The 110,869-nt window shown below is 70.0% G+C and carries 109 protein-coding genes and 4 pseudogenes (2 of these 113 cut by a window edge); 61 read left to right on the top strand and 52 right to left on the bottom strand.

The window, feature by feature from the left end; translation table 11 throughout:
• Nucleotides 1-7, top strand: partial view of a transposase gene (locus AQJ46_RS09385; RefSeq protein ID WP_225887279.1) — the final stretch only. It extends 1,637 nt beyond the left edge of the window; only the last 7 of its 1,644 coding nucleotides appear in the window; its start codon lies beyond the left edge, outside the window; the stop codon is at nucleotides 5-7.
• Nucleotides 8-78: 71 nt separating this feature from the next.
• Complete coding sequence (gene lysS, locus AQJ46_RS09380) at nucleotides 79-1,818, top strand: lysine--tRNA ligase (RefSeq protein WP_059205077.1); 1,740 nt, start codon at nucleotides 79-81, stop codon at nucleotides 1,816-1,818.
• A 44-nt stretch (nucleotides 1,819-1,862) separates the two neighbouring features.
• On the opposite strand, the gene AQJ46_RS09375 is transcribed toward lysS, so the two are convergent.
• From AQJ46_RS09375 to AQJ46_RS09365, 3 genes are all read right to left on the bottom strand, one after another.
• Entirely contained in the window at nucleotides 1,863-3,128 is a 1,266-nt protein-coding gene (locus AQJ46_RS09375; RefSeq protein ID WP_208616897.1) for a DUF2637 domain-containing protein, read from the bottom strand.
• A gap of 104 nt (nucleotides 3,129-3,232) precedes the next feature.
• Entirely contained in the window at nucleotides 3,233-4,147 is a 915-nt protein-coding gene (locus tag AQJ46_RS09370; RefSeq protein WP_167368202.1) for a DUF3558 domain-containing protein, read from the bottom strand.
• Between the two features lie 118 nt (nucleotides 4,148-4,265).
• On the bottom strand, nucleotides 4,266-5,081 hold the full coding sequence (locus tag AQJ46_RS09365; RefSeq protein WP_059205075.1) for a hypothetical protein: 816 nt from the start codon (nucleotides 5,079-5,081) through the stop codon (nucleotides 4,266-4,268).
• A gap of 205 nt (nucleotides 5,082-5,286) precedes the next feature.
• On the opposite strand from AQJ46_RS09365, the gene AQJ46_RS09360 reads away from it, so the two are divergent.
• Nucleotides 5,287-6,480 (top strand): RtcB family protein, encoded by a 1,194-nt coding sequence (locus tag AQJ46_RS09360; protein WP_059205074.1) that lies wholly within the window; start codon nucleotides 5,287-5,289, stop codon nucleotides 6,478-6,480.
• A gap of 40 nt (nucleotides 6,481-6,520) precedes the next feature.
• On the opposite strand, the gene AQJ46_RS09355 is transcribed toward AQJ46_RS09360, so the two are convergent.
• From AQJ46_RS09355 to AQJ46_RS09350, 3 genes are all read right to left on the bottom strand, one after another.
• Nucleotides 6,521-7,318 (bottom strand): LAGLIDADG family homing endonuclease, encoded by a 798-nt coding sequence (locus AQJ46_RS09355; RefSeq protein WP_079072189.1) that lies wholly within the window; start codon nucleotides 7,316-7,318, stop codon nucleotides 6,521-6,523.
• Nucleotides 7,319-7,513: 195 nt separating this feature from the next.
• Nucleotides 7,514-7,639, bottom strand: coding sequence for a hypothetical protein (locus tag AQJ46_RS58420; RefSeq protein WP_263972861.1), 126 nt, complete (start codon nucleotides 7,637-7,639; stop codon nucleotides 7,514-7,516).
• A complete protein-coding gene (locus AQJ46_RS09350; RefSeq protein ID WP_059205072.1) occupies nucleotides 7,636-8,412 on the bottom strand; it encodes an SDR family NAD(P)-dependent oxidoreductase in 777 nt (258 codons plus the stop codon). The genes AQJ46_RS58420 and AQJ46_RS09350 overlap by 4 nt, the downstream gene beginning before the upstream one ends.
• A gap of 135 nt (nucleotides 8,413-8,547) precedes the next feature.
• On the opposite strand from AQJ46_RS09350, the gene AQJ46_RS09345 reads away from it, so the two are divergent.
• Nucleotides 8,548-8,985 carry an ester cyclase gene (locus AQJ46_RS09345; RefSeq protein WP_059205071.1) on the top strand — a complete coding sequence of 146 codons (438 nt, stop codon included), beginning with the start codon at nucleotides 8,548-8,550 and terminating at the stop codon, nucleotides 8,983-8,985.
• Nucleotides 8,986-8,995: 10 nt separating this feature from the next.
• Here the strand turns inward: AQJ46_RS09345 and AQJ46_RS09340 are convergent, their stop codons facing one another.
• From AQJ46_RS09340 to AQJ46_RS09330, 3 genes are all read right to left on the bottom strand, one after another.
• Nucleotides 8,996-9,331, bottom strand: coding sequence for a YnfA family protein (locus AQJ46_RS09340; protein ID WP_059205070.1), 336 nt, complete (start codon nucleotides 9,329-9,331; stop codon nucleotides 8,996-8,998).
• Nucleotides 9,332-9,365: 34 nt separating this feature from the next.
• Nucleotides 9,366-9,704, bottom strand: a complete 339-nt coding sequence (locus AQJ46_RS09335; RefSeq protein ID WP_059205069.1) for a DoxX family protein — start codon at nucleotides 9,702-9,704, stop codon at nucleotides 9,366-9,368.
• A 104-nt stretch (nucleotides 9,705-9,808) separates the two neighbouring features.
• Entirely contained in the window at nucleotides 9,809-10,624 is an 816-nt protein-coding gene (locus tag AQJ46_RS09330) for a helix-turn-helix domain-containing protein (RefSeq protein WP_059205068.1), read from the bottom strand.
• 75 nt (nucleotides 10,625-10,699) lie between these two features.
• On the opposite strand from AQJ46_RS09330, the gene AQJ46_RS09325 reads away from it, so the two are divergent.
• From AQJ46_RS09325 to AQJ46_RS09300, 6 genes are all read left to right on the top strand, one after another.
• Nucleotides 10,700-11,296 (top strand): TIGR03086 family metal-binding protein, encoded by a 597-nt coding sequence (locus tag AQJ46_RS09325; protein ID WP_059205067.1) that lies wholly within the window; start codon nucleotides 10,700-10,702, stop codon nucleotides 11,294-11,296.
• Nucleotides 11,297-11,825: 529 nt separating this feature from the next.
• Nucleotides 11,826-12,917 carry an LLM class flavin-dependent oxidoreductase gene (locus tag AQJ46_RS09320; RefSeq protein WP_059205066.1) on the top strand — a complete coding sequence of 364 codons (1,092 nt, stop codon included), beginning with the start codon at nucleotides 11,826-11,828 and terminating at the stop codon, nucleotides 12,915-12,917.
• On the top strand, nucleotides 12,914-13,519 hold the full coding sequence (locus AQJ46_RS09315) for an FMN reductase (RefSeq protein WP_059205065.1): 606 nt from the start codon (nucleotides 12,914-12,916) through the stop codon (nucleotides 13,517-13,519). Before AQJ46_RS09320 ends, AQJ46_RS09315 begins: the two co-directional genes overlap by 4 nt.
• Nucleotides 13,520-13,592: 73 nt before the next feature.
• A complete protein-coding gene (locus AQJ46_RS09310; RefSeq protein ID WP_208616896.1) occupies nucleotides 13,593-14,318 on the top strand; it encodes a response regulator transcription factor in 726 nt (241 codons plus the stop codon).
• The gene (locus AQJ46_RS09305; protein ID WP_059205063.1) at nucleotides 14,319-15,743 is read left to right on the top strand and encodes a sensor histidine kinase; all 1,425 of its coding nucleotides are present in this window, start codon (nucleotides 14,319-14,321) and stop codon (nucleotides 15,741-15,743) included. It begins immediately after the preceding gene.
• A gap of 75 nt (nucleotides 15,744-15,818) precedes the next feature.
• Nucleotides 15,819-17,084 carry an ArgE/DapE family deacylase gene (locus tag AQJ46_RS09300; RefSeq protein ID WP_225887278.1) on the top strand — a complete coding sequence of 422 codons (1,266 nt, stop codon included), beginning with the start codon at nucleotides 15,819-15,821 and terminating at the stop codon, nucleotides 17,082-17,084.
• 7 nt (nucleotides 17,085-17,091) lie between these two features.
• On the opposite strand, the gene AQJ46_RS09295 is transcribed toward AQJ46_RS09300, so the two are convergent.
• Nucleotides 17,092-18,444, bottom strand: a complete 1,353-nt coding sequence (locus AQJ46_RS09295; protein ID WP_059205061.1) for a histidine-type phosphatase — start codon at nucleotides 18,442-18,444, stop codon at nucleotides 17,092-17,094.
• 112 nt (nucleotides 18,445-18,556) lie between these two features.
• On the opposite strand from AQJ46_RS09295, the pseudogene AQJ46_RS59010 reads away from it, so the two are divergent.
• Nucleotides 18,557-18,997 (top strand): annotated as a pseudogene (locus AQJ46_RS59010) (DUF3515 family protein); the annotation flags it as partial.
• A 48-nt stretch (nucleotides 18,998-19,045) separates the two neighbouring features.
• Nucleotides 19,046-19,342, top strand: a pseudogene (locus AQJ46_RS57140) (transposase); the annotation flags it as partial.
• Between the two features lie 79 nt (nucleotides 19,343-19,421).
• On the opposite strand, the gene AQJ46_RS57135 reads toward AQJ46_RS57140, so the two are convergent.
• The 5 genes from AQJ46_RS57135 to AQJ46_RS09265 form a co-directional block, all read right to left on the bottom strand.
• Entirely contained in the window at nucleotides 19,422-20,051 is a 630-nt protein-coding gene (locus AQJ46_RS57135; protein ID WP_159064008.1) for a transposase, read from the bottom strand.
• A 132-nt stretch (nucleotides 20,052-20,183) separates the two neighbouring features.
• A complete protein-coding gene (locus tag AQJ46_RS09280) occupies nucleotides 20,184-20,393 on the bottom strand; it encodes a hypothetical protein (RefSeq protein WP_059205059.1) in 210 nt (69 codons plus the stop codon).
• Between the two features lie 177 nt (nucleotides 20,394-20,570).
• Nucleotides 20,571-21,173 carry an O-methyltransferase gene (locus AQJ46_RS09275; RefSeq protein ID WP_059205058.1) on the bottom strand — a complete coding sequence of 201 codons (603 nt, stop codon included), beginning with the start codon at nucleotides 21,171-21,173 and terminating at the stop codon, nucleotides 20,571-20,573.
• Between the two features lie 55 nt (nucleotides 21,174-21,228).
• A complete protein-coding gene (locus tag AQJ46_RS09270) occupies nucleotides 21,229-22,482 on the bottom strand; it encodes an MFS transporter (protein WP_225887277.1) in 1,254 nt (417 codons plus the stop codon).
• Entirely contained in the window at nucleotides 22,479-23,003 is a 525-nt protein-coding gene (locus tag AQJ46_RS09265; RefSeq protein ID WP_059205056.1) for a GNAT family N-acetyltransferase, read from the bottom strand. The genes AQJ46_RS09270 and AQJ46_RS09265 overlap by 4 nt, the downstream gene beginning before the upstream one ends.
• 46 nt (nucleotides 23,004-23,049) lie before the next feature.
• Between AQJ46_RS09265 and AQJ46_RS09260 the strand changes: the two genes are divergently transcribed.
• On the top strand, nucleotides 23,050-23,691 hold the full coding sequence (locus AQJ46_RS09260) for a helix-turn-helix domain-containing protein (RefSeq protein ID WP_059205055.1): 642 nt from the start codon (nucleotides 23,050-23,052) through the stop codon (nucleotides 23,689-23,691).
• A 96-nt stretch (nucleotides 23,692-23,787) separates the two neighbouring features.
• Here AQJ46_RS09260 and AQJ46_RS56150 read toward each other — a convergent pair whose 3' ends face one another.
• Nucleotides 23,788-23,955 carry a hypothetical protein gene (locus AQJ46_RS56150; protein ID WP_167368197.1) on the bottom strand — a complete coding sequence of 56 codons (168 nt, stop codon included), beginning with the start codon at nucleotides 23,953-23,955 and terminating at the stop codon, nucleotides 23,788-23,790.
• Nucleotides 23,956-24,178: 223 nt separating this feature from the next.
• Between AQJ46_RS56150 and AQJ46_RS51970 the strand changes: the two are divergent.
• Nucleotides 24,179-25,051, top strand: a pseudogene (locus AQJ46_RS51970) (IS5 family transposase).
• Nucleotides 25,052-25,054: 3 nt separating this feature from the next.
• Here the strand turns inward: AQJ46_RS51970 and AQJ46_RS09250 are convergent.
• From AQJ46_RS09250 to AQJ46_RS09235, 4 genes are all read right to left on the bottom strand, one after another.
• Nucleotides 25,055-25,522: a GNAT family N-acetyltransferase gene (locus AQJ46_RS09250; protein ID WP_059205054.1), complete on the bottom strand. Its 468-nt coding sequence runs from the start codon at nucleotides 25,520-25,522 to the stop codon at nucleotides 25,055-25,057.
• Between the two features lie 76 nt (nucleotides 25,523-25,598).
• A complete protein-coding gene (locus AQJ46_RS09245; RefSeq protein WP_225887276.1) occupies nucleotides 25,599-26,450 on the bottom strand; it encodes a PaaX family transcriptional regulator in 852 nt (283 codons plus the stop codon).
• Between the two features lie 62 nt (nucleotides 26,451-26,512).
• Nucleotides 26,513-27,886 carry an alpha/beta hydrolase family protein gene (locus AQJ46_RS09240; protein ID WP_059205053.1) on the bottom strand — a complete coding sequence of 458 codons (1,374 nt, stop codon included), beginning with the start codon at nucleotides 27,884-27,886 and terminating at the stop codon, nucleotides 26,513-26,515.
• On the bottom strand, nucleotides 27,883-29,226 hold the full coding sequence (locus tag AQJ46_RS09235) for an MFS transporter (protein WP_059205052.1): 1,344 nt from the start codon (nucleotides 29,224-29,226) through the stop codon (nucleotides 27,883-27,885). The genes AQJ46_RS09240 and AQJ46_RS09235 overlap by 4 nt, the downstream gene beginning before the upstream one ends.
• A 145-nt stretch (nucleotides 29,227-29,371) precedes the next feature.
• On the opposite strand from AQJ46_RS09235, the gene AQJ46_RS09230 reads away from it, so the two are divergent.
• A complete protein-coding gene (locus tag AQJ46_RS09230) occupies nucleotides 29,372-30,010 on the top strand; it encodes an RNA polymerase sigma factor (RefSeq protein WP_059205051.1) in 639 nt (212 codons plus the stop codon).
• Nucleotides 30,007-31,053 carry a CU044_5270 family protein gene (locus tag AQJ46_RS09225; RefSeq protein ID WP_059205050.1) on the top strand — a complete coding sequence of 349 codons (1,047 nt, stop codon included), beginning with the start codon at nucleotides 30,007-30,009 and terminating at the stop codon, nucleotides 31,051-31,053. The genes AQJ46_RS09230 and AQJ46_RS09225 overlap by 4 nt, the downstream gene beginning before the upstream one ends.
• A 4-nt stretch (nucleotides 31,054-31,057) precedes the next feature.
• Here AQJ46_RS09225 and AQJ46_RS09220 read toward each other — a convergent pair whose 3' ends face one another.
• The 4 genes from AQJ46_RS09220 to AQJ46_RS09205 form a co-directional block, all read right to left on the bottom strand.
• Nucleotides 31,058-32,089: a LacI family DNA-binding transcriptional regulator gene (locus AQJ46_RS09220; RefSeq protein ID WP_059205049.1), complete on the bottom strand. Its 1,032-nt coding sequence runs from the start codon at nucleotides 32,087-32,089 to the stop codon at nucleotides 31,058-31,060.
• 77 nt (nucleotides 32,090-32,166) lie between these two features.
• On the bottom strand, nucleotides 32,167-33,003 hold the full coding sequence (locus AQJ46_RS09215; RefSeq protein WP_020120685.1) for an ATP-binding cassette domain-containing protein: 837 nt from the start codon (nucleotides 33,001-33,003) through the stop codon (nucleotides 32,167-32,169).
• Nucleotides 33,000-34,013, bottom strand: coding sequence for an ABC transporter permease (locus tag AQJ46_RS09210; protein WP_059205048.1), 1,014 nt, complete (start codon nucleotides 34,011-34,013; stop codon nucleotides 33,000-33,002). Before AQJ46_RS09210 ends, AQJ46_RS09215 begins: the two co-directional genes overlap by 4 nt.
• 128 nt (nucleotides 34,014-34,141) lie before the next feature.
• Nucleotides 34,142-35,158 carry a sugar ABC transporter substrate-binding protein gene (locus tag AQJ46_RS09205; protein ID WP_059205047.1) on the bottom strand — a complete coding sequence of 339 codons (1,017 nt, stop codon included), beginning with the start codon at nucleotides 35,156-35,158 and terminating at the stop codon, nucleotides 34,142-34,144.
• 298 nt (nucleotides 35,159-35,456) lie between these two features.
• Here AQJ46_RS09205 and AQJ46_RS09200 point away from each other — a divergent pair, with 298 nt between their 5' ends.
• On the top strand, nucleotides 35,457-35,750 hold the full coding sequence (locus tag AQJ46_RS09200; protein WP_059205046.1) for a putative quinol monooxygenase: 294 nt from the start codon (nucleotides 35,457-35,459) through the stop codon (nucleotides 35,748-35,750).
• A 37-nt stretch (nucleotides 35,751-35,787) separates the two neighbouring features.
• On the opposite strand, the gene AQJ46_RS59005 is transcribed toward AQJ46_RS09200, so the two are convergent.
• Nucleotides 35,788-35,928 (bottom strand): hypothetical protein, encoded by a 141-nt coding sequence (locus AQJ46_RS59005; protein ID WP_404828391.1) that lies wholly within the window; start codon nucleotides 35,926-35,928, stop codon nucleotides 35,788-35,790.
• A gap of 70 nt (nucleotides 35,929-35,998) precedes the next feature.
• On the opposite strand from AQJ46_RS59005, the pseudogene AQJ46_RS09190 reads away from it, so the two are divergent.
• Nucleotides 35,999-37,352, top strand: a pseudogene (locus AQJ46_RS09190) (RNA-guided endonuclease TnpB family protein).
• Nucleotides 37,353-37,537: 185 nt separating this feature from the next.
• Here the strand turns inward: AQJ46_RS09190 and AQJ46_RS09185 are convergent.
• Nucleotides 37,538-38,107, bottom strand: a complete 570-nt coding sequence (locus tag AQJ46_RS09185) for a TetR/AcrR family transcriptional regulator (protein ID WP_059205045.1) — start codon at nucleotides 38,105-38,107, stop codon at nucleotides 37,538-37,540.
• Between the two features lie 99 nt (nucleotides 38,108-38,206).
• Here AQJ46_RS09185 and AQJ46_RS09180 point away from each other — a divergent pair, with 99 nt between their 5' ends.
• Complete coding sequence (locus AQJ46_RS09180) at nucleotides 38,207-39,601, top strand: MFS transporter (protein ID WP_059205044.1); 1,395 nt, start codon at nucleotides 38,207-38,209, stop codon at nucleotides 39,599-39,601.
• Here the strand turns inward: AQJ46_RS09180 and AQJ46_RS59000 are convergent.
• Entirely contained in the window at nucleotides 39,579-39,791 is a 213-nt protein-coding gene (locus AQJ46_RS59000) for a transposase (protein WP_159064007.1), read from the bottom strand. The two genes, AQJ46_RS09180 and AQJ46_RS59000, sit on opposite strands and share 23 nt — an antisense overlap.
• An 83-nt stretch (nucleotides 39,792-39,874) precedes the next feature.
• A complete protein-coding gene (locus AQJ46_RS09170; protein ID WP_174269201.1) occupies nucleotides 39,875-40,522 on the bottom strand; it encodes a hypothetical protein in 648 nt (215 codons plus the stop codon).
• Between the two features lie 304 nt (nucleotides 40,523-40,826).
• Between AQJ46_RS09170 and hemL the strand changes: the two genes are divergently transcribed.
• The 8 genes from hemL (at nucleotide 40,827) to AQJ46_RS09130 (ending at nucleotide 49,234) form a co-directional block, all read left to right on the top strand.
• Nucleotides 40,827-42,146, top strand: a complete 1,320-nt coding sequence (hemL, locus tag AQJ46_RS09165; RefSeq protein WP_059205042.1) for a glutamate-1-semialdehyde 2,1-aminomutase — start codon at nucleotides 40,827-40,829, stop codon at nucleotides 42,144-42,146.
• Nucleotides 42,143-42,832, top strand: coding sequence for a histidine phosphatase family protein (locus AQJ46_RS09160; protein WP_059205041.1), 690 nt, complete (start codon nucleotides 42,143-42,145; stop codon nucleotides 42,830-42,832). Before hemL ends, AQJ46_RS09160 begins: the two co-directional genes overlap by 4 nt.
• 189 nt (nucleotides 42,833-43,021) lie before the next feature.
• Nucleotides 43,022-44,284, top strand: coding sequence for a polysaccharide deacetylase family protein (locus AQJ46_RS09155; RefSeq protein WP_059205040.1), 1,263 nt, complete (start codon nucleotides 43,022-43,024; stop codon nucleotides 44,282-44,284).
• Between the two features lie 66 nt (nucleotides 44,285-44,350).
• A complete protein-coding gene (locus AQJ46_RS09150; protein ID WP_057608064.1) occupies nucleotides 44,351-44,959 on the top strand; it encodes a TlpA family protein disulfide reductase in 609 nt (202 codons plus the stop codon).
• A 1-nt stretch (nucleotide 44,960) separates the two neighbouring features.
• The gene (locus AQJ46_RS09145) at nucleotides 44,961-45,734 is read left to right on the top strand and encodes a cytochrome c biogenesis CcdA family protein (protein ID WP_059205039.1); all 774 of its coding nucleotides are present in this window, start codon (nucleotides 44,961-44,963) and stop codon (nucleotides 45,732-45,734) included.
• A gap of 3 nt (nucleotides 45,735-45,737) precedes the next feature.
• A complete protein-coding gene (gene resB, locus AQJ46_RS09140; RefSeq protein WP_059205038.1) occupies nucleotides 45,738-47,459 on the top strand; it encodes a cytochrome c biogenesis protein ResB in 1,722 nt (573 codons plus the stop codon).
• Between the two features lie 186 nt (nucleotides 47,460-47,645).
• The gene (ccsB, locus tag AQJ46_RS09135) at nucleotides 47,646-48,740 is read left to right on the top strand and encodes a c-type cytochrome biogenesis protein CcsB (RefSeq protein ID WP_059205037.1); all 1,095 of its coding nucleotides are present in this window, start codon (nucleotides 47,646-47,648) and stop codon (nucleotides 48,738-48,740) included.
• 95 nt (nucleotides 48,741-48,835) lie between these two features.
• A complete protein-coding gene (locus AQJ46_RS09130) occupies nucleotides 48,836-49,234 on the top strand; it encodes an SRPBCC family protein (RefSeq protein ID WP_059205036.1) in 399 nt (132 codons plus the stop codon).
• Between the two features lie 4 nt (nucleotides 49,235-49,238).
• On the opposite strand, the gene AQJ46_RS09125 is transcribed toward AQJ46_RS09130, so the two are convergent.
• Nucleotides 49,239-49,565: an ArsR/SmtB family transcription factor gene (locus tag AQJ46_RS09125; protein ID WP_059205035.1), complete on the bottom strand. Its 327-nt coding sequence runs from the start codon at nucleotides 49,563-49,565 to the stop codon at nucleotides 49,239-49,241.
• A gap of 87 nt (nucleotides 49,566-49,652) precedes the next feature.
• Here AQJ46_RS09125 and AQJ46_RS09120 point away from each other — a divergent pair, with 87 nt between their 5' ends.
• Together AQJ46_RS09120 and AQJ46_RS09115 are read left to right on the top strand one after the other, a co-directional pair.
• Nucleotides 49,653-50,627, top strand: coding sequence for a quinone oxidoreductase family protein (locus AQJ46_RS09120; protein ID WP_059205034.1), 975 nt, complete (start codon nucleotides 49,653-49,655; stop codon nucleotides 50,625-50,627).
• Between the two features lie 112 nt (nucleotides 50,628-50,739).
• Nucleotides 50,740-51,639, top strand: a complete 900-nt coding sequence (locus AQJ46_RS09115) for a transglutaminase-like domain-containing protein (RefSeq protein ID WP_059205033.1) — start codon at nucleotides 50,740-50,742, stop codon at nucleotides 51,637-51,639.
• Here AQJ46_RS09115 and AQJ46_RS09110 read toward each other — a convergent pair.
• A complete protein-coding gene (locus AQJ46_RS09110) occupies nucleotides 51,636-52,910 on the bottom strand; it encodes a PucR family transcriptional regulator (protein ID WP_059205032.1) in 1,275 nt (424 codons plus the stop codon). The genes AQJ46_RS09115 and AQJ46_RS09110 overlap by 4 nt on opposite strands.
• Nucleotides 52,911-53,003: 93 nt before the next feature.
• Between AQJ46_RS09110 and AQJ46_RS09105 the strand changes: the two genes are divergently transcribed.
• The 3 genes from AQJ46_RS09105 to AQJ46_RS09095 all read left to right on the top strand — a co-directional run bounded on the left by AQJ46_RS09105 (nucleotide 53,004) and on the right by AQJ46_RS09095 (nucleotide 55,333).
• The gene (locus AQJ46_RS09105; protein WP_208616895.1) at nucleotides 53,004-53,453 is read left to right on the top strand and encodes a nucleoside deaminase; all 450 of its coding nucleotides are present in this window, start codon (nucleotides 53,004-53,006) and stop codon (nucleotides 53,451-53,453) included.
• Nucleotides 53,446-54,420, top strand: coding sequence for an isopenicillin N synthase family dioxygenase (locus tag AQJ46_RS09100; RefSeq protein WP_059205030.1), 975 nt, complete (start codon nucleotides 53,446-53,448; stop codon nucleotides 54,418-54,420). Before AQJ46_RS09105 ends, AQJ46_RS09100 begins: the two co-directional genes overlap by 8 nt.
• A gap of 91 nt (nucleotides 54,421-54,511) precedes the next feature.
• The gene (locus AQJ46_RS09095; protein ID WP_059205029.1) at nucleotides 54,512-55,333 is read left to right on the top strand and encodes a hypothetical protein; all 822 of its coding nucleotides are present in this window, start codon (nucleotides 54,512-54,514) and stop codon (nucleotides 55,331-55,333) included.
• Between the two features lie 4 nt (nucleotides 55,334-55,337).
• On the opposite strand, the gene AQJ46_RS09090 is transcribed toward AQJ46_RS09095, so the two are convergent.
• Nucleotides 55,338-56,729: a purine-cytosine permease family protein gene (locus AQJ46_RS09090; protein ID WP_059205028.1), complete on the bottom strand. Its 1,392-nt coding sequence runs from the start codon at nucleotides 56,727-56,729 to the stop codon at nucleotides 55,338-55,340.
• An 81-nt stretch (nucleotides 56,730-56,810) separates the two neighbouring features.
• Entirely contained in the window at nucleotides 56,811-57,203 is a 393-nt protein-coding gene (locus AQJ46_RS09085) for a PLD nuclease N-terminal domain-containing protein (RefSeq protein WP_059205027.1), read from the bottom strand.
• 87 nt (nucleotides 57,204-57,290) lie between these two features.
• Here AQJ46_RS09085 and AQJ46_RS09080 point away from each other — a divergent pair, with 87 nt between their 5' ends.
• Both AQJ46_RS09080 and mqnP read left to right on the top strand, forming a co-directional pair.
• Nucleotides 57,291-58,748, top strand: coding sequence for a menaquinone biosynthesis decarboxylase (locus tag AQJ46_RS09080; protein ID WP_059205026.1), 1,458 nt, complete (start codon nucleotides 57,291-57,293; stop codon nucleotides 58,746-58,748).
• Entirely contained in the window at nucleotides 58,745-59,647 is a 903-nt protein-coding gene (mqnP, locus tag AQJ46_RS09075; protein ID WP_057608046.1) for a menaquinone biosynthesis prenyltransferase MqnP, read from the top strand. Before AQJ46_RS09080 ends, mqnP begins: the two co-directional genes overlap by 4 nt.
• Nucleotides 59,648-59,662: 15 nt before the next feature.
• Here mqnP and AQJ46_RS09070 read toward each other — a convergent pair whose 3' ends face one another.
• On the bottom strand, nucleotides 59,663-60,256 hold the full coding sequence (locus AQJ46_RS09070) for a rhomboid family intramembrane serine protease (RefSeq protein WP_059205025.1): 594 nt from the start codon (nucleotides 60,254-60,256) through the stop codon (nucleotides 59,663-59,665).
• A 92-nt stretch (nucleotides 60,257-60,348) separates the two neighbouring features.
• On the opposite strand from AQJ46_RS09070, the gene AQJ46_RS09065 reads away from it, so the two are divergent.
• From AQJ46_RS09065 to AQJ46_RS09035, 7 genes are all read left to right on the top strand, one after another.
• The gene (locus AQJ46_RS09065; protein WP_063803778.1) at nucleotides 60,349-61,032 is read left to right on the top strand and encodes a UbiX family flavin prenyltransferase; all 684 of its coding nucleotides are present in this window, start codon (nucleotides 60,349-60,351) and stop codon (nucleotides 61,030-61,032) included.
• A 58-nt stretch (nucleotides 61,033-61,090) separates the two neighbouring features.
• On the top strand, nucleotides 61,091-61,546 hold the full coding sequence (locus AQJ46_RS09060) for an Lrp/AsnC family transcriptional regulator (RefSeq protein ID WP_057608043.1): 456 nt from the start codon (nucleotides 61,091-61,093) through the stop codon (nucleotides 61,544-61,546).
• Nucleotides 61,547-61,593: 47 nt separating this feature from the next.
• Complete coding sequence (gene mqnE / locus AQJ46_RS09055; RefSeq protein ID WP_057608042.1) at nucleotides 61,594-62,757, top strand: aminofutalosine synthase MqnE; 1,164 nt, start codon at nucleotides 61,594-61,596, stop codon at nucleotides 62,755-62,757.
• A gap of 675 nt (nucleotides 62,758-63,432) precedes the next feature.
• A complete protein-coding gene (locus AQJ46_RS09050) occupies nucleotides 63,433-64,083 on the top strand; it encodes a UdgX family uracil-DNA binding protein (protein ID WP_107117226.1) in 651 nt (216 codons plus the stop codon).
• Nucleotides 64,084-64,141: 58 nt separating this feature from the next.
• The gene (locus tag AQJ46_RS09045) at nucleotides 64,142-64,666 is read left to right on the top strand and encodes a GNAT family N-acetyltransferase (RefSeq protein ID WP_059205023.1); all 525 of its coding nucleotides are present in this window, start codon (nucleotides 64,142-64,144) and stop codon (nucleotides 64,664-64,666) included.
• Between the two features lie 96 nt (nucleotides 64,667-64,762).
• The gene (locus tag AQJ46_RS09040) at nucleotides 64,763-65,074 is read left to right on the top strand and encodes a DUF4229 domain-containing protein (RefSeq protein WP_059205022.1); all 312 of its coding nucleotides are present in this window, start codon (nucleotides 64,763-64,765) and stop codon (nucleotides 65,072-65,074) included.
• A gap of 46 nt (nucleotides 65,075-65,120) precedes the next feature.
• Complete coding sequence (locus tag AQJ46_RS09035; RefSeq protein WP_059205021.1) at nucleotides 65,121-65,795, top strand: TetR/AcrR family transcriptional regulator; 675 nt, start codon at nucleotides 65,121-65,123, stop codon at nucleotides 65,793-65,795.
• 27 nt (nucleotides 65,796-65,822) lie between these two features.
• Here the strand turns inward: AQJ46_RS09035 and AQJ46_RS09030 are convergent, their stop codons facing one another.
• Entirely contained in the window at nucleotides 65,823-66,734 is a 912-nt protein-coding gene (locus tag AQJ46_RS09030; protein WP_059205155.1) for a MaoC family dehydratase, read from the bottom strand.
• A gap of 5 nt (nucleotides 66,735-66,739) precedes the next feature.
• Nucleotides 66,740-68,020 carry a 3-oxoacyl-ACP reductase gene (locus AQJ46_RS09025; protein WP_059205154.1) on the bottom strand — a complete coding sequence of 427 codons (1,281 nt, stop codon included), beginning with the start codon at nucleotides 68,018-68,020 and terminating at the stop codon, nucleotides 66,740-66,742.
• 88 nt (nucleotides 68,021-68,108) lie between these two features.
• Between AQJ46_RS09025 and AQJ46_RS09020 the strand changes: the two genes are divergently transcribed.
• The 3 genes from AQJ46_RS09020 (at nucleotide 68,109) to AQJ46_RS09010 (ending at nucleotide 73,968) form a co-directional block, all read left to right on the top strand.
• On the top strand, nucleotides 68,109-69,395 hold the full coding sequence (locus AQJ46_RS09020) for an acetyl-CoA C-acetyltransferase (RefSeq protein ID WP_059205020.1): 1,287 nt from the start codon (nucleotides 68,109-68,111) through the stop codon (nucleotides 69,393-69,395).
• Nucleotides 69,396-69,616: 221 nt separating this feature from the next.
• Complete coding sequence (locus AQJ46_RS09015; protein ID WP_059205019.1) at nucleotides 69,617-71,533, top strand: AMP-dependent synthetase/ligase; 1,917 nt, start codon at nucleotides 69,617-69,619, stop codon at nucleotides 71,531-71,533.
• A 134-nt stretch (nucleotides 71,534-71,667) separates the two neighbouring features.
• On the top strand, nucleotides 71,668-73,968 hold the full coding sequence (locus AQJ46_RS09010) for an MFS transporter (RefSeq protein WP_059205018.1): 2,301 nt from the start codon (nucleotides 71,668-71,670) through the stop codon (nucleotides 73,966-73,968).
• 45 nt (nucleotides 73,969-74,013) lie between these two features.
• Here AQJ46_RS09010 and AQJ46_RS09005 read toward each other — a convergent pair whose 3' ends face one another.
• Complete coding sequence (locus AQJ46_RS09005; RefSeq protein ID WP_059205017.1) at nucleotides 74,014-75,606, bottom strand: peptide-N4-asparagine amidase; 1,593 nt, start codon at nucleotides 75,604-75,606, stop codon at nucleotides 74,014-74,016.
• 166 nt (nucleotides 75,607-75,772) lie between these two features.
• Between AQJ46_RS09005 and AQJ46_RS09000 the strand changes: the two genes are divergently transcribed.
• On the top strand, nucleotides 75,773-77,146 hold the full coding sequence (locus tag AQJ46_RS09000) for an FG-GAP and VCBS repeat-containing protein (protein WP_059205016.1): 1,374 nt from the start codon (nucleotides 75,773-75,775) through the stop codon (nucleotides 77,144-77,146).
• Here the strand turns inward: AQJ46_RS09000 and AQJ46_RS51955 are convergent.
• A complete protein-coding gene (locus AQJ46_RS51955; protein ID WP_079072182.1) occupies nucleotides 77,118-77,315 on the bottom strand; it encodes a DUF397 domain-containing protein in 198 nt (65 codons plus the stop codon). The two genes, AQJ46_RS09000 and AQJ46_RS51955, sit on opposite strands and share 29 nt — an antisense overlap.
• Nucleotides 77,312-78,166 carry a helix-turn-helix domain-containing protein gene (locus AQJ46_RS08995; protein WP_208616905.1) on the bottom strand — a complete coding sequence of 285 codons (855 nt, stop codon included), beginning with the start codon at nucleotides 78,164-78,166 and terminating at the stop codon, nucleotides 77,312-77,314. Before AQJ46_RS08995 ends, AQJ46_RS51955 begins: the two co-directional genes overlap by 4 nt.
• Before the next feature lie 117 nt (nucleotides 78,167-78,283).
• Between AQJ46_RS08995 and AQJ46_RS08990 the strand changes: the two genes are divergently transcribed.
• Complete coding sequence (locus AQJ46_RS08990) at nucleotides 78,284-78,706, top strand: ATP-binding protein (protein ID WP_059205014.1); 423 nt, start codon at nucleotides 78,284-78,286, stop codon at nucleotides 78,704-78,706.
• Nucleotides 78,707-78,749: 43 nt separating this feature from the next.
• A complete protein-coding gene (locus AQJ46_RS08985) occupies nucleotides 78,750-79,361 on the top strand; it encodes an SMI1/KNR4 family protein (protein WP_059205013.1) in 612 nt (203 codons plus the stop codon).
• Nucleotides 79,362-79,370: 9 nt separating this feature from the next.
• On the opposite strand, the gene AQJ46_RS08980 is transcribed toward AQJ46_RS08985, so the two are convergent.
• The 5 genes from AQJ46_RS08980 to AQJ46_RS08960 form a co-directional block, all read right to left on the bottom strand.
• Nucleotides 79,371-83,741 (bottom strand): golvesin C-terminal-like domain-containing protein, encoded by a 4,371-nt coding sequence (locus AQJ46_RS08980; protein ID WP_225887274.1) that lies wholly within the window; start codon nucleotides 83,739-83,741, stop codon nucleotides 79,371-79,373.
• A complete protein-coding gene (locus AQJ46_RS54115; RefSeq protein ID WP_059205012.1) occupies nucleotides 83,725-84,261 on the bottom strand; it encodes a hypothetical protein in 537 nt (178 codons plus the stop codon). The genes AQJ46_RS08980 and AQJ46_RS54115 overlap by 17 nt, the downstream gene beginning before the upstream one ends.
• Nucleotides 84,262-84,264: 3 nt before the next feature.
• Complete coding sequence (locus tag AQJ46_RS08970; protein ID WP_059205011.1) at nucleotides 84,265-85,245, bottom strand: hypothetical protein; 981 nt, start codon at nucleotides 85,243-85,245, stop codon at nucleotides 84,265-84,267.
• A 29-nt stretch (nucleotides 85,246-85,274) separates the two neighbouring features.
• The gene (locus tag AQJ46_RS08965; RefSeq protein WP_159064006.1) at nucleotides 85,275-85,787 is read right to left on the bottom strand and encodes a hypothetical protein; all 513 of its coding nucleotides are present in this window, start codon (nucleotides 85,785-85,787) and stop codon (nucleotides 85,275-85,277) included.
• A gap of 292 nt (nucleotides 85,788-86,079) precedes the next feature.
• Nucleotides 86,080-86,982 carry a LysR family transcriptional regulator gene (locus AQJ46_RS08960; RefSeq protein WP_059205009.1) on the bottom strand — a complete coding sequence of 301 codons (903 nt, stop codon included), beginning with the start codon at nucleotides 86,980-86,982 and terminating at the stop codon, nucleotides 86,080-86,082.
• A gap of 157 nt (nucleotides 86,983-87,139) precedes the next feature.
• Here AQJ46_RS08960 and AQJ46_RS08955 point away from each other — a divergent pair, with 157 nt between their 5' ends.
• From AQJ46_RS08955 to AQJ46_RS08945, 3 genes are all read left to right on the top strand, one after another.
• Entirely contained in the window at nucleotides 87,140-87,685 is a 546-nt protein-coding gene (locus tag AQJ46_RS08955; protein ID WP_059205008.1) for a DUF6817 domain-containing protein, read from the top strand.
• Between the two features lie 66 nt (nucleotides 87,686-87,751).
• Nucleotides 87,752-89,482 (top strand): 3-oxosteroid 1-dehydrogenase, encoded by a 1,731-nt coding sequence (gene kstD / locus AQJ46_RS08950; RefSeq protein WP_059205007.1) that lies wholly within the window; start codon nucleotides 87,752-87,754, stop codon nucleotides 89,480-89,482.
• Between the two features lie 129 nt (nucleotides 89,483-89,611).
• The gene (locus AQJ46_RS08945) at nucleotides 89,612-92,866 is read left to right on the top strand and encodes a S8 family peptidase (protein WP_059205006.1); all 3,255 of its coding nucleotides are present in this window, start codon (nucleotides 89,612-89,614) and stop codon (nucleotides 92,864-92,866) included.
• Nucleotides 92,867-92,869: 3 nt separating this feature from the next.
• Here the strand turns inward: AQJ46_RS08945 and AQJ46_RS08940 are convergent, their stop codons facing one another.
• The 3 genes from AQJ46_RS08940 to AQJ46_RS08930 are packed head-to-tail and all read right to left on the bottom strand — an operon-like array spanning nucleotide 92,870 to nucleotide 94,519.
• The gene (locus tag AQJ46_RS08940; protein WP_059205005.1) at nucleotides 92,870-93,508 is read right to left on the bottom strand and encodes a class I SAM-dependent methyltransferase; all 639 of its coding nucleotides are present in this window, start codon (nucleotides 93,506-93,508) and stop codon (nucleotides 92,870-92,872) included.
• A gap of 31 nt (nucleotides 93,509-93,539) precedes the next feature.
• Nucleotides 93,540-93,854, bottom strand: a complete 315-nt coding sequence (locus AQJ46_RS08935) for an AzlD domain-containing protein (RefSeq protein ID WP_057608022.1) — start codon at nucleotides 93,852-93,854, stop codon at nucleotides 93,540-93,542.
• On the bottom strand, nucleotides 93,851-94,519 hold the full coding sequence (locus AQJ46_RS08930; protein ID WP_059205152.1) for an AzlC family ABC transporter permease: 669 nt from the start codon (nucleotides 94,517-94,519) through the stop codon (nucleotides 93,851-93,853). Before AQJ46_RS08930 ends, AQJ46_RS08935 begins: the two co-directional genes overlap by 4 nt.
• Nucleotides 94,520-94,587: 68 nt before the next feature.
• Between AQJ46_RS08930 and AQJ46_RS08925 the strand changes: the two genes are divergently transcribed.
• Nucleotides 94,588-95,154, top strand: coding sequence for a helix-turn-helix domain-containing protein (locus AQJ46_RS08925; protein WP_059205004.1), 567 nt, complete (start codon nucleotides 94,588-94,590; stop codon nucleotides 95,152-95,154).
• Nucleotides 95,155-95,249: 95 nt separating this feature from the next.
• Here the strand turns inward: AQJ46_RS08925 and AQJ46_RS08920 are convergent, their stop codons facing one another.
• A complete protein-coding gene (locus AQJ46_RS08920) occupies nucleotides 95,250-95,453 on the bottom strand; it encodes a cold-shock protein (RefSeq protein ID WP_003992177.1) in 204 nt (67 codons plus the stop codon).
• A 285-nt stretch (nucleotides 95,454-95,738) separates the two neighbouring features.
• Here AQJ46_RS08920 and AQJ46_RS08915 point away from each other — a divergent pair, with 285 nt between their 5' ends.
• From AQJ46_RS08915 to AQJ46_RS08895, 5 genes are all read left to right on the top strand, one after another.
• Entirely contained in the window at nucleotides 95,739-96,587 is an 849-nt protein-coding gene (locus tag AQJ46_RS08915) for a menaquinone biosynthetic enzyme MqnA/MqnD family protein (protein WP_059205003.1), read from the top strand.
• Between the two features lie 31 nt (nucleotides 96,588-96,618).
• Nucleotides 96,619-98,421, top strand: a complete 1,803-nt coding sequence (locus tag AQJ46_RS08910) for a serine/threonine-protein kinase (protein ID WP_059205002.1) — start codon at nucleotides 96,619-96,621, stop codon at nucleotides 98,419-98,421.
• The gene (locus tag AQJ46_RS08905) at nucleotides 98,418-99,146 is read left to right on the top strand and encodes a prepilin peptidase (protein WP_059205001.1); all 729 of its coding nucleotides are present in this window, start codon (nucleotides 98,418-98,420) and stop codon (nucleotides 99,144-99,146) included. Before AQJ46_RS08910 ends, AQJ46_RS08905 begins: the two co-directional genes overlap by 4 nt.
• Nucleotides 99,147-99,217: 71 nt before the next feature.
• On the top strand, nucleotides 99,218-100,417 hold the full coding sequence (gene mqnC / locus AQJ46_RS08900) for a cyclic dehypoxanthinyl futalosine synthase (protein ID WP_057608017.1): 1,200 nt from the start codon (nucleotides 99,218-99,220) through the stop codon (nucleotides 100,415-100,417).
• 7 nt (nucleotides 100,418-100,424) lie between these two features.
• Nucleotides 100,425-101,012, top strand: coding sequence for an imidazolonepropionase-like domain-containing protein (locus tag AQJ46_RS08895; protein ID WP_059205000.1), 588 nt, complete (start codon nucleotides 100,425-100,427; stop codon nucleotides 101,010-101,012).
• An 84-nt stretch (nucleotides 101,013-101,096) separates the two neighbouring features.
• On the opposite strand, the gene AQJ46_RS08890 is transcribed toward AQJ46_RS08895, so the two are convergent.
• Complete coding sequence (locus tag AQJ46_RS08890) at nucleotides 101,097-102,128, bottom strand: chitinase (RefSeq protein ID WP_059204999.1); 1,032 nt, start codon at nucleotides 102,126-102,128, stop codon at nucleotides 101,097-101,099.
• Nucleotides 102,129-102,433: 305 nt separating this feature from the next.
• Here AQJ46_RS08890 and AQJ46_RS08885 point away from each other — a divergent pair, with 305 nt between their 5' ends.
• Genes AQJ46_RS08885 through AQJ46_RS08870 form a run of 4 tightly spaced genes read left to right on the top strand, consistent with a single transcriptional unit; the run spans nucleotide 102,434 to nucleotide 107,125 of the window.
• Nucleotides 102,434-102,835, top strand: coding sequence for a hypothetical protein (locus AQJ46_RS08885; protein WP_079072181.1), 402 nt, complete (start codon nucleotides 102,434-102,436; stop codon nucleotides 102,833-102,835).
• Between the two features lie 17 nt (nucleotides 102,836-102,852).
• Nucleotides 102,853-105,129 (top strand): bifunctional polysaccharide deacetylase/glycosyltransferase family 2 protein, encoded by a 2,277-nt coding sequence (locus tag AQJ46_RS08880; RefSeq protein ID WP_059204997.1) that lies wholly within the window; start codon nucleotides 102,853-102,855, stop codon nucleotides 105,127-105,129.
• The gene (locus AQJ46_RS08875; protein ID WP_059204996.1) at nucleotides 105,129-106,433 is read left to right on the top strand and encodes an acyltransferase family protein; all 1,305 of its coding nucleotides are present in this window, start codon (nucleotides 105,129-105,131) and stop codon (nucleotides 106,431-106,433) included. The genes AQJ46_RS08880 and AQJ46_RS08875 overlap by 1 nt, the downstream gene beginning before the upstream one ends.
• Nucleotides 106,430-107,125, top strand: a complete 696-nt coding sequence (locus AQJ46_RS08870) for a demethylmenaquinone methyltransferase (protein ID WP_057608011.1) — start codon at nucleotides 106,430-106,432, stop codon at nucleotides 107,123-107,125. The genes AQJ46_RS08875 and AQJ46_RS08870 overlap by 4 nt, the downstream gene beginning before the upstream one ends.
• Before the next feature lie 25 nt (nucleotides 107,126-107,150).
• Here AQJ46_RS08870 and AQJ46_RS08865 read toward each other — a convergent pair whose 3' ends face one another.
• Together AQJ46_RS08865 and AQJ46_RS08860 are read right to left on the bottom strand one after the other, a co-directional pair.
• On the bottom strand, nucleotides 107,151-107,471 hold the full coding sequence (locus AQJ46_RS08865; RefSeq protein ID WP_057608010.1) for a PASTA domain-containing protein: 321 nt from the start codon (nucleotides 107,469-107,471) through the stop codon (nucleotides 107,151-107,153).
• A gap of 110 nt (nucleotides 107,472-107,581) precedes the next feature.
• Complete coding sequence (locus AQJ46_RS08860; protein ID WP_059204994.1) at nucleotides 107,582-108,106, bottom strand: GNAT family N-acetyltransferase; 525 nt, start codon at nucleotides 108,104-108,106, stop codon at nucleotides 107,582-107,584.
• A 121-nt stretch (nucleotides 108,107-108,227) separates the two neighbouring features.
• Between AQJ46_RS08860 and AQJ46_RS08855 the strand changes: the two genes are divergently transcribed.
• Entirely contained in the window at nucleotides 108,228-109,514 is a 1,287-nt protein-coding gene (locus AQJ46_RS08855; RefSeq protein ID WP_057608008.1) for a geranylgeranyl reductase family protein, read from the top strand.
• 105 nt (nucleotides 109,515-109,619) lie between these two features.
• On the opposite strand, the gene def is transcribed toward AQJ46_RS08855, so the two are convergent.
• A complete protein-coding gene (gene def / locus AQJ46_RS08850) occupies nucleotides 109,620-110,267 on the bottom strand; it encodes a peptide deformylase (protein WP_059204993.1) in 648 nt (215 codons plus the stop codon).
• A 349-nt stretch (nucleotides 110,268-110,616) separates the two neighbouring features.
• Nucleotides 110,617-110,869, bottom strand: the 3' end of a protein-coding gene (locus tag AQJ46_RS08845; RefSeq protein WP_059204992.1) for a C40 family peptidase. Its footprint extends 554 nt past the window's final position; 253 of the gene's 807 nt are visible here — the last part of the coding sequence; its start codon lies beyond the right edge, outside the window — the gene reads right to left on this strand; its stop codon occupies nucleotides 110,617-110,619.

Genomic DNA, 110,869 nt, shown 5'->3' with positions numbered 1-110,869 from the left:
ACGGTAAAGCGGTTTTCTCCGGCGCGGGGCGGTCTGGGAGAATGGAGTCTCCATCAACGCCATCAGTAAAAAGAGGACGTGCCGATCGTGGCTCAGAGCACCGAGACCACCGACTGGGTCTCCCGTTTCGCGGATGAGGTCATCGAGGAGTCGGAGCGTCGGGCCCCCGGCAAACCCGTCGTCGTCGCCTCTGGGCTCTCCCCGTCCGGCCCCATCCACCTGGGGAACCTCCGCGAGGTCATGACCCCCCACCTCGTCGCCGACGAGATCCGGCGCCGCGGACACCAGGTGCGCCACCTCATCTCCTGGGACGACTACGACCGCTACCGCAAGGTGCCGGCCGGCGTCGCGGGCGTCGACGAGTCATGGGGCGAGCACATCGGCAAGCCGCTGACCTCCGTGCCCGCGCCCAAGGGGTCCGCACACCCGAACTGGGCCGAGCACTTCAAGGCCGCCATGACCGACGCGCTGGCCGAGCTGGGCGTCGAGTTCGACGGGATCAGCCAGACCGCGCAGTACACCTCCGGCGTCTACCGCGAGCAGATCCTGCACGCCATGGCGCACCGCGGGGACATCGACGCGATCCTCGACCAGTACCGGACCAAGAAGGCCCCGGCCAAGAAGCAGCAGAAGCCGCTGGACGAGGCCGAGGTCGAGGCCGCCGAGGGGTCCGGCGCGGCCGCCGAGGACGACGGGTCCTCCGGGTCCGCCGGGTACTTCCCGTACAAGCCCTACTGCGGCAACTGCGAGAAGGACCTCACCACCGTCACCTCCTACGACGACGCCACGACCGAGCTGTCGTACACCTGCAACGCCTGCGGGTTCTCCGAGACCGTCCGGCTGAACGAGTTCAACCGCGGCAAGCTGGTCTGGAAGGTCGACTGGCCGATGCGGTGGGCGTACGAGGGAGTCGTCTTCGAGCCCTCCGGTGTCGACCACTCCTCGCCCGGCTCCTCCTTCCAGGTCGGCGGGCAGATCGTCGGGATCTTCGGCGGGAAGCAGCCGATCGGGCCGATGTACGCGTTCGTCGGGATCTCCGGGATGGCCAAGATGTCGTCCTCCCGCGGCGGGGTGCCCACACCGGGCGACGCGCTGAAGATCATGGAGCCGCAGCTCCTGCGGTGGCTCTACGCCCGCCGCAGGCCCAACCAGTCCTTCAAGATCGCCTTCGACCAGGAGATCCAGCGGCTCTACGACGAGTGGGACAAGCTGGACACCAAGGTCGCCGAGGGGGCCGCCCTGCCGGCCGACGTCGCCGCGCACTCCCGCGCGGTGCGGACCGCCGGCGGTGAGCTGCCCCGGACGGCGCGCGTGCTGCCGTACCGGACGCTCGCGTCCGTCGCCGACATCACCGCGGGCCACGAGGACCAGGCGCTGCGGATCCTCAGCGAGCTGGACCCCGACAACCCGCTCTCGACGCTGGACGAGGCCCGGCCCCGGTACGACAAGGCCGAGGCCTGGATCAACACGCAGGTGCCCGCCGACCAGCGGACCATCGTGCGCAGCGAGCCCGACGCCGAGCTGCTGAAGTCCCTCGACGAGGCCGCTCAGCAGTCCCTGCGACTGCTGCTGGACGGGCTGGCCTCGCACTGGTCGCTCGACGGGCTCACGCACCTCGTGTACGGCGTGCCCAAGGTGCAGGCCGGGTTCCCCGCGGACGCCACGCCCAAGGAACTGCCGGCCGAGATCAAGACCACTCAGCGGGCGTTCTTCGCCCTGCTCTACCAGCTGCTGGTCTCCCGGGACACCGGGCCCCGGCTGCCCACGCTGCTGCTGGCCGTCGGGCAGGAGCGGGTCCGGGCGCTGCTCGGCCAGTAGACGGTGACGGCAAGGGGCCCTCGCTTCCGGCGAGGGCCCCTTCGCTATGCGATGTGGTCTTCCTGGAGCTCCGCCGTGTGGCGGTTGGTGAATCGCTTGACCATGCGCTCGGCATCGCGCTGCGGGAGCGTGACGCCGTAGGTCGCCTCCACGTCTCCCCGGAGCTGGCCCGGGGAGGGGTAGCTGCCGTCGATCGACTTCTTGAAGACCTGGTAGAAGTCCTCCTCGGTCGGCTCCGGAGTACCGCCGCCCTCGCCCAGTTCACGGGTACGGCCAGTGGTCACCGGGATCGGAAAGCTGCCGGTCTCCTCCATCGAGGGCTCCCTGGGAGGCTCCTCGTACTGGATCTGCTGCAACTCGTACTGCTCTGCCTCGAGTTGTTCCTCGTACCAACGCTCGTACTGCTCAGCGGGGTCGTAGTTCGGGTTGTAGCCGCCCTGGTACTCGATCTGCTGGGGCGCTTCGAACCAGGGGCTCGACTCGGGGTCGGGCGCGGTCTCGGCTTGCGGTGGCTGCGGGTTGCCGTTCAGCTGCAGGCGCTGCTCGCCCGCAGCCGCCGCCCGCTGCGGGTCGGAAGCCGCCCCGGCGCCACTGCCCGCAACCGCCTGGGGCGCCGGCGGAAGCAGGGCCGGTTCGATTCCCGCCGCCGCCAGGCCCGCAGGAGCCGTCTCCGCCAGAGGGACGCCGTAGCGGGCCAGACGCAACGGCATCAGGGACTCCACCGGCGCCTTCCTGCGCCAGGCCCGGCCGAAGCGGGAGTGGAGACGGGCCTGATAGACCAGCCGGTCCTGTTCGAGCTTGATGACCTGCTCGTAGGAGCGCAGCTCCCACAGCTTCATTCGGCGCCAGAGGAGAAACGTGGGGACGGGGGACAGGAGCCAACGGGTGAGGCGGACCCCCTCCATGTGCTTGTCCGCCGTGATGTCAGCGATCCGGCCGATCGCGTGCCGGGCCGCCTCCACCGACACCACGAACAGGATCGGGATCACCGCGTGCATACCCACACCCAGCGGATCCGGCCAGGCCGCCGCGCCGTTGAAGGCGATCGTCGCGGCCGTCAGGAGCCACGCCGTCTGGCGCAGCAGCGGGAACGGGATGCGGATCCACGTCAGAAGCAGGTCCAGGGCCAGCAGGACACAGATACCCGCGTCGATGCCGATCGGGAAGACATAACTGAAGTTCCCGAAGCCCTTTTGGATGGCGAGCTCACGGACGGCCGCGTACGACCCCGCGAAGCCGATGCCGGCGATGATCACAGCGCCGAACACGACCACGCCTATGAGAATGCGATGCATTCGAGTCAGCTGCATGGGCGCGGACACCCGTACTCCCCTCCCTGTGCGTGTTGTTGCGCGCAACAGAGTGGCACATGTGTGCTGCGCACGGGTGACCGGTACGTACCGTCAGTTCTTCTTCAGCCCGTCTTCGCGGCCGACTTGGACGGGGATGCCGACTTCGACGCCGACTTCGACGGGGACGCGGACGGCGAAGCGGACTTCGACGGGGCCTTCGAACCCGCGGCGGACTCCGACGGGGCCGGGTTCGCAGCGCCCTCGCCGTTCGCCGCCGACACCGCGCTCACCGTCTCCTTGGCGGCCTGCCCCGCGAGCTTCCCGAGGGTCTCCGCACTCGGAGCCTTGTCACCGGCGAGACCCGCGCCGTTGTAGTCGACGGTCACCACGACGTTCTCCACGCGCGTGACGACCGTCTGCTGCTTGAAGGCGCCTTCCTTCTTCTTCAGGTCATAACGCACCAGCGTCGCCACGTCACCCGTACCGGAAACCGCCTGCGACTTGGTGTTCTTCGCACCGGCCACCGACTGGGCGTCCTGGATCTGCTGGTCGTAGTACTTCTGCGCCTGCGCCTCGCCCGTACCCCGCGAGGAGTCCGACTCGAAACGGAGCAACGACACGTTGAGCCAGCGGAACTGCGAGCCCTTCACACCGTTGTTGTCCAGGCTGCTCCAGGAGCAACTGCCGCGCGTACCCGCCTCCGCCGTGCCCTTCTTGCCGGACTTCGCAGCCTCCGGGACGAGCGACTTCAGCGTCTTCTTCGACAGCACCCCACACGCCTCGGGAAGCGACTTGTACGCCGCCGCCTGCACCGTGGGAGCCGCACTCGCGGACGCCGACACCGTCGCACCGGCGCCCGCGGCCTTGTCGCCACCGCTGCCGGAGCCGGAGTCGCCGGAGCCGGAGTCGGAGGAGCAGCCAGAGGCGATCAGCATCACGGGGACTGCGGCCGCGCAGACAAGGACGCGGTGAAGACGCTTCGCTCGCTGGGCAACCTGGTCACGCTCTGCTCGTCGCTGCATGGTTCCTTCACTCATGACGCTTGTGGTTCCTGCCGTCGGATCGGGTCCGAGGGGCCACGGTACGCGGTGAGGATGCAGTGCGGTCCAGCTTCGAATGTCCTGTGCGCGCGGGTGAGGGGTGTGTGGAGAGCCCTCAGCCGGACAGCGACCCGGCCAGCTGAGAGGCCAGTTTCCGGGCGTTGTCCTGCATTTCCTTGCTGTCCGGAGTGACGCCGATCGTCGTCGGCTGCTCCTCGTACTCGATGGTCACGATCACGTTGGACGTGCGGAACGCCACAGTCACCTTGCGCTGCTGAGCCGTCGAACCCGAGTTGCTCAACACGTCGTCCAGGAACGCCTCGTCGCCCAGATCGTCCAGAACGCGGGGCTGGAGATCGGACGGAGTGGCCGAGGCCGAACCACTCGGACTCGCGGAACCACTCGCGGTGGCCGTAGGCGAGGCCGTCGGACCTGTGGTGCCGCTCTCCTCCACGTCCGACACGGCGCTGGACGTCGCCGCCACCGGCAGATCGGCCTTCTCCTCGGTCTGCGCGAACAGCTGCTCCGCCTGACTGTCGTCGCTGACCGCGTTGTCGTACGACACCACACGCTCGAAGTCGACTGCCAGGTACTCCGTGGCGTCCGTGGCCTCCACCTTCCAACGGCAGCCGACCTTGCGGTCCGTGTCGTAGGTGAGCGTGGCCTGGCCCTCGTAGGCCTTGGCGCGCTGATCCTCGTCGGCGATCTGCTGGATGCCGGGCAGGAGCGCGTCGAGGGTGCTCTGGCCGACCACGCCACACGCCTCGGGAAGAGTGCGGTACTTGCCCGGCTGCGCGGCGGGGGAGGCGGTGCCGATGTCGCCGGGATTGGCGTCGTCCGTCGGGTCGTCACCGCCCGAGCTGCCGGTGCAGCCGGCCAACAGCGCCGCGAGGAGGGCGGCGACGCCGGGTACGTAGGCCTTCCGCTGCACGGTGGGGCTCCTCTCGGAATGTCTCCGACTCGTGGGGAACTCAGTGTCCCCGCAGGTTATTCGCTTGCCGCAACTGGGTGCGCCCTGGAGACAATGTGTATCGCACGCACTGCCGTGAACGCCGGTCCGTCATCCCATTCGTCGACCTTGGCACCGGTTTTGCGCTTCAAGACTTCTGTTTGCTTTCCGGGGGAATGAGGACGATATGTCGTACGTGGAGATGCCGGGCGCCAAGGTTCCGATCCGTATGTGGACCGACCCGGCGACGGTCGAGGACGTGGCCCTGCAGCAGCTGCGCAACGTCGCGACCCTGCCGTGGATCAAGGGTCTCGCGGTGATGCCGGACGTCCACTACGGCAAGGGCGCGACGGTCGGGTCCGTGATCGCCATGCAGGGTGCGGTGTGCCCGGCGGCGGTGGGTGTGGACATCGGCTGCGGGATGTCGGCGGTGAAGACGTCTCTGACGGCGAACGATCTGCCGGGGGATCTGTCCCGGCTGCGGTCGAAGATCGAGCAGGCGATTCCGGTGGGGCGGGGGATGCATGACAGTCCCGTCGAGCCGGGGCGGTTCCATGGGTTGGCTACTGCGGGGTGGGACGACTTCTGGGGGCGGTTCGATGGGGTCGCTGACGCGGTGAAGTTTCGTGGGGAGCGGGCGGCGAAGCAGATGGGGACGCTTGGATCCGGGAATCACTTTGTTGAGGTATGCACTGATACGGACGGTTCTGTCTGGTTGATGCTGCATTCCGGTTCCCGGAACATCGGCAAGGAACTCGCCGAGTTCCACATCGGCGTGGCCCAGAAGCTTCCGCACAACCAGGGGCTGGTCGACCGCGACCTCGCCGTCTTCATCGCGCAGACGCCGCAGATGGAGGCGTACCGAAACGACCTGTTCTGGGCGCAGGAGTACGCCAAGTACAACCGCACGATCATGATGGCGCTCCTCAAGGACGTGGTCCGCAAGGAGTTCAAGAAGGCGAAGCCGGTCTTCGAGCCGGAGATCAGCGCACACCACAACTACGTTGCCGAGGAGCGTTACGACGGCATGGACCTGCTCGTGACCCGCAAGGGCGCGATCCGGGCCGGTTCCGGCGAGTACGGCATCATCCCGGGCTCCATGGGCACGGGTTCGTACATCGTGAAGGGCCTCGGCAACGAGAAGGCCTTCAACTCGGCCTCGCACGGCGCGGGTCGGCGCATGAGCCGCAACGCGGCCAAGCGGCGGTTCTCGACGCGGGACCTGGAGGAGCAGACGCGGGGCGTGGAGTGCCGTAAGGACTCCGGCGTCGTGGACGAGATCCCGGGTGCCTACAAGTCGATCGACCAGGTCATCGACCAGCAGCGGGACTTGGTGGAGGTCGTGGCGAAGCTGAAGCAGGTTGTCTGTGTGAAGGGCTGACGTGTGAGGCCCCCGGTGGACACCGGAGGCCTCACACACGTCATTGATCGTTCGGCATCAGCATGCGGCAGTTGCGGAGTCGCCATCGGCGCATACGGCAGCTCTGCTCACTGCGTCCGAGTTTTGCGGCCACTTCCGCGACGTCGTCGGACTGAAGGAGCGTCTGGTCTTCGGAGGCCGTCCAGCGCCGTGAGTGCACGATTCGCATGTCGTACGGGCGGGTCCAGGAGGCGGCTGCATCGGCCTTCACCTGCTTGCGTCCAAGAGACAGACAGCCTGAGTAGTACAGGTCGGCCGCCAGGATCTGAGCAGCCTCTTTCTCGTAGGTGAGGTTGTAGACCTCGTCGCGTGTGTTGCGGTTCGCCGTGCGCTCCGCGCCGGTGATGTCCCTTGCGTAGGCGCACAGATAGGCAGCGATGGCCGTACTCGACGTGGTCAGGGAGACGAAGGGGACGCCCTGGCCCGCATGGCCAATCGAGCCGTCGGCGTCGATGAGCCCTCGCAAGTAGTCACGTTTGGAGAAGGCGACCCTCGGTGGGGCGATCAGCCGGGACTTGCGGCCGTGGGGCAAGCCGAGGTTGTTGAGTTTCGTGCGAGCCTCAAGGGAGCACAGGGTCCACACCGCTGAATTGTGGTTGTCGGCGAAGTTCGTGGACCGGGTGCGCTCGGTCACGCTGCTGTTGTAGGGCGTCAAATGCTTGAACCGGTACAGCAAGTCGATGTCTCGGCTGTTGAGTTCGACGCTCAGGTGGCCTTTCTGGCCCGCACCTTGATAGAGATGCCCGTCCGCCTGCAAGAAGCCGAACATGTACGCGTACTCGGGGACCGTCAGGTCCATGAACTGGGGAGCGTTAGGCTCGCATTCAGCCACAGGGAAGCGCCTACTTCCTTGTCGGTCAGGCCCTCGGCCGGGTTGCCGCCCGGACGAGGGCCGTCGTGTTGATGTTGTGGCTTGAGCCTAGGACGCCAGTTCAGGGGCGTTCGGGTGATCGAAGAGGTTCATCCCTGTGGGTGACCGCGCTCCAGTTTCCACTTACTTCGGGGCGTGCATCACCGCGTAGATCATGACGAAGGCCACGATGTGGATGCCGAAGAGGAAGTAGGCGAGCCACCACCACATCTGGCGTTCGTCGTGCGGGTCCTTCTCGTCGCGGGTCACAGTTCTCGGTGGACCTTTGTGTTGGACGCCTGGGCGCGGGGGCGCAGGACCAGGAGGTCGACGTTGACGTGGCTGGGGCGGGTCACCGCCCAGGTGATGGTGTCGGCCACGTCGTCGGCGGTCAGTGGTTCCGCGACGCCCTGGTAGACCTTCTCCGCCTTCTCCTGGTCGCCGCCGAAGCGGGTCAGGGCGAACTCGTCGGTCCTGACCATGCCGGGCGCGATCTCGATCACGCGGATGGGGCGGCCGACGATCTCCAGGCGGAGGGTCTCCGCCAGGACGTGGGCGCCGTGCTTGGCGGCGACATAGCCGGCGCCGCCCTCGTAGGTGCCGTGGCCCGCCGTGGAGGAGACGACGACGACCGTGCCGTCGCCGCTCGCGTCGAGCTTGGGGAGCAGGGCCTGGGTGAGGTTCAGGGTGCCGATGACGTTCGTCTCGTACATCGAGCGCCAGTCGGCGGGATCGCCGGTGGCGACCGGGTCGGCGCCGAGGGCTCCGCCGGCGTTGTTCACGAGCACGCCGACCGTCTTGAAGGCGGAGGCGAACTCGTCGACCGCGGCCCGGTCCGTCACGTCCAGCTGGTAGGCCGTCGCCTGGTGGCCCGCCGCGTTGATCTCCTCCGCCAGCGCCTCGATACGGTCCTTGCGGCGGGCGGTCAGGACCACGCGGTAGCCGGCCGTGGCGAGCTGCCGTGCGGTCGCCGCGCCGATTCCGCTGCTCGCCCCGGTGACGATCGCGATCCGGGACGCGGGGGACGGGGCGGCGGATGCCATGGCTGCTCCTCGGTCGTGCGTGGGTACGGGCTCCCGCCAGGATAGGTCGGCCGCAGTCCGAGGCTCCGAGCGGTCCGGATCGCGGGCCGGTGCGAAACTTGAGGTGGGTGATCCCCTGACATACGGAGGTGGATCATGGGAGAAGCGCGTGAGGTCATGGACCGGCTCACCGATGCGCTCACCACGCACCCGGACCTGAAGGTCATCGCCGAGCTGTACGCGGAGGACGCGGTCGCCCGGACACCCGACGAGGGGGAGATCCGGGGTCGCGCCGGCATCGTCGAGTACTGGCGGCAGATGACGGAGGCGGTGCCCGAGGCCACGTTCGAGTCGCTGCACGCCTATGAGGCCGGGGACACGGCCATCGACGAGGGCGTCTTCAGCGGACGCAACACCGGGCCGATCCAGCTGCCCACCGGGGAGACGCTCCCGGCGACGCAGAAGGAGGTCAGGATCCGCGGGGTGGACATCGCCACGGTGAAGGACGGACGGATCGTGGACTACCGGCTCTACTTCGACGAGATGGAGTTCCTGGGGCAGCTGGGGCTGCTGCCCGACGACGAGACGTCTTGAGTACGGCCGCTCAGTCGCCCCGCGGCGCGTACATGATCACTGCCATGCCCGCGAGGCAGATCAGGGCGCCCGTGATGTCCCAGCGGTCCGGGCGGTAGCCGTCGGCCGCCATGCCCCACAGGATCGAGCCGGCCACGAAGATGCCGCCGTACGCGGCGAGGATGCGGCCGAAGTGGGCGTCGGGCTGGAAGGTGGCGACGAAACCGTAGGCGCCGAGGGCGAGGATGCCGCCCGTGGTCCACATCCAGCCGCGGTGCTCCCGTACGCCCTGCCAGACCAGCCAGGCTCCGCCGATCTCGAAGAGGGCGGCGACGACGAAGAGGGCGGCGGAGCGGGCTACGAGCATGGGGATCAGCCTCGCATGCACTCCTCCTGACGGGTCAGGTCAGGGCCAGGGCCGCGATCACCGGGGCCGCGTAGACCAGCGGGTACGGGATGTGTGTGTACCAGTGGGCGCGGGCCACGGTCACGGCGGCTCCGGTGAAGTAGAGGACGAGGCCGATGCCGGCCGCGAGGCCGACGTAGGGGACGAAGAGGCCGGCCAGGAGGCCTGCCGCTCCGGCGATCTTGGCCGCGCCGAGCAGGTTCCACCAGGCGCGTGGGACGCGGTAGTCGGTGAGGGCCTTGACGATCCAGCCGGCGCGGGTGAGGACGACGGTGCCGGAGTAGCCCGCCATGGCGGCGGCGAGCAGGGTGACGACGGTGTGGGCGACGGACATGAGGTGGCTCCTTCGAGCTCCGGGTCATCGGTTTCACGGGGTTGACCCGGGGCGGAGCGGGAGTGTGACAGCCCGGCCGGACTTTTTCGGAGCCGTGCCCGGGGTCAGCCCGCGGCCGCTTGTGCGTACGCCGTCGGCGGGACCCCGACCGTCGCCGTGAAGTCCCGGACCAGATGGGCCTGGTCGGCGTAGCCGAGGTCGGCGGCGAGGGTGGCCCAGTCGACCTCGCTGCGGGTGCCGGCGAGCTCCAGGGCCTCGTGGATGCGGTAGCGGAGGATGACCCACTTCGGACTCACGCCGACGTAGGCGGAGAAGAGGCGTTGCAGTGCCCGTACCGAGAGTCCCGCCGGGCGGGCGAAGTCGTCGACGCGGCGGACGGTGCGGTCGTCGTGGACGTGGTCGACGAGGGCCGTGGCGAGGTCGGCCTGCGGGTCGGGGGCGGCCGGGGCGAGGGGCAGGAGGAAGGCGTCGAGTGCGGCGAGGCGGGCCTCATCGGTGGCGGGGGTCACGACCTCGCGGGCGGTGTCCGTCGTGATCTGCGGGAACACGTCCCGGGCGGCGAGCGTCTCGCCCGTCCAGTGGGACACCGGGTGCTCGGGGGCGTACGGCCGGAAGCCGCCGGGGCGGAACTTCACCCCGCAGACCCGGCCCCGGCCGGTGAGTTTCCTGGTGTAGAGGCCTCCGGGGATGCCTGTCAGCTCGGCGTAGGGCGACCCCTCTTCCTGCTGGAAGGTGAGGTGGACAGAGGGGTGCGGGACGACGTGGGAGGCGTAGGGCTCGGGCAGGTCCCAGTCGATGAACCAGTACCGCTCGATGTACCGGCGCAGTGGCTCGGCGGGCTCGTGGCGGCGGAACCGTACCCGGGTCAGCAGCCCGGCCGGGTCGACGATCCCGCGGGTGTCGCGTCGGGGGGCGGCCATGAGGGGATCGTACGTCCGGGTAGGGCGTCGCGTTTCTTCAAGAAGAGGAGACGGCGGCCTTCGTACGGTCGGGGCATGGACACGAACTTCGCGAAGAAGACGTACGGCATGGGCGAGCTGCTGGGGATGGCCCGGGAACGGGCGGTTCCGGTGTTCCGGGGGATTCCGGACGCGGCTCTCGGGGCTGCGACGCCCTGTGCGGAGTACGACGTGAAGGCGCTGGTCAATCATGTCTTCCAGGTGATCGTGCAGTTCCAGCGGCTGGCCGTGAAGGAGCCGTCGGACTTCGGCGAGGTCACGCCGGACCGGGTGGCCGAGGGCTCGGACTGGCGGGAGCGGCTCACGCGGGAGGCGGACCGGCTGGTGTCGGCCTGGTCCGCGCCCGGCGCCGAGGAGGGCACGACCGGGGCGATGGACATGCCGGCGCGGCTGGTCGGCGCGATGGCGCTGCTCGATCTGACCGTGCATGTGTGGGACCTGGCACGGGCGACGGGACAGGAGTACGGGCCGGCGGACGAGGCGGTCGTGACGGAGCTGACGGCCGCGGTGGCCCAACTGGCGCCCACGGCCAGGAAGATGGGGGTGTTCCGGGAGCCGGTGCCGGTGGCGGAGGACGCGCCGGCGTTCGAGCGGCTGCTGGCGGGGACGGGGCGGGATCCGGGCTGGGGGTGAGGGGCGGGCCGGTTCGGGCGGGGACGGAGACGGGGGTGCGGGGTTGTGGCGCGACGGGGGCCAGGAGTTCGGAGGGGTTGGGGTTTGTGAGAGCCGGCCGGTTGGAGTGATGGCGGCTCGGGGGTTGGGGTGATGGTGAATGGGGGGTGAGAGCGGGGCGGTGTTCGAGCGGCTGCGGGCCGGTGGGGGCTGGTCGCGCAGTTCCCCGCGCCCCTGGGGAGTGGCAGTCACCCACGTTGCGACGGTCCGTTCGCCACCTCGCGCGCCACAGCGGACCGTTGGCCGCACGGCGCGCCACCACGGGTCGTTGGCCACGTAGGGCGCGCAGGGATCGGGGGTGCGGGGCGAGGGCGGGGCGGCTGGTTGCGGTGCTGGTGGGGCGGCGGGACGGGGTCGGTGGGGCCGCAGGGCGAGGGCGTCGGTCGTGCTCGGGCCGTGGGGTGCTCTTCGGGAATAGGTCGGGGTGGGGTGTCGTTCTCCGGGTACGCGGTTATAGTTGAACGGTAAACAACCTGGAGGGTGAGCGATCATGCAGTTCGGGATCTTCAGCGTCGGCGATGTCACGCCGGACCCGACGACCGGCCGTACGCCGAGTGAGCGTGAGCGGATCAAGGCCATGGTCGCGATCGCCCTGAAGGCCGAGGAGGTCGGGCTCGACGTCTTCGCGACCGGCGAGCACCACAACCCGCCGTTCGTGCCGTCGTCGCCGACCACCATGCTCGGGTACATCGCCGCGCAGACCGAGAAGCTGATCCTCTCCACCTCGACCACGCTGATCACCACGAACGACCCGGTGAAGATCGCCGAGGACTTCGCGATGCTCCAGCACCTGGCCGACGGCCGGGTCGACCTCATGATGGGCCGCGGGAACACCGGACCGGTCTACCCCTGGTTCGGGCAGGACATCCGCGAGGGCATCAACCTCGCCATCGAGAACTACGCCCTGCTGCGCCGGCTGTGGCGCGAGGACGTCGTGAACTGGGAGGGGAAGTTCCGGACGCCGTTGCAGGGGTTCACCTCCACGCCCCGGCCGCTGGACGGGGTCGCGCCGTTCGTCTGGCACGGCTCCATCCGCTCCCCGGAGATCGCCGAGCAGGCCGCCTACTACGGCGACGGGTTCTTCCACAACAACATCTTCTGGCCGGCCGACCACACGAAGAGGATGGTCGAGCTGTACCGGGCCCGGTATGCCCACTACGGGCATGGGACGGCGGAGCAGGCGATCGTAGGCCTCGGCGGCCAGGTGTTCATGCGCCGCAACTCCCAGGACGCGGTGAAGGAGTTCCGGCCCTACTTCGACGTCGCACCGGTGTACGGGCACGGGCCCTCCCTGGAGGACTTCACCGACCAGACCCCGCTGACCGTCGGCTCCCCGGAGCAGGTCATCGAGAAGACGCTGAAGTTCCGCGAGTACGCCGGGGACTACCAGCGCCAGCTGTTCCTCCTCGACCACGCAGGACTGCCCCTGAAGACCGTCCTGGAGCAGCTCGACCTGCTCGGCGAGGAGGTCGTGCCGGTGCTGCGCAAGGAGTTCGCGGCAGGGCGGCCCGCGGACGTCCCGGAGGCTCCCACCCACGCGTCCCTGCTGGCCGCGGAGCAGAACAAGGAGGTCGTCGCATGAAGCTCGTCGTCGTGTCCGCGGGACTGAGCGTCCCGTCGTCCACCCGTCTGCTGGGAGACCGGCTGGCCGCGGCCGTGGGCCGCGCGGCCGAGGTGGACGTGCAGGTCGTGGAGTTGCGGGAACTCGCCGTGGAGATCGCGCAGAACTTCACGAACGGCTTTCCGGGACGCGCGCTGGCCGCCGCACAGGAGGCGGTGGCCGGGGCCGACGGACTGATCGTGGTGACCCCGGTGTTCTCGGCGTCGTACAGCGGACTCTTCAAGTCGTTCTTCGACGTGCTCGAACCGGAGGCCCTGGCGGGCAAGCCGGTGCTGATCGCGGCGACCGGTGGTTCGGCCCGGCATTCGCTGGTGCTGGAGCACGCGCTGCGGCCGCTCTTCGCCTACCTGAAGGCCGTCGTCGTGCCGACCGGGGTCTACGCCGCGTCGGAGGACTGGGGTGCCGAGGGGCTGGACGGGCGGATCGAGCGGGCGGCCGGGGAGCTGGCCGCGCTGATGGCGGGACTGTCGGTCGGGCGCGGGCCGCGTGCGGTCCGGGCCGACTCCTTCTCGGCGGTGGTGCCGTTCGAGGAGCAGCTCGCCGCGTTGCGTCCCACGGGGTGAGAGGGCAGTAAGAAGGGCACGAGGTGAGCAGCTCATCACGTCGTACGACTCGGCGGGACGGCACACTGAGGGTGTGCCCCAAAATGTGCTGCTCGCCGAAGACGACCGCGCCATCCGTCACGCCCTGGAGCGCGCCCTGACCCTGGAGGGCTACCAGGTCACCGCGGTCGCCGACGGCGTCGAGGCGCTGGCGCAGGCCCACAGGACGCCGCCGGACGTGCTCGTCCTCGACGTGATGATGCCCGGGATCGACGGGCTGCAGGTCTGCCGGGTGCTGCGCGCCGAGGGCGACCGGACGCCGATCCTGATGTTGACGGCGCTCGTGGAGACCCAGGACCGGATCGCCGGTCTGGACGCGGGCGCCGACGACTATGTGGTCAAGCCGTTCGACGTCGAGGAGGTCTTCGCCCGGCTGAGGGCCTTGCTGCGGCGGACCAGCCCGGACGGGATGGCCCCGGTCGGCGCGGCTCCCCGGGTCGTGGTGCCCGACCTGCCCGAGGGGCGGATCGAGGCGGCGGGACTGCGCATGGACATCCAGGCGCGGCGGGCCTGGCGGGGGACGCGCGAGCTGGAGCTGACCCGTACCGAGTTCGAGCTGCTCGAACTCCTCGTGCGCAACGCGGGCATCGTGCTTGATCATTCGACGATCTACGATCGCATCTGGGGCTACGACTTCGGGCCCGGCTCCAAGAACCTCGCCGTCTACGTCGGCTATCTGCGCCGCAAGCTCGACGAGCCCGGCGCCCCGCAGCTGATCCACACGGTGCGCGGCGTGGGTTACGTGCTCCGGGAGGACTGAGTGGGGCGGCTGGCTCGGCTGTGGGCCCGGCCGCGGCCCCGGTTGCTGTCCCTGCGGACCACGTTCGCGGTGTCCTTCGCCGCGGTGACGGCCGCGGTGACCGTGCTGGTCGGTGTGCTGTCGTACAGCGCCGCCGCGCGGCTGGTGCGGGTGGACCAGGAGTCCGTGTTCGACCAGGTCGTGCAGGACCTGCGGGACGAGGTGAGCCAGCACCGGATGACACCGGACGACTTCTCGTCATCGGCGCCCGGGCACGACCTGGTGCGGCCCGCTCGTACGGACGTGCAGGTGCTGGGGCCCACCGGGGCGGTCGCCGATCCCGGGCGGCCCGGGCTGCCGGTGATCTCCGGGGACCGGCGGGTCGCGGCCGCCGGTGCGGCCGGGCGGATGGTCCTGCACAAGGAGGTCTCGGTCGGCAGCGACGTGTACCGGATCGCCACGGTCTCGCTGGGTGGCGGGCGGGGCGCCGTGCAGGTCGCCCAGGAGTTCAGCGACACCGAGGATCTGTTGCGGGCGCTTCAGCAGCGGACGTTTCTGCTCATGGTGGCGGTCGTGGTGGGCGCCGGGTTGTTCGGGTGGTGGCTGGCCCGGCGGATCACCCGGCGGCTGGTGATCCTCACGTCCGCCGCGGAGGATGTGGCCCGGACCCGGCGGCTGGGGATCGAGGTGCCGGTCACCGGTTACGACGAGGTGGGGCGGCTGGGGCGGGCCTTCGACCGGATGCTGGGGCGGCTCGCGCAGTCGGAGGAGGATCAGCGGCGGCTGGTGCAGGACGCGGGGCACGAGCTTCGGACACCGCTCACATCGTTGCGTACGAACATCTCGCTGCTGCGGCGGATCGACGAGCTGCCGCCCGCCACGCGCGACGAGCTGGTCGCCGACCTCTCGCAGGAGGCACGGGAGCTGACCGATCTGGTCAACGAGCTGGTCGACCTCGCGGCCGGACAGTCGGACAACGAGCCGCCGCAGCGGGTGGACCTCGCCGATGTCGCGGAGGAGGTGGCGGGGCTGGCCCGGCGGCGGAACGGGCGGGACGTCGTGGTGCACGCCAGTGGGTCGACGGTGACGGACGGGCGGCCGGGGATGCTGCAGCGGGCCCTGTCGAACCTGGTCGAGAACGCGGCGAAGTTCGACCGGGACGGGACCGCTCCGATCGAGATCTCGGTGTCCGGGTTCACGGTGGCTGGGCCGGTGCGGGTGGAGGTGCTGGACCGGGGGCCGGGGATCGCCGACGCCGATCTGGTGCGGGTCTTCGACCGGTTCTACCGGGCGGCGGACGCGCGGTCGTTGCCCGGGTCGGGGCTGGGGTTGTCGATCGTGCGGGAGGTGGCGTTGTCGCACGGGGGTGCGCCGTTCGCGTTTCCCCGGGAGGGGGGCGGGACGGTGATCGGGTTCACCGTGGGCGGGGATGCCTCCGGCGGTTGAGCCGGGTCTGCCCGCGCCCCGCCGCACCGGCCCCTCAGAATGGGCACACCTGTCCGAGAGAGTGGGGGCGTCGACGTGCTCAGTGACGAGGAGGCCGCGGTCCTCGCGGCCATTGACGAGGCCGAGGTCGCCCGGACCCTGCTGGAGCTGATCGCGATCCCCAGCGTGACCGGGAGCCCCGCCGAGTCGGAGATCCAGCACCATCTGGCGGGCCGGCTCCGTGCGTCGGGTCTCGACGTCGACCTGTGGTCGATGGATCTGCCGGCCCTGCTGGCCGATCCCGGCTTCCCCGGCTCCGAGGCGCCGCGCGACGAGGCGTGGGGGCTGGTCGGGCAGACCCAGGACGGTGGGGACGGGCCCACGTTCGTGGTGCAGGGGCACGTGGACGTCGTACCGCCCGGGGACCTCGCCGCGTGGGAGGGCGACCCGTTCGTGCCCCGGGTCACGGGAGACCTGGTCCACGGGCGCGGTGCCTGTGACATGAAGGCCGGGCTGGCGGCGGAACTGGCCGTGCTCGCGGCCCTGCGGGACAGCGGCGTCCGGCTGCGGGGGCGGGTCGCCGCGCACTTCGTCGTGGGAGAGGAGGACGGGGGACTCGGGGCCTTCGGGACCCTGCGGCGGGGCTACGGCGGTGACGTGTGCGTCATCGCGGAGCCCACGGCCGGGAGCCTCATCACGGCCAACGCCGGTGCGCTCACCTTTCGGCTCACCGTCAACGGCAAGGCGGCGCACGCCAGTTCGCGGTACGAGGGGGTGAGTGCCCTGGACGCGTACGTGCCGTTGCACCAGGCGCTGGCCCGGCTGGAGGCCGAGCGGAACCGCGAGCCGCATCCCCTGATGGCCGCATACCCCGTTCCGTACGCCCTCTCCGTGGGCATCCTGCGCTCCGGCGACTGGTCCAGCAGTGTGCCCGACCTGCTGGTCGCCGAGGGGCGGCTGGGGGTGCGGCTGGGCGAGGACCCGGCGGCGGCCCGGGCGGAGTTCGAGCGGTGCGTGGCGCGGGTGTGCGCCCTTGACCCCTGGTTGCGGGAGCATCCCGTGGCGGTGAGCTGGCCCGGCGGGCAGTTCGCCAGCGGGCGGCTGCCCGCCGGGCATCCCCTGCCGGACGCCGTCCGGGCCGCCCACGCGGATGCGGTGGGCGGCCCTGCCCTGCCGGAGCGCGGGGCGCCGTACGGGAGTGATCTGCGGTTGTACGCCGGGGCCGGGATCCCGGCCCTCCAGTACGGGCCCGGGGACATCGGGGTGGCGCACAGCCCGCGGGAGCACGTGGCCGTGCGGGAGGTGGTGGACGTGGCGCGGGTCCTGGCGGTGACCGTGTTGCGGACCGTGGGGACGAAGTAGGGGGGGGCTAGTTCGCCGTCCTGCCGAAGCAGCGCTCCAGCTCGTCCAGGTCGTAGAACTTGCTGCCCTTCGAGACCGGCTCGCAGCCCGCCTTGAACGCCGTCTCCTTCTCGTTGTAGAGCATGCGGACCAGGTAGGTGCCGCCCTTGCGGAACACGTCCCACTGGATGTTCGAGCCGAGCGGGGCCACGGCCGCGCCCCGCCAGGCGTTGGTGGCGTACGTGTACGGCTTCGACGCCGTCGCGCCCTGCGTGCTGCCCGGGAGGCCCATCAGGGCGGCCAGCGGGATGATCTCCTCGGCGTGGGTGAAGCGGAGTTCGGCGCCCAGGTCGCTGGTGCCGGCGCGCTTGGCCTCGACCTTCTCGAAGAAGTCGTCGAGGAGGACACCCGCCATCTTGTAGGTGATGTCGCTGTCGGCGAAGCCGGGGCCCTTCTCGTAGAAGTCCTCGGCGTCGCTGAGGTAGCCGAACCAGTCCGCGTCCCGCTTCGAGATGAACCTCTCCAGGCCCCAGCCCTTGCCGCCCGGGCTCTCCTCGCGCATCGCCGGGGCGATGGCGTACAGGTTGTAGACGGCCTGGGCCGCGGCCACCTGGTCGTCGGCGGAGAGCGTGTCGACGAAGGACGTACGGAAGAGCTTCTTCAGTACGTCGCGAGCCGCGCTGTGGGTCCGCGGCTGGTCCGTGATCGCCTTGAGGGTGGTCGCCAGGCGCTGGTCGTTCGCGAGGTAGTCGCGGTACGCCTTGCCGCCCGCGGCCTTGTGGAAGTAGAGCAGGTCGACGTCCGTGCGGGTGGCGCCGATCAGGGGCTTGAGCTCCGGGTCCCTTTCGGCGAGGGTCCCGGCGTAGATGTTCGCGCTGTCCACGGCCCGGCCCTGGCCCGAGCTGACCACGTCGATCTTCTCGTCCTTCTTCGCGATCGTGGCGAAGAGGCCCGGCAGTCGCTGCGCCAGGCGGGTCGCCGTGGACTGCAGTTCCTGCTTGCCGCGGCCGCTGAGGTCGCCGTAGCCGACACCGCTCATGGCCGCCTGGAGGGCCCGGACCTTCGGGCCGAACGCGCGGCCCTTCGCGGTGAGTCCGTTCGCCGCCCCGGCCTTCTCGGCGAGGGCGAGGACCAGGTCGCCGTCCTCGCTGTCGGTCGCGGCGCGGGAGCCGTGCCGGGAGACGTTCTCCGTGAAGACGGGGACGAATCCGGCGGGGGCCTTCTGGTAGGTACGGGGGTTCTGCTGGGGCTCGTAGGGGGCCTTCGTCCCGGAAGCGGTGCTGTCGCTGCGGTGCTCCGGAACGGCCTGCGCGGGGAACGCGGCGACCGCGAGGAGGGATACGAGGCCTGCGGTGGCCAGGGCTGGGGTGACACGTCTCATGTGCGCATCGTTTGCGGGGGACGTGAATCACGGGTGGCCGCGGGGCGGCGGCCCGGCCTCTGGCAGGGCTGGCTAGGGTCAAAGAGCGGCACAGGTCAGGGGGAGCGGGGTCATGGGTTTCCGGTCGCGGTACAAGGCCGTCCGACCGCGGTACAAGGTGGTCGCGGGGCTGGTGGTGGCGGGGGTCGCCGCTCTCGTCGTTCACGAGGTGAACGCGCCGGACTACGGGGTGCGGGCGGCGCCGCGCGCGGACGCTCCCGCCTGCGGGCGTCTCGACTATCCGGACCGGCTGGGCGGACAGCGGCGCAAGGACGTCTCCACCGCCGGGGTCGGCGTCTGGGGGGACGGGGCCGTGGTGCTCCGGTGCGGGCTCACGCCTCCCGCGCCCACGGTCGACGCGTGCGTCGACATCGACGACGTCGACTGGGTGTGGCGGGACGCGGGCTCGCGCGGCGGCAGCAAGGTCCTCGTCACCTACGGCCGTGATCCCGCCGTCGAGGTCGAGATCTCCTCCCGTGTCGACGCCGTCGACGCGGTGCTGGTGGAGATGGGCCGGCTGGTGAAGCCGATCGCGCAGAAGTCGAAGAGCCTCGGCGACGGGGACGTCCTCTTAGGTCGTGTGGTGGCGGGTGCGAACCGTCACGACTCCCCGCTGCTCGCCCCGACCCTGGACCGCCTGGTCGACCTGGGACCGCTGCCCGACGACATCACCGTGCACCTGGACGCCGGCTACGACTCGGACAAGACCCGCGCCCGTCTCCACAAATGCGGATTGCAGGGCCGCATCGCGCACAAGGGCGAGAAGGCACCGATCCAGGCAAGTCAGAGGTGGCATGTGGAACGGACCCACGCCTGGCAGAACGCCTTCCACCGCCTCGCCCGTTGCTACCGCAGACGGGGTGGGGCGTCAGCCGCCCAGACCGCGGTGAGGAGTTTCTGCCCGTCCCGGCCGAACTCCTCGGCACGCTCGCGCACCGCTACCTTGCCGCCCGCAACTTTCCCGTCTCGACCTTCCGGCCGTACCGCTTGGCCCACTCCGGTTCGATCAGCGGCACCAGCCAGTCCGGATCGTCTTCGGCGATCTCCTCCAGCGCAGCCCGCACGCTCTCGCCCGCCAGCTCCAGCCGGCTCAACCGCCGCACCGCCGCCAGGACATGAGTGGCATCAGTACGCTGTCGGCCCCGCCCCTTGAGCAGCCCGGCCGCCACCAAGCGGTCCAGCATCAACTGAAGCAGCTGATCCGCCCGGCTGCCCTCGGCCAGCCGGGCCCGGAACTCACTGAGTACCGAGTGGTCGAAGCCCGGATCGTCCAGTTCAAGGCCAAGTCCGTACTTCCAGTCGATCCTCGTGCGCACCGCATCCGCCGCCGCCCGGTCCGAGAGGTTCTCCGCGAACTGCAGCACCGACACCAGCGCCAACTGCCCCGGCGAGAAGCCCGGTCGGCCATCGGAGGGATACAGATGAGTGAAGTCCTCGTCGGCGAACACCACATCCAGCCGATCCCTCATCAGCATCACCGGCATCCCCTTCGGACACGCCGCCACGCAGTACGGACCGTCATCGGAGGAATCCGCTGGAAACTTGCCGGACGCATCGACACCGTCCACCGCCCCACAACCGAGGCCGCCCCGCCTCTGACCAGCCAACCACCACCAGCGTCCGCCGTCACCACCCAGTCAAGATCACCAACAGAGTCACGGCATTGGGTCTAACCCGCCCCCTTTGATCAGCCTGGCCGGCTACTCGCGGCGCGAGAGGTCCTCGGGGGTGGGCTGGTACCGCGTTGTGTACGGATGGCCTTTGTAGTCGACGGTCATGGTGTGCCGCAGGACGTCGTCGTCGGCGTCGTAGAAGACGTGCTCGATCTCCAGGCAGATCCGCTCGGTGGAGATGCCGAAGTCCTGCGCCTCCTGGTCGTTCACCTGCCGGGCCCGCGTGCCGGTGATCATTTCGCACCGTGCCGGGTGGTGCGGCCTGGCGGCTCGATCGTAGTTCCTTGCGGACGGTGTCCTCGTCGGCCTGCACCTGCTGGACTGGTCCAGGGAACTGCGGTCTGACGCGGTCCGCTGACACGCGCTCGGCGAGCGCACGGACGACGGTCCCGGTGATGTGAGGAAACTGCTGGGCTATCGGATCCGCACGGCGACGATCGTCGCCAATGTCGGCGACAGGCGGATTTCGGTCGCATGGAGCAACGGGTGATCCAGCCAGTGGCGTCGCGCGGCATCATGCTCGGCGGCACCGGGGGAATCAGCGGGAGTGAAGTCGTCAAGCACGACGGTCCCCCCGACCGCCAGCCATCCCGCCGCTGGGTCCAGCGGCGAGTCGACCGACGGGTCCTTGCCCTTGCCCCCGCCGTCCAGGACGAGGAGATCAAACGGGCCGTGCTCAACGAGTTCGCGCCAATCGCCATGCTCCACGCGTACATGTGCGTGGTCGGAGAACAACTCGGCTGCCGCCGACGCCCGTTCTTCGTCGAGCTCGATGCTCACAAAGGACGTGGTCGGGTCGGATGCCTCGACCATCCACGCCAGCCCGACGCCGCAGCCGGTGCCGGTTTCACCAATCCGTCCGCCGCGCCAGCCGCGCGCGAGGACCGAGAGGAGCTGACCCTGCTCCGGGGCGCAGGAGTGATCGAAACCGAGGCTCGCCGCGAGCTCCACCGCCGAATCAACCAACGGTGGAAGCACGCCAACGTCCGCATACGCGGAGTTTCCGCCGACTGCCATGCGCACTCCCTGTCTGATCGCCTGGTCCTCAACTGATTGTCTGATCCTCCACCGGTCAGGGCCCTTGCGTGAAGTGATCGTGAAGTCCGGCTGTGGTTCCCATGGCCAGCGCGGCGCCGATGAGGGCGACTCCGGCCAGGAGCCAGAACGCGCCGGAGTAGCTGCCGACTTGACCGGCGAGCAGGGCGCCGGTTGCCGGGGCGAGGGCGATGGCGAAGGCCGCCGGGGTGGTGGCCAGGGCGTTGCGGGTGGCGAAGCGGTGGAGTCCCCAGCGGTCACTGACGGCGGTGGCCTGGAGCAGCGTGAAGGTACCGCGGACGGCGCCGGCCGCGACAGTGGCCGCGATCAGCAGGAGGACGGGGCCGGGGATCGAGGCGAGTGCCGCGACGGCGACGGCTCCAGTGGCCAGTACGACCGCGGTGCGGGCGCGGGGACTGGTCCTGCGGGTCAGTGCGGGGTAGCCCAGCCGCCCGAGCAGTTGGCCGGCGCCGCACAGGCCGAGTGCGGTGGCGGCGGTGGTGGTGCCGATCCCCCGGCTGATGAGCAGAGGGACCAGATTGGTGGTCGCGGCGTAGAGGCCGAGCGAGGCGAGGCCCATCGCGGCGGCCAGGAGCCAGAACGCCCGGCTGGAGGTCACCTCGCGGGTTCGGGGAGGGGTCTGCGACGGCGTTCGGGGCGGGGCGGGGGGCCAGGGCGGTGTCAGGCAGAAGAGGTGCAGAGGGAGGGTGACCACGCCCAGCACCACGGCCAGCACCACATAGGTGGTACGCCAGCCGAGTTGGGCGAGGAGGAAGGCGGTCAGTGGCGCGTAGACGGTGCTGGACAGGCCGGCGACCAGTGACACCGTCGTCAGGGGGCGGATCCGGTCGGGGCCGTACCAGCGGGTCAGGGCAGCGAAGGCCGGTGCGTACAGGAGCATCGACTGGGCGAGTCCCACCAGCATCCATGCCGCGATGAACCACGACAGACGGGGTGCGGCGGCCACGGCCAGCAGCGCGAGGATCCCGAGGAACGACCCACAGGTCATCACCCGGTGAGGCCCGTGCCGGTCGAGGAGCCGACCGACCAGCGGGCCGGCCACCACGCTGGTGAGCAGGCCTGCCGAGAAGGCGCCCATGGCCGCCGTCGCCGACCAGCCGGTGTCACGCGTCAGGGCGGTCAGGGCCACGGGGAAGGAGTAATAGAGGATGCCCCAGCTGGTGAGCTCGGTAACGCACAGAGCGGCCAGGGCCGAGCGCATGCCGGGCGCGCCGGCCTGTCCGGAGGGTGCTGGAAGGGGCGCAGGAGCCCTGCGCGTGTCGCGATTCACTCCTCCTCACCCGTGACCAGGGCACGTTGCATGAGTCGCGTGTCGATCCAGCGACCGTGCTTGCGGCCGACGCGCTTCAGCAGTCCCGCGTCTGTGAAGCCGAAGCGGCGGTGCAGCGCGGCCGAAGCGCCGCTGCCGTTGTCTGCGATGACCGCGATCATCTGCCGCACACCGGCCCGGGTGCTCTCGGTGACCAGCGCGCCGAGCAGGGCGCCGCCCAGGCCCTTGCCGGTTCGGTCGGGGACGATGTAGACCGTGTCCTCCACGGTGTAGCGGTAGGCCGGCTTGGGGCGCCAGGGTCCGGCGTAGGCGTACCCGGCCACTTCGCCGGACAACTCGGTGACCAGGAAGGGAAGGCCCCGGTCGGTGAGCTCGTCCAGCCGCCCACGCCATTGCTCGACGGTCGGCGGGATTTCCTCGAAGGTGGCCAGGGTGTGGTTGACGTAGTGCGTGAAGATCTTGGCCACGGCCGGCAGGTCCGCGGGGGTGGCGGGGCGGATGATCGTCTCGGGGGCTGCCACGGCGCGCTCATTTCTCTATAGTGAAAGTCGATGCTATTATAGAGGAATGATGGATCTGGTGGCATTGGGTGGGCATGTGCAGGCGCTGCGGCACACTCGGGGCCTCACCCTTCAGCAGCTGGCAGAAGCTGCCGAGGTGAGCGTGAGCATGCTGTCCTCCGTCGAGCGCGGCCAGAAGGCGCCCACGGTTGTCGTCCTTGCCCGCATCGCCGACGGCCTCGGCGTCCCTCTCACCGAACTGGTCGCGCAGCCTGACGACAACCGCGTCATCGTGCGCCGCCTCACCGACCAGGAGACCGTGGACGAACCCGGAGGGTGGCGGCGCACGATCCTCACCCCGGTCGTGCCCGGCGTGAACTTCGAATGGATCCGAACCACCTTGCCGCCGGGCTGCGACGCCGGACAGTTCCCGGCATACGCCCCGGGATCCCATGAGTTCGTCGTCGTGGAATCCGGAACCCTTCAACTCACCGTCGCCGACCGCCTGGTGGAACTGCGCGGCGGGGACTCGCTCTACTTCGCTGCCGACGTCACCCACGCCTACGCCAACCCCGGCCCTGAGCCGTGCACTTACTACATCGCCGCACTCATCATGCGACCCCGAGCAGCCCAGCCGCACAGCCGCGGATCCGCCGCGTCTCCCAGGGTGCCGGACGCCGCAGGCCACCAAACGGCGTCCGGTAACTGAGTTCGGTTCCCGCCCCCGGTCCATTTCCTCTCGGAGCCATGCGTCCGGCAAGCCGCCGGTGTCGATGGGCCGCAGCACCTTGCCTCTCGGCTTCCCCTACGAGAGCGCGAGTTCGTTCATCGCCGCCCGCTCCACGAGAAACCCCACATGTGCCGCCGCGCGCGGTGACGGGCGAGGGCTGGCAGCGGAGGGGGCGATGACATCGTGGTCGTAGGTGCGGTGGTCGATGCGGATGGCGCGTTCGGTGATGGCCTGCCAGCGCACCGGCAGCAGTTCGAGATAGTCGCTGCCGCTGAGCTTGTCCTACCTTCCAAGCGTGGGTCTGAGCTGGTCATTCGTAAGATCGGCGGACCCAGGGGCTCTGGGTATGGCTGTGAGCTTGTCGCCGTTGGATGGCTCAAAGAACTTGGCCGCCCGGAGCCCCGCGACGACTCGAACGCTAGGGCCTGTTGTGAAAGTGGATCATCATCTTGGATGATCACTGGTCGTGGGGCGTGGTGATCTGACGGACGGCCAGTGGGCCCAGCTGAAGCCGTTGTTGCCGCATGGCAAGAAGCCGGGCCGGCCACCGACGTGGACGCGTAGGCAGTTGATCGACGGCATAAGGTGGCGGACCCGGACCGGTGCTCCCTGGCGGGACGTGCCCGAACGGTATGGGCCCTGGGACCTGGTCTACGACCTGTTCCGACGCTGGCAACGGGACGGTACCTGGAAGCGGATCTTCGTGCAGCTGCAGGCCGAGGCCGACGCGAAAGGCTTGATCACATGGAATGTGAGACCCCACGGTCGCTCGGGCTCACCAGCACGCTGCCGGTGCGCGTAAAAAGGGGCACAGCAGAAGGAGCCTCCCGGCGGCATGTTCACCGAGCCCGATGACCACGGCCCGGGCGGTCGCGCGGCGGGTTGACCACCAAGCTGCACCTGGCCGTGGAGCAGGGCCAAATGCCTCTGTCGCTGCTGGTCACCGCCGGGCAGCGGCACGACAGCCCGCAGTTCCTGCCGGTCCTGGGGGGGGGGTATCCGGGTGCCCCGCATGGGCCCGGGCCGGCCACGGACCAAGCCGGACAGGGTCCGCGCGGACAGGGCGTACGGCTCCCGCGCGAACCGGGCCTACCTGCGCAGACACGGGATTGGCTGCACGATCCCGGAGAAGGCCGACCAGGTCCGCAACCGCAAGAAACTCGGGGTCCGCGGTGGCCGGCCGCCCAAGTTCGACAAGGACGACTACAAGGAGCGCCACGCGGTGGAGTGCGGCATCAACCGGCTCAAGCGCCACCGGGCCGTGGCCACGAGATACGAGAAACTCGCGGTCCGCTACGAAGCGACGGTGCTGGTCGCGGCCATCAACGAATGGCTGTGACTATCACGCCTGCGACTGGCGCGGCGGCGTCGAATCGGTCAGTGACTTGAACAGGTGCACGTCCGCGTGCCCTCCGGGGATACCCAGCGTACGACCGGTCTCGGCGTAGCCGTGGCGCTGGTAGAAGTCGGGGGCCTGGAAGGTGAAAGAGGAGACGGCGACGCGATCGCAACCGCGTCGCCGTGCCTCTGTCTCAGCTGCCTGCAGGATCCTGCTACCCCACCCGTCCTTGCGGCTGCCCTCGCGAACCCACAGCAGTTCCATGCCGCAGAGGCCGCCCCACGTCCATGCGGCCAGCCCGCCGACCAGTTCACCTGCTTCATCGGTGACCTTGATCGAGAACGTTCCGCGGTCAGCCGCACCTGTGGCCACCGTGTTGAAGGCGACCAATTCCTCGGTCAGTCGGTCGTTTAGATCGGTGTCGCGCTCGCCGATGGTCAGAGTCGGGCCGGAGCCATGGTCAGTCGTCACGGCGGGGAGTATGTCAGTCCGTCCGACTCCACGGCACGCGATTACTCAAGGCCTTGATCCACTTGCACAACACGGCCTAGGCGGACCGCGGGCGCAGGGGGGTCGTCTCCAGTGCGGCCCGGGCCGCCTCCAGTGCCGGGTGGGTCTGTTCCGCGACCCGGTGGAAGGCCTCCTGGGCGGGGCGGGCCGGCCAGGCCGGGGGGAGGTGGCGGGCCGGGAGTCTCGGGTCCGTGCGGATGGTCCGGAGCCACTCGCTGACCAGGCGCAGTCGGGTGCCGATGGGGTCGTCGTCGGCGCCGTTGCCCAGGTGGGCGCTCCAGCGCTTGTCGAAGGTGACATAGCGGGCGGCGATGGACTCCAGGTCCCAGGTCTCGCGGATCATCCGCTCGATGTCGGTCACCTCCGAGGCCTGGGCGTGGAAGATCTTGACGTGGGCCGTGAGGCCGAGCTCGGTGACGACCGCGGAGACGTCCACGTGGCCGGGGGCGATCCACAGGCCGCTGTACAGGGCCCCGAATCCCGACCAGGTGAGCCGTGAGCGCAGGTCGTGGCGCTGGCGTTTCCAGGAGTCGGGCAGGGAGAAGCCGAGCAGGGTCCAGGAGCCGTCCCAGTCGTCGTTGACAGCGCCCTGCTTCCAGATGCGGGTGCGGCCGTCGATCAGGACCCGGGTGGCCTGCGGGGTCAGGCCGAAGAACATCTTGCGGCCCTCGCGCTGACGCTGGAGCAGGCCCCGGTTGACCATGCGGGTGAGGGTGGAACGTACGGCCTGCTCGCCCACGCCCACGCGGCCCAGGACGTCGATGATGCTGCCCGAGTAGACGCCCAGGTCCCCCTCCTCCAGGACGTGGTTGCCGAAGAAGGTGAGCATGAGCGACTGCGGGCGCGGCTGCGGCCCGTCCGCGGTGTCCAGGATGTCGTCGTCCTCCACGGGGGCAAGGGTACGGCCGCCCGCCGACGGTACGGCGGGCGGTCGTGGAAGGTCGTGGGAGGTCACCGGCGGTCGGCGGGGTGCGCGAGGTCGTACGGGCGGAGGTAGGGGGTGGGGCGGTACGAGACGTAGCGGGTGGGGGTGGTGGGGTCGGCCGCGGTGGCGCGGGCGTTGAGGGACGCCGGGTCGGTGCCCTGCCAGCTGCCGGTGGTCAGGCGGTCCTCCAGGGTGTGGAGCGCGGCCAGTTGTTCGGCGGGGCTGAAGGTGCAGTGGCCGGCGTTGTCGACGTACGCCTGGCGGAGGAGGGAAGAGGAACCGGCCGCGGTGACCGCGCGGCGCAGGGCGCTCTCCGTCTGGACGGGGACCAAGGGGTCGCCGATGGTGTGGATGGTGAGTTGGGGCTTGGTCAGCTTGCCGGTGAAGCTGCTTGTGGTGCTCATCCAGGCGACGGCGTTCCGGTCGGCCTTGACGCGCGGGGCGCGGTTGAGGGCCGCCAGGTCCTTGTTCAGGGAGAGGCCGGCCTTCTTGTAGAGCTCGGTGACCTCCTTGCGGACGGAGGACTGGCCGAGCAGTCGCCTGTAGTCGACGCCGGTGTTCCAGGACATGTTGCCGCCCGCCCGGACCTCGGCCTCCTGGCGCCGGTTGAAGGCGGCGATCTTCAGCAGGCCCTTGACGGCGTCGTACTGGTTGGCCTGCTGGGCGTCCCAGTCGGTCGCGGCGGGGCGGGTCTGGGTGGGGGCGTTCCAGACCGGGATGTTGTGGAGGGCTGCGGCGAGGGCGATACGGGCCCGGCCCTCGGCCGTCGTCTGGGCGGAGTCCACCGTGGCGGTCAGGGTGTTCGCGGCGTCGGTGGCCGCCTGCTGCGTCGGGAGGTTCACCAGGGGGACGTCGGAGCCCAGGAGCGTCTTGAGGGCGAACACCGGGTCCAGGGTGTTGTTCCAGTTGGCCACGCCGCCGTGGACCAGGCCGCACATGGAGAGCGAGCCGTCGATGTCGTCCGGGTGGCGCTCGGCGATCGCGGTGGTGACCAGGCCGCCGTACGACCGTCCCCAGGCGAGGGTGCGGGAGGCCTGGCCGAAGCGGTCGGTGAAGGCGGTCAGGGTGGCCATCTGGTCGGGGACCGCGTCCGTCACCGCCCAGCCGGTGCTGGCGTACGAGGAGCCGATGAGGGCGTAACCCTGCTGGAGGAGAAGCGCCTTGGTGGCGGCGTCCGGGGCGTCCTGGGCGGGGTTCGCCGGGCCTGCGTTGTAGCCGTGGCTGAAGAGGAGGACGGTGCCGTTCCAGGTGGTGGGGACGTCCATCATGTACGTGGCCCCGGAGGGGAGTTGGCCGTCCACATGCGTGGTGCCCGTGTCGGCGGTCGCCGTGGCCGCCGGTGCGGTGGTGAGGGTGAGCAGTAGGGCCGCTGCGCAGGCGATGCGGGTGCTGTGCCTCATGCGGTGATCTCCTCCGTGTGGGGGGTGGTGGGGAGTTGGGAAGCGGGGTCCTCGCCGAGCGATGTACGGCTCGTCTCGCGGACGAACCACACCGTCAGCGCGGTGATCAGTGAGCCTCCGCAGAGGAGGAGGGCGACGGGGGTGCCGTTTCCGCTGCTCGCGACCAGACTTCCGGCGATCATCGGGGAGAAGCCGGCGCCGACGAGGGTCGCGCCCTGGTAACCGAGCGAGGCGCCGGTGTAGCGGACCTTGGTGCCGAACATCTCGCTGAACAGGGCGCCCAGCGGGCCGTACATCAGCGACTGGGAGATGCCGTGGCCGATGACGACGGCCAGGATCAGCGCTCCGGACGACTTGGAGTCGATCAGCGCGAGGACGGGGAAGGCGGTGGCGGCGGACAGGATCGCGCCGGTGAGGACGACCGGGCGGCGGCCGATCCGGTCGGAGAGCGCGGAGGCGCAGGGCAGGACCACCAGGGCGACCGCGGCGGAGACGGTGAGCGCGGTGAGCACCTGCGGGCGGGGATAGCCGATGCCGGTGGCGTACGCGATCAGGTAACTGGTCAGCAGGGACTGGGCGGTGAAGGCGCCGATGCCGACACCGCAGGCCAGCAGCACCGGGCGCGGGCGGCGCAGGACGTCGAGGATGGGGAGCCTCGACTCGGCGCGGTCCTTCTTCACCTCGGCGAACAGCGGGCTCTCGACCACCTTGAGACGGACGAACAGGCCGACGCCGAGCAGCAGCACGCTCAGCAGGAACGGCACGCGCCAGCCCCAGGCCGCGAACTGGTCCTTGGGGAGGGTGGAGACCAGGGCGACGACGGTGGCGGAGATCAGGGAGCCGAGCGGGGCTCCCATCTGGGTGAAGCTGGACCACAGGCCGCGGCGCTTCTCGCCCGCGTGCTCGACGACCATGAGCGTGGCGCCGCCCCACTCACCACCGATGGCGATGCCCTGGACCACCCGCAGGGTGATCAGCAGGACCGGTGCCCAGACGCCGATGGTGTCGTACGTGGGCAGCAGGCCGATGAGGAAGCTGGCGCCGCCCATCAGGCCCATGGTGAGCAGCAGCATGTTCTTGCGGCCGAGGCGGTCGCCGAAGTGCCCGAAGACGATGCCGCCGATCGGGCGGGCCACATATCCGGCGGCGAAGGTGCCGAACGCGGCGATCGTGCCCACGGCGGGGTCGGCGCCGGGGAAGAACAGTTCACCGAAGACGAGTGCGGCGACGGTGCCGTAGACGAGGAAGTCGTAGAACTCCACGGCGGTGCCGAGCAGGCCGGACAGGGCGACCCGTCGGAGTTGACGGGTGCGTTCTGATGCGGTGGGGGACGGGGACATCGCGCTCTCCCTTGAGCGGGGGAAGGACACCGCGAAATTAGGCTTTCTGATGACTGTCGTCAAGAAAGTGCACAACATTGACAGGATTGACAGGGGTGTGACAGGGGTCACTGGAACTCGATGATCCCGTCGGGCAGTTGAGTGCGTGACCACAGATATGCGAACCCGGATACGGGCCGGGGATCCGGACGCCTTCGCGGAGCTCTACGACCAGTGCGCCCGCTCGGTGTACAACCACGCCTTCCGGCTGACCGCCGACTGGTCCGTGGCCGAGGACGTCATGTCGGCGACGTTCATGGAGGCCTGGCGGCGCCGGACGTCGATCGAGGCCGACGGGGGCTCGCTGCGGCCCTGGCTGCTCGGCATCGCCACGAACGTCTCCCGGTCCCACTACCGCAGCAACAGGCGCTACCGGGCCGCGGCCGGCGCGGCGGCCGCGGCGGGGGTGGCCGAGGTCGCCGACCATGCCGAGGAGGCCGCCGGGCGGGTGGACGACCGGCGCCGGATCGCCGCCACACTGACCGCGCTCGGCTCCCTGAGGCGCCCCGAACGCGAGGTCCTGGTGCTGTGTCTGTGGGAGGGGCTGGAGTACGCCGACGCCGCCCGCGCCCTCGGCATCCCCGTCGGCACCGTCCGCTCCCGGCTGTCCCGGGCGCGCGGCAGGCTGCGCAAGCTCGCCGAGGTCGAACTGGCAAGAAAAAGACGGGAACTCACCCCATCGAACCGGCAGATAACAGGTGATCGCGACTACGTGATCCGGTCCGCACAGGAAGGAAACCGATGAACGCCAGCCCCTCCCAGCCGCACCCGGCCGAGTGGACGGAGACCCAGGGTCTTCTGCCCTCCGTGGAGCGGGATCTGCCGGCGGGCCGCCACCAGTTCCACAAGGAGCAGATGATGGTCCAGATCCGCGAAGACCTCCGTACCACGGCTGTCGCCCCCGTACGCCGCAACCCGTTCCTGCGCCGGGCGGTCCTGCTGCCCGCGATGGCCTGCGCCCTGGCCGGCGCGGTCGTGGGCGGCCTCGCCCTGACCGGCGGCGATGACGCGAACGCCTCCCTGGCCACCGGGCCCGCCCTGACGACCCGGATCGGCGCCGCCGACGCCCGGGGCGCCGACCGCCTGCTCGACCACATCTCCCTGGCCGCCGCCGACACCTCCGAACCCACCGTGCGCGACGACCAGTTCCTCTACATCGCGTCCAAGGTCGCCAGCACCTACGAGAAGACGGTCGACGACAAGACCACGGTGGTCAGCGAGAAGCTGCACTCCCGCCAGGTCTGGGACTCCCCCGACGGCAGGAACGGATGGCTGATCGAGCCGGGCAACACGAGCGAGGACGGCATCACCCTGGCCGGACCGAACGCGCCCAGCTCGGCCTACCGCCGGCTCGCGCAGCTGCCCACCGAGCCCGGGGCCCTGCTGCGGAAGGTCTACCAGGAGTCGGACGCCAACAGGGATCCCGAAGTCCCCCGCGACCAGGCCGCCTTCGTCGCCATCGGCGAACTGCTGACCGAGAGCTACCCGCCCGCGAACCTCACCGCCGCGCTCTACAAGGCCGCCGCCGAGATCCCCGGCGTCGTCGCGGTGGACGACGCGGTCGACGCGGTGGGGCGCCACGGGGTCGCCATCGCGCGGCTCGACGAGCAGAGCGGGCAGCGCACGGAGTGGATCTTCGACAAGAAGACGTACGCGTTCCTCGGCGAGCGCAATGTGCAGGTCGAGCCGAGCGAGACCTTCAAGAAGGGGACCGTGACCTTCACCGTCGCGATCACCCAGCGGGCGGTCGTGAACGAGATGAAGGAGGTGCCGGGGCAGGCGGGCTGACGGGTCAGGCCCGCTGCAGCTCCGGGGCGGGCCGCTCGCCCGAACCGCGCACGATCAGCCGCGTCGGCACGGTGATGGTCCGGGCCCGGGTGCGGTCGCCGTCGAGGCGGGACAGCGCTGTCGTCGCCGCCGTTCTGCCGATCTCCTCGGGGGCCTGGGCGACGACGGTCAGCGCCGGTTCGAGCGCCTCGGCGAGCGCGACGTCGTCGAAGGAGACGACGGCGACGTCCTTGCGTCTGCTGCGGGCGAGTTCGGCCACTGTCCCGAGGGCGACGATGTTGTTGCCGGCGAACAGGGCCGTGGGGGGATCGGCCAGGCCGAGCAGCCGGGAGGTCGCGGCCGAAGCCCCCTGCTGGTCATGGGCGTTGGTGACCAGGGAACGGTCGTACGGCAGGCCGGCCCGCTCAAGGGCCTCGCGGTACCCGGCGAAGCGCTCACGACGGGTGTAGAGCTTGACCGGCAGGTCACCGACGAAGCCGATGCGCCGGTGGCCGTGGGCGATCAGGTGGGCGACACCGTCGTGGGCGCCGGTGCGGTTGGAGCTGACGACGCTGTCGGCGGCCAGGCCCACGCCGGGACGGTCGATGAACACGACGGGGAGCCCCGTGGCGCGGTGGGTCTTGAGGTGGGAGTGGTCGGCGCCGACGGACGGCACGACCAGCAGGATGCTGACGCGGCGGGCGAGGAACTTGTCCGTCAGAGCGCGTTCCCGGTCCGGGTCGTCGGCCGAGGAGCCCATGAGCAGGGTCAGTCCGCGGTCGCGGACCGTGTCCTCGATACTGCGGGCCACCGCTCCGAAGAACGGGTTGCCGAGGTCGGGGACGACCAGACCGATGGTGGTGTCGGGCCCGCCGACGCGGATGTTGCGCGCCATGAGGTTCGGCTGGAAGCCGAGTTTGGCGACGGCGGCGAGCACCTGTTCCCTGGTCTCGGCCGACGCGGGTCCGTCCTCGTTGAGAACGCGGGAGACCGTCTTGGCGCTGACGCCCACTTCGCGGGCGACGTCGGCCAGGGTCGGGCGGCGGTTCGCTGCCATGGAGGAAACCGTCTCCTGTGCTCGTCGGGTTCCGGCCGCGGCCTCGGCCGGATGCCGTCGAGTGTCGAGTGCTGTGGTCAGGTGGCCTGGACGCCCGCGGCCTTCGCGGCCTCGGAATCCGCTACGACAGTACCTCCGGCCTCGTCGACGGTGAGCGCGCCGGTCATGATGGCGACGACCTCCGCCATGGAGTAGTCGGAGGGCTTGATCAGGGCGGCCCGCCGGCCCAGCCGGTGCACATGGATCCGGTCCGCGATCTCGAAGACGTGCGGCATGTTGTGGCTGATCAGGACGACCGGCATGCCCTTGTCCCGGACGCGGCGGATGAGGTCGAGGACCTGTCCGGACTCCTTGACGCCGAGCGCGGCGGTGGGCTCGTCCATGACGACGACACTGCGCGCCCAGGCGACGGAACGGGCGACCGCCACGGCCTGCCGCTGGCCCCCGGAGAGGGTCTCGACCGACTGGGTCAGCGAGCGCAGTCCGATCTTCAGGTCGGCCATGTGCTCGGCGGCCTCCTGGCGCATGCGCTTCTTGTCGAGCATGCGGAAGACACTGCCGAGGACACCGGGCCGGCGCAGCTCGCGGCCGAGGAACACGTTCGAGGCGATGTCCATCGAGGCGGCCACGGCCAGGTCCTGATAGACCGTCTCGATGCCGTGGGCGCGGGCACTCTGCGGTCCGGAGAACTGGATGGGTTCGCCGTTGAGGCGGATCTCGCCCGCGTCGGGCGTCACCGCACCGGTGAGCGCCTTGATGAGGCTGGTCTTTCCGGCGCCGTTGTCGCCGATCACGGCCAGAACCTCGCCGGGCAGCAGGTCGAAGTCGGCGCCGTCGATGGCGGTGACCTGGCCGTAGCGCTTGACGAGACCGCGGGCCTGAAGGATCGGGGTGGGGGAGTCGAGGGCGGTCATCGGGCCTTCTTCCGGGAGATCTGGTCGACGGTCACCGCGAGGATGACCAGGACTCCGGTGATCAGGGTCTGGTAGATCGAGGCGACGCCCATCAGCTGGAGCCCGTTGCGGAAGACCCCGACGATGAGGACGCCGATGAAGGTGCCGAGGACCGAACCGCGGCCTCCGAAGAGGCTGGTGCCGCCGAGGACCACGGCGGTGATGCTGTCGAGGTTGTCGGTCTGTCCGGCCTGCGGATCACCGACCCCGGTGCGGGAGATGAGGAGCAGGGCGGCGACGCCGTAGAGGAGACCGGCGACGGTGTAGACGCCGATGGTCAGCCGGGAGGTGCGGATGCCGTTCAGCCGCGCGGCTTCCGGGCTGTTGCCCAGGGCGTAGACGTGCCGGCCCCAGCCGGTGCTGCTCAACGCGTAGGCGAGCAGGAGGAACAGGGCGATGGTGACGAGGGAGCCGTAGGTGATGTCGGTATGGCCCATCGGGAAGGTCTGCCCCAGGGCCGTCAGCGGGCCGGGCAGGTTGGTGACCGTCTGCTCCTCGGAGTAGATGTGGGTCAGCGCGAACGCCACGTTGAGCATGCCGAGCGTGACGATGAACGGCGGCAGCGGGATCTTCTGCACCAACAGCCCGTTCACCAGGCCGAAGCCGCCGCAGACGACCAGGCCCAGCGCGATGGCGACCAGCGGGGGCAGTGAGCCCTCGGCGGCCATCTTGGCGATCACGATGCTGCCGAACGCCATCACCGCGCCGCACGACAGGTCGATGCCCGCGGTGAGGATGATCAGGGTCTGGCCGATGGCGAGGGTGCCGACGACCATGACCTGCTGCACGATCAGCGAGAAGTTCCCGCCGGTGAGGAACTGGTCGCTCGAGACGGCGAAGAAGACACAGGCGAGAAGAAGGGCGACGAGCGGGCCGGTGGTCGGTGCCGTGAGCAGCCTGCGGGCCGTGGTCGGCGCTTTGAGCTCGGCGTACGGCGAGGAGGTGCTCGGAGGCGTGGACGTGGCGGTCATGCGAAGTCCTTGTCGGAAGACAGAAGTCCTGGTGGGACAAGGGGGCGGCCGTCCCCGGGTCGGGGAGGTGCGGGTCCGGCCGCCCCGCTCAGGGGAGAGGCGAAGTCGTACGTCCGCTGGAGCCGGACTCAGCCCCAGCAGTTCTCCAGGCCGAAGGCGGTGTCCTTGGACGTGACGCCCGTCTGGGCCTTGTCGGTGATCAGGGTGACGCCGGTGTCGGTGTAACCGGACGCCTTCTTGCCGTCCTTGGCGTACGTCACGACGGCGTTGACGCCCTCGGCGGCCATCTTCAGCGGGTACTGCTGCGACGTGGCCGCGATCTTGCCGTCCTTGACGGCCTGGGTGCCGGTGCAGCCGCCGTCGACGGAGACGATCAGCACGTCCTTCTCCCGGCCCTTGGCCTTCAGCGCGGTGTACGCGCCCAGGGCGGCCGGCTCGTTGATGGTGTAGACGAGGTTGATGCCGGGTTCCTTCTGGAGGCAGTTCTCCATCGCCGTCTGGCCCTTGGCCTGGTCGCCGCCCGTGTCCTGGGCGCACGCCACGTCCTTCTCGGTGGCGCCGAAGCCCTTGAGGAACCCGTTGTGCCGCTGGACGCCGACGGAGACGCCGGGCGCGAGGTCGAGGGCGGCGATCTTCGCCGTCTTGCCCTTCATCGCGGCCTTGGCGTACTCGCCGATCAGCTCGCCGGCCTTGAGGTTGTCGGTGGCGAAGAGGGCGTCGACCGCGCTCTCCGGCTCGGTCGGCGTGTCCAGGGCGATGACCAGCACGCCCTTGGCCTTGGCCTTCGCTATCGCGGGCACGATCGCCTTGGAGTCGCTCGGCGTGATCAGGATGCCCTTCACACCGGCGGCGACCATGTTCTCGATGGCGGTGACCTGACCGGCGTTGTCTCCGTCGAACTTGCCCGCCGCGGTCATGAGCTGGACGCCGTCCTCCTTGGCGGCCTTCTCCGCGCCCTCCTTCATCTTGACGAAGAACGGGTTGGTGTCGGTCTTGGTGATCAGCCCGACCTTCACCGTGCCCGATCCGGAGCTCGTAGAGCCCGATCCGGAGCCGGAACCGCAGGCCGTCAGGGCGAGGGCCGCGACCGACGTGCACGCGGCGACTCTGAGCAGGGAGGAAGGCAGTCGAGGGGTGCGAGACATGAACGACTCCAGCGGGATTGCGGGCGAGCGGCGGCATCGGAGCATGCCGTCCCTAGGTGTCATCGTTGACTTATGTCATCGTTGACACTGCCGAGGATGATGACCCCGTCTCCGGGCAACGTCAATGCCCCGCGTCTGTCACAAGTCCGCAACGGTGGCGGAGGGCGCCCACTTCGTGCCCGAACCGTTGACGAGCCGACCGCACTGCGCACATCATGCAGATCCGCGGATGTCATCGATGACACAAGTCAACGATGACATCCGTCGGCGCCACCGCGACGAACAAGGACACGCACCCGTGAAGAAGACCCTGCTCGCCGAGTTCACCGCCCGTGAGGGAGCGCAGGACGAGGTCGCCCGCATGATCGTGGAGTACGCCGACAAGGTGCGTGCGGAGGAGGGCAACCTCGCCTTCGACGTCTACACGAAGGCGGCGCACCCACGCGCCTTCTGGATCTTCGAGGTGTACCGGGACGAGGACGCCTTCCAGGCGCACCTGAACGCCCCGTACGGCGGCCCCTTCAACGCCGCGCTCACCCCGTTGATCGAGGAGACCGCCTCCGTGCTGACGTTCCTCGACCCGGTGGCCTGACGGGGCCGGTCCGGCAGGAGCCCGCGTTCCGGCCGGGTCAGCCGTTCGCGTCCTCGCGGTCACGCCGGTGTGCGGCGGGCCGCCCGCCCCGGGCGATCTCCTCCATACGCCTCAGATGAACATCGGTGAGCACCTTGTGCCGGAAGCTGGTCACGAAGACCAAGTGGACGTGCATCACGAAAACACAGTGCCGACCAGTTCTGATCTCATGCATCTCACCCATAACCCACGTACGTATCGTGATCGTCATGCGGCTCCGGTACTCCTTCAGGTTGTACCCGGACCCCGGCCAGCAGAGGGCGTTGGCGAAGGCGTTCGGGTGCGCCCGCGTCGTGTTCAACGACGCGGTCCGCGCCCGTGAAGACGCCCGCAAGGCCGAGCAGCCGTTCCCCAAGGCCGCAGAGCTGTCGAAGAGGCTGATCACCGAGGCGAAGCAGACGGTGGAGCGGTCCTGGCTGGGCGAGGTCTCCGCGGTGGTGCTTCAGCAGTCCCTGCGGGACGCCGAGACCGCCTACCGCAACTTCTTCGCCTCCCTCAAGGGCACCCGCAAGGGGCCCAAGATCGGGCCGCCCCGCTTCAGGTCCCGCAAGGCAACCGGCAGTCGATCCGGTTCACCGCCAACGCCCGCTGGAACATCACCGACAAAGGCCGTCTGAACCTGCCCAAGATCGGTCCGGTGAAGGTGAAGTGGTCCCGCACCCTGCCCACCACGCCCACCTCGGTCACCGTCGTCAAGGACGCGCCGGGCGGTACTTCGCCTCCTTCGTCATCGACACCGACCCCGCCGCCGACGCGACCCGGATGCCCGACACCGACCAGACGATCGGCATCGATCTCGGCCTCACCCACTTCGCGGTCCTGTCCGACGGCACGAAGATCGACTCCCCGCGGTTTCTGCGGCGCGCGGAGAAGAAGCTGAAGAAGGCCCAGCAAGAGCTGTCCCGCAAGCAGAAAGGCTCGAAGAACCGCGAAAAAGCCCGCCTGAAGGTCGCCCGCGCCCACGCCAAGGTCGCTGACGCACGCCGCCAGTTCCACCACCAGCTCTCCACGAAGCTGATCTTCGAGAACCAAGGGATCGCCGTGGAGGACCTGTCGGTGGCGGGACTGGCGCGCACGAAGCTGGCCAAGTCCGTGCACGACGCCGGATGGTCCTCGTTCATCAGCATGCTGGAGTACAAAGCGGCAAGGTACGGCCGCATCCTGGTGAAGATCGGCCGGTTCGAGCCGACCTCGCAGACCTGCTCCACTTGCGGCGTCAAGGACGGACCCAAACCCCTCAAGGTCCGGGAATGGACCTGTACCGCCTGCGGCAGCGTCCACGACCGGGACCACAATGCCGCGATCAACGTGAAGACGGCCGCCGGACTGGCGGTATCAGCCTGCGGAGCGCCGGTAAGACCGGGAGCAATCCCGGCACAGCGCGAAGAAACAGGAAGCCACGGATTCCCGACCGAACCCCGTGCAAGTCAATCCACGCTCAACAACGTCCGCTGGAACCAGATCATGGCCGCCTCGCTGGTGGTGAGCGTCCCCGTGGTCGCCGGGTTCCTGCTGCTCCAGCGCTATCTCGTCGCCGGGCTGACGGCGGGCGCCGTCAAGTGACCGACCGTGAAAGGACTTTCGTGACCATCGGCCGCGCGGCCGGGCCGGCCACCTCCAGGTCCTGCGCGCCGGGCGTTTCGCGCAGGCCGGCCCGTACGCTCCCGGACCCGGCGCTGCGCGACCGCCCGCTGACCGATGCGGTCGATCAATGGGCGGACGACACCGACTACTTGGCCGCCTCACCGTCACCGGAGCAGACGGTCGACCAGGCCCTCCACGTACTCCGGGGTGAGCGGGCCCGCGCCGAACAGGACGCGGAGGTACATCGGGGCCATGACGTGGTCGACGACGGCCAACGCGTCGGGGGGCCGTTCCCCGCGCTCGCGCGCCCGGTCGAGCATGGACTGCAACTGCCGGGCTCGTTCGGCGAGGAAGTCGTCGCGCAGGCGCAGGCCCTCGGGTCCGGAGCCGGACAGGACGACGGCCAGGCGGAGCACGGCCAGACCGTCGGGTCCGGTGATCTCGCGGGCCACGGCGGCCGCGTAGGTGCGCAGGTCGCCGACCAGGTCCCCGGTGTCGGGCATCGGTGACCGTGCGTTGAGGCGGGTCAGCGTCACGTCGGTGAGCAGCGCTTCGAGGCTGCCCCAGCGGCGGTAGACGGTGGTGTCGGCGACTCCCGCGCGGGCCGCGACCTCGCCGACGGTGAATCCGCCGTACCCGCGTTCGCCCACCAGGTCGGTGACGGCCTGATGCACCGCCGCGCGGACGCGGGCGCTGCGTCCGCCGGGCCGCTGCGTGCGCTGTTGCTCGTCCATGCCCCTCACCTTAAAGCAGCCCACACTTGCGTTTGCCTGCCCAGCCGCTCTACGGTCTTGCTTAACGCAGCTGTTGGCTGCTTTAGGGGAGGGGACGTCATGCTCGTGGTGGCCTGCCTGGGGCAGTTCATGGTGCTGCTCGACAACACGATCGTCGGCGCGGCACTGCCCGACATGCAGCACCGCCTGGACACGGGACTGACCGGGCTGCAATGGATCGTCGACGCCTATGTCCTGCTGGTCGCCATGCTGCTGCTGTCCGGCGGAGTCTTCGCCGACCGCTTCGGCCGCAAGCGCGTGTACCTGAGCGGTGTCGCGGTGTTCACCGCCGCGTCCGTGCTGTGCAGCGTCGCCCCCTCGGTCGGCTGGCTGGTGGCCGGACGGGTGCTGCAGGGGGTCGGGGCCGCGGCCCTGAGCCCTGCCTCGCTCGCACTCCTGGTGGCCGCGTATCCCGCCCCGCAGGAACGGGTCAGGGCGATCGGGTTGTGGGCAGGGCTCAGCGGCATCGGCCTGGCCGCCGGGCCCGTGGCCGGAGGCGTCCTGTCGCAGGCGTTCGGCTGGCCCGCGATCTTCCTGGTCAACGTGCCCATCGGCGTTGTCCTGCTGGTGGCCGGCCGGCGCGTCCTTACGGAGTCCCGCAACCCGGACGCCCGCGCCCTCGACATCCCGGGCACGATCCTGTCCGTCCTCGGGGTCGGCACCCTGGCCTACGCCCTGATCGAAGGCGGCTCGCGCGGCTGGACCTCACCGGTGATCCTCGGTGGCTTCGCCGCGGCCGCCGCCCTCCTCGCCGCGTTCGTCGTCGTGGAGCGGCGGCACCCCGCACCGATGCTGCCGCCGGGCCTGTTCCGTCAGCGGCTGTTCACCGTCTCCAACTCCGCCATGACCGTGGTGGGGTTCGCGCTCATGGGCTCGTCGTTCTTCTTCTCGCAGTTCTTCGTGTATGTCCAGGGCAGCTCGATCCTGCGGGCCGGACTGCAGACCCTGCCCGCCACCCTCGCCATGGTCGTCGTCAGCCCCTTCGCGGGCCGCCTCGCCGCCAGGTACGGCTACCGGTCCGTCGTCACCAGCGGTCTGACGCTGGCCGGGCTCGGGCTCCTCGCGCTGGGCGGGGTGCACGCCGACACCGGTTACGCGAACGTGTGGTGGCGGCTCGCCACGGTCGGCGTCGGCTTTGCCCTGACCATGTCCCCGCTGACCGGCGCGGCCATCCAGGCGGTCGACCCGCAGGAGGGTGGCCTCGCTTCGGGCATCAGCAGCACCACGCGGCAGATCGGTGCGGTGCTCGGTGTGGCGGTGCTCGGGGCCGTGGTCCGCTCCCGGCAGTCTGGCAGCGCCTCCTTCGAGGCCGGTCTCGACAGCGCCTTCGTCGTGGCCGGAGCCGTCACCCTGGCCACCGCGGTGTGCACCGGCCTGTGGCTGGCAAGGCCCCGGCCGGCGCCCGCGCCCGCGCCGCAGCAGCGCCCAGACCTCAGCGCGCGGCGAACTCCGTGAACTGTCTCCGGGCATCCGCCGACAGCGCCGACTGCGCGCTCGCCGCGCGCTTCGAGTCGCATGGCGAGCCGGTGCGGCACTTTCCGGCAACCGCCTCGATCGCCTGGCGATGATCCCGCACCCGGCCGCCACGCTTCGGCGTCCGGTCTGGCAGCAACGGCTCAATCCGCGCCCACTGCGCATCGGTCAACGAGGCCCGCCGCCCGATGGCCCCCTCCGGCACCAAAAAGGGCGAGGCCCGAAGACCCCGCCCGATCCGCAAGAAACCGCAGGTCACGGCCACACAAGGCAATAAGGCTGATGCCCCGCCTCGTGCAACCGATGGCTGAAGTCCTGCCACTCGTGCAGCAGTTGGTACACGTTGAACGCGTCCCGCGGGCCGCCCCGGTCCGGGACCGTCGACCAGATGAACGCCGCCGCGCCGACCGCTTCCTCGCCTATGCCGCGCAGCGGGTCCACGACCGTCATGGGGAGTTTGACCACCGCGTAGTCGGGGTGCAGGACGACCAGTTCGAGCGGGGGGACCTTGTGGAGGGGGACGCCTTCGATGCCGGTGAGGACCATCGCCGCCATGGTCTCCGGCTTGATCTTGGTGAACATGCCGTTCATGCCGAGCTCGTCGCCGCCGAGTTCCTCGGGGCGCATCGAGATCGGGACGCGGGCCGCGGTCGCGCCGTCGGGCGCGCCGAAGTACTTGTACGTCACCCCCACCCGACCACCATTCCTGCTTCCCGCCCTCAACGGATCGATCCGACGTTCGATACGTCGCTCGTCGCGTTCCGACTCATCCGGGGTGCCCGAGGCGCCCCGCCCCTGACGTGTCTCGGCCGCTTCCTCCGCCTCGCGTCGGTGCCTTCCCCGCCGGGCACGTCGAGGACCCAGGTCGTCGGTCCCCTCGCCCAGTCCGCCACCGCGATGCATATCTCCACCCGACTGCTTTTCTAGGACGCGCGACCCCCGCCGCGCAACCCGATCATCGTGTCAGTGACCTCCCCCACGGCCGCCCGCCGAAACGTGCGCTGAAACACCTGTCCGCAGGATCTTCGCAGCCCCTGAACAAACGGCTCGGTGCCATCGTCTCCGTGAGCTGTGTGTATCTGCATCCAGTTTCGCAGATCGCCGGGGCCCGGGAGCTTTCGAGGCCTGGCCTACCCTGAGGTAGTCACCGGCAATGGAGTCCGAGAAAAGCCGAACACACCGGAGAAGGTCGGAGTAGTCGCAGGATATGAGTGAATTGCCCTATTCGTACGATGCGCCTGTCTCGCAGGCCCTGTTCGACCGCGCGTCCGCCGTCACGCCCGGCGGCGTGAACTCCCCGGTCCGCGCCTTCCGTGCCGTGGGCGGCACCCCCCGCTTCATGGTGTCCGGCACCGGCCCCTATCTGACCGACGCCGACGGGCGCGAGTACGTCGACCTCGTCTGCTCCTGGGGCCCCATGATCCTCGGCCACTCCCACCCCGAGGTGATCGCCGCCGTCCAGGAGGCGGTGTCGAAAGGCACCTCCTTCGGCACCCCCGGTGAGGGCGAGGTCGCGCTCGCCGAGGAGATGGTCGCCCGCGTCGAACCGCTCGAGCAGGTGCGGCTCGTCTCCAGCGGGACCGAGGCCACCATGTCCGCCATCCGGCTCGCCCGCGGCTTCACCCGGCGCACCAAGGTCATCAAGTTCGCCGGGTGTTACCACGGTCACGTCGACTCGCTGCTGGCCGCCGCGGGCAGCGGTGTGGCCACCTTCGCGCTTCCCGACACCCCGGGCGTCACCGGTGCCCAGGCCGGGGACACGATCGTGCTGCCGTACAACGATCTCGAAGCCGTCCACGAGGCCTTCCACCGGCACCCCGGTGAGATCGCCTGTGTGATCACCGAGGCCTCGCCCGGCAACATGGGCGTCGTGCCGCCGCTGCCCGGCTTCAACCAGGGGCTGAAGGACGCCTGCACGCAGAACGGCGCCCTCTACATCTCCGACGAGGTCATGACCGGGTTCCGGACCAGCCGCAGTGGTTGGTACGGCATCGACGGCGTCCGGCCCGATCTCATGACCTTCGGGAAGGTCATGGGGGGCGGGTTCCCCGCCGCCGCCTTCGGGGGGCGCGCGGACGTCATGGCCCACCTCGCCCCCGCCGGGCCCGTCTACCAGGCCGGCACCCTGTCCGGGAACCCCGTCGCCACCGCGGCCGGCCTCGCCCAGCTGCGGTTGCTCGACGACGCCGCCTACGTCAGGATCGACGCCGTCTCCGAGCAGATCCGGTCGCTGGTCTCCGAGGCGCTCGGCAAGGAGGGCGTCGCGCACACCGTGCAGAGCGCCTCCAACATGTTCTCGGTGTTCTTCACCGACCGGCCGGTGCGCAGCTACGAGGACGCCAAGGCGCAGGAGTCCTTCCGGTTCACCGCCTTCTTCCACTCCCTTCTGGAGAACGGCGTCTACCTGCCGCCGTCCTCCTTCGAGTCGTGGTTCGTGTCCACGGCCCATGACGAGCAGGCGGTTCAGCGGATCGCCGACGCCCTTCCGGCGGCGGCCCGAGCGGCGGCGGAGGCCACGGCAGCATGAGCACCTCGACCAACAGCGACATCACCGTCGTCCACCTCATGCGGCACGGTGAGGTCGCCAACCCCGACGGGGTCCTGTACGGCCGTCTCGGCGGGTACCACCTGTCCGAGCTCGGGCGGCAGATGGCCGACCGGGTGGCCGAGCACCTCGCCGCCCGGGACGTCACCCACGTGTGCGCCTCCCCGCTGGAGCGGGCGCAGGAGACCGCCATGCCGATCGCCAAGGCGCACGGCCTCGACATCGCGACCGACGAGCGGCTCATCGAGGCCGAGAACGTCTTCCAGGGCAAGACCTTCGGTGTGGGCGACGGGGCGCTGAAGAACCCGGAGAACTGGAAGCACCTCGTCAACCCGTTCAAGCCGTCCTGGGGCGAGCCGTACGTCGACCAGGTCGTCCGGATGAAGGGTGCGCTGGACACTGCGCGGGACCGGGCGCGAGGGCATGAAGCCGTGCTCGTCAGTCACCAGTTGCCGATCTGGATCGTGCGGTCGTACGTCGAGAAGCGGCGGCTGTGGCACGACCCGCGCAAGCGGCAGTGCACGCTGGCTTCTTTGACGTCTTTCACGTACCAGGGCGACAGGATCGTGTCCGTGGGCTACAGCGAGCCCGCGATCGATCTTGTGCCGGTTCATCTCCGGGCGGGCGCCAAGCCGGTGAAGGGCAAGAGCAAAGCGTTCGGGGCGTAGCCGGTTCGTGGGGGACCGCGGGGCCGTTGTGGCTGGTCGCGCCCGCGTGGCGGGGCCGCATAGTGATACGGCCCCGCGCCCCTGTGGGGCGCCCTTCTGTTACCGAATCCGGAAAATGTGCCGGAACCTTCCCCCTCCTCGTCTCCTCTGACTGGGTGACCACCAGAGAACGTGACGAATCGGGGAAGCATGCACTCTCTCACCCGAAGGGGAGCAATGGGCCTCGGTGCGGGCGCCGCAGCCGCCGTGGGGCTCTCGGGGTGCGGAACCCTCACCGGGTCGGACGGGGTGACCCACGCCTCGGGTTCCAAGCCCACGCACGCGCCGACGCCGACGGCTCGGCCCATCGGTGACGGCTCCACCTCCTTCACCGGCAAGCAGCCCCGCCAGCCCGGCAAGCCGGTGCCGCTGGAGCCCGGTCAGACCCCGCCGCAGTTCGTGATCTTCTCCTGGGACGGCGCCGGAGAGGTCGGCAACGGCCTCTTCCCGCGCTTCCTCGACCTCGCCAAGAAGCACGACGCGCACATGACCTTCTTCCTCTCCGGGCTGTATCTGCTGCCCGAGTCGAAGAAGCGGCTCTACGACCCCCCGAACAACCCCCGTGGCGCCTCGGACATCGGCTACCTCACCGACGAGCACGTCAAGGCGACCCTCACCAACGTCCGCCGGGCCTGGCTCGAAGGGCACGAGATAGGCACCCACTTCAACGGTCACTTCTGCTCCGGCTACGGCACCGTGGGCAACTGGACACCGGCGCAGTGGCGCTCGGAGATCGCGCAGGCGAAAGGTTTCGTCAAGGAGTGGCGCACCAACACCGGCTGGACCGACCTGCCCGCGCTGCCCTTCGACTACGAGAAGGAACTCGTCGGCGGCCGCACCCCCTGTCTGCTCGGCCAGGACAACCTGCTGCCCACCGCCCGCGAACTCGGCTGGCGCTACGACGCCTCCTCGCCCGGCGGGCGCCAGGTCTGGCCCGAGAAGAAGAACGGCATCTGGGACCTGCCCCTGCAGGCGATACCTTTCCCCGGCCGCAGCTTCGAGGTCCTGTCCATGGACTACAACATGCTCGCCAACCAGTCGATCAACTCGACCAACGCGCCCGCCTACAACTACCCGGCCTGGCGCGAGCAGTCCGCCGGCGCCTACATCTCCGGCTTCCAGCGGGCCTACGAGACCAACCGCGCCCCCTTCTTCGTCGGCAACCACTTCGAGCACTGGAACGGCGGCATCTACATGGACGCCGTCGAGCGGGCCCTCACCCGCATCGCGCAGGAGAAGGAGAAGGGGGCGGACATCCGCCTGGTCTCCTTCCGGCAGTTCGTCGACTGGATGGACGTCCAGAAGCCGGAGGTCCTCGCCAAGCTCCGTACGCTCGACGTCGGCCAGGAGCCGGTGGGTGGCTGGAACGGGTTCCTCAAGGACACCTCCGCGACCGCGTCGAACGCCGCCTGAAATGCGGGTTTCCGCCCACAAGGGGGGTGCGCAAGATCCCCAGAACGGGCATGCGAAACTTTTCACATGAGTGCCGCCAGTCGTAGCCGCTCCCGAGTCCGTAACGCCCTGCTCAGCGCGGGTGCCGCAGCCGCAGCGCTGACCCTGTCCGCCTGCAGTTCGGGCGGCACCTCGGGCGGAGGCGGCGACACCAACTTCATCATGGGCGCGGACGGCATCTCCACCGCCAAGCAGGGGGACCGGGGCACCGCCCCCGACCTGTCCGGCAAGACCGTCGACGGGGGACAGCTCGACGTCGCCGACTACAAGGGCAAGATCGTCGTCCTCAACATGTGGGGCTCCTGGTGCGCCCCCTGCCGGGCCGAGGCACCCAACCTCGAGGCCGTCTACAAGGACCTCAAGGGCCAAAACGTGCAGTTCGTCGGGGTCAACACCCGCGACACCAGCGTCCAGAACGCCCGCGCCTTCGAGAAGGACATGGGCATCACCTTCCCCAGCCTGTACGACCCGACGGGCAAGCTGATGCTCCGCTTCTCCAAGGGCACCCTCAACCCGCAGGCCGTGCCCTCCACGCTCGTCATCGACCGGGACGGGAAGATCGCCGCCCGCTCGCTGGCCGCGCTCAGCGAGAGCAAGCTGCGCAAGATGATCAACCCGGTCCTCGCGGAGAAGTGACGTGAGCGCAGTCGCCACGCTCGCCGCCGAGACGGGCTACAACGGCACCGTCCTGAACGGCGCGTTGCTCCTCGCCCTGCCCATCGCGGTCCTCGGCGGCCTGGTCTCCTTCTTCTCACCCTGCGTCCTGCCGCTCGTCCCGGGCTATCTGTCGTACGTCACCGGCGTCACCGGCACCGATCTGGCCGAGGCCCGGCGCGGCCGGATGGTCGCGGGCGCCTCCCTGTTCGTGCTCGGCTTCACCGCGGTGTTCGTCTCCAGCGGGGCGCTGTTCGGCTACTTCGGCCAGACGCTCCAGGAGAACCAGAGCGTGCTGTCCAAGGTGCTGGGCGTGCTCATGATCCTCATGGGCGTCTTCTTCATGGGCCTGATGCCCTGGATGACCCAGCGGGAGTTCCGCTTCCACAACAAGCCCACCATGGGCCTGGTCGGCGCCCCGCTGCTCGGCGCGCTGTTCGGCATCGGCTGGACCCCCTGCATCGGCCCCACCCTCGCCTCGGTGATCGCCCTGTCCTCCCAGCAGGGCAGCGCGGGCCGCGGTGCCATACTGACCGTCGCCTACTGCCTCGGCCTCGGCCTGCCCTTCGTGCTCGCCGCGGTCGCCTTCCGTAAGGCGCTCGGCGCCTTCGGCTGGGTCAAGCGCCACTATGTCTGGGTCATGCGCATCGGCGGCACCATGATGATCGTGACCGGACTGCTGCTGCTGACCGGCGCGTGGGACCGCCTCGTGCAGGACGTCCAGTCCTGGTCCGCCGGCTTCACTGTGGGGATCTGATCCATGAGCAAGACCACACCCGCCACCCCTGCCGGTCCCGACGCTCCCGTCGGCGACCAGGACCTCGGCGCCGCGGGCTCCCAGCTCTCCACCGCGCCCGCGGAGAGCCTGAGCATGCCCACCCTGGGGGTCGTCGGCTGGGCCCGCTGGTTCTGGCGCCAGCTGACCTCCATGCGGGTCGCGCTGCTGCTGCTCCTGCTGGTGGCGCTCGGTGCCATCCCCGGCTCGCTGATCCCGCAGAGCGGGACCGACGCCACGAAGGTCGCCGACTTCGTCAAGAACAACCCCACCCTCGGGGACGTCTACGACAAGCTCGGCCTCTTCCACGTCTACAGCTCGGTGTGGTTCTCCGCGGTCTACATCCTGCTGTTCGTCTCCCTCATCGGCTGCATCGTGCCCCGCACCTGGCAGTTCGTCGGGCAGCTGCGCAGCCGTCCGCCGGGCGCCCCGAAGCGGCTGACCCGGCTGCCCGCCTACACCACCTGGCGCACCGAGGCCGAGCCCGAGCAGGTCCGCGAGGCGGCGCTCGCCCTGCTGAAGAAGAAGCGCTTCCGTGCCCACCTCACCGGGGACAACGTCGCCGGTGAGAAGGGCTATCTGCGCGAGGTCGGCAACCTCGCCTTCCACATCGCGCTCATCGTGATGCTGACCGCCTTCGCCTGGGGCCAGCTCTTCAAGTCCGAGGGCAACAAACTGGTCGTCGAGGGCGACGGCTTCTCCAACACCCTCACCCAGTACGACGACTTCAAGTCCGGGAACCTCTTCGACACCGGCGATCTGGTGCCGCTCAGCTTCCGCCTGAACAAGTTCACCGGCACCTACGAGACCTCCGGCCCCAACAAGGGCACCCCGCGCCTCTACCAGGCCGCCCTCACCTACAGCGAGGGTGCCTACGGCAAGGGTCACAAGACCCTCGTCAAGGTCAACGAGCCGCTGGAGATCGGCGACGCGAAGGTCTACCTCACCGCCCACGGCTACGCGCCCCTCATCACCGTGCGGGACGGCAAGGGCAACGTCGTCTTCCACGACGCGGTCGCGATGCTGCCGCTCGACTCCAACGTCACCTCCACCGGCGTGATCAAGGTCCTCGACGGCTACAAGAACCCCAAGGGCGTCAGCGAGCAGCTGGGCATCTCGGCCTTCTTCCTGCCGACCTACACCAAGGGCAGCGAGACGGCCTCCACCTTCCCCGCGCTGAACAACCCGGTGCTCAACCTCGCGCCCTACCACGGTGACCTCGGCGTCGACTCGGGCATCCCGCAGAGCGTGTACCAGCTCGACAAGTCGCATGTGAAGGGGTTCAAGGACTCCAAGGGCGCGCAGCTCAGGGAGAACCTGAGGCCCGGCCAGACCATGCAGCTCCCGGGCGGCGCCGGTTCGGTCACCTACGAGGGCACCAAGCAGTGGGCGAACTTCCAGGTCGTCCAGCAGCCCGCCAGCGGCTGGGCCCTCGCCGGCGCCCTCACCGCGATCTTCGGCCTCGCCGCGTCCCTGTTCATCCAGCGCCGCCGGGTGTGGGTACGGGCGGTGCGCGGCGCCGACGGGGTGACGGTCGTGGAGATGGCCGGCCTGGGCCGCAGCGAGTCGGCGAAGGTGCCGGAGGAGCTGGGCGAACTGGCGGGTGTTCTTTTCGACCAGGCTCCCAGCCCGTCCGAGGCCACGGAGGCGGAGCCGGACGGTGTGTCCGACTCCGGCGCCGCGTCTAGCGAAGGGGCTGAGAATTGAGTCCTCTCCCGCGCGGAACAGGGGAGATTCCTGGCTCTCGCCGCTCGATGGACCAGCGGCCCTCCGGGTCTTCCACGATCAACGCCAGCCGGGTCGAAACCAGCCCGGTAACACGACGCCAAGCTTCCCGCAGCCCTCACCGCCCGACAGCAAGTCGCCGGGACATTCACCCGAAGGAGTGTTGAGGTGACTTACGCCGCCGCAACCGAGTTGGCCACCGCCACCAACGAGCATCTCGCCAACATCAGCAACACGCTGATCTACTCGTCGATGGCCGTCTACACGCTGGCCTTCTTCGCCTACATCGCCGAATGGCTCCTCGGCAGTCGCAGCAAGGTCGGCCGGACCGCCGCCGCGCTCACCGCCGACGCGAAGGCCAAGGCGCCGGCCGTCACCGTGACCAAGGGCGGCAGCACCGCCGTACTGGAGCGGCCGCAGGTCGTGGTGCGGTCCGCGGCCGGCTCGCGGGACGTGCCCGACGGGCCCGGTGCGCACGGCGGGGACGAGCAGGGCGACCTCTACGGGCGTATCGCCATCTCCCTCACGGTGCTCGCCTTTCTCGTCGAGCTCGCCGGGGTCGTCGCCCGCGCGGCCTCGGTGGAGCGGGCGCCCTGGGGCAACATGTACGAGTTCAACATCACCTTCTCCACGGTGGCCGTCGCCGTGTACCTGGGGCTGCTGGCCCTGAAGAAGAACGTGCGCTGGCTCGGGCTGTTCCTGGTCACCACGGTCCTCCTCGATCTCGGCCTGGCCGTCACTGTCTTGTACACCGCCAGCGACCAGTTGGTTCCCGCCCTCCACTCGTACTGGCTGTACATCCACGTCTCCACCGCGATCTTCTGCGGCGCGGTCTTCTACGTCGGCGCGGTCGCCACGATCCTGTACCTCTTCAAGGACAGCTACGAGAACAAGATCGCGTCCGGCGGCACCCCCGGCAGGTTCGCCAACTCCGTCCTGGACCGGCTGCCCGCCTCCGCGAGCCTCGACAAGTTCGCCTACCGCGTCAACGCGGCCGTCTTCCCGCTGTGGACGTTCACGATCATCGCGGGCGCGATCTGGGCGGGCGACGCGTGGGGCCGCTACTGGGGCTGGGACCCCAAGGAGACCTGGTCGTTCATCACCTGGGTCGCCTACGCCTGCTACCTGCACGCCCGCGCCACCGCCGGCTGGAAGGGCCGCAAGGCCGCCTACCTGGCGATGCTCGCCTTCGGCTGCTGGCTGTTCAACTACTACGGCGTCAACATCTTCGTCACCGGTAAGCACTCCTACGCCGGCGTCTGAACCCACGTACGGCGAAGGCCGGTTCCTGGTGACCTGCGTCACCGGGAACCGGCCTTCGTCGTGCGGACGACCGGGCTCCGCGCCACCCTGGAGTCATGAGCGGTTCCGTCGAGCAGGGCAGCAGCCGGACCCACGGCAGCACCCGCATCCTGCGCTTCCTGGTGCGGCTGCCGGTCCCCATGGAAGGGGTCTGGCCGGCCGTGGCCACCGTGGAGGGGCTGGGGGCCTGGTGGACCGGGGTGGAGGTGCTGGAACCCCGGCTCGGCGGCGCGGTCGTGCTGCCGGGCCTGGGGGAGGGGCAGGTCACCGCGTGGGACGTCGACCGGGTCGCGGAGTACACGCTGGAGCGGGGCGACCGGGTCCGCTTCCATCTGGAGCGGGACGGGGAGGCCGGGGCCGTCCTGCGCTTCACGCACGAGTACGAGGGGGAGGGCGAGACCGAGTCCGGGTGGCGGGCTCGGTTCGAACGACTGCTGGAAACCCTGGACGCCTAGAAGGTCAGGAACCCGCTCGGAGCACGAGTTCCAGCAGTCCCGGGAAGCGGGCGTCGAACTCCGTCCGCCGGAGCCGGTTGACGCGCCGCGGCCCCTCGTCCCGCTGCTCCACGAGCCCGGCCGCGCGCAGCACCGCGAAGTGGTGGCTGAGCCCCGCCTTGCCGACGGGCACGTCGAAGGTGCCGCAGGCCCGGCTCCACTCGGGCGAGCCCGCCAGCTCCCGCACCAGGGTCAGACGGACGGGATCGGCGAGCGCGGCGAGCGCGGTGAGCACCGGGACGTCGTCCGGGTGGGTGTGCTCGGGGGCGGTCCGGTGCCGGGGAGTGCTCATGGATTCCTTCCGCTCCGCTTGCCGAGTGTTCGATGGAAACCATACAGTGGCGAGTGTTCGATTTTCGTTGAACAGTAGGGATGAGTCATGCGCGCAGTCGAGATCCAGGAGTACGGCGGTCCCGAGGCCCTCAAGGTCGTCGAGGCGGACGTCCCCGAGCCGGGCCCCGGTCAGGTGAGCGTCGACGTGGCGTACGCCGGGGTGAACTTCGCCGACCTCAAGGCGCGTTCGGAGGGCTACCGGGTGCCGGCGCTGCCGTTCGTCCCCGGTCTGGAGGTGTCCGGTCGGGTCCGGGCGCTCGGAGAGGGCGTGACCGGTCTGAGCGTCGGCCAGGAGGTGACCGCAGCCCTGACCGTGGGCGGCGGCTACGCGGACGTGGCCGTGGCCGACACGGTCAACGTCTTCCCGCTCCCGCCCGGCGTGGAGCTGCGTACGGCGGCCACCCTGCCCGCGGTCCTCCCGACGGCGTACGCCCTCGTGCACACCGTCGGCCGGCTCCGGGCGGGGGAGACGGTCCTGGTCCAGGGCGCGGCGGGCGGAATCGGCACGGTGACCGGCCAGTTGGCCAGGGCGGCCGGCGCCACGGTGTACGGCGTGGTGTCCGGCGAGGCCAAGGCGGCGTACGCCCGCGAGCACGGGTACGACGAGGTGTTCGTCGGCGACTTCGGGCAGGCGGTACGGGAGGCGACCGGCGGGCGCGGCGTGGACCTGGCCCTGGACCCGGTCGGTGGCGACACCTTCCGCGCCTCCCTGGCCTCCCTCGCGGTCTACGGCCGCCTGATCTCCTTCGGCAACGCGAGCGGGGCGCCGGCGTGGACCGTGGGCCAGCCCGAGCTGTACCCCCTCGGCCTCTCCGTCGGCGGCTTCTCCATCCTCACGCTCGCGCAGAAGGCCCCGGCCGAGTTGCGGACGCTGTCCGAGCGGGCGTTCGCGACGGTGGCCGACGGCACGGTGTCCCTACCGGTGACCGCCGAGTTCGGCCTCGAGGAGGCGGCGGAGGCGCACCGGCTGATGGGGGCGCGGACGAGCACGGGCAAGCTCCTGCTGAGGGTCGGCGGATGATCCCCGACCGCAAGCCGCTGCCCTCTGGACATTCGGCGGCGAATTTTGACACGGTGGGGTGCGCCGACCCGTAATCGAACACGTGGTCGATGACGCTTTTCGGGAGGCCGTCGTGTCCCTTCCCTTCTATGCCGCCCAGAGCACCTTCTCCGACCCGGGTGATCTCGCTCGTCTCTACGGCGACTTGCCGCGCGACGTCGGCCAACTGGCCCGATTCGTACGGGATGTGATGATCCATCGCGTCGAGGGCGAGCTCTTCGGGCACACCCATCCGGCAGACCGTCTGCACAACGACGCGGAGTCCCGCTACATCGACGACGTCCTGCGGATCCTCGTCGAGCGGAACGACGCCCCGCTGACCGTGCGCCGCGAGCCCGAGGACCGGTTCGTCGGGACCTGCCGCGACTTCACGCTGCTCCACGTCTCGTTGCTGCGCCATGTCGGCATCCCGGCCCGGCTGCGGTCCGGGTTCGCCGACTACTTCTGGCCGACCCGCTTCCACGGTGACCACGTGGTCACCGAGTACTGGGACGAGCAGCGGGGCTGGTTGCTCGCGGACGCGCAGCTGACCGACCCCGAGATCACCGCCAACTGGCCCGTGGACTTCGACCCGATGGACGTCCCCCGGTCACGTTTCCTCGTCGCCGGGGAGGCCTGGCGGGCGATCCGGGAGGACGGTGCGGACGAGACGGAGTTCGGGCTGCACCGGCCGACCGAGGGGCCCTTCTTCGGTGAGCGCTTCGTGGCCGGGAACATCCGGCTCGACCTCGCCGCGCTGAACAAGGTGGAGACGCTGTTGTGGGATGTCTGGGGTGAGGACGAGGGGGAGCCGGGGACGCCGTTGCCCGAGGCGTCGCGGGAGTTCTACGACCGGGTGGCGCCCGTGGTGAGCGGGGACGTGTCGTTCGAGGCCGCGCGGAAGCTGTTCGCCGAGGACGACGTGCTGCGGACGCCGTCAACCGTCACGTGTTACGCGCCCTTCAACGGGGCGCACCTTGTCACCTTGCGTTAAGCGGTTCGTTTGAAGTGCGGTGCCGTCGTGGCTGGTCGCGCCCCTGAAGGGCGCTCCACCAGCCGGTGTGCGCATGTTGCCGTCAGCAACTCGCCCAGCAGATCCGAGTCGTTGATGTCCAGTCCCAGCAACGTCTCTATGCGTTCCAGGCGTTGGTACAGGGACTGGCGGCCTATGTGGAGAAGGGCCGCTGTGCGGGTCGGGGAGCAGCCGTTTCTCAGGTGGGTCTCCAGGGTGCGGACCAGGTCGCTCGAGTGGGATGCCTCCCAGGTCAGCAGGGGGCCCAGGGTGTGGTGGACCAGGGCCGAGAGGCGCTCTCGGTTGGCGTCCAGGCCGCCCCTGGTCAGCTCGCGTTCCAGGGCCAGCGCCCTCGACGAGGTCACCAGAGGGCCGTCCGGTACACCCGGCTCCGCGGCCGGGACTGTCAGCGCCAACTCCAAGGTCGTACGCGCCGCCCGCAGCGTGTCGCTCCAGCGCAGCCAGCCGCCCTGGGAGGCGGAGACGGCGTGTCCCACCGCCACGGTCAGCCCGGGGCCGGCGGCCGTGCGGAACACTTCCTGCACCGCTTTCACGGGGTCACCGGGGCGCGCCCCGGGCAGGGACAGCAGCGCCAGGACGTCACCGGGGAACGCGGCCCGCAGCACGCCCGCGCCGCCGAGCAGCCGTACCGCGCGGTCGACCGTCCCGACCTCCCGCGTGCCGTGCAGGGACACCCCGACCAGACGGGCACCGGGGCCGGGATGGAAGCCCGCGAGCGCCGCCCGCGCCTCCACCTCCGGCTGGTTCAGCGCCGCCCGGTCGGCCAGGTCGGCGAGCAGGGCCGCCGTATGGTCGTCGCCCCAGGGCCGTACGACCGCACGGCCCGACAGCCCGCGGGCCACGATCGCCCGGTTGGCGGCCTCCGTGATCCGCACGAAGGGCACGACCCGGTGCATGGCCAGGAGCGGCAGCTCACGGCGGCGGGCCTCGTCGACCACCTCGGCGGGCATCGCCGGCAGGGACCGCCCGACCTCCACGGCCAGCCCGGCGACGCCCCGGGAGGCCAGCTCGCGGACGTAACGACGGCGGACCTCGTCGGCGGCGTCCATCAGCCCGAAACCGTTGGTGAGCAGCAGCTCACCGCCGTCCAGGAAGTTCGCGCCCTCGTAGACCTCGCTGGAATGGACCCAGCGCACCGGGCGGTCCAGAGCGGTGTGTCCGGCCAGCAGCTCGGGCTCGGCGGCACGGACGGGATCGAGGGCGAGGATCTCGCGAAGAGTGAGTGCGGGCATGCGCGCCTCCCGACAGTTCGTCCGGCTGTGGGCTGCCGGGAGAGTACTTTCCGCACGTTGCCCTCGTGTTTCGGCCACAGCAGAGTGAGAGACATGGATCAGGCACAGGCTCACACGTGGCTCGCCACCGCCGTCGAGGAGGCCCGCGCCGGGCTCGCCGAGGGCGGCATCCCCATCGGGGCCGCGCTCTACGGCGCCGACGGCACCCTCCTCGGGCGCGGCCACAACCGGCGCGTCCAGGACGACGACCCCTCCATGCACGCGGAGACGGCCGCCTTCCGGGCGGCGGGACGGCAGCGGTCGTATCGCGGTACGACGATGGTGACCACCCTCTCGCCCTGCTGGTACTGCTCCGGTCTGGTCCGGCAGTTCGGGATCGGCCGGGTCGTCGTCGGGGAGTCCGCCACCTTCCACGGCGGGCACGACTGGCTCGCCGAGCACGGCGTGGAGATCGTGCTCGTCGACGATCCCGAGTGCATCCGGCTGATGCGCGACTTCATCGAGAAGAACCCGGCACTGTGGAACGAGGACATCGGTGAGTGACACCCCCCAGCCCCGCATCCCGACCATCGACCTGCGGCCCTGGCTCTCCGCGGACCCCGGCGCCCGCGCCGCCATCGCCCGCACCCTGGACGAGGCCCTGCAGACCGCCGGGTTCTTCCTGGTCACCGGACACGGTGTCGACCCGGAGCTGCGCTCCCGGATCCGGGAGGCCGCGCGGACGTTCTTCCGGATGCCCGTGGACGTCAAGCAGCCGTACTCCGCGAAGGTCGGCGGCCGCGGCTGGCTCGGTCCCGGCGCCGAGGCCAACGGCTACTCGGAGGGCACCGAGACCCCGCCGGACCTGAAGGAGTCGCTGACCTTCGCCACCCACGAGCCCTTCGAGGACCCGGTCGTCAACGCGGAGTGGTACGCGCCGAACGTCTGGCCCGCCGAGGTGCCCGAGCTCCAGACGCTGTGCGAGGAGTACCTGGAGCGGATGGGCGAGCTGGAGAAGCAGCTTCTGTCGCTCCTCGGCGAGGCCCTCGGGCTCGCACCCGACTTCTTCTCCCGGCACATGGACCATCCGACGTACGGCTTCAACATCAACTGGTACCCGGGCACGGAGGTGATCGGAGAGCCGCAGCCGGGCCAGTTCCGCATCGGCCCGCACACCGACTTCGGCACGGTGACGATCCTCGACCGGCAGGCCGGCAAGGGCGGGCTCCAGGTGTTCACGGACGAGGGCGGCTGGGAGGACGCGCCCTTCGACCCGGACGCCTTCACCATCAACATCGGTGACCTGATGGCCCGTTGGACGGGGGACCGGTGGCGGTCCGGTCGGCACCGGGTGCTGCCGCCCCCGGCCGACGCGCCCGCCGAGGAGTTGATGTCCCTCGTCTACTTCGGTGAGTGCACCCCGGGCACGACCGTCGAGTCGGTACCGGCACCGGTGGGGCGGGTGGCGCACGAACCCGTCGACTCCCACGTGTACTTGAGGGCGAAGCTGGACTCGATCACGGTCGACTGAAGCGATCCCAGGGTCCCCCGTAGTCCCTCCGGTTACGGGGGATACAGTGCGACGGCCGTTTTCCGGGGCGGCCGTCGCAGCTGGGGGAGACATGAGGAAAGCCGTACGGGGACTGCTGGTCACGGCGACCGCCCTCGTCGCCGCGGCCGCCGGAGTCGGCGGCACCCTGCTCTACCAGCGGATCACCGGCCCGGACTCCTCGGCTGTCGACGCGCAGGCCGCCGCGCTCGCCCAGGATCTGCGCCAGGATCTGACCGCCGGCTTCTACTCGGCGGGCGGCGGCACCTACGGCGGGCAGTTCACCGAGGGCACGATCGTCGCGCAGGTCGAGGAACACGGCGGCGCGCTGCTGGGCATCGACGCGGACGGCACCCTCGGCCACACCGCCGAGGTGATGCTGGGCTTGGTGCCGCCCACCGGGACGACCGTCTCCGCGCGCGCCTACCCCGTCCGCTGCTACCGCTTCACCTTCGCCCGCGGCGCCTTCAGCGTGAAGCACACCGACATGACCTGCCCGAACGCCCAGGCCGACGGCCGACCCGGCAGCCTCGCCGCACAGATGGGCGGACTGCTCGCCCGGCAACCCGCCACCGCGAGCGCCTACCGCAAGATGTCGGCCGCCGGCTACGACCACACCGCCGACGGCGCCACCCGCTTCCTGACCGACAAGCGCCTGGTCTCCGCCAAGGACACGGTGACCGACCTCTCCGGCAGGGAGGCCGGCACCGGCGTCTACGCCGTGGCCCTGCGCGTCAACGGCGTCTGCCACTACCTGCGCATGGACTCCGGGTCCGCCGCCGCCGGACTGATCCCGCTGTGGGCCGCCCCGGCCGACGAACAGCACACCTGCCGGGCCCAACAGGCGGTCACCGCCTCCGCGTTGCACGGCAGCGACCCGGCGAAGGAGGGCTGAGCGGTCACCGCGCCGGTGACCGCCTGCGCAGCGCCGCGTACAGCACCGCGCTCACCGCGAAGCCGACCACCGGGGTGATGTCCCCGAACGACGGCCAGTGCTCCGGTACGTAGCCGACGTAGTCCTCCTGGTTGGAGAAGAGCGGCACGGAGACCGCCACGCCGATCAACAGGGCGGCAAGACCCGGCCAGTTGGTGAAGGAGCGGTCGGTCAGACGGGCCGCCGACTGCTCCTGGGGCACCCGCGCCCGCAGCCACCGCTCCACCAGGACCACGCCCAGCCACGGCGCCACCCAGTACGCGATCACCAGCAGGAACGCCTCGTACGCCGCCCCCGCGTCCGAGAGCGACGCCCACGCCGCCGCCGTACCGGCGACCCCGGACACCACGACCAGCACGCTCCGGCTCAGCCAGGCGGGCAGGTTCAGGCCGAAGGAGGCGATCGAGATCGCGCCGGAGTACACGTTGAGGGCGTTCGCCGAGACCGCGCCCAGGATGATCGCGAGCAGCACCAGGTCGCCGAGCCAGCCCGGGAGATGGCCCGTGAAGGCCGCCGTCGGGGTCGCGTCCTTCGGGGCCACGATGGTCGCCGAGGCCGCGCCGATCACCGCGACCACGGTGACCGACAGGAACAGGCCGAGCGCCGGGTACAGGACCGTCCTGGCCTTGTTCGCCGTACGGGGGAGATAGCGCGAGTAGTCCGAGGCGTACGGGTTCCAGCCCGCCGCGTAGCCCCAGGCCGCGCTGAAAGCGAGCAGGAAGCCGCCGATTCCGCCGCCCGTGCCGCCCCCGCCGAGGTGCGCGTCCTTGAAGGTCCACACCCCGGCCAGCAGGAAGATCACCGCGAGGGCGGGGAAGGCGTACTTCTCGAAGACGTGGACGAAGTTGTGGCCGATGAAACCGATCAGGATCTCGGCGGCCACCACGAGCAGGAGGGACGGCAACGGTCGCAGCCCGGTCAGGGTGTTGAGCGCGAAGGCCGCGCTCACACTGTTCACCGCGAACCAGCCGACGCCCGCCACCAGGCCGTTGGCCGCGGCGGGCAGGATGTTGCCGCGGTGGCCGAAGGAGAGGCGGCCGATCACCATCTGCGGCACCCCGAAGCGCGGCCCGTCCAGGGACAGCACGCCCTGGGTGAGCGCGCCGAGCGCGGTGCCGAGCACGATGGCGGCCGTGGCCTGCCAGAAGCTCAGACCGAAGAAGAGGACCGCGATCACACCGATGAAGACGGTCGCGAACTCGATGTTCGGAGAGGCCCAGGTCCACAGCAGTTGCAGCGGGCCGCCGTGGCGTTCGGACTCGGGGATGGGTTCCGAGCCCGCCGACTCGACGGCGATGACCTTGTCACCATAGGCGGGGGCGAGGGTGCCGGCGGAGTCGGCGGGAGCTGTCGTCATGCGAGGTAAGTGTCCGGTCCGTACCGGCCTGCGCCCAGGGGCGCATTGTCCGTTTCGGGGGGCCCGCCGACGTACACCTTGTCAGGAGGCGTCCTTGGGGTCCTCGCCGGACTCGCGGCGCTTCAGCTCCTCCTCGCGGCGGCGCAGGTCGGCCTCCCAGTCCTTGAGGAGCGCCTCGTCCTTCTTGTTGTCCGCCTTGAGGGAGTTCAGGAACTCCGGGTTGTCGTCGGGAGCGACGTACTGCGTGCGGTGGTTGCGGTGCCACTCCGAGGGCGTACGGCCGTTCGCCGGCGGGTTGCGCAGCTTGCCGGCCGCGAGCCACGCGACGGGGCCGACGATCCAGAACAGCAGGATGATGAAGACCCAGGCGATCTTGGGGAGGTGCTTGGCCTCGTCCTCGGGGGTGTTGAGGCAGTCGATGAACGCGTAGATCGTCAGCGCCAGCGGGATCAGGTACATCAGCAGCCGGAACATGTGCTTTTGGCCCCCAGGGAACGTTGTGTGGAGCCTGTGACAGGCCCCTGACGGGGTCAGGGTAGCGGCTCGGGGATACTGGACCCCATGGCTTACGACGATCTTCGCTCCCTGCTCAGGGCACTGGAACGCGAGGGAGACCTCAAGCGGATCAAGGCCGAGGTCGACCCGTATCTCGAGGTCGGGGAGATCGTCGACCGGGTGCAGAAGGCGGGCGGTCCCGCGCTGCTCTTCGAGAACGTCCGCGGGTCCGCGATGCCGCTGGCCATGAACGTCTTCGGGACGGACCGGCGGCTCCTGAAGGCCCTCGGCCTGAAGTCGTACGGCGACATCTCCGAGAAGATCGGCGGACTGCTGCGGCCCGAGCTGCCGCACGGTTTCGTGGGCGTGCGCGAGGCCTTCGGGAAGCTCGGCGCGATGACACACGTCCCGCCGAAGAAGGTGAAGTCCGGGGACGCCCCGGTCCAGGAGGTCGTCCTCACCGGCGACGACGTCGATCTCGACCAGCTCCCCGCCCTCTTCACGTGGCCGCAGGACGGCGGGTCCTTCTTCAACCTGGGCCTGACCCACACCAAGGACCCGGAGTCCGGGATCCGCAACCTCGGTCTGTACCGCCTGCAGCGCCACGACAAGCGCACGATCGGCATGCACTGGCAGATCCACAAGGACAGCCGCAACCACTACCAGGTCGCGGCCCGGCGGGGCGAACGCCTCCCGGTGGCCATCGCCTTCGGCTGCCCGCCCGCGGTCACCTACGCCTCCACGGCGCCCCTGCCCGGCGACATCGACGAGTACCTCTTCGCCGGGTTCATCGCGGGCAAGCGGATCGAGATGGTGGACTGCAAGACGGTCCCGCTCCAGGTCCCGGCGCAGGCCGAGGTGGTCATCGAGGGGTGGCTGGAGCCGGGCGAGATGCTGCCGGAGGGACCCTTCGGCGACCACACCGGGTTCTACACCCCGCAGGAGCCGTTCCCGGCGCTGAAGATCGACTGCGTGACGATGCGGAAGCGGCCGCTGCTCCAGTCGATCGTCGTAGGCCGCCCCCCGACGGAGGACGGACCGCTGGGCCGTGCGACGGAACGGTTCTTTCTTCCGTTGCTGAAGATCATCGTGCCGGACATCGTGGACTACCACCTGCCCGAGGCGGGCGGCTTCCACAACTGCGCGATCGTCTCGATCGACAAGAAGTACCCGAAGCACGCGCAGAAGGTGATGCACGCGGTGTGGGGGGCACACATGATGTCCCTGACCAAGCTGATCGTGGTCGTCGACGCCGACTGCGACGTGCACGATCTGCACGAGGTCGCCTGGCGGGCGCTGGGCAACACGGACTACGCCCGTGACCTCTCGGTCGTCGAGGGGCCCGTCGATCACCTCGACCATGCCTCCTACCAGCAGTTCTGGGGCGGCAAGGCGGGCATCGACGCGACGAGGAAGTGGCCCGAGGAGGGCTACACACGGGACGGCGGCTGGCCCGAGATGGTCCTGTCCGACCCCGAGACGGCGGCGAAGGTCGACCGCCGGTGGAAGGAGTACGGACTGTGAGCAGCGCCTCCGCGGCACTCCCGCAACCGGGACGCACGAAAGCCTTCCTGCGGCTGGTGATGATCGAGCACTCGGTCTTCGCGCTGCCGTTCGCGTACATCGCCGCGCTCACCGCGATGTTCGAGTGGGACAAGAACATCCACTGGGGGCGGCTGCTCCTGGTGACGATCTGCATGGTCGGCCTGCGGACCTTCGCGATGGCGGTCAACCGGATCATCGACCGGGAGATCGACGCGCGGAACCCCCGGACGGCACAGCGCGAGCTGGTCACCGGTGCGATGTCGGTGAAGCACGCCTGGACCGGTGCGCTGGTCGCGGTCGTGGTCTTCCTCGGCTCGGCGGCGCTGCTGAACCCGCTGTGCCTGGCGCTGGCCCCGGTCGCCGTCATCCCGATGGTGGTCTACCCGTACGGCAAGAGGTTCACGAACTTCCCGCAGGCCATCCTGGGTCTCGCCCAGGCGATGGGACCGGTGGGCGGCTGGCTCGCGATCACCGGGGAGTGGTCCTGGGACGCGGTCGTCCTGGGCCTCGCCGTCGGCATCTGGATCGGCGGGTTCGACCTGATCTACGCCTGCCAGGACGTGGAGACGGACCGGGAGATCGGCGTCATGTCGGTGCCGGCGCGCTTCGGCATCCCCGCGGCGATCTGGGGTGCCCGGGTCTGCCACTTCCTGACGATGTCCCTCCTCATCTGGTACGCCGTCGCCACGGAGGCGGGCGGGTTCTTCTGGGTGGGCCTGATGATCGTGGCGAGTGCGTTCGTCTACGAGCACTCGATCGTGCGGCCGCATGATCTGTCCCGCCTGAACCGGGCGTTCTTCAGCGTCAACGGCTTCATCGGGATTGCCCTGTTCGTGTGTGCGTTGCTGGATCTGCTGGTGCGGGGACTGACGGTCTGACCCGGCCCCGGGCCGCTAGGCGGGTTCAGGCGTCCGGCGCTTGAACACGAACGCCGCCGCCACCCCCGCCACCAGGCCCAGCAGGTGCCCCTGCCAGCTGACCCCCGACTGCGTGGGCGCCAGGCCCACCAGGATCGACGTGCCCCACACCGCGCCGACCAGCAGACCCACCAGCACCCCCAGCGGGCGCCGCTCCACGAAGCCGGTGACCAGCAGGTAGCCGAAGAGGCCGAAGATCAGGCCCGACGCGCCCGCCGTGTTGGTGTGGGCCGGGGCTATGAGCCAGACGCCCAGGCCGTCGGCCACGATGATCAGGGCGCAGACGGCGGCGAACCGGCGCAGGCCGCCGAGGGCCGCGAGGAAGCCCATGACCAGCAGCGGGACGGTGTTCGCTGCCACGTGGGCGAAGCCGAAGTGGATGAAGGCGGCCGGGACGACGTCGACCAGCTCGGACGGGGTGCGGGGTGTGATGCCGAGGCCGTCGAGCGCGTGGCCGCTCGCCACGTCCACCACTTCCAGCAGCCACAGCAGCGCGACCCAGCCCACCATCACCTTGGCCGCGGCCTTGGCGCGATCACCGCGCGACCACTCGAGTTCCCTGCCCGTCATGGCAACCCCCCACCACTCACTCGTCCCCATCCAAGGAACGACCGGCCCCCTTGGCCGGTTCCCACCCTGTGGCGCCGGATAGGCTCGGGGGTGTGAACCCAGTCAAGCCAGGAGAGACGCGGCGTACGCCTTGGATCGTAGGGGTGTCCGGCGCCTCCGGCACCCCGTATGCCGCGTCCGTGCTGCGCGCGCTCCTCGCCGCCGGTGAGAGCGTCGACCTGGTGGTCTCCCGTGCCTCGCGGCTCACCCTCCTCGACGAGACGGGGATCTCCTTCCGGGACGCGCACTGGCGCGAGGACCTGCGGGAATGGCTGGACCGGGGGGCCGACGGCAAGCCCGGCACCTTCGAGGCGGACATCACCGACGTGCGGTACTGGAACGCCGGGGACCTGGCCGCGGGGCCGTCCTCGGGGTCGTATCCGAGCAAGGGGATGCTGATCGTCCCCGCCTCCACCGCCTGCGTCGCCGGAGTCGCCCTCGGCCTGTCCAAGGACCTGCTGCAGCGGGCCGCGAGCGTCACCCTCAAGGAGCGCCGCAAGCTGGTCGTGGCCGTACGGGAAACCCCTTTGAACGGCCAGACCCTCCGGCATCTCGTCACGCTCGACGACGCGGGCGCGAGCGTGGTCCCGGCCTCGCCGGGTTTCTACGCGGGCGCCACCCACATCCAGGACCTGGTGGACTTCGTCGCCGGGCGGGTGCTGGACGCCGCGGGGGTCGGGCACGACCTGTACCGCCGCTGGCAGGGCGAGCTGGGCGGCGGCGCGTCGGGTCAGTAAGGCACGTGGCAGTACCTCTCATCACTTCAGGCACTTTTCAGCGGAAGGCTTCGATCGCATGGACGCGGTGGACAGGCAGCTCATCCAGGCCCTGAGGGAGAACGGCCGGGCCTCCTACGCGGAGCTGGGGCGCCTCGTCGGTCTGTCGGGACCCAGCGTCACCGACCGCATCAACCGGCTGGAGGCGGCCGGGGTCATCACCGGTTACCGCGCCACCGTCGACGCCGCCTCGCTCGGCCTCGGCGTCACCGCGCTGATCGGTATCTCGCTGGGGGACGCCGTCGACCACGAGGACGTGGCGCGCCGGCTGAGGGACCTCGGCGAGATCGAGGACTGCTGGTTCATCGCGGGTGACGACTCGTACATGCTGAAGGTCCGGGCGTCGGACGTCGACGGTCTGGAGAAGATCATCCGGCGGCTGTCCGGGACCAAGGGCGTCTCCCGGACCCGTACCACGATCGTGCTCTCCACGAAGTGGGAGAACCGGGTCGGAGAGCTGCCCGAAGAGGCGTAGACGTACGGTTGTCGGAGTCGTTCGGGGTCGTCGGAAGAGGTGTGGGCATGGATGTCGGGCTCAAGCGCGAGCTGGAGGAGAAGGTCGGGGCCGGTGAACGGCTGACCCGTGAGGACGGCATCGCACTGTACGAGTCGGACGACCTGGCCTGGCTCGGCGGCCTCGCGCACGAGGTGCGGACGCGGAAGAACGGCGACGTCGTCCACTTCAACGTCAACCGTCACCTCAACATGACCAATGTGTGCACGGCGTCCTGCGCCTACTGCTCCTTCCAGCGCAAGCCGGGCGAGAAGGACGCGTACACGATGCGCATCGAGGAGGCGGTGAAGCTCGCCAAGGCGATGGAGGGCGAGAACCTCACCGAACTGCACATCGTCAACGGCCTGCACCCGAACCTGCCGTGGCGCTACTACCCGCGGTCGCTGCGCGAGTTGAAGGCCGCGCTTCCGGACGTCTCCCTGAAGGCCTTCACCGCGACGGAGATCCACCACTTCGAGACCATCTCGGGTCTGTCGGCGTCGGAGATCCTGGACGAGCTGATCGACGCGGGCCTGGAGTCCCTCACCGGCGGTGGCGCGGAGATCTTCGACTGGGAGGTCCGGCAGCACATCGTGGACCACCGGACCCACTGGGAGGACTGGTCCCGGATCCACCGCCTGGCGCACGAGAAGGGTCTCAAGACCCCGAGCACCATGCTGTACGGCCACATCGAGGAGCACCGGCACCGCGTCGACCACGTCCTGCGCCTGCGCGAGCTCCAGGACGAGACCGGCGGCTTCCAGGTCTTCATCCCGCTGCGCTACCAGCACGACTTCGTGGACGTGAAGGACGGCAAGGTCAGGAACCGCCTCCAGGCGCGCACGCGGATGGCGACGGGCGCGGAGGCCCTGAAGACCTTCGCGGTCTCCCGGCTGCTGTTCGACAACGTCCCGCACGTCAAGGTCTTCTGGGTCATGCACGGCGTCCAGACGGCCCAGCTGGCCCTCCAGCACGGCGCGGACGACATGGACGGCTCGGTGGTCGAGTACAAGATCACCCACGACGCCGACAACTACGGCACCCCGAACAAACTGACCCGCGAGGACCTGCTGGACCTGATCCGCGACGCGGGCTTCCGCCCGGTGGAGCGGAACACGCGGTACGAGATCATTCGCGAGTACGACGGCCCGGACGCGGGACGCCGCGAGGAGCCGCAGCCGATGCGGCTCTGACCCCGAGGTCGGACGCCGAGGGGCGCGGGGGGCAGCCGCGCGTCGGGCGCGAGTGGCCTCTTCCGGTCGCGTGGGCCCGCCCGCGGCGGACGGCGGCTGCAGCCCCTTGAGGGCGCGGGGCTGCGCGACCAGCCCCTACCAGCCCGCAGCCGCGCGTCGGGCGTAGGTGGCCTCTTCCGGTCGCGTGGGCCCGCCCGCGGCGGACGGCGGCTGCAGCCCCTTGGGGGCGCGGGGAACTGCGCGACGGGTCCCTACCGGCCCGCAGTCGCGCGTCGGGCGCGAGTGGCCTCTTCCGGTCGCGTGGGCCCGCCCGCGGCGGACGGCGGCTGCAGCCCCTTGGGGGCGCGGGGAACTGCGCGACGGGCTCCTGCCGGCCCGTAGCCGCGTGTCGGGCGCGAGTGGCCTCTTCCGGTCGCGTGGGCCCGCCCGCGGCGGACGGCGGCTGCAGCCCCTTGGGGGCGCGGGGAACTGCGCGACGGGCTCCTGCCGGCCCGCAGTCGCGTGTCGGGCGCGAGTGGCCTCTTCCGGTCGCGTGGGCCCGCCCGCGGCGGACGGCGGCTGCAGCCCCTTGGGGGCGCGGGGAACTGCGCGACCGGCCCCCACCGGCCCCAGCCGCGCTTCCGGCGCAAGTCGTCCCCTTCGTTCGCGTTCCCCCACCCCGGGTACTCGCCCAGCATGGTGAGCACCAAGTCACCGGAAGACGCCTACACCGCCGAACCCTTCGTTCCCGGCCGCGGCGGTCTGGCCGCGCTGCGCAAGGCCGCCGCCGGCTGCCGTGGCTGTCCCCTGCACCGGGACGCGACGCAGACCGTCTTCGGCGAGGGCGCCGTACACGCGCGCGTGATGCTCGTCGGGGAGCAGCCCGGCGACCAGGAGGACCGGCAGGGGAAGCCCTTCGTCGGTCCCGCCGGCAAGCTTCTCGACCGTGCCCTCGCGGAGGCCGGTATCGAACCGGCGGACGCCTACGTCACCAACGCGGTGAAGCACTTCAAGTTCACGCAGGCCGAGCCCCGCAAGCGCCGTATCCACAAGGCGCCCAGCCTCCGGGAGATGACGGCCTGCGGCCCCTGGCTCGCCAAGGAGCTGGAGCTCGTCGAACCGGAGTTGATCGTCGTCCTCGGCGCCACCGCCGGCAAGGCGCTGCTCGGCTCGTCGTTCCGGGTGACGCAGGTGCGCGGGACCGTGCTGGAGGAGGAGATCCACGGCAGGCGGGAGCGACTCGTGCCGACCGTGCATCCGTCGGCCGTACTGCGGGCCGAGGACAGGGAGGGTGCGTACCGGGGCCTGGTGACGGACCTGGAGGTGGCGGCCCGGGCGCTGGGGTGACGCATGTGACGCCGGAATCGGGTTGAGGCGCCGGATGCGTAATGTCTAGCCTTCCCCCATGCCCCTTACCTTCACCCTCGACCCGGCCGTCACCCCCGCCCTTCGCGACGGGGTCCTCGACCTGTGGACGGACGTCTCCAACGCGGGCGGAGCCGTCGGTTTCGTGGCGCCGGTGGAGCGGGAGACGGTCCGCCCCGAGCTGGTGAAGCACTTCGTGGGGATGGCGGAGGGACGCACGCGGCTGCTCGTAGGACACGACGAGGACGGACAGGTCGCCGCCACCGCCTTCTTCAGCCTCAACACGCACCGGCTCATGACCCACTGGGTGTGGCTGTACACGGTGATGGTGCACCCCCGCCACCAGGGCAGGGGCTACGGCCGCGACCTCCTCTCGGCGGCGGCCGACGCGGCCCGCACCTTCGAGGACATCGAGGCGATACGGCTCACCTGTCGCGGCGGCCTCGGTCTGGAGCGTTTCTACGGCTCCTGCGGCTACAAGGAGGTCGGCCGCATACCCGGCGCGATCCGCGTCGCACCGGGTGACGACCGGGACGACGTGATCATGCTGCTGCCGCTCGCCTGACCCCGTTCGAAGACCGGGTGTCCGGCGTGCTTCACTGGACGGTGCCCCTTTGGGGTGTTCGGGCCGTTCGATACGGATACGGAAGAGTGGATTGACATGCTCCGCTACACGCTGATGCGCCTCGGGATCCTGGTGGGCTGCCTCGTGGTCGTCTGGGGCCTCGTCTACTCCGGCCTCGCCCCGCGCGGCCTCGGCGACTCCAACGGCATGTGGATCGTCCTGCTCTCCCTGCTGCTCTCGGCTCCGATCAGCTTCGTGGTCCTGCGCAAGGAGCGTGACCGCGCCTCCATCAAGGTCGTGCAGCGGGTCGACCGGATGAAGGCCAACCTCGAGGCGAACCGCAGCCAGGAGGACGAGGCAGCCGACGAGGCGAGCCGTCCCCAGGGGCAGGCCCCGCAGACCTCCTGAGGTCAACGCCCGCGCTGCCGTGCCCGCGTGACCGTAGGCTTTGCGCATGGGTGTCGTGAAGAGCAAGCGGATGCCGCGTGCCGTGCGGGAGCAGCAGATGCTGGACGCCGCAGTGGAGATCTTCGGGCAGCGTGGGTACATGGCCGCGTCGATGGACGAGATCGCCGAAGTCGCCGGTGTGTCGAAGCCGTTGGTGTATCTGTACCTGAACTCCAAGGAAGACCTCTTCACCGCGTGCATCCGCCGGGAGGCGGCCGCGCTCACGGAGGCGGTGCGGACGGGGGTGCGGACGGAGCTGCCGGCCGACCGCCAGCTCTGGGACGGGCTGCTGGCGTTCTTCACCCACACCTCGGGGAGCCCGCACGCCTGGTCCGTGCTGCATCTCCAGGCCCGTATCCACGGTGAGGCGTTCGCCGCCGAGGTCACCGCGATGCGCGAGGAGATCGTGGCGTTCGTGACCCACCTGATCGTGGTGGCGGCCCGCGAGGCGCACCGCGATCCCGACCTGCCCGAGCGCGAGGTCGCCGGCCTCGCCGAGGCGCTCGTCGGCGCCGCCGAGTCCCTCGCGGCCTGGGCCAACGCGACCGAGGGCGTGACCGCGAGGCAGTCGGCGGCCACCCTCATGAACTTCGCGTGGGCGGGCCTCGGAAACCTGATGGAGGGCCGACCGTGGACCCTCCGGGACACACCGTCGGAGGGCGCACCGCTGCAGGTCGGCTGACAGCAGCGTCCGAAGCCCGCGTCCGCCTCACGTCAGTGGATGGACGCCCCCGCTCACGTGCACGCGCTCCCCGCCGCACAGCTCGAAGCGCTCGCCGTTCGCCGCGTACGTCACCGTGCTCGGCAGCAGCACCGGTGCCCTGAACTCCGCCCGGACCAGCACCGCTTGGGGCGTGCCGTGGGCGGCCAGGCAGCGGGCCGCCGTCCACATGCCGTGCGCGATCGCCCTCGGGAAGCCGAAGAGGCGGGCCGTGAGCGGGTACAGGTGGATCGGGTTGCGGTCGCCGGACGCGGCGGCGTAACGCCGGCCGATGTCCCCGGCCAGCCGCCACTCGTCGACGCCGGGCAGCGGTTCATGCCGCTCGCGGTCCTGCTCCCGGTCGGTTCCCTTCGTGCGGTGCCGGGCCAGATACGTGCTCACCGACTCCCATACGACCTCCTCGCCCACCCGCAGCTCGGTGACCACCGCGGCCTCCGTACCGCGCCGGTGCGGCGCCAACCCGTCGACGTACACGGTGAGTTCGTACTCGCCCGTGGCCACCAGCCCCCGGTACCGCGTGATCTCGATCGACGTGTGCACGAGCCCGAGCAACGGCAGTGGGAAGTCCCGCCCGCTCATCAGGCTCATGGCCAGGGGAAAGCCCAGCACATGGGGATACGTCACCGGCAACGCGTCCTCCCCGGTGGGGAACCCGCACACCCGCTCGTAGGCGGCGAGCCGCGCGAGGTCCACCCGCAGACCGGGTAGCACCAGCCGGGTGCGGGGGAAGTCCGCGGTCGCGGCGGGCCGCTTGAAGGGGGAGCGCAGGGCGCCCACGGCCAGGAGGGGAGTGAGGGAGGGAGACTGAGCGAGGACGGTGAGCGGTCCGCGGGGATCCGGGCCCGGGCCGTTCGACTCCTCGCCGCACGACCCCCCGGCCTGCCCGTCGTCCGAGTGCATCCCCACTACGCCCCCAGCAGACTCTGGCCGCACACCCGCACGACCTGCCCGTTCACCGCGCCGGACGCGGGGTGCGCCAGCCACGCCGTCGTCTCGGCCACGTCGGCCGGCAGCCCGCCCTGGCCGAGGGAGTTCATCCGCCGCCCCGCCTCCCGGATGAACAGCGGGATCGCCGCCGTCATCTTCGTCTCGATGAACCCGGGAGCGACCGCGTTCACCGTGACCCCGTGCTCGGCCCGCGCCCGGGGCGCCAGCGAGCGCACCAGCCCGACGACACCGGCCTTGCTCGCGCCGTAGTTCGTCTGCCCGGCGTTCCCCGCGAGCCCCGCGATGGACGCGGTGGCGACGATCCGCCCGCCCCGCCTCAGCGTGCCCGTCTCCAGCAGCGCGTCCGTCGTGCGCAGCACGCTCGCCAGATTCACCTCGAGCACCGAACTCCAGCGCTCCGCGGGCATGTTGACCAGCCGCCGGTCCCGGGTGATCCCCGCGTTATGGACCAGCACGTCCAGCCCCTCGGGGAGCGCCTCCGCGATCCGCGCGCCCGCGTCCGCGGCCGTGATGTCCAGCGCGAGGGCACTGCCCCCCAGCCGCGCGGCAAGCTGCTCGGCATCCGCCTGCGCCCCCGGCACATCGAGTACGACCACCCGGGCCCCGTCCCTGGCCAGCGTCTCGGCGACCGCCGCACCGATGCCCCGCGCCCCGCCGGTCACCAGGGCCGTCCGCCCGGCGAGCGGGAGGGACCAGTCGACGTCGGCCTCCTGCGCCGCCCCGACCTCGATCACCTGACCGCTGACGTACGCCGACTTGGGGGAGAGCAGGAAACGCAGCGTCGACTCGGCCGCGGACGCATCGGTGAGCCGTACGAGGTTGACCGTTCTGCCCCGCCCGATCTCCTTGCCCAGCGAGCGCGTGAATCCCTCCAACGCCTGCTGGGCGGCGGCCTGGTGATGGTCCACGGGATCGAGCGGCGCCCCCAGGACGACGACCCGCCCGCTCTCGGCGACCGACCGCAGGACCGGGTGCAGTGCCGCGTGCACCTCCGCGAGCCCCTCGACGTCCCCCACCCCGGTGGCGTCGAGGAGCACCGCGGCCGGGGTGCCCGACGGGGACGAGAACGCCGGACCGGAAAGCTGTGACTTCCCCGCGGTGAGATGCAGCACCCCGCCCTCGAACCCCGGGGACCCCTCCGACCACCGCCGCAGAACGGCAGGTTGCGGAAGCCCCAGGCGGCGGGTGAGGAACCGACCCGGCGCGGTACCGGTGAAGCTCAGATAGCGGTCGGCCATGTCCATCTCCCGGGTCGGTCGCAGATTCCTTACTCTGGAGTAAGGTTACCGTAGGTAAGGCTATGTCCGAGGTGAGGAGCTGGTGGAAATGAGCCCCCTGAAGCCGCCGGTCGCCCGGCGCGTGGCGATCGTCGCCGGTGCCCGCGTCCCCTTCGCCCGCTCGGACGGCCCGTACGCCACCGCCTCGAACCAGGACATGCTCACCGCCGTCCTCGACGCCCTCGTCGAACGCCAGGGGCTCCAAGGGTCCGGCGCGGTCGGGGAGTTCGTCGCGGGTGCCGTCCTCAAGCACAGCCGCGACTTCAACCTCGCGCGCGAGACGGTCCTCGGCTCGAAACTGGACCCGCGCACCCCGGCGTACGACATCCAGCAGGCCTGTGGGACCGGCCTCCAGGCCGTCATCGCCGCCGCCAACAAGATCGCCCTGGGGCAGACGGAATCCGCGATCGCGGGCGGTGCGGACACCGCGAGCGACGCACCCCTCGGCGTCAACGACGACCTGCGCCGCATCCTGCTGGAGGCCCGGCGCGCGAAGTCGGCCGGCGCCCGCCTGAAGGCGCTCGCGCGCATCCGTCCGACCCACCTGGTCCCCGACATCCCCCGCAACGCCGAACCCCGCACCGGCCTGTCCATGGGCGAGCACGCTGCCGTCACCGCTCGCGCGTGGGGCGTGACGCGGGAGGCCCAGGACGAGTTGGCCGCGACGAGTCACCAGCGGCTGGCGGCGGCGTACGAACGCGGCTTCTTCCAGGAGTTGGTGGTTCCCTTCCGCGGGCTGGCCCGCGACCAGAACCTCCGCCCCGACTCGACGCCTGGCAAACTCGCCACACTCAAGCCGGTGTTCGGGCTCAAGGACCCCGACCCGACCATGACGGCCGGGAATTCGACCCCGCTGACGGACGGCGCCGCGGTCGTGCTGCTGGCGTCGGAGGAATGGGCCGAGGCGCGCGGGCTGGAGGTACTGGCCTACCTCACGGCGTGCGAGACGGCGGCCGTGGACTTCGTGCAAGGAGATGTCGTACAGGGAGAGGACGGGCTGCTCATGGCCCCCGCCCACGCCGTCCCCCGCATGCTGGAGCGGGCCGGTCTCGGCATGGACGACTTCGACCTGGTCGAGATCCACGAGGCCTTCGCCTCCCAGGTCCTGGCGACCCTCGCGGCCTGGGAGAAGCAGGGCCTGGCCCCGGTGGACCGGGCCCGCCTCAACGTCACCGGATCCTCCCTCGCCACCGGGCATCCCTTCGCCGCGACCGGTGCGAGGATCGTCGCCACGCTCGCGAAACTGCTGGCCGAACGGGACGGCCCGGGCCGCGGCCTGATCTCCGTGTGCGCGGCGGGCGGGCAGGGGGTGACGGCGATTCTGGAGCGTCCGTAAGCGTCGACAGCTGACAAAGTCTCACTTTGCGGTCGAGGTTGCACAGTCCCGGCTCCGGACCATCAACGAACCCGCACAGACCCCCCACTTGAGCCACTTAGGATCACCGTCCTAACCCCAGGTAACCCTTCCAGGCGCACTCGCGGGTGAACGCCCCGGTACGTCCCCTGCGTACCTCATGCAGCGGAACGCTACCGAGCTGCACGTCCCAGGAGCTGACCATGTCCCTCTCGTACGTGTCCGGTCACGACTACGACGGCGCACCCGTGCTCGTGGAACCCGAGATCGTGCGGCTGGACGGTGAGGTCCGCGAGGTGTCGGTGCCGCCGCTGGTCCCGCCGCTGACGCATGGCTCGCTCGCCGACCTGCCCTTCGACAACGCCGAGGCGGCGCCGGAGCAGCGGGTGATGAGCCGCCGTACGGAGGACGGCCGCTGGGTCGATCTGACGGCGGCGGAGTTCGCGCGGCAGGTGCTGGCCGTGGCGAAGGGCCTGATCTCGGAGGGCCTGATGCCGGGCGACCGGGTCGCGATCATGGCGCGCACGACGTACGAGTGGACGCTCCTCGACTTCGCCGCCTGGGCCGCGGGCCTGGTGACGGTCCCCATCTACCCCACGTCCTCCGTCTTCCAGACCCGTTTCATCCTCCAGGACTCCGGCGCGGTCGCCCTGGTGACGGAGACGGCCGGCCAGGCCGCCGCCCTCGGTCCCGAGCTCAGCCGCCTTCCCGACCTGCGGCACATGTGGATCATGGAGAAGGGCCATGTGGAGCGCCTGGGGGAGCTCGGCCAGGCCGTCCCCGACCAGGAGATCGGCGTACGGCGCGGCATGCTGGGCCCGGGCACGGTCGCCACCGTCGTCTACACCTCCGGCACCACCGGCCGCCCCAAGGGCTGTGTGCTCAGCCACGGCAACTTCCTCGCCGAGGTCGACAACGCGATCGAGCTCCTCTACCCGGTCTTCAAGTCGAAGTCGGACGAGGCGGACCTGGCGACCCTCCTCTTCCTGCCCATCTCGCACGTCTTCGGCCGCATGGTGGCCATCGCCTGCGTCCGCGCCCGCGTCCGCCTCGGCCACGCGCCGAGTCTCCAGGCCGAGGACCTGCTGGCCGACCTGAGCAGCTTCAAGCCGACCTTCCTCCTCGTGATCCCCTACATGCTGGAGAAGGTCTTCAACAACGCCCGCGCCAAGGCGGAGAGCGGCGGCCGGGTGACGGTCTTCGACCGCGCGACCAACGTCGCCGTCCGCTACGGCGAGGCGATGGAGACCCGTCACGCGGGCACCGGCTCCGGCCCGGGCGCGGCCCTCAGAGCCGCCCGCACCTTCTACGACCCGCTCGTGTACCGCCGTATCCGCAACGCCATGGGCGGCAGGATCCGGCACATCATCTCCGGCGGCTCCCCGCTCGGCCGCCGGCTCGCCGCGTTCTACGCGGGCGCGGGCATGGAGATCTACGAGGGCTACGGCCTGACGGAGTCGACCGGGGCCGCGACCTGCACCCCTCCCCTGAAGCCCCGCCTGGGCACGGTAGGCTGGCCCATCCCGGGCACCCGGGTCCGCATCGCGGCGGACGGTGAGATCCTGCTGAACGGCGGTCAGGTGTTCCGGGGTTACTGGGACCCGTACGGCGAGGGGGTGGCCCCCGCCTCGGCCGACGGCTGGTTCCCGACCGGCGACATCGGACAGCTGGACGACGAGGGCTATCTGACGATCACGGGCCGCAAGAAGGAGATCCTGATCACGGCCGGCGGCAAGAACGTCGCCCCGGCCCCGCTGGAGAACTGGCTCCGCTCGCACCCCCTGATCTCGCAGTGCATGGTCCTCGGTGACCGCCGCCCCTACATCTCGGCCCTGATCAGCCTGGACATGGACGGCGTCAACCACTGGCGCCAGATGAACGGCAAACACCCTGTTCCCGCCGAACTCCTCATCAACGACGAGGAGTTGAGGGCGGTCCTGCAACGCGCGGTGGACGAGGCGAACAAGATGGTCTCCCGCCCCGAGTCCATCCGCCGCTTCACCGTCCTGCCGACCGACCTCACCGAGGCGGCGGGCCATCTGACCCCGTCGATGAAACTGCGCCGGGAAGCGGTCATGCGGGACTTCGCGGGGGCGATCGAGGGGCTGTACGAGCGCTGAGCGCCGTGGGGGGTGGAGACCTCATGAAGACGTTTGCGGTTCGCTGCAAGTGTGACCTAGGTTAGGTGTACGAAACGGTTTCGGACCGATGTGGGTGGTCCGAGCAATCCGAGCCCCATGAGGGGAGCACCATCGTGGAAGCCATTCCGGCAGCCACCGCCCAGGTCGTGCCGTCCGGCCAGTCCCAGGCCCCGTCGAAACACCGATGGTGGGCACTGGCCGTGATCGGCCTCGCCCAGCTCATGGTCGTGCTCGACGCCACGATCGTGAACATCGCGCTGCCGTCCGCGCAGCAGGACCTGGGCTTCGACAACAACGGCCGGCAGTGGATCGTCACCGCCTACTCCCTCGCCTTCGGAAGCCTGCTGCTGCTCGGCGGCCGCCTCGCCGACCTCTTCGGCCGCAAGACGACCTTCATCATCGGCATTGTCGGCTTCGCCGCCGCCTCCGCGGTCGGCGGCGCGGCGAACGGCTTCACCATGCTGGTCGTCGCGCGCGCGGTGCAGGGCCTGTTCGGCGCCCTGCTCGCCCCGGCGGCCCTCTCCCTGCTCACGACGACGTTCACCGAACCCAAGGAACGCGCCAGGGCGTTCGGCATCTTCGGAGCCATCGCCGGTTCCGGCGCCGCCGTCGGCCTGGTCCTCGGCGGTCTGCTCACCGAGTACCTGGACTGGCGCTGGACGCTGTACGTCAACGACGTCATCGCGGTGCTCGCGCTGGTCGGCGCGCTCGTCTTCATCGGCCGCTCCGTCCCGGCCGAACGGCCCCGGCTGGACATCCCCGGCGTGGTCCTGGTCTCCGGCGGCCTGTTCGGCGTCGTCTACGGCTTCGCCAACGCGGAGACGCACGACTGGGACAACTGGATGACCTGGGGCTTCCTCGCCGCGGGCGGGGTCCTGCTGGTGGCGTTCTTCCTCTGGCAGGCGCGGGCGAAGCACCCCGTGCTGCCGTTGCGGGTCCTCGCCGACCGCGACCGCGCCGCCGCGCTGTCGACCATCCTCATCTCGTCCGCCGGGATGTTCGGTGTCTTCCTCTTCCTCACCTACTACCTCCAGTCGACGCTGGGCTATTCACCGGTCAAGAACGGCGTGGCCTTCCTGCCCATGGTGGGCGCGCTGATGGTGATGGCGCAGCTGTCCACCAACTGGCTGGTCCCGAAGATCGGCCCCAAGATCGTCGTACCCCTCGGCATGCTGGTGGCCGCGGGCGGCATGGTCTGGCTGACCCGCCTCGGCCTCGACAGCAGTTACGCCTCCCACGTGCTGCCGCCCCTCCTGCTGCTCGGCGCGGGGCTCGGCATGTCGATGCCCGCGGCGATGAGCTACGCCACCCTCGGGGTGCAGGCGAACGACCAGGGCGTGGCCTCGGCCGCCCTCAACACCACCCAGCAGGTGGGCGGTTCGATCAGCACCGCGCTGCTGAACACCCTGGCCGCCACCGCCGCCACGAACTACGCCAAGGACCACCTGTCCGACCCGCTGGTCAAGGCGAACGCGGCGCTGCACAGCTACGAGGTCGCCTACTGGTGGTCGGCGGGTTTCTTCGCCGTCGGCGTGATCATCACGGCGCTGCTGTTCCGTGCGAAGAGGAGGGAGACCGCCCCTGCGGAGCAGGCCGAGGCGCCGGCCGAGGCCACGCCCACCGCCCCCACGGTCACCGCTCCCGCCGTGGACACGGCGGCGCCCGTCATCCGCGGACAGGTGCGCGACGGCACGGGCGCCCCCGTACCCCGCACCGCGATCACCCTGCTCGACGGCTCCGGCCGCCAGCTGGCCCGCGCCACCTCCGGCGAGGACGGCACGTATGCCCTCGACACCGCCCAGCGCGGCAGCCTGGTCCTCATCGGCTCGGCGCCGGGCCACCAGCCGCACGTTGTCACCCTGAGCGTGAACGGCGCGCCCGTCTCCCACGACCTCGTGATCCTGCCCAGCCCCGGCGGCCTGGCCGGTACGGTGCGCGGCGTGAACGGCGAGCCCCTGTCCGGTGCGCTGGTGGTGGCCACCGACCAGCGCGGTGACGTGACGGCCTCCGTCACCGCCGGGACGGACGGCGGTTACCGGCTCGGTGACCTGCTGCCCGGCGACTACACGCTGAGCGTCAGCGCACCCGGCCACCGCCCGGTGGCCGTACCCGCGACCGTCTCCGCCGAGACCGCCCGCCTCGACATCGAGCTGACGGCCGCGGCGACCCTGCGGGGCACGGTCCACACCCCGGACGGACGTGCCCTGGACGACGCCCGGGTCACCCTGATCGACGCCGCGGGCAACGTCGTCGGGACGCGCACCACGAGCGTCGACGGCGGCTACGCCTTCACCGACCTCGCGAGCGAGCAGTACACGGTGATCGCGAGCGGGTACCCGCCGGTGGCCACCCAGGTCACCGTGAACGGCAGCCAGGACGGGGTCGACCTCAGGCTGAGCCACAAGGAGGCGTAGGAGCGCAGGGAGACGTGGAGGGACGTACGCGGCTGCCGGTTCTCCTCAGCAGCCCCGTACGTCCTTCGTCAGCACCCCCTGCTCCGTCGCGAGCGTGTGGTCGTAGCAGGTGCCGGGCGCGCGGAGCCGGTACCGCTCGCTCGTGGTGGCGACCGCGTGCCGGTCCTCGCGGGCCACGCCGAGGGTGAAGGTGGCGTCGCCCTGGTAGGTGTCGTCGATGCGGGTGGCGCCCGAACGGGCGTGGTCGCCCACGGACATGAGGACCCGCAGCCGGTTCGCGCTGTCGATGGTGGCGCGGCCGTCGATGGTGTAGGTGCGGTCGGTGCGGGACAAGTGGCCGTTGGACGTGACGAGTTGGTGGTCGGTCCACGTGCCGGTCTGGTCGTCCGTGTTCTCGTCGGGCGTCCACTGGTGGTCGATCGCCGTGGTCAGGGTCCGCTCGACTGTCGTGCTGACCCGGCCGTGGGAGGTGTTCAGATACCCGCTGACCTTCAGATGGTCCTTGCCCGAGGTCACGAGATGCCGCAGCGAGCCGTCGGTGAAGGTGTTGCCCACCGCGGGAGCGTCCTTCTTGTACGACGTCACGGCCCCCGTCACCACCGACTTGTGGGCGTCCTGCCACACCAGGACGTTGGTCGGCGCGCTCCACCCGGTCTGCCCGGCCGGCACTCCGACCACCTGGACGTCCACGGTGTGCGCCTTGCCATCATTGAGGAGGCCCGCGAACGGGGTCAGGTCGAAGGTCAGCGGACGTACGTCGAAAGCGGTCGGGGACGGAATCACCGACCACAGATAGGGCGACCAGCCGCCGGTCCACACGTTCGGGTACGGCGACGCGATCCCGGCGACCTTCCCGTCCACGCTCACCTGAACTTCGCGGTAGGGCCCGTCGTCCCCGCCCCGGCAGGAGTACGACGCGGAGGGCGTGGTCGCCGAGTACCAGAACTCCTCGCAGCCGCCGCCCGATCCGGTCGCGTACACCTCGGCGAGGACGCGCTCGGAGTTGCGCGGGACGGTGAGGGAGGCGCCGGTGGTGACGCTGTCCTGATCGCTGAGCGGGATGACCTGGTCCGGGGCGGACGAGGCGTGACCGGGCCCGGGGGCGTAGAAGGTGAGCGTCACCTTGACGTCGAGCACGCCCGTGTAGGTGTCGTTGACAACGTTGCCGATGAGCATGTCGACGGACTGCGCGCTGCTCAGCGTCTTCTCGTACTCGGTGACGTCCTTCTGGACGGACCAGTTGATCCCGTCCTGCGAGGGCTCCGGAGTGGACGTCCGGAACACCTGCACCCCACCGATGTCGAGGTATCCCAGCCGGTCGTACTGCCGCCCCTTCACGTTCCCGTCCATCCGCAGCACGACCTTCGACCACCGCCCCGGGGTCCCGCAGCCGGTCGGCGGTGTGTACGTCCCCGTGTACGGCGTGAAGTCCTTGAACTGCGCCTGCGCGACCGTGACCGAACACGCCTTGGTGTGCGGGGTGCTGATCGGCGGGGCGGCGGTGACGGGGTCGTGGTAGTCGGTGCCGAACTCGACGGGGACCGTGGTGGCGGACGCCGTGCCCAGCGACAGGGCGAGAGCGGCGAGTGCGCCGGTCAGCGTGGCCGCCGCCCTGGCCGGACGTATCGGGGATCTCATGGGTCTCATAGGGCGCAGTGAACACACGGATTCCGGCCGCGGCCAAGGGGACTTGGAGAGGTCTTGACCAATCCCGGTCCTTTCGCTGACCGGCGTCCGTCCTACAACCATGCCCCGGCGCCGTGAGTCTTCTCCTCGCCAGACTCATGATCACCGCAGGAGACTCATGTTCACCCGAAGCACCTTCCGCCTGGCACTGGCCACGGCCACGGCCGTGTCCCTGACCGGCGGACTGCTCACCCTCTCCGTGAGCACCGCGAGCGCGGCCACCCCGGCGAAGTACGCCGACGACTTCAACGGCGACGGCTACCGCGACTACGCCGTCGCCGGCCTCGGCGGCGAGGTCGCCGTGACCTACGGGACGGCCACCGGCACCGGCACCGCCACGAAGACGTTCACGCAGTCCAGCGCGGGTATCCCGGGAACCGTCGGTGACGCGGGCGGCTACGGGGACGCGTTCGGCGAGGACATCGCCACCGCCGACCTCAACCGCGACGGCTACGCCGACCTCGCCGTCGCCGACTTCACCGAGAAGGTGAGCGGCAAGGCGGGCTCCGGCGCGGTCACCATCCTGTGGGGCAGGAAGACCGGCCTCACCGGTACCGACGCCACCCGCCTCAAGGTCACCGCCCGCTCCGACCAGGGCTTCGGGAAGGAGATAGAGACCGGTGACTTCAACGGCGACGGCAAGGCCGACCTGGCCATCGCCAACGCCATCGACTCCGTCTACATCTACCGCGGCGGCTTCGCCAAGTCCGGTACGACGGGCAAGGTCACCAAGCACACCCGCGACGACATTCTCGAACCCACGGGCATGGTCGCCGGCAAGGTCACCAAGGACAAGGCGACCGATCTCTATCTCCTGGGCCAGGGCTACCACAGCGACAAGATGACCCAGGACGCGTGGTTCCTGCGGGGCGGCTCCACCATCAAGCCCGGCAAGGTCACCGTCGTCAACGGCTCGACCCCCGACTACAGCCCCACCGGTGTCGTCGCCGACTTCGACAAGGACGGCTACGGCGACCTCGCGGTCAGCGACACCCGATACAACAACAAGGCGGGCTCGGTGGTCGTCTGGCGCGGCGGCAGCACCGGTCCGACGACGAAGTACCGGCTCACGCAGTCCACCGCGGGCGTTGCCACGGCCGCTACGACGCGCGACTACTTCGGCTCCGACCTCTCCGCCGGGGACACCAACGGCGACGGCTACGCGGACCTGGCGGTCGGTGTGTATTCCGAGAAGGTCGGCTCGATGGAGGACGCGGGCGGCGTCCACGTCCTGCGCGGCGGAAAGTCCGGCCTGACCGGCAAGAACTCCCAGTGGTTCACGCGTGCGACGGCGGGCGTCCCCGGAAACCCCATCGAGTACGAGAGCTTCGGCTCCCTCGTCCGCCTGCGCGACATCGACCGCGACGGCGACAAGGACCTGCTGGTGTCGAGCGACTACTACGGCCCGGGTGTGCTGCTTCCCGGCACGGGTTCCGGCATCACAGGGACCGGTGCCCGGGAACTCAACGTGGTGGCCGCGTTCCCGCAGTAGGAGAGAGAAAGGCCGACCAGGCCGTGGGGGAGAGGGTGAGGTGAGGGCCGGTGGGGTGTTTGGAGTCGCGGAGGTGGATGGTGTGGGGGGTGACGGCGACTTCCAGGCACTCGCCGCCCTCGCCACCGCTGTAGCTGGACTTGAACCAGTTGAGCTGCTCGACGGTCATAGCTCCTCCAGCTTCTGCTCGATCAACTTCCGGGACTCCGAGGGGGAGAGCGCCATCGCTCGCATGATCCCATAGCGGTCAGCGATCTTCCTGACCTCTTCCGAGTCGGTGATCAATCGGGGGTACCCCTGTACCTCTGTGTACGCCACCTGCCCATGTCCCTTGGGCGTCAGCAGGTTGAACGCGCCGTCCATGTTGGGGTGTTCCTCCAGCCTGGACGGCATGACCTGAATCTCGATGTTCCGCATGCCTCCGACGCGGAGCAGGTGTCGAAGTTGGTCCGGGTGCACGCGTCGCCCACCGATCGGCCGGTCCAGCACGATCTCTTCGAGGACGTAGCTCACCATCGGCGACGGCCAACGCTCGAAGACCTGTTGGCGGGAGAGTCGGTCCGCGACACGCTTCTCGATCGTCTCCTCGTCGAGGAGCGGACGTCGTCTGGCGAACACGGCCCGCGCGTAGTCCTCGGTCTGCAACAGGCCCGGCACCCCATGGTTGGCGTAGAAATGCAGCTCGACCGCCTCCGCCTCCAACCCGGCGTAGCTCCGATACCACTCCGGATGCCGTGTCCGAGTCTTCGCCATCGCCTCCTCGACCTCGGGGAGGACCTCCTTCAACAGACCCCCGGCGTCCAGCAGTTCGTCCGCCTTGATCAGGACCTCCGGCCGAAGTGTCCGCACCCCCCTCTCCATGTAGGACACCGCATCGGGGCCGTATCCCACCAGCTCCCCGAACTCCTTCTGCGTCAGCCCCTTCCGCTCCCGCAAGAGCTTCACCATCTTGCCCAGCGCGACGAACAACCCCGCCGTACCGTCCGCCTCCGCAGGCGTCTCCGGCCTCCGCTCACCCACGCGCCTCACCCCTCCCACGCGACAACCCGTACACCGAACCGACCGCACCCGTACAGCTACTCAGCGTCGCCGAGTCGCACCTGGTCAGCGTAGAGAGAACCCAGCACGCTCAGTGACGTGAACGCCGAAATCTCCACCCCCACCGACGAACTGACCCAGCGTCTGAGCGCGACGCCCCGCGGCGCACGCCTCGCCCGCAGACTCACGGCCACCCAGCTCGCGGCATGGGGCCACCCCCACGACACCGAGGTGAACGACACCGCGCAGCACCTCGTCGCCGAACTCGCCGCCAACGCGGTGACCCACGGCCGCGTACCCGGACGGGACTTCGAGCTGCGTCTCCTCCTGCTCCCGGAGAACACGCTCCGTATCGAGGTGAGCGACCCCCGAGGCGACCGCCGGCTCCGGTACGTCAACGACGAGGACGGCGAACACGGCCGGGGACTGATCCTCGTGACCCTCCTCGCCGACACCTGGGGCGTCACGGAGCGGGACGTGGGCAAGACGGTGTGGGCGGAGATCGGGCTCAGGCGGCCGTGAGATTCTTCCTCCTGTACGAGGGAAACAGAGAGGACGTGCCGCTATGCCGCAGGCCGATGAAGTCGTCGCTGCATGGGAGCGCATCGTCCGTTGGCTCCGAAGGAACGCTCCGGTCAGTGCGGAGGCGCTTCGTCCTGGGGCCTCGGACGAGGAGATCGCGCGCCTCAACGAGGAGCTGGGATTCGACATCCCGGACGTTCTCGAGGTCTGGCTCCGCATGAACAACGGGAGTACCGCGAAGGATTCCGCGAAGCCCATTCCCGGTGGCGGGACCGCCCGCCTTCCGCATCGCGACTCGATCGTCCTGCCGGGCGGAATGAGGTTCCTCGGCTGCGAGGACGTGGCCCGCCGTCGCTCGGAGTATCTGCACATCGCCCAGGACATCGGGGACGACGAGTACTGGCGGCCGTCATGGATTCCGGTGATGGAGAAGAGCGACGGGCCGTACGGAGTCATTCTGGACGCTCAGAACGCTCCTGGCCCGCCACCTCTTCTGACATTCGACGAGGGCGACTATCCGACCTTCTTCCTGCCCTCTCTCGAGGACTTCCTCCGGCCTCTTGCCGATCTGCTGGAAACCGGTTCGGCGCCCGGCTCCGTCATGGAGCACGAGCGCTTCACCGTTACCGACGAAAGACTCCGCTGGACGAACTGACCGGGATCCTCAGTTCGGCTTGGCCACGTCGAGCCAGTAGTCGTCCTTGTCCATTACCCGGTAGTTCCGGCGGAACGTCGGGAACAGCGACATGGACTGGGTGTTCTGGTTGTTGGACATGCTCGAGCGTCCGCAGACCTCGTTCCAGGTCGGAAGGGGGTAGCGCAGGTCCGGATGGAGCCGCCACAGGCCGTCGGAGTCCTTCTTCGCGTAGGTCTGAAGGCAGTCGTCACCGGAGCCGACGGGGTTGGTGCCGCCCAGAGAGGACGGCGTACCGCCACTCTGGTAGCTCTTGGCGAAGGCGAGTTCGTCGCAGCTGGGTGTGTCCTCGTTCGAGGAGGCAAGCTCCGGTGACAGCGTGACGGTCTGGTTGCGCTCCCAGCTGTCCGGGCATATGAGGTCCCTGTTGGCCTTGCTCTGTTTCTTGCTCGGATCGGTGGGGGACATCACGGCGTCGCCGAGGTAGGTCAGCGCCTGGCCCTGGCCCTTGAGCCCGAGGTGGGCCGGCAGCTCGTGCTGGAACAGCCATGCGTGGGCCGCCGCGGCCGGGAACTTCTGGGAGTTCATGGAGTAGGTCGGCTTGTAGTAGTCGAAGATGCAGCCGGGCGTCGTGGTGACGGTGGTGTCGCAGCGCAGTTCGGAGTAGCGGTCGGTGCCGATGGCGGCCTCGGTCTCCGACGGGACGTCCGCGACGAGGGCGCCGAGCTTCCACTGCATGCCCAGCAGGTCCACCGAGAGGGACTGTCCCCAGATCATGGCCGTCTGTATCTCCCCGACGTGCCGGTCACCGGTCGCCCAGTCCCAGGTGTCGGAGGTGTTCCATATCTGGTTGGCGGTCGTGCAGTCGATGGAGCAGACGGCGGCCGAGGTGATGGTGACGGGCGCTGTCGCTCCCACACCGGTCGCCGCGGTGGGTATGAGTTTCAGCAGGGCGTTGGAGGTCGCGTTGTTCGAGTAGGTCTTGAGTTCTGCCTGCTCGTCGAACTCCATGGTCCCGATGATGTTCTGGTCCTGGTCGACGATGACGACGGTGACGTGGTCCTTGATGCAGGCCTCGGTGCGGTTGACCCACTGCTGGCCGAGGTTGAAGGGTTCGGCGTTGCACCAGGTGACGAAGCTGCCCGGCCGGTCGGCGAGGACCGCGCTCACGGAGGCGGCGGAGGTGGCCGACGGTCCGGCCGGTCCGCCTCCGGCGATGACGCTCATGCCGACGTCGGTCGGGGTGGTGATGTCCGCCGGCTGAGCGGCGTTGACGTCGGGGTCGTGGAAGGTCAGATCCGAGGGGATACCGCTGTAGTCGCCGGGCACGAACGCGACGGCGTCGTAGGCCACGTCCTTGTCGGCGGCGCCGTCCGGTGTGGAGTTGGACAGCCGGACCTCCGGCGCCTGGTCCTTGAAGTTGTAGGCGCCGAGGGAGACCCATGTGTCGGACTCGTTGGCGTTCTGGTCGACGGTCTTGGTCACCGTGCCGAACGGCGTGACGACCTGGTACGAGGCGTTGGTGACCTGAGCGCCGGTGTCCGGGATGTGCACGTAGACCTTGGCCTGGCTGCCGGAGATGGCCGAGTTCAGCTTCCAGTCGCCGAGGATGGTCATGCGCCCCCCGTCACCGCCCAGGTGGGCGGTGTCGCGTGCGTGTGTGTACCAGAAGTGGCCCTGGTAGCCGCCGCCGATCTGGTGCAGGTCGGCCTTGGCGTCGTACTGGCCGAGGCCCGGGCCGGTGGCGTTCGGATCGGGGTAGAAGGTGAACTGGAACGAGCCGTCGGTACTGGTCGTTCCGCAGCTGCTCCACGTGTTGACGCCCGCGGGATCGGAGTCGACCACCTGCGCACCGGAGGGCGCGCCGGAGCAGACGGGTGTGCCGTACTGGAGGCGAGAGCCACGCCCTGGCTCGCTGACCAGGGTCTGGTACTTGATGTTCTCGAAGCCGCAGGTCGTGGCGCAGTCGGACTTCCAGGTGGCGTTGGAGGCGTTCCACCAGTACGGGGTGTAGCAGGCGGCGTCGGAGCAGTTGGGCGGATTGGCCGCGTCACAGCCGTTCTGCGCGTTGCAGAACGTGTCCAGCGGCGGCGAGACGTGGGCCCGGTTGTACGTCGCGTTGCCCGGGAGTGTGTACGGGCCGGCTGCGCCGTTCCAGTAGGCGGGCCGGAAGCCGGCCGAGGAGAAGCCGGACTCGCCGGGCCAGTCCTGGCGGCCCGAGGTGGCGTAGGAGTGGCCGGTGTCGATGGACCAGGCGGCCCATCCCATCACCTTCTCCTCGTACGGCCACTTCTGGGGCTGGGCGGCGTCCTTGGCGGCGAGGGGGTCGACGTCGGTGTTCATGAAGCTCAGCCGGGACGCGGGATAGACCGGGTTGGCCGGGTTGTTGTACCAGCCCAGGCCCCAGTTGCCGTTGGTGCCCTCGTCCGCCTTCGTGTTGAAGCCGAGGTTGTAGTTCCACACGGCGGCGAACCAGTTCTCTGGCTTGGCCGGGTCGTCGTTGTTCACGGTGATCGTCTGGCCGGACTCGTGCACCTCGTTCCACTTGTCGGCGAGGATGTACAGCGAGGCGGCGATGTTGGTGGCGTAGTCGAGGGCGACCGCGCGCTGCGTGCTGACCGGGAGGGACGTCTCGCCCTCCTTCTCGTATCCGGCCTTGCGCATACCGTCGGTGACCTGGCCGACGCCGTAGCCGCAGTCGGACTTGTCCCAGTTGATCGTCCAGTAGTCGGCGAGCGTGCCGCCGGTCTGGTGTCCGTAGTACCCGTCGACGGCCGCGAGCGGGCTGCCCATCTGGCCGGGGATGGCGCCGGATTCGGCCTGCCACAGGTTGGACTCCTGGGCGAGGATGCCCAGTTCGACCTGGGCGGGGATACGGCCGCTGGTGCCGTTCAGCGTGGGGGCGGGGAACATGCCCTGCGGGTCGATGGTGGAGAGCCCGGTCTGGGAGCGCCAGCCGCCCTGGGTGAGGTAGCCGGAGCGCAGATCGCCCCGGACGGCCATGTCCACGGCCCACTCGACCTGGTTCGGCGTGGGCTGAAGAGCCTGGGTGGCGGTGTCGTTGCGGGGCACGGAGCACCAGGCGTCGGTGTCGACCGGGTCGTTGGCCCGCGGGTCGTCGTCGGCCGTGGTCAGCATGCTCATCGTGGACATCTGAGGCTTCGAGGAGCCGGTGAGCGCGGGGGAGGTGCTGCCGCCCGCGGTGGTGCCGGGCGCGGCGGCCGTCTGGGTCGTGCGCCTGCCCGTGTGCGGAACGGTGCCGGTGATGGTCAGGGCGTGGCTGATGCGGCCCGGTGTCGTCTGCGCCGCGGGTTCCCTGGTCGTGGTCCTGCTGAAGTCCCGCCCGGCGTCCTCGATGTTGTCGACGCCCGCGAGCACCGCCGGGGAGACGACGGGGTCGACGGCCAGACGTCCGCGGGTGGAGACGTCCGCGTCGGGTGAGACGTTCAGGGGTGTGATGCCGCTGGCCGCGAAGTTCTTGCCGCGGCTCGCCCTACCGGTGAGGTAGACCGTGCCGTCCGTGCCCTGACGCAGGTTCATCGCGGTGAGTGGGCCGCTCGCGACGGTCGTCTTCCTGCCATGGGCGTAGGTCTGTACGTCGGCGCCGGTGTCGCCGGTGCGGTCGAGGTAGGTGACCGTGCCGTCGCCGGTCACGCGGATACCGTACGGGGCGTGCTCGGTGGCGGCGAGCTCGGTGGTCCTGCCCTTGCGGTCGACGTGGACGAGCCGGTTTCCGGCGGCAGCGATCACCCCGTCCCCGGTGGGCACGGCGGAGGTGATCTCGCCTTTCGCCGTGGTGTCGGCAAGGGTGGCGCCCTTGGTGTCCACCGTGACCAGGCGCGTCTGGGCGTCACGCAGCGCGGTGAAGGCGGCCGTGTGCGTGGCCGGATTGCAGGTCGGGTCGAAGTAGGCCAGGGACGCGGTGAACGGCAGCTTGGTGACGCTGCCGTCGTCGAGGTTCACGATCGCCGTGAACGCGCCGCCCATCATCAGGTCCGGCTTGTTGGAGAAGGTGCGGGGAGCGTAGACGACGGCCGCGTGGTGGTCGTCCATGACACAGCTGTTGCCGATCCAGGTGTCGGCCGGAAGCTGCGGCTCACTCAGCACCGTGACCGTCTTCCACGCGTAGGCGTTCTTGCTGTCCGCGACGAGCAGATGCAGTCCGTCGCTGTCGGCGGCGCTGGTCACGGCCCGGTCGCCGGAGGTCTTCCAGCCCTTGCCCAGGGTGGTGTCCGGAGCCTTGACGGCCCCCTTCGGAGCAGCGGGCGCCGGGTTCGACGTGGGGGTGGGCCTGGGGGAGGGGGGTTTCGCGGCGGCGGGCTGGACCTGTATCAGCCCCGCCACCGCGGCGGTGGCGGCGAGAATCGTCAGCGCTCTTCGTCTTTCACGACGGGAGGTCACTGTGACTCCTCTTCTGTACGTCGGTGATCGTGACGCGGATCGCGCCGGCGGGCAGCTTGTCGACGTTCCCGATCGTGGCCCGGGTCGCCATGGTGTGGTGGGCCGCGAGGCCGCCGCTGGTGACGACCTGCCGGTAGGAGGCCTTGTCGGCTCCGTCGCCGATCTCCACCGTGAAGTACACGCTGTACATGGCGGCTTCGGGACCGTTGTTGGTGATGGTGAACGGGATCTGGAGCAGCTTGTACGGAAGCCGGTGCGGGGTGTAGGCGAGGACCTCGCCGTGTTCGGCGCGGGCCATCGGCTTGCCGTAGCCGTAAGTGCTCGGCGCCCGTGTTCCGGTGGGTTGCGATGTGACGAGAGTGGTGGGCAGCGGCCCGTGGTCCGATGCCCGCGACGCGGTACCGGAGGCCTGCGATGCGGTGTTGGAGGCGTGTGTGGCGCGTACGCCGCCGTAGACCACCGCACCGACGAGGGCTGCGACTACGGCGGCTCCGGCCAGGAGGGGGCGCAGGTGCCGCATGGCTCAGTCCTTCAGGGCCTTCTGCGCGGAACCGACCACCTGGGTACGGCGCGTACGCAGGGCGTCGAGTGCGCTCTGGTGGTCCTTGATCTGCTGTTCCTGGATCCGGGAGTCCTCGGTGAACCAGATCTTCACGAGGTCGGTGCTCTTCTTGCAGTCGATGTCGGCGACGGCGACGGCGATTTCCTCCTTGGAGGGGCTGCCGTCGGTGTGGGGGACGATCTGGTCGGCGTGGTACGGGGAGTCGACGGTGTAGCCGTCGCCCTTCATGCACGTCGACCAGGCGGCGATGGCGTTCTGCACGGCGGGTGTCTGCTGGGACTGAGTGAGGCTCTCCCCGTCGAGCTGCGACACCAGTGAGAAGTCCATGTCCCGGGTGCCGAGTTGGTCGTCGGCCCAGCCGGCGCAGCCGTCCTTGTGGATCGCCTTGCCCTGGTAGGTGGACGGGGCCTTCTCCGGGGCCGGGTCGGCGGGGCTGTTGCGGATGCTCGTGCGGCCGGTGAGGACTTCGATCTGATCCTTCGTCAGCTCGGGCATCTTGGTGCCCTCCTGGTGCTGCACAGCGTCGGGCAACCCGTAGCCGTACTTCTCCGCGAGGGCCCGGTCGGTGATCCCGTAGCGGCGGGGCATGTTGGAGTCGTCCGCGCTGGGCGGTGGGGTCTGGCCCGCCGGCGGGAAGGAGACGTGGAGGCCGTAGTCGGCCAGACACTGGGTCTCCACGTGCCGCTCGGCGTCGTCGAGAGTGACGGTGTCCTGGTAGGTCTCCATGTAGGCCTCCAGGGGCAGGGAGAGCCCCTTGGCGAGACCGGCCGTGGGAGTGGCCTCGGGCCAGTTGCTCTTGTCCACGCTGGAGGAGGAGTTGGCGACCGGTCTCGTCTGCGGCTCGGCGGCCGTGGAACGGGGTTTGCCTGCGGAGCAGGAAGTGATGAGGGCTGCGGTGGCGGCGACGACGGCTATCGCCGCGGCTGTCCTGCGGACGGGCATCGGAAACGTACCTTTCGACCGGGTGGAATTCAGGCGAAGTGCTGGGAGGCCTCGTTGTTCTTCAGCGTGGAATCGAGGTCGTACCAGACACAGTCGGCGTACGCGTCGCGGTGCGGGATGTACTGCGAATGCCCGCCGTAACCGGAGTTGAAATAGACCCGGTAGTTGTTCACCTCGGAGCAGTTCTGCATGGAGCCGGCGTTGTTCTTGACGTACTGTGCGGCGCCGCTGCCGTTGCTGTTGAAGATGTACCGGTAGGTCTCCAGGGTCGAACCCTGGTACTCACTGGTGCCGTCGTAGTCGTAGACATCGCCCCAGAACTCGGCCCAGCTCGTGGTGTAGCTGCCGCCCGAGGTCGACAGCGCCTTCGAGTTGTACATCTCCCAGAGCTCGGGCTCGTCGGAGCAACTGACCCATGGGACATCGCAGTTGGACGTCACCTTGAAGGTGCCGGCATGAGCGGGTACCGCGGTGACCAACAGGGCCGCGGTGGCGGCGAGCACGGTCGCGGAAGCCTTCACACGCATACGTACGTGCTTCATCTTTTCCCCTCCCCCAGCCCGGCGTGCGCCACCTGTGGAGGCGCTGTGATCGCGGGCGACGCAGAACGTAACAGGGGGTCAGGCCGCACTCCTGACGGATTCCGGGCGACCGCCAAGAGGTATTCGTCGAATGACCAAGAGAAATCAAAGTATTCGGGTCGGTGCACCGATTCGGCGAGGTCCTGATTGAGCCCTTTGGGTCAATCCGCCTGCATGGGCCTGACGATGGATGTGGTGCGTGGGTTCCACCGCCCGCTTCATGATTTTCCCAAGGCATTGCAGAAAAAGCGGATCAATCGTGAGGAACCGTGGTTCGGCAGGATTCCGTCACGGTGTCCGCGAACGCCCGCGCCGACGGCGACAGCGCGTCCCAGCGGCGTACCGCCCAGCCGACGGAGAGGGGGCGCAGGGCGGGGAGGGGAACCAGCCGCACGTTCCCCCGGCCCGGCACGTCCAGACCCGGCAACGCCGGCACCACCGCCCGCCCCAGCCCCAGCTCGGCCAGCAGCAGTGCCGTGTCCCAGTCGGCCACGCTCGTGTCGAAGGCGAACCGGACCCCCAACTCCGCGCATACCAAGTCCAGATGGGCGGCGGAGGTGGAGTTCGGGGGAAGGCGGATGAGCCGTAGGCCGGACAGGTCGGCGGCGTCGACGTACGGGCGCCGCGCGAGCGGGTCGTCGGCCCCTACCGCCAGCACCCACGGCAGTTCCAGCACCGGCCGCTGCTCGATGCCCCGCACCGGCGGGCCCAGCGTGATCCACGCCAGGTCGAGACTGCTGTCGGCCAGCGCGTCGAAGCAGGCCCGGCTGGAGCTCTCGGTCCTGAACTCCAGGCTGACGTCCGGGTGTTGTTGCCGGAAGGCGACCACCGCGTCCGACATGAAGTGCCGTACGGTCGTCGCGCCGGTCGCCACCCGGACCGACCCGCTCTCCCCGTCGACCAGCTCCCGCAGTCGGCGCAGGGCGAGATCCAGCCCGGCGATCCCTTCCGCCGCGGCCGCCTCCAACACCCGCCCCGCCTGCGTCGGTACGACCCCCCGAGGCTGCCGCTCCAGCAGACTGACCCCCGTCTCCCGCTCCAGCCGCTTCACATGCTGGCTCACCGCGGACTGCGTGCAGTCCAGCTCACGGGCCACCGCACTGAGACTTTCGGCGCGGCACACGGCCACGAAGACACGCAGGTCGTCGAGGGTCACGACCCCCAAGCTAGCACTTGGGTCCGGCGACAAATACTAAGGATTGACTGGGGCGAGCACCCGTACGACGATCTCCTCAGGGCCCGGGCGGCAACCCGCTCCCATACCCGGGAGGAGCGGGTGCCGACCCAACCCACCCCTTCTGCCGAGGAGTTCGGTGCCCGTGCAGGCGACCAGCACAGACGAAGCCAGGGCCCTGTTACGGCGGCTCGGTGCCGACCGCACCCCCCACCCCGGCGGCACCCTCCTCGCTCACCTCGAACGCGTCCGCATCCAACTCGCCCTCTGGGACGCCCGCCCCGCCCTCCAACTCGCCGGCCTTTGCCACGCCTTCTACGGCACCGACGGCTTCCCCACCGCCCTGCTCCTGCTCGACCGGCGCGCGGAACTCGCGTCCGTGATCGGCCCGGACGCCGAGGCGATCGTGCACTTCTACGCGAGCTGCGACCGCGGGGCGACGTACCCCCATCTCCTGGTGCCGCGATTCCGGGACCGCTTCACCGGGCGGACGTACGCCCCCGACCTGGTCCTGCGCAGGGACTTCGCCGAGCTCACCGCCGCCAACGAACTCGACCTCGCCCGCCGGGACCCGGCCTTCCGGGAGCACTGGGGCCCCGAACTCCTCGCCCTGCTGACCCGGTTCAGGCCGCTCCTGAGCCAACTCGCCTGGCGGGACACCCTCGCCGTCCTCCACGCCTCTTGACTTCTCAAGACCCCCGCGCGACGTTCCGGACCCTTCGTCCATACCAACCGCAGGGGGGACCCGACCATGAGTGTGACCCGAAGACACCTGCTGGCCGCCGGTGCCGGGGCGGCCGTCGCAGCCGGGGTGCAACAGGGAGCGAGCGCCGCCGACTTGCCGACGATCGGGACGTATGACGTCGTCGTCATCGGCTCCGGCGCCGCGGGCATGACCGCCGCGCTCGCCGCCGCCAAGCAGGGCCTCAGTACCGTGGTGCTCGAGAAGGCGCCCACCTTCGGCGGATCCGCCGCCCGTTCGGGGGCCGGGATCTGGATCCCCAACAACCCCGTCATCCTCGCCGCCGGCGTCCCGGACACCCCGGCCAAGGCGGCCGCCTATCTCGCCGCCGTCGTCGGCCCGGACGTTCCCCTCAGCCGCCAACGGGCCTTCCTCGCGCACGGACCCGCCATGATCTCCTTCGTCATGGCCAACAGCCCGCTCCGGTTCCGCTGGATGGAGGGGTACAGCGACTACTACCCCGAGCTACCCGGCGGTCTGCCGGGCGGCCGTTCCATCGAGCCCGACCAGCTCGACGGCAAACTCCTCGGCGCCGAACTCGCCCGCCTGAACCCGCCGTACCTCGAAGTCCCCGCCGGACTGGTCGTGTTCAGCGCCGACTACAAGTGGCTCGCCCTGTCCGCCGTCAGCGTCAAGGGATCCGCCGTCGCCGCCGAGTGCCTGGCACGCGGCACGAAGGCGGCCCTGCTCGGGCAGACGCCGCTCACCATGGGACAGTCGCTGGCGGCCGGCCTGCGGAAGGGACTCCAGGACGCCGGAGTCGCCGTCCGGCTCAACACCCCCCTCACCGAGCTCCACGTCGACAAGGGCGCCGTCGCCGGAGCGGTGACCCCCGGTGGGCTCTACCGTGCCCGCCGGGGCGTGATCGTCGGCTCCGGCGGCTTCGAGCACAACGCGGCGATGCGGGCGCAGTACCAGCGCCAGCCCATCGGCACGGAGTGGACCGTCGGCGCGAAGGAGAACACGGGGGACGGCATCCGGGCGGGACAGCGACTCGGCGCCGACGTCGCGCTGATGGACGACGCCTGGTGGGGCCCGGCCATCCCGCTCCCCGGCGACCCGTACTTCTGTCTCGCCGAACGCACCCTTCCCGGCGGGCTCATCGTGAACGCGGCCGGCCGGCGGTTCGTCAACGAGGCCGCCCCGTACAGCGACGTCGTGCACACCATGTACGACCGGAACCCGACCGACCCCGACATCCCGTCCTGGCTGATCGTCGACCAGAACTACCGCAACCGGTACCTCTTCAAGGACATCGCGCCGACCTTCGTCCTCCCCGACGACTGGTACGGCTCGGGCGCCGCCCACAAGGCCTGGACGGTCGACGCCCTGGCCGCCTCCATCGGCGTCCCGGCGGCGGCCCTCCGAGCCACCGTCGACCGCTTCAACTCCCTTGCCCTGAAGGGCGACGACACGGACTTCGGGCGCGGCGACAGCGCCTACGACCACTACTACACGGACCCGTCGGTGCTCCCGAACTCCTGCCTGGCCCCGCTCTGGCTGCCCCCGTACTACGCCTTCCGGCTCGTCCCGGGAGACCTGGGCACCAAGGGCGGCCTGGTGACCGACGCCCGCGCACGCGTCCTGCGGCCCGACGGCTCCGTCGTCCCCGGCCTGTACGCCGCCGGGAACGCCAGCGCGGCCGTCATGGGCCACAGTTACGCGGGCGCGGGCTCGACGATCGGTCCCGCGATGACCTTCGGGTACATCGCGGCCCGGGATCTCGCGGGGGTGCTCTAGGGGCTGCCCTGCTTGAAACCTTGAAGATCCCTTGACGTGAAGTACCTGGCGGAGTTCACCAGTTGGGGCGAAAGATCACCGGCGACGGCTGTCTCAGCCGTCCCGCACCCCCCACCAGCGGAGAACTCCTTGAACAACAACAGAAGAAGAGCGGCGCTCGCGGGCACGGTCCTGCTGAGCGCCTTCTCTCTTGGCGCCACCCCCGTGCAGGCGGCGGGCGACAGCGCGAGCGGCTCCCCGCAGCGCGTCATCGTCGTCATGCGAGACCAGCTCACCGACCTCCCGATGCGCACGCAGGCCGTGAAGCGCGGTCAGGCCGCGGCCGACGACCAGGCGCCCGTCGTGGCGCAGTTGAAGAAGAGCGGGGCCACCCGCGTGCACGGGATGAGCCTGATCAACGCCGTCTCCGCCACGCTGGATCCGGCCGCGGTGGCACGGATACGCGACGACCGGCGGGTGGCCGCGGTCGTGCCGGATCTTCCGATACGACGGCCCGGCGCGAACTCCGCCACCACGGCCTCCGCGGCCACCGCCACGGGCGGCACCGCCGCCGGCACCACCTGCCCCAAGGACCCGGCCAAGCCCCTCCTCGAACCCGAGGCGCTCCAGCTGACCCACACCGACGCGGCCCAGCGCACCGCCACCGGCAAGGGGGTCAAGGTCGCCTTCTTCGCCGAGGGCATGGACGCCGCCAACCCCGAGTTCGTCCGCCCCGACGGCAGCCGGGTGGTCACCGACTCCGAGGACTTCAGCGGGGACGGCGTGAACGCCGACACCAGCGGCGGCGAGGCCTTCGGTGACGCCAGTGCCATTGCGGCACAGGGCAGCCGTACCTACGACATGTCCGCGCAACTGCCGTACTCCAAGCTGCCGAAGGGCTGCACCTTCCGGGTCCGCGGCTTCGCGCCCGGCGCTCAGCTGATGGACCTGAAGGTGTTCGGCGCGCAGGCCTTCACCTCCGGGTTCGTGCGGGCCATCCAGTACGCGGTGGCACACCACGCGGACGTCCTCAGCCAGTCCTTCGGGTCCAACGTCTACCCCGACGCGGCCACCGACCCCATCCGGCTGGCCGACGACGCCGCCGTCGCCGCCGGGGTGACGGTGGTCGCCTCCAGCGGCGACTCCGGTACGTCAGGCACGGTGGGCTCACCCGCGAGCGACCCGAACGTGATCGGTGTCGGCGCCACCACGTCGTTCCGGCTGGCGGCGCAGGGCTACGGCTACCGCAAATGGACCAGCGACAACATCACCGGGCTGTCCTCCGGCGGTACGACCCAGGACAACAAGCTGGTCGATCTGGTGGCGCCGGGCATGGTCGGCATGGCCGCCTGCACCGTCGACCCGCGCTGGAGCGACTGCGCCCTGCCCACCCAGGTGTTCGGCGGGACCAGCCAGGCGGCCCCCTTCGCGGCCGGAGCGGCGGCCGACGTCATCCAGGCGTACAAGGACACACATGGCGGGGTGCGGCCGTCGCCGGACCTGGTCAAGCGCATCCTGACCGGCACGGCGACCGACCTGCACGTCCCCGCCGACGAGCAGGGCGCGGGACTGCTGGACACCGGCGCGGCCGTCCAGGCGGCCGGAGCCCTGAACACCATCGACCGACAGGCCGATCAACTGGTGCCGTCCATCGGCCAGTTGAATGTCGTCGGCCGGCCGGGCGGTGAGCGGCACACCTCCGTCACCCTCACCAACACAGCCGATCGGCCGCAGCGGGTCACGATGACCTCCCGCACGGTCGGCACCGAGACCTTCCGCACCCAGCACAAGATCACCGTCGGTTCCCCGCTCTCCGGGGACGACCAGGAGGGCAAGCTCGCCGCCCGGCCGTTCACCGTCAAGGTGCCCAAGGGAACCCCGCTCCTGGACGCCGAGATGGTGTGGCCCGGCACCGCGGACTCCGGCAAGCTCGCGCTGATCCTGGTCGATCCGGCCGGACGGCTGACGCAGGTCAGCTACGACTACGACGGCTACGGACTGAACAGCAACTACCAGCACGTCGACGTCCACGACCCGCGCCCCGGCACCTGGACCGTCAAGCTGGTGTGGAACAACGGCCGCATGCACCTTCAGGACAAGCCCCTGAAGCCGGGCACCTACCGCGGCCCGGTCACCGTCCGGATCACCGGCCACCGCTACACCTCGGCCGGAGTCCCCGAGCAGACCCGGGTCGTCCCGGCGGGCGGCATCGCGCGGTTCCCGGTGCGGATCCCGTTGCCGCGTACGGCCGGTGACGCGCCCTTCTCCCTGCAGTTCGCCTCGGGCACGGGGACCCGCCTGTCCCTGCCGGTGGCCCGCCGGACACTGGTCCCCGTCGACCCGGCCCGCGGACACAGCACGTCCTTCGCCGCCACCCTCACCGGCGGCGTCGGCCGGGACGTCGGCCAGACGAACGGCTACTACCTGGACGTGCCGCCCGGCAGGCGTGATCTGACCATCGACCTCACCGCCGAGGACCCCGCCACCACCCTGGTGTACTACCTGGTCAGCCCCGACGGCCAGATCCTCGCCCGGGACACCGACCGGACCGCGGGCGAGCACAGCGTCCCGACGAAGTACTCGAGCCTGACCGCCCACCGCCCGGCAGCGGGACGGTGGACGCTGATCGTCGGACTGCCCGACGCCGTCAGCGGCAAGGCCTTCAGCCAGAAGGTCAGCGGGACGGTCCGCCTCGACGCCATGACGGCGACAGCGCCCGGCCTGCCGGACAGCCCGTCCCGCGTCCTCAAGCGCGGCAGCACGCTGACCGTCCCCGTCCGGGTGCCCAACTCCGGCCCGGCGGAGCGGCATTACTACCTCGACCCCAGGCTCGACACCACGGGCGAGATCGCCCTCGTCGAGAACGGCGACGACAAGTCGGGGACGGCGAAGATCAACGAGGGGGGCCTGGGCTGGTTCGTGCCCTCGCACACCACCAAGCTGGTCGCCACGGCCACCGCAGACCGTCCGGTCGACCTGAACATGTACCCCTGGACCGCTTCTCCGATGGTGTTCGGGGAGGCCGGCACCGGTGACACGACGGTCGCCACCGCTTTCGCCGGCCAGCTGGCCTCCGGGCTGTGGAGCACCGAGGTGACCGATCCGGGCCCCTTCGGGGACAAGCCCGCCGGCAAGGGCACCGCGAAGGTCACGCTCACCGCCACGACCCAGTCGTTCGACCCGGCGGCCAAGGCCTCCACCGGTGAGTTCTGGGACCTCGACGCCGACTGGAACCCCGTCGCCGCCGCCGCGGGCAGGACGGCGACGATGAAGCTCACCCTGACCCCGACCGCACCCGTCGGCACGGTCGTCCACGGAACGGTCTACGTCGACACCGACTCGCCCTTCTCGGGCGTCATGGGGTCCGAGCTGATCGGGATCCCGTACTCCTACACCGTGGGCTGAGCGTCAGGGGCGGCGGGCGATCAGGAAGGCCTGCTGCGACACCTCCTCGGGGCCGGGTTCGCGCACTGTCCGCGACACGAGCGTGAACCCGGCCGCCCGGAGCAATTCGATGATCTGCTCCGGCTGCCGCCTCAGGAAGGTGAGCGCGACGGGGCGCCCCCAGGGCCGGTCGTGATGCCGGTCCACGTCGCCGGCCTGGAAGGCGACGAGGAGGTGTCCGCCCGGCGCCAGCACCCGGTGGAACTCGGCGAACAGACGGGGGAGTTCGTCCACAGGGGTGTGGATGGAGGAGTACCAGGACACGGCACCGGCGAGCGCCCCGTCCGGAAGATCCAGTTCCAGCATCGAGCCCCGCTCGAACCGCAGCCCCGGGTTCTCCCGGCGGGCGATGGCCAGCATCGACTCCGACAGGTCGAGCCCGAAGACGGACAGCCCGAGGGAGGCCAGGTAGCCCGTGACCCGTCCGGGCCCGCAGCCCAGGTCGGCGACCCGTCCGCCGTCCCCCACCAGCTCGGCGAACCCGTCCATCAGGACCCGGTCCAGTGGACTGACGGTGAGAACGTCCCGGAACTGCTCGGCGTAGTCCTCGGCGACGGTGTCGTAGAAGGTGCGGGTGGCGGTCACGAAGTCGGTGTCGGTCATGGCCGGGGACCCTAGCGGCCCCCACTGACACTCAGGCGACACCAACCGCCCGCAGTACGGCAGTTGCCGCCGCCGCCCCCAGCACCACCAGCACGAACGGCGCCCTCCGCCACGCCAGCACGGCCCCCACCAGGACCCCGGCCGGCCGCGCCCACCCCGCGAAACCGCCGCCCTCCGTCAGCGCCCCCGTCGCCAGCAGCGCCACCAGCAGGACGACGGCACCCGCGCCCAGCAACTCCTGGACCCGCTCAGGCAGTTCCACCCGCCCGTGCAGCACCGGCCCGACCAGCCGGAAGGCATACGTCCCCACCGCCAGCGCCAGAATCATCGCGACCGTCGCGCTCACGCCGGCCTCCCGCTGCCATGGAGGACCAGCCCCGCCAGCGCCACCAGCACCGGCACCCCCGCCGGGACCGCCGGCGTCACCGCCAGGGCCAGCCCGGCGCCGAGCAGCGCGGACCGCCGTATCGCCGAAGACTCGCGCAGAGCCGGCAGTACCAGAGCGACGAGGACGGCGGGGAAGGCCGCGTCCAGGCCGTAGGTGCCGGTGTCGCCCAGGGCGTCCCCGGCGAGGGCACCGGCCAGGACGCCGGTGTTCCACACGGCGAACAGGCCGAGCCCGGAGACCCAGAAGGCCGCCCGGCGCCGTGCCGGATCCGGCTGGGCGAGGGCGAAGGCCACCGTCTCGTCGGTGACCAGGTGCGCGCCGAGGAGACGGGCGAGTCGGCCCGGGCCCAGGATGTCCGCGACCGCGAGACTGAAGGCGGCCGTACGGGTGTTGAGCAGCAGACCGGTGACCGCCGCGGCGACCGGGCCGCCCCCGGCCAGCAGCACCCCGACCGCGCTGAACTGGGCGGAGCCCGCGTACACCACCAGGGACATCACCACCGGCACCCACACCGGCAGGCCGCCGGTGACGGCGATCGCGCCGAAGGAGACGCCCACGACTCCGCTCGCGAGCCAGACGAGCGCACTGTCACGGACCAAGGCTGTTCGCTCTGCCGTACGCATGTTCACTACACTGGACGGTAGGCGCCCTGTTCGTCAAGGCGAACGATCGTACCGATGGAGCGAACAGCATGTCCGACAGCCCCCCGCCCCGGCTCCCCCTGGACTGGATCGCCGCCTCTCTGCGCCGCGAGCGCACCCGGGCCGGGATCTCCCTCTCCGAGCTCGCCAAGCGCGCCGGAATCGCGAAGTCCACGCTGTCCCAGCTGGAGGCGGCGAGCGGGAACCCGAGCGTGGAGACGCTGTGGGCGCTGGGGGTGGCGCTCGGGGTGCCGTTCAGTGCCCTGGTCGAGCCGCCGGCGCCGTCCGTGCGGGTGATCAGGGCGGGACAGGGGCCGACCGTGGCCTCGGAAAAGGCCGAGTTCGCGGCCACCCTGCTCTCCGCGAGCCCGCCCGGAGCGCGACGGGACGTCTACCACCTGCGGGCCGAACCAGGCGCCGTACGGGAATCGGAGCCGCACATTCCGGGGACCGTGGAGCATCTGATCGTGGGCGCGGGGAGGGTGAAGGCCGGACCGGTGGGGGAGGAGGCCGAGCTGGAGCCCGGCGACTACATGACGTATCGGGGAGATGTGGCCCATTCGTACGAGGCGCTCACCCCCGGCACGACGTTCGTGCTGGTCATGCAGCACATGTAAAAGCAAAGGCAGGAGCCCCGCTACCGTGCGGCGCGGGGCTCCTTGGGTACTGCTTTCAGGTCCGGATCAGAGGCTGGATCGCCTATGAGTCGGGATCAGACGGGGGTGACGTTCTCCGCCTGCGGGCCCTTCGGGCCCTGGGTCACGTCGAAGGAGACCTGCTGGTTCTCCTCCAGCGAACGGAAGCCGCTCGCGTTGATCGCGGAGTAGTGGACGAAGACGTCGGGGCCGCCGCCCTCCTGGGCGATGAAGCCAAAGCCCTTTTCGGCGTTGAACCACTTCACGGTTCCGGTAGCCATAAGCCCTCCTTGGGCCCAAAAGGGTTGCCCTGCTCCAGAACCTGCAAGTGTGAAAACAGTGCCGCACAACTGCATATGTCTGAAAACGACTAGAGCCTGCGGTTACATGCTCCGCAGGCTCTGTACTGCAAGGGAAACCAAACTGCAACTTGCGGCGAGCGTAGCATGCAGGCAGCCGAAAGCAATAGAGGCCAAGATCACGTCACCCGGACGTTTGAAGATCGTGCAGGGGTTGACTGTGGGGCCGAAGTCCGAAGCGTACCCCAAGGGGTCTACTGTCGCGATGTGGACAATTCTCGCACCCGGCCGCGCGTCGGCCACATCCAGTTCCTGAACTGCCTGCCCCTGTACTGGGGGCTCGCGAGGACGGGCACGCTCCTCGACTTCGAGCTCACGAAGGACACCCCGGAGAAGCTCAGCGAGAAGCTGGTGCAGGGAGACCTCGACATCGGGCCCATCACCCTCGTCGAGTTCCTCAAGAACGCGGACGACCTGGTCGCCTTCCCCGACATCGCCGTCGGCTGCGACGGCCCGGTCATGTCCTGCGTCATCGTCTCGCAGGTCCCGCTGGACGAGCTGGACGGCGCCAGGGTGGCCCTCGGGTCGACCTCGCGTACCTCCGTACGCCTCGCCCAGCTCCTCCTCGCCGAGCGCTACGGCGTCCGGCCCGACTACTACACCTGCCCGCCCGACCTGAGCCTGATGATGCAGGAGGCGGAGGCGGCCGTACTCATCGGCGACGCGGCCCTGCGGGCGAACCTCCTCGACGGCCCGCGCTTCGGCCTCGAGGTGCACGACCTCGGCTCGCTCTGGAAGGAGTGGACGGGGCTGCCGTTCGTCTTCGCGGTGTGGGCCGCCCGCCGCGACTACCTCGAACGCGAGCCGGTCATCACCCGCAAGGTCCATGAGGCCTTCCTCGCCTCCCGGAACCTCTCCCTGGAGGAGGTCGGCAAGGTCGCGGAGCAGGCGGCCCGCTGGGAGGCCTTCGACGAGAAGGTCCTGGAGAAGTACTTCACGACGCTGGACTTCCGGTTCGGAGCCCCGCAGTTGGCGGCGGTCACGGAGTTCGCGCGAAGGGTGGGGCCGACGACGGGTTTCCCCGGGGACGTGAAGGTGGAACTGCTTCAGCCCTAATCTGCATCTGCACCTTATGGGGGAGGCCGGTATGCAGCCGCTGGGAGTCGACGAACCCACCGCCGTGGGGCCCTACCGGCTGCTCGGCCGACTGGGTTCCGGCGGCATGGGCCGGGTCTACCTCGGCCGCAGCGCCGGGGGCCGCACGGTCGCCGTCAAGATCGTGCACCCGCACTTCGCGCTCGACGAGGAGTTCCGCGCCCGCTTCCGCCGCGAGGTCGACGCGGCGCGGAGAGTGGGCGGGGCCTGGACCGCGCCGGTCCTCGACGCGGACCCGGAGGCGGCGGTGCCGTGGGTTGCCACGGGGTACGCGGCGGGCCCTTCCCTGGCCTCGGCGGTCACGGACGGGGGCCCGCTGCCCGAGCATTCCGTACGAGTCCTGGGGGCGGGCCTCGCCGAGGCGCTCGCGGCCGTGCACGGACTGGGGCTCGTCCACCGGGACGTGAAGCCCTCCAACGTCCTGCTCACCGTCGACGGCCCCCTCCTCATCGACTTCGGCATCGCCCGCGCCACCGACGGCACCGCGTCCCTGACCTCCACCGGCGTCTCCATCGGCTCGCCCGGCTACATGTCCCCCGAACAGATCCTGAGCAAGGGGGTGTCGGGCGCGGCGGACGTCTTCTCCCTGGGCGCGGTGCTGGCGTACGCGGCCACGGGGGTACCGCCCTTCCCGGGGGACTCCTCGGCCTCCCTCCTCTACAAGGTGGTCCACGAGGAGCCCGAACTCGGATCGCTGACCGGCGAGTTGCGCGACCTCGTGGGGGCCTGTCTGTCCAAGTCGGCGCAGGACCGGCCGACTCCGGAGGAGCTGGCCCGACGGCTCGCCCCTGAGGGGGCGGCACGGCTGGTGGTGGCGGGGTGGCTGCCGGGGGCGCTGGTCGAGCAGGTGGGGCGTAGTGCCGTACAGCTGTTGAACCTTGAGGCGGCGGGGGAGCAGGCGTCCGGGCCGGTGGGGTTCAGTAGTCCTTCGGTGGGTGGGGGTTCGGCGGGGACGGTGGGGGCGTTTGGGCCGCCGCCGGTGATGCCGGCGGTGTCCGCGGGTGCGCCTCCGGCCGCCGCGGCCGGGCCTCCGGCGTTCCCGGTCACGCCGCCGGCTACCACGGGCGGACCCTTGGTGCCCGAGCCCCGGGACGCTGTGCCCCACGAGACGGTGGTGCCCTCCGACAAGCGACCCGGTCCCGGTCGGCTCTCCGTTTCCGTCGCCGCCACCGCCACGCCCGGAGAGAGCGGCCGCGGGCGCCGGATGAGTTGCACCGTGGCGCTCGCCGTCGCGGGGGCGCTGGCAGCCGTGACCGTGGGGTCGGTGTTCCTGTTCGACCTGCTGCCGGGACGCGGCGAGGACGACTCGGCGAGTTCCGGACCCGGCAACGACGCCTACTCCTCGGCCCCGAGCTCCGTACCGTCGGCCTCCCTGCCCTCGGCGTCCTCCGCGCCGTCCGCGTCCTCCACGCCGTCCAGCCAGGCGCCGAGCGGGCCTTCCGCGGTCCCCGCCCGCTATCTCGGCACCTGGGAGGGACAGGGCAGCGGTCTCGGCGGGAGCCTGCCGATGGGGACCTTCCGGATCACCGTCAAGAATGTGGGCGTCGGCGAGGAGTTGGGCCGCCTGCGGCAGACCGACGCGATCGGGGCCGAGTGCACCGACGTCCTCACGCTGAAGCAGGTCACCGAGACGGAACTCGTCACCACGGCCGTCGGCGCGAAGGACAACCACGCCGGCTGCAACCCCACCGCCCACACCGTCCGCCTCACCGCGGAGGGCGACGACCTCAAGTACACGTCGGAGAGCGAGGCCGAGGGATACCCCGAGGCGCGGATGTCGAAGGTCGAGCGGTGACGGAACTGCTCGTCGCCGTCGCCGCACTGTGGGGAGCGGCGGCAGGTTCGCTGCTGCCCCGCGCCGCCTACCGCTACTCCGTCCCGTCCGGGGAACCGTGGCGGGAGACCTGCCCCGCCGGTCACCCGCTGGGCGGCCGGCTCGGGCGGGCGAGGTGCGGGACATGCGGCACACAGCAGTCGTACGGCCCCAGCGCCCCCGTCCTCTCCACCGTCACCGCCCTCCTCTGCGCCGGCGTCGCCGCCGCCACCGGCACCCACCCGGAGATCGCCGTCTGGCTGCTACTCGCCCCCGTGGGCGTCCTGCTCGCCGTCATCGACCTGCGCGTACGACGACTGCCCGACCCGCTCACCCTCCCCCTCGCGGCCGCCGCACTCGCCCTGCTCGGGGCGGTGGCGCTGGTGCCCGAGCACGCCGGGAACTGGCTGAACTCCCTGTTCGGCGCCCTCGCGCTCGGCGTCGGCTACTGGGTGCTGTGGCGGATCAACCCCGGCGGCATGGGCTTCGGCGATGTGAAGCTGGCGCTCGGGGCGGGGGCGGTCCTGGGCTGGTACGGCTGGGACACCGTGCTCCTCGGCACCTTCGCCGGTTTCCTGCTCGGCGCGCTCTACGGCGGTGTCCTGGTCCTGGTGGGCAGGGCGGGACGCAAGACGGCGATCCCGTTCGGACCGTTCCTGATCGCGGGGGCGTACGCGGGGCTGCTGATCGGCGCGTACACGGCCTGAGGTCGGGCTTGCGGGAGGGCTGGCGTAGGCTGGCCGAGACCGCCCGAACCCTTGACGAAAGGCACGCCCCGGTGACCGAGAAGGCCGACCTTCAGTCCGTCCTCGACCGTGCCGCAGAGGGTGGGCGCATCACTCCGGAGGAGGCGCTCGACCTCTACCGCGACGCCCCGCTGCACGCGCTGGGCTCCGCCGCGGACGCCGTGCGCCGCCGTCGGTACGCGGGCACGGAGCACATCGCGACGTACATCATCGAGCGGAACATCAACTACACCAACGTGTGCGTCACGGCGTGCAAGTTCTGCGCGTTCTACGCCCCGCCGACGGCCAAGGACAAGGGCTGGACCCGCGACCTGGACGACATCCTGCGCCGGTGCGCGGAGACCGTCGAACTCGGCGGCACCCAGATCATGTTCCAGGGCGGCCACCACCCGGACTACGGCGTCGAGTACTACGAGAAGCACTTCGCCGCCATCAAGAAGGAGTTCCCCCAGCTGGTGATCCACTCGCTGGGCGCGTCCGAGGTCGAGCACATGGCCCGGATCTCCAAGGTGAGCGTGGAGGAGGCCATCCAGCGCATCCACGCGGCCGGCCTCGACTCCTTCGCGGGCGCCGGTGCCGAGATGCTCCCCGAGCGCCCCCGCAAGGCCATCGCGCCCCTCAAGGAGTCCGGCGAGCGCTGGCTGGAGATCATGGAGACGGCGCACAACCTGGGCGTGGAGTCCACCTCCACCATGCTCATGGGCACCGGCGAGACCAACGCCGAGCGCATCGAGCACCTGCGGATGATCCGTGACGTACAGGACCGGACGGGCGGCTTCCGGGCGTTCATCCCGTACCTCTACCAGCCGATGAACAACCACCTGAAGGGCCGCACCCAGGCCACGATCTTCGAGTACCTGCGGATGATCGCGATCTCCCGGCTCTTCATGGACAACATCGCCCACATCCAGGGCTCCTGGCTGACCACCGGCCAGGACGCGGGCCAGCTGACGCTGCACTACGGCGCGGACGACCTCGGCTCGGTCATGCTGGAGGAGAACGTCGTCTCGGCGGCCGGTGCCAAGCACCGCTCCAACCTCCAGGAAATGATCGACATGATCCGTACGGCGGGACGGGTCCCGGCCCAGCGCGCCACCACGTACGAGCACCTCGTCGTCCACGACGACCCGGCGAACGACCCCGTCGACGCCCGCGTCATGTCCCACATCTCCTCCACGGCGATCGCGGGCGGCACGGCGCATCCCGAGCTGAAGATCCTCGCGTCCAACTAGGCCTGTCTTGCTGACGATCCACACCGCCGACCTGCTGATCCCGGGCGGCGGAAGGTCACCGCTGCCCGGTGGGGCGGTACTGGTCGAGGGACGGCGGCTGGCTGCCGTAGAGGTCTACGAGGAGCTGGCCGCCGCACATCCGACCGCAAGGGTGCGCCGCTGGCCGGGAGTTCTCACCCCGGGCCTGGTGAACCCGTACGGGCCGGAGCTGTTGGAGCAGGCCTACCATCCGGACCCACGTGAGGACCTGGGCAGCGAGCCGATCTCGGGCGAGGCGCTGGAGTCCCTGGGCATGACGGACGCCCGGTGGGGTGCGAGTGCGCGGCGGGGGGTGCAGCGGATGCTGGCGCACGGGGTGGTGGCGGTGAGGGGTGAGCTGCGACGCCCCGCGGTGATCGACGCCGTACACAGGTCGGGCCTGACGATCGAGCAACGGCTCGCGGATCCCGTGGGCCGGCCTTCACTGACCTCCGGGTCATTCGCCACCCCGCTGCTTCCCCAGGCCGAGGCCACTTTCGCGATCTTCGAAACCCCAGAACTGACAACCTGCGTGGCAACGGTGATCAACGGCCGCTTGCTACACCGGCGCAGGTGAGGGGTTTTCAGGGGCGCGGGGCTGTATCGATTTGCGGCTCCGCCGCGTGGGCGCGACCAGCCCGCACCGACCCGCACCCAAAGCTCAACCGGCCAACGCCTCTCCAAACGCCCCCGCCGACTGAGAAACCCCACTGCAATTGGTCAACGGGTCATCCTCGTTCGAGTTCCCCGACTCACACTCCTGATCCCGAAACGTCGACCACATCGACACCCACGCCACCTCCTTCGCCTCGGCGAACTCCCGCACCTGAGCCGCGTCGGACAACGTGAACGTCTCCCCGTCCACATCATTCGTCCCGATCATCGAGGTGAGCGCCATGGCCCGCCACGCAGTGGAATCGGACGTACCGAAAACGTCCCGCAACTGAGCCTGCGCAGCCTTCGCCGAAGTGATCGCGTAATCCCCCATGTCCCCGTCGTACGACTCCCCGTAGTTCATCGTCATGATGTTGACGGTCGACACCTGAACCGACTTGTCGTTCGCGGACTCCAGTAGCGCCACACTGCCGTCGTCGAGCCCGGACGGCATCACGGGAAGCGTGAACGAGACGGCGAGATCGCTCCGTTCCTCCTGGAGCAACGCGATCGCCTCGGACCGCAGCTCCACCGAGTCGGAGTCGCTCAGCGCGTCCCCCTCGATGTCGAAGTCGGCGAGCGAGGAACCGGCGGCGTCCAGCGCCTTTCCGTAGGCCGCGGCCAGTTTCGCCGCGGTGGAGCAGGTCTCGGCCAGCTCCTTCCCGGAGGCCCCGCCGAACGAGACCCGCACCTGAGCCCCGTCCTCCTTCAGCGCGCTGATCCGGGACGCGACCGACGAGTCGCCGATGGCGGACGTGCCGTTCCAGGAAGGCGTGCAGGCGCTGCCGTCGGCGATCACGAACGCGAGGTTGTACACCGAGGGCGAGCCCGCGGAGTCGTTGTCGGACGCTTCGTCAGCGCTGACGTAGGGCGCGTACGCGGTGACCGAGGACGCGGCTTCCGACGCCGACGACACCGAGGCGCCGCTCTGTTCCGAAGGCTCCGCGTCCGAGGCGCTGTCGGAGTCGGCGGAGCACCCCGTCATGGCCAGGGCAAACAGACAAGTGAGCCCGGCGGCCGGCCTCAGGAAACCCCGCATTGTTCATGCACCCGCTCTCGTGATTTTCGTCTCAGGCTTGAAACAAGGGGTCATTCGAAAGGAGAACGTCTCATACGAAGCCGGTGTTCAAAGCGACAGTGGATACACAGAAGATCCACGGGTCGCATCGCGTGAATCGGGCCAAACGGGCGAACCGAATAGGGCATTCGGCTCACTTCCCTCCATGGTGACCTGTGCAGGCGTTTGTGAAATCTCTCAGGGAAAAGACAGGTTAAGGCGTTTCTCATATGCGTCTCACAAGAACGGATGACTCGGTCACATAAAGACTCCTTAACGTCTGGGGAATGCATTCCGAGACTGCCATCGAAAACCGTGCGGACACGCGCGGTCGCCGCCGCAAACGCGGTAGTAACGGGTCCGCCGAGGGCCCGGTGTTCGTTGACAACTCCGGACGCCGCTCCAAGCTGCTGCGCCGGATCGGTCTTCTCCTCGGCGTCCTGTCCCTCGGCTACGCCGTCGTGCTGGGCCTGGCCTTCATGGGCATCGGCGTCTCCAGCACGACACTGCTGCCCTTCGCGGGCGGCGGTCCCGGTGGCTCATCGAACTCCGGCCCCGGCGGCATCCAGCCGCAGGGCGGGATCGGCACCCCGCCGTCGAGGCCCTCCGGCACTTTGCCCACGGGCACCGCCACGGGCGCTCCGCCGAGCACCGTCCCGACCGCGACCGCCTCCGCTGCATCCCACTGACCGGAACGGCCCACCACATGACCACGACGACGCCCTCCCGCGGCCGCCGGCGTGCCCCCACCCGCATCGAGCGGGCGGCGGGCAAGGCCGCGGCGTTGCAGAAACCGCGGGTCATCCTCGCCCTGCTGCTCCTGCTCGGCCTGACCAGCGTGATGCTGCTCGACGGCTATCTGCGCGCCGAGGTCGGCGGCGACGAGCGGGTGCGCGACGGCGCCGGCTCCAGCAAGGTCCCCGACAAGATCCTCAACGGCGGACCGATCATCAGCTTCCGGGGCGGCCAGGCCACCACGACCGCCGTGCCGGCCAAGACGATCGCGCTCACCTTCGACGACGGCCCGAACCCTACGTACACGCCCCAGGTTCTGAAGATCCTGGAGAAGTACGACGTGCCGGCGACCTTCTTCGTGGTCGGTTCGATGGTCTCGCGCTACCCGGGGATCGTGAAGGACATGGTCGACCAGGGCAATGAGGTGGGCATCCACACCTTCACCCACGTCGACCTCTCCTACCAGAGCGACGCCCGCATCCGGCGCGAGATGACCCAGACGCAGCTGGCCCTCGCGGGCGCGGCGGGCATCACCACCACGCTGTTCCGGGCGCCGTACTCCTCGGAGACGGACGCGATCGACAACTACAGCTGGCCCGTGTACAAGAAGCTCGGCGAGGAGGGTTACACCAGCGTCTTCGTCGACACCGACAGCGACGACTGGAAGAAGCCGGGCGTCTCGAAGATCGTCAAGTGGGCGACGCCGTCCGGGACGTCGGGTGCCTCCGTGCTGATGCACGACGCCGGCGGCGACCGTGAGCAGACGGTCAAGGCGCTGCCGGAGTACATCGAGAAGATGCGGGCGAAGGGCTACACCTTCACCACCATCAGCGGGGTCATCGAGGCGCAGAACACGGCTGCCCGCGCGGGACAGCAGGCGAACGCGCCGGCAGGTGCGGGCGGGCAGCTCCAGGGCGGGAGCCGGAACGGCACCGACCGCCTCCAGGCCGCGCACCGCGAGGCCACCGGCACGACGCTCTACGAGGGCAAGGCGCTCGTCGTGGCCGTCGCCGTCGCCGAGTACACCGTGCCCACGCTGTCGGTCGGACTGGTGATCGTGGGCGTGGCCGTCATGGGCCGGTTCGGGATGATGCTGATCCTCGCCCGCCGCCACTACCGACTGCGCAACAAACGCCGCTTCAGCTGGGGGCCCACGGTCACCCGGCCGGTGACCGTGATCGTCCCGGCGTACAACGAGAAGGAGTGCATCGCCAACACCCTGGAGTCGCTGGCGAGAAGCACCCATCCGATCGAGGTCGTCGTCGTCGACGACGGCTCCTCGGACGGCACCTCCGAGATCGCCCGCGAGGCGGCCCGCTCGCTGGGCATGACGAACGTACGTGTCATCCGCCAGGAGAACGCGGGCAAGCCGGCCGCCCTCAACAACGGTGTCCGCAGCGCCAGTCACGACATCGTCGTGATGATGGACGGCGACACCGTCTTCGAACCGGACACCGTACGGCAGCTGGTGCAGCCCTTCGCGAACCCGGAGGTCGGCGCGGTCGCCGGCAACGCCAAGGTCGGCAACCGCGACACCGTCATCGGCGCCTGGCAGCACATCGAGTACGTGATGGGCTTCAACCTCGACCGCCGGATGTACGACCTGCTGCGCTGCATGCCCACCATCCCGGGCGCGATCGGCGCGTTCCGCCGCGAGGCGGTCCTCCAGGTCGGCGGGATGAGCGAGGACACCCTCGCCGAGGACACCGACATCACCATCGCGATGCACCGCGCGGGCTGGCGGGTCGTCTACCAGGAGCACGCGCGCGCGTGGACCGAGGCACCGGGCTCCCTGAAGCAGCTGTGGTCGCAGCGCTACCGGTGGTCGTACGGCACGATGCAGGCGCTGTGGAAGCACCGCAAGTCCCTCACGGACAAGGGCCCCTCGGGCCGCTTCGGCCGGGTCGGCATGCCGCTGGTGGTGATCTTCCAGATCGTCACGCCGGTCTTCGCCCCGCTGATCGACGTGTTCACCGCCTACTCGATGATCTTCGTCGACTTCCGGGCGGCGCTGTACGCGTGGCTCGCGGTCCTCGGCGTCCAGCTCGTGTGCGCGGCGTACGCCTTCAAGCTGGACAAGGAGAAGTACCGCTATCTGCTGATGATGCCGCTCCAGCAGCTGGCCTACCGCCAGATGATGTACCTCGTCCTCATCCACTCCTGCATCACCGCCCTCACCGGCGGCCGGCTGCGCTGGCAGAAGCTGAAGCGGACCGGCGAGGTCGGGACCCCGGCGGGGGTGGGCTGATGAGCTGGGAGCAGCAGGGGTATCAGCAGCAGGGCTATCAGGGGCAGGGGCAGGGGTACGGCTACGAGTACGGGTACTCGGGGTACGTAGAGCAGCCGCAGCCGTATCCGCAGCAGCCGTTTCCGCAGGAGTACGTCGACCACGGCTACTACGGACAGGGCACGGAGCCGGAGCCGCAGGAGCCGCCGGTCGCCGGAGCCCCCGCTGACGCCGAGGCGGAGGAGGAGAAGCCTCCGTCTCGGCCCCCGGGCCGCGACCGCTACTTCGACACCCTCCGGGCCGTCGCCCTGATCCGGGTCGTCACCTATCACACCTTCGGCTGGGCCTGGGCGGGCATGGTCTTCCCCTCCATGGGGATCATGTTCGGCCTGGCCGGCACGCTGATGGCGAAGTCCCTGGAGCGGCCCGCCCGCACGGTGGTCAGAAGCCGGATGCGCCGCCTGCTGCCGCCCTTCTGGTTCTGGGGCGTCTTCGTGGTCCTCGCGATGCTGGTCCACGACTGGATGCCGGGCTGGCAGATCGTCTACTGGATCGTGCCGCTCGGCGATCCGCCGGGCAACGCGTGGGGCGAGCAGGCCTGGGAGATCCTCTGGTACCTGCGGACGTACCTGTGGTTCGTCCTGCTGTCCCCGGCGCTGCTGAAGGTGTTCCGGCCGGCTCCGGTGCCGGTCCTGCTGCTGTCCCTGGCCCCGATCGTGGTCTTCCAGTTCCTGTGGGAGCCGCCGGACAACCGCCTCGGCAGCGCGCTGACGGACCTGGCCACCTTCCTGTTCTGCTGGATCCTCGGCTTCGCCCACCGGGACGGGATCCTTGAGCGGCTGAAGGCGCCGGCCGTCGTCGCTCTCTCGCTCGCCGCGATCGGGTTCGGCGGCTGGTACGCCTTCACCCACCAGGCCGAGACGGGGTCGTACGACCTCGACGACATCCCCCTCGCCCAGGCCTTCTGGTCGGCCGGGTACGTGACGCTCCTGATGTGGGCCAAGTCGCGCTTCGGGATCGATTTCGCCTGGCTCACCCGCTTCCGGCGGACGGACCGGGTCGTCACGATCTTCAACTCCCGCGCGGTGACGATCTATCTGTGGCACGAGATCGCGCTGATCCTCGCCGTGCCGCTGATCGACCAGTTCTGGAACGTGCCCGCGTTCGAGAAGTGGCTGCCGCTGGAGAGTCAGTGGTTCATGTTCGGTGTCGGCTGGATTCTGATCGCGGGGTTCGTGCTGCTGTGCGGATGGGTGGAGGACGTGGCCGGGAAGAAGAAGCCGCAGCTTCTTCCGGGAGGGCGGCCTGCAAGAATGGCGACGTGACCCGCGCTTCCCTGAACAAGCAGCCGCACGAAGTCGCCTCGATGTTCGACGACGTGGCGGAACGGTACGACCTGACGAACGACGTGCTGTCGCTCGGTCAGGACCGGGTGTGGCGCAAGGAGGTCGCCAGGGCCGTCGACGCCCGCCCCGCCCAGAAGATCCTGGATCTGGCGGCGGGCACGGCCACCTCGTCGCTGCCCTTCGCCCGCACCGGCGCCTATGTCGTGCCCTGCGACTTCTCGATCGGCATGCTCCAGGTCGGCAAGCGGAAGCACACCTGGCTGCCCTTCACCGCGGGCGACGCGACGAAGCTGCCCTTCAAGGACGACACCTTCGACGCCGTCACCATCTCCTTCGGGCTGCGCAACGTCCAGGACACCGACACCGCGCTGCGCGAGATGTACCGGGTGACCAGGCCCGGCGGCCGGGTCGTGATCTGCGAGTTCTCGCACCCGACCTGGGCACCCTTCCGCACGGTCTACACCGAGTACCTGATGCGCGCCCTGCCGCCGGTGGCCCGCGCGGTCTCCTCCAACCCCGACGCCTACGTCTACCTCGCCGAGTCCATCCGCGCCTGGCCGGACCAGCCGGCCCTGGCGGAGCGACTCCGGAAGGCCGGCTGGTCGAAGGTGGCATGGCGGAACCTGACGGGCGGGATCGTGGCCCTGCACCGGGGCGTCAAGGAGAGCTGAGCGGCCCCGTGAGGTACGACCCGGGTCAGCCGAGCCCTGTCGTACAGCGCACGGCGTACGGGTCTCCCGGCTCGTCCAGTTCACGCTGGAGGCCGCCGCTCGGGGGTCGGGGGATGCGGGGCTCGCGGATGCCCCCGCCGCCCTCACCCGGACCGAGGTCGAACCACACGTACACCACCGAGTCCCGCGGCACCTCGGCACCGGCCTGCGGGTACTGGCGTACGACATAGTCGACGACGGCCTGGTGGAAGTCCTTGCGATCCGGCGCACTGACGAACAGGCCCTGCGCCTGGGCCGTCTCACGTGCGTCGACGGCCATGAGTCCGACCAGACGCGGTACGCGCACTTCGGGCGTCTTGGGTGTTATGCGCACAGATGTCACCCCCAGCGGTACCGGAAGGGTAACTCCGGCCCCGCGGCGACAGGAAGTGCCGAGTGTCTTTCTGTAACAGAACGCTACTCTGAGTGACTGATCTGCAGGGAGAGCCTGAAGCAGAGCGCCTCTTCGTTCAACCGGGGGTGTGGGAAGGTCTCCGCGAGTTCCATTCCGAGGCGCTTGGTGACCGCGATCGACCGTTCGTTGCCGGGTCTGACCATCGCCACCACGTCGGTGACGCCCGCCGCCGTGAGTCGCTCCAGGGTCATCTGCGCGGCCGCCGTGGCGTACCCCTGGCCCCAGTACGCCCGCCCGAGCCGCCACCCGATCTCGATCTCGCCCGTCGGCCCCCAGTCCTGTGGCCATGGCTGGGCACCGGTGAAGCCGATGACCTGCCCGCGCTCGTCAACCATGGTCCACAGACAGAACCCGCGCTCGGCGTCGTGCCGGCGCTGGCGCGCGGTGAGCTCCTCATAGACGTACAGCTCGGCGGACCTGCCGCCGTGGAACTCCATGACGTCCGGGTCGTCGAAGACCCGGTGCCAGGCGACGGCGTCCTCGTCGGTGGGGACGCGCAGCCGTACAACAGGCAGAGCTCGGTTCACTGGGGCAGCCCTTCAGCCGGGTGATCAATTCTGCTGAATAGACTGCCCATGTCCAGTGCCGGTCGGCACGCGGATTCAGAACTTGATTCCGAACTTGATTCCGAGCCTGGGAGATCCCGCCGTGACCGAGCCCCTGTCCGAGAACACCGCCGATGTCATCGTCGTCGGCGCGGGGCCGGCCGGCTCCACGACCGCGTACCACCTCGCCAAGTCCGGACTCGACGTGCTCCTGCTGGAGAAGACCGAGTTCCCGCGTGAGAAGGTCTGCGGAGACGGCCTCACCCCGCGTGCCACCAAACAGCTCGTGGCGATGGGCATCGACATCTCCGAAGAGGCCGGATGGCTGCGGAACAAGGGTCTTCGGATCATCGGCGGCGGCGTACGCCTCCAGCTCGACTGGCCGGATCTCGCCTCCTTCCCCGACTACGGCCTCGTCCGCAAGCGCGACGACTTCGACGAGCAGCTCGCCCGCCAGGCCCAGAAGGCCGGGGCGCGGCTGTTCGAGCGCTGCAACGTCGGTGCCCCGATCATCGACGACCGCACCGGCCGCATCACCGGTGTCCACGCGAAACTGGGTGAGGACAAGCGCGAAGTCACCTTCCACGCGCCCCTCGTGGTCGCCGCCGACGGCAACTCCACCCGGCTCTCCCTCGCGATGGGCCTGCACCGCCGCGAGGACCGCCCGATGGGCGTGGCCGTACGGACGTACTTCGAGTCCCCGCGGCACGAGGACGACTACCTGGAGTCCTGGCTGGAGCTGTGGGACCGCCGCGGCCCCGGCGAGGACCGGCTGCTGCCCGGCTACGGCTGGATCTTCGGCATGGGCGACGGCACCTCCAACGTCGGCCTCGGCGTCCTGAACACCTCCGACTCCTTCAAGGAGCTCGACTGGCGCGAGGTGCTGAAGGCCTGGTGCGCCTCGATGCCGGAGGAGTGGGGCTACACCCCGGACAACATGACCGGCCCGATCCGCGGCGCCGCCCTGCCGATGGCCTTCAACCGCCAGCCGCACTACACCAAGGGCCTGCTCCTGGTCGGCGACGCCGGCGGCATGGTGAACCCCTTCAACGGCGAAGGCATCGCCTACGCCATGGAGTCCGGCCAGATCGCCGCCGACGTCATCGTCCAGGCCCACGCCCGCTCCACCCCCGCGGGGCGCGAAATGGCCCTGCAGCGCTACCCGCGCGTCCTCAAGGACACCTACGGCGGCTACTACACGCTGGGCCGCGCCTTCGTGAAGCTCATCGGCAACCCGAAGGTCATGAAGATCGCGGCCCAGCGCGGCCTGACCCACCCGCTGCTCATGAAGTTCACCCTCAAGATGCTCGCCAACCTCACCGACCCCACGGGCGGCGACGCGATGGACCGGATCATCAACGGGCTGAGCAAGGTGGCGCCGAAGGCGTGACGGGAGCCCCTCGGACGGAGCACCGTGGAGGGATGGACGTAGGGGTCGCGTTACCCGTGTTCGTCATCCTCATCGCGGTGTCGGTGTGGGCGCTGGTCCACTCCCTCAGGCGCTGACAGTGCCCTGACCGCCGTTCAGCGCCTCGATGTTGGCCGCCCGGCGGGCGAACACCTCGTCCCGCCGGTCCGCCACCTGCCGCAGCGCCTCCTTCCGGTCCCGCTTGGACAGCCGGTCCAGATACACGTGCCCGTTCACATGGTCGGTCTCGTGGGCCAGGCAGCGCGCGAAGTACCCGGTCCCCTCGATCACGAGAGGGGCGCCGTCTTTGTCGAACCCGTGGACCACGGCCCGGTCCGGGCGCGGTACGTCCATGACGGCGCCCGGCACCGACAGGCACCCCTCGCTGTCCTCGAGCAGCCTGCGCCCGGCCGGGTCGACCTGCTCGAGCACCGGGTTGACGATGTGCCCGACATGCCGGACCCCGTCGTCGTCCGGGCAGTCGTAGACGAAAAGCCGCAGATCGACGTCGACCTGGTTGGCCGCGAGGCCGGCCCCGTCCGCGATGTACATCGTGAGGAACATGTCGTCGATCAGCGCGGCGAGATCGGGCCCGAACTCGGTCACGTCCCGGCACGGCTTGTGCAGCACCTCCTCGCCGACCTCGGTGATGCGCCGGACCTGCCCGCGCCGGGCCTCGGGGGCGAGAGGCGGATACGAGTCGGTGGGCCTGCCCTGAACGAACACACTGGGCATGGTGATGTCTCCTGTTCGATGTGGGTTGTGAGGATGCCGAGAACACATCCAACAGCCCCAGGAGCAGACCGGCCACACCCGCTGACGGTTCCTGACGGGGGCCGGGGGAGCGGCCGTCGGGTGAGGAGCCGTGGGGGTGGGCAGAGCGGGCGCCAAGCCTCCGGCAACCGCCCCACGGCGCGCACAGCGGTCCCGGCTCGCGGTCAACGCGCTGCTGGACGCGGACAATTCGGACGCCGAGCGGAGAGCGAACCCCCTGAAACGGGTCGACGAGCTGCGCCACCGCCTTGGACGAAGCAGCGGGGCCGCAGCCCCCGAGCGGCTGCGGCCCCATCAAGCTGTTCCGGTGTCAGAGCACCCGCACCGCTCCGGTCGGCGGGTCGTAGGACAGCGGCTTCTCGGCGACACCCGTCGAGGGGTTCTGCGCGCCGACGAACATACCGTCGCCGACGTACACCGCCACGTGGTACGCGCTGCCCGCGCCGCCCCAGTACAGGATGTCGCCCGGCTGGAGGTTGCTCAGTGAGACCTGGGTACCCGCGGTCGACTGGTCCTGCGAGACACGCGGCAGGTCGACGCCGATCTGGCTGAACGCGGCCTGG

This window comes from Streptomyces canus (assembly GCF_001514145.1).
GTDB classification, from domain to species: Bacteria; Actinomycetota; Actinomycetes; order Streptomycetales; family Streptomycetaceae; genus Streptomyces; species Streptomyces canus.
The sequence above is the reverse complement of the archived record's forward strand: the minus strand, read 5'-3'. Positions and strand labels throughout refer to the sequence as shown.

Excerpts from the sequence above, each read along its gene's own strand:
- AQJ46_RS09025 (WP_059205154.1), bottom strand. The coding sequence starts at position 68,020 with ATGGCCGACCGCTATCTGAGCTTCACCGGTACCGCGCCGGGTCGGTTC.
- AQJ46_RS09160 (WP_059205041.1), top strand. The coding sequence starts at position 42,143 with ATGAGCACCTCGACCAACAGCGACATCACCGTCGTCCACCTCATGCGG.
- AQJ46_RS09050 (WP_107117226.1), top strand. The coding sequence starts at position 63,433 with ATGGTGAGCACCAAGTCACCGGAAGACGCCTACACCGCCGAACCCTTC.
- AQJ46_RS09225 (WP_059205050.1), top strand. The coding sequence starts at position 30,007 with ATGAACGCCAGCCCCTCCCAGCCGCACCCGGCCGAGTGGACGGAGACC.
- kstD (WP_059205007.1), top strand. The coding sequence starts at position 87,752 with ATGAGTGTGACCCGAAGACACCTGCTGGCCGCCGGTGCCGGGGCGGCC.
- AQJ46_RS09045 (WP_059205023.1), top strand. The coding sequence starts at position 64,142 with ATGCCCCTTACCTTCACCCTCGACCCGGCCGTCACCCCCGCCCTTCGC.
- AQJ46_RS09295 (WP_059205061.1), bottom strand. The coding sequence starts at position 18,444 with ATGAGACGTGTCACCCCAGCCCTGGCCACCGCAGGCCTCGTATCCCTC.
- AQJ46_RS09030 (WP_059205155.1), bottom strand. The coding sequence starts at position 66,734 with ATGCACTCGGACGACGGGCAGGCCGGGGGGTCGTGCGGCGAGGAGTCG.
- AQJ46_RS09155 (WP_059205040.1), top strand. The coding sequence starts at position 43,022 with ATGCACTCTCTCACCCGAAGGGGAGCAATGGGCCTCGGTGCGGGCGCC.
- AQJ46_RS09110 (WP_059205032.1), bottom strand. The coding sequence starts at position 52,910 with ATGCCCGCACTCACTCTTCGCGAGATCCTCGCCCTCGATCCCGTCCGT.
- AQJ46_RS09170 (WP_174269201.1), bottom strand. The coding sequence starts at position 40,522 with ATGCATCGCGGTGGCGGACTGGGCGAGGGGACCGACGACCTGGGTCCT.
- AQJ46_RS08925 (WP_059205004.1), top strand. The coding sequence starts at position 94,588 with ATGTCCGACAGCCCCCCGCCCCGGCTCCCCCTGGACTGGATCGCCGCC.
- AQJ46_RS08885 (WP_079072181.1), top strand. The coding sequence starts at position 102,434 with ATGCATTCCGAGACTGCCATCGAAAACCGTGCGGACACGCGCGGTCGC.
- AQJ46_RS09080 (WP_059205026.1), top strand. The coding sequence starts at position 57,291 with ATGGCTTACGACGATCTTCGCTCCCTGCTCAGGGCACTGGAACGCGAG.
- AQJ46_RS09000 (WP_059205016.1), top strand. The coding sequence starts at position 75,773 with ATGTTCACCCGAAGCACCTTCCGCCTGGCACTGGCCACGGCCACGGCC.
- AQJ46_RS09150 (WP_057608064.1), top strand. The coding sequence starts at position 44,351 with ATGAGTGCCGCCAGTCGTAGCCGCTCCCGAGTCCGTAACGCCCTGCTC.
- AQJ46_RS09325 (WP_059205067.1), top strand. The coding sequence starts at position 10,700 with ATGGACACGAACTTCGCGAAGAAGACGTACGGCATGGGCGAGCTGCTG.
- mqnE (WP_057608042.1), top strand. The coding sequence starts at position 61,594 with ATGGATGTCGGGCTCAAGCGCGAGCTGGAGGAGAAGGTCGGGGCCGGT.
- AQJ46_RS09085 (WP_059205027.1), bottom strand. The coding sequence starts at position 57,203 with ATGTTCCGGCTGCTGATGTACCTGATCCCGCTGGCGCTGACGATCTAC.
- AQJ46_RS09035 (WP_059205021.1), top strand. The coding sequence starts at position 65,121 with ATGGGTGTCGTGAAGAGCAAGCGGATGCCGCGTGCCGTGCGGGAGCAG.
- AQJ46_RS09335 (WP_059205069.1), bottom strand. The coding sequence starts at position 9,704 with ATGTCCGTCGCCCACACCGTCGTCACCCTGCTCGCCGCCGCCATGGCG.
- AQJ46_RS09320 (WP_059205066.1), top strand. The coding sequence starts at position 11,826 with ATGCAGTTCGGGATCTTCAGCGTCGGCGATGTCACGCCGGACCCGACG.
- AQJ46_RS09355 (WP_079072189.1), bottom strand. The coding sequence starts at position 7,318 with ATGGACCTGACGGTCCCCGAGTACGCGTACATGTTCGGCTTCTTGCAG.
- AQJ46_RS09235 (WP_059205052.1), bottom strand. The coding sequence starts at position 29,226 with ATGTCCCCGTCCCCCACCGCATCAGAACGCACCCGTCAACTCCGACGG.
- AQJ46_RS09345 (WP_059205071.1), top strand. The coding sequence starts at position 8,548 with ATGGGAGAAGCGCGTGAGGTCATGGACCGGCTCACCGATGCGCTCACC.
- def (WP_059204993.1), bottom strand. The coding sequence starts at position 110,267 with ATGCCCAGTGTGTTCGTTCAGGGCAGGCCCACCGACTCGTATCCGCCT.
- AQJ46_RS08965 (WP_159064006.1), bottom strand. The coding sequence starts at position 85,787 with ATGAAGCACGTACGTATGCGTGTGAAGGCTTCCGCGACCGTGCTCGCC.
- AQJ46_RS08930 (WP_059205152.1), bottom strand. The coding sequence starts at position 94,519 with ATGCGTACGGCAGAGCGAACAGCCTTGGTCCGTGACAGTGCGCTCGTC.
- AQJ46_RS09280 (WP_059205059.1), bottom strand. The coding sequence starts at position 20,393 with ATGATCACCGGCACGCGGGCCCGGCAGGTGAACGACCAGGAGGCGCAG.
- AQJ46_RS09125 (WP_059205035.1), bottom strand. The coding sequence starts at position 49,565 with ATGAGCACTCCCCGGCACCGGACCGCCCCCGAGCACACCCACCCGGAC.
- AQJ46_RS09095 (WP_059205029.1), top strand. The coding sequence starts at position 54,512 with ATGAGGAAAGCCGTACGGGGACTGCTGGTCACGGCGACCGCCCTCGTC.
- AQJ46_RS09220 (WP_059205049.1), bottom strand. The coding sequence starts at position 32,089 with ATGGCAGCGAACCGCCGCCCGACCCTGGCCGACGTCGCCCGCGAAGTG.
- AQJ46_RS09260 (WP_059205055.1), top strand. The coding sequence starts at position 23,050 with ATGATGGATCTGGTGGCATTGGGTGGGCATGTGCAGGCGCTGCGGCAC.
- AQJ46_RS09105 (WP_208616895.1), top strand. The coding sequence starts at position 53,004 with ATGGATCAGGCACAGGCTCACACGTGGCTCGCCACCGCCGTCGAGGAG.
- AQJ46_RS09060 (WP_057608043.1), top strand. The coding sequence starts at position 61,091 with ATGGACGCGGTGGACAGGCAGCTCATCCAGGCCCTGAGGGAGAACGGC.
- AQJ46_RS09070 (WP_059205025.1), bottom strand. The coding sequence starts at position 60,256 with ATGACGGGCAGGGAACTCGAGTGGTCGCGCGGTGATCGCGCCAAGGCC.
- AQJ46_RS09370 (WP_167368202.1), bottom strand. The coding sequence starts at position 4,147 with ATGAGTGAAGGAACCATGCAGCGACGAGCAGAGCGTGACCAGGTTGCC.
- resB (WP_059205038.1), top strand. The coding sequence starts at position 45,738 with ATGAGCAAGACCACACCCGCCACCCCTGCCGGTCCCGACGCTCCCGTC.
- AQJ46_RS09360 (WP_059205074.1), top strand. The coding sequence starts at position 5,287 with ATGTCGTACGTGGAGATGCCGGGCGCCAAGGTTCCGATCCGTATGTGG.
- AQJ46_RS09275 (WP_059205058.1), bottom strand. The coding sequence starts at position 21,173 with ATGGCAGTCGGCGGAAACTCCGCGTATGCGGACGTTGGCGTGCTTCCA.
- AQJ46_RS09350 (WP_059205072.1), bottom strand. The coding sequence starts at position 8,412 with ATGGCATCCGCCGCCCCGTCCCCCGCGTCCCGGATCGCGATCGTCACC.
- AQJ46_RS09340 (WP_059205070.1), bottom strand. The coding sequence starts at position 9,331 with ATGCTCGTAGCCCGCTCCGCCGCCCTCTTCGTCGTCGCCGCCCTCTTC.
- AQJ46_RS08910 (WP_059205002.1), top strand. The coding sequence starts at position 96,619 with ATGCAGCCGCTGGGAGTCGACGAACCCACCGCCGTGGGGCCCTACCGG.
- AQJ46_RS09215 (WP_020120685.1), bottom strand. The coding sequence starts at position 33,003 with ATGACCGCCCTCGACTCCCCCACCCCGATCCTTCAGGCCCGCGGTCTC.
- AQJ46_RS09330 (WP_059205068.1), bottom strand. The coding sequence starts at position 10,624 with ATGGCCGCCCCCCGACGCGACACCCGCGGGATCGTCGACCCGGCCGGG.
- AQJ46_RS54115 (WP_059205012.1), bottom strand. The coding sequence starts at position 84,261 with ATGCGGCACCTGCGCCCCCTCCTGGCCGGAGCCGCCGTAGTCGCAGCC.
- AQJ46_RS08920 (WP_003992177.1), bottom strand. The coding sequence starts at position 95,453 with ATGGCTACCGGAACCGTGAAGTGGTTCAACGCCGAAAAGGGCTTTGGC.
- AQJ46_RS08985 (WP_059205013.1), top strand. The coding sequence starts at position 78,750 with ATGCCGCAGGCCGATGAAGTCGTCGCTGCATGGGAGCGCATCGTCCGT.
- AQJ46_RS08890 (WP_059204999.1), bottom strand. The coding sequence starts at position 102,128 with ATGCGGGGTTTCCTGAGGCCGGCCGCCGGGCTCACTTGTCTGTTTGCC.
- AQJ46_RS08875 (WP_059204996.1), top strand. The coding sequence starts at position 105,129 with ATGAGCTGGGAGCAGCAGGGGTATCAGCAGCAGGGCTATCAGGGGCAG.
- hemL (WP_059205042.1), top strand. The coding sequence starts at position 40,827 with ATGAGTGAATTGCCCTATTCGTACGATGCGCCTGTCTCGCAGGCCCTG.
- AQJ46_RS09185 (WP_059205045.1), bottom strand. The coding sequence starts at position 38,107 with ATGGACGAGCAACAGCGCACGCAGCGGCCCGGCGGACGCAGCGCCCGC.
- AQJ46_RS09020 (WP_059205020.1), top strand. The coding sequence starts at position 68,109 with ATGAGCCCCCTGAAGCCGCCGGTCGCCCGGCGCGTGGCGATCGTCGCC.
- AQJ46_RS09120 (WP_059205034.1), top strand. The coding sequence starts at position 49,653 with ATGCGCGCAGTCGAGATCCAGGAGTACGGCGGTCCCGAGGCCCTCAAG.
- AQJ46_RS09240 (WP_059205053.1), bottom strand. The coding sequence starts at position 27,886 with ATGAGGCACAGCACCCGCATCGCCTGCGCAGCGGCCCTACTGCTCACC.
- AQJ46_RS08940 (WP_059205005.1), bottom strand. The coding sequence starts at position 93,508 with ATGACCGACACCGACTTCGTGACCGCCACCCGCACCTTCTACGACACC.
- AQJ46_RS09210 (WP_059205048.1), bottom strand. The coding sequence starts at position 34,013 with ATGACCGCCACGTCCACGCCTCCGAGCACCTCCTCGCCGTACGCCGAG.
- AQJ46_RS09005 (WP_059205017.1), bottom strand. The coding sequence starts at position 75,606 with ATGAGATCCCCGATACGTCCGGCCAGGGCGGCGGCCACGCTGACCGGC.
- AQJ46_RS08880 (WP_059204997.1), top strand. The coding sequence starts at position 102,853 with ATGACCACGACGACGCCCTCCCGCGGCCGCCGGCGTGCCCCCACCCGC.
- AQJ46_RS09375 (WP_208616897.1), bottom strand. The coding sequence starts at position 3,128 with ATGCAGCTGACTCGAATGCATCGCATTCTCATAGGCGTGGTCGTGTTC.
- AQJ46_RS09205 (WP_059205047.1), bottom strand. The coding sequence starts at position 35,158 with ATGTCTCGCACCCCTCGACTGCCTTCCTCCCTGCTCAGAGTCGCCGCG.
- AQJ46_RS09015 (WP_059205019.1), top strand. The coding sequence starts at position 69,617 with ATGTCCCTCTCGTACGTGTCCGGTCACGACTACGACGGCGCACCCGTG.
- AQJ46_RS09180 (WP_059205044.1), top strand. The coding sequence starts at position 38,207 with ATGCTCGTGGTGGCCTGCCTGGGGCAGTTCATGGTGCTGCTCGACAAC.
- AQJ46_RS08970 (WP_059205011.1), bottom strand. The coding sequence starts at position 85,245 with ATGCCCGTCCGCAGGACAGCCGCGGCGATAGCCGTCGTCGCCGCCACC.
- AQJ46_RS09090 (WP_059205028.1), bottom strand. The coding sequence starts at position 56,729 with ATGACGACAGCTCCCGCCGACTCCGCCGGCACCCTCGCCCCCGCCTAT.
- AQJ46_RS09315 (WP_059205065.1), top strand. The coding sequence starts at position 12,914 with ATGAAGCTCGTCGTCGTGTCCGCGGGACTGAGCGTCCCGTCGTCCACC.
- AQJ46_RS51955 (WP_079072182.1), bottom strand. The coding sequence starts at position 77,315 with ATGACCGTCGAGCAGCTCAACTGGTTCAAGTCCAGCTACAGCGGTGGC.
- AQJ46_RS09130 (WP_059205036.1), top strand. The coding sequence starts at position 48,836 with ATGAGCGGTTCCGTCGAGCAGGGCAGCAGCCGGACCCACGGCAGCACC.
- AQJ46_RS09040 (WP_059205022.1), top strand. The coding sequence starts at position 64,763 with ATGCTCCGCTACACGCTGATGCGCCTCGGGATCCTGGTGGGCTGCCTC.